The following is a 115,343-nucleotide window of genomic DNA, read 5'->3' on the forward strand; positions in this document are numbered from 1 at the left end:
AATTTGTAGACCGCAACGGTGACGGTGTTATTAATGCTGACGATAAAACCAATATTGGTGACCCTAACCCCGATTACTACTATGGTTTAAATGTACAGTTAAATTACAAAGCGTTTGATTTCTCTGTATACACTTATGGTGCAGGTGGTAACCAAAATGTTTATGGTGTAAGGGATTACTCAAGACCTTTCTATAACTATACTACTGATATTTTTGACAGATGGACTGGTGAAGGAACTTCAAACAGCACTCCTAGAGTGACCTATGGTACTACATCAAATGGTAATTATACCAAATTTTCAGACCTTTATGTAAAAGATGCAGGTTTCTTCAGGATTAAAACCGTAACTGTAGGCTGTGATTTAACTAAACTTACAGATGCGCTTAAATTTGCTACACAGTTCAGGATTTATGCTTCTGTAAACAATCTGTTTACATTTACTAAGTATAAAGGACTTGACCCAGAAGTTGGTTTCGGTAACGTAAACCAGTCGTGGGCAAGAGGTATTGATGTGGGGTACTACCCGCAACCAAGAACTTATATGATAGGACTTAGTGCTAACTTCTAAAAATGGCTGAAAAAATGAAAAATTACATTAAAATATTCGCACTTACATCCTTATTTGCTTTAGGTTCATGTTCTGATGACTTTATCGAAAATGAACCCTATACAGATAAGGTAGAAGAAAACTTCTATAAAACACCACAGGATGCTTTTGAAGGTCTTGTTGCCGTGTATGACGTACTACAAAGAGAAGGTTACGGTGGTTGGTTACTTACAACCGAAATAGCTTCAGATGATTGTTATGGTGGTTTTGGTACTGCCGATAACAATGTGTCTTTAGACTGGGACCGTTTTGAATTCTCTTCAGATAAAGAAATGAATAAGCCCGTATGGGAAACCTGCTATATAGGTATTTACAGAGCTAACATCCTTCTTGAAAACCTTGATAATGTAGAATGGGGAGCAGATGAAGATCTTAAATTAACATATGAGGCCGAAGCACGTTTCCTAAGAGCACACTTCCACTTTGAGTTAGCAAGAGTATTTGGTGACATCGTTGCTTTAGACCATACTCTTAGCAGTGAAGAGTTTGAAACACCAAGATCATCGGCAGAAGTAACTTATGCGCTTATCGCCGAAGACTTTAAATTTGCCGCTGATAATCTGAGTGATGATAATTACTCTCAGCCTTCAAACAGCAACTACGGCCGTATAACAAAATGGGCTGCCGAGGCTTACCTTGCTAAAGCATTCCTTTTCTATACTGATTATTATAACGCTTCAGATCTTGCTGGTGTAGTATCTAAAACAGAAGCTACTGCTTACATCAATGATGTGGTAAATAACAGTGGGCATGACCTTGTAAGTGACTTTGCAAGCCTTTGGGTTGCTGCTTCATACTCTCAGGATATTCCTTATGCAGGCGAAGGAAATAACGAAATGGTATTTGCTATTCGCTACAACAGCTCTGGTTTAGGAGACTGGGATCTTCATGAAGGTAACCGTTTCCAGGTTAACATCGCTATAAGAGGTGGTAATTTAGGCCCTTACGCTCAGGGATGGGGTGGTGCAACTGTAACTCCGTCTTTATACAATGCTTATGAGACAGGTGATACAAGAAGAGATGCTACCATTATTGACTTCGCAGGGGAAAACCTTGACTTTGATGCCGAAGCAAGAGGACAAAGACAATTTACAGGATATGCATGGAAAAAATTCTGTCCTATAACAAACGAAGCCGGTGAAGCTCTTGTTGCTGCAAACGGTGGTGATTTCCAAATTGATAACTATGAGGATTATCCGGTAATACGTTTCTCTGATGTACTGCTTATGGCTGCCGAACTTAACCTTGATTCTAATGCAGGTTTTGCACAAACTTGTTTAGACAGGGTAAGAGAGCGTGCCTTTGGCGATGATACACACAATGTTACAGCTTCTATGACAAACATTATGAATGAAAGACGCTTAGAACTTGCTCTTGAAGGTCATCGTTATTTTGACCTTATAAGACAAGGAGTTACTACTGCTAAAACAGCAATTGATGCTTCTGGCATGGGAGGTGAATTTGAAATAAACTTCAGGACAGAAACAGAAGGATGGTTTGCCATTCCTCAGTCTCAGGTATTACTTTCAAATGGTTCTATACAACAAAATCCGGGTTGGAATTAATTATTAATTAAAAACGTATGATTATGAAAAAATACTTTAAAATAATCACGGTACTTGCTTTTGCAGGAACTTTGTTTTCCTGTGATCCGCAGGAGGATCGCGAAGACTTCCCTGCTTTGACACTAAGCCCAACAGACCTGAACATTAGCGTTACTCAGGACCCTGAAAATGCGAACCGCATTATAATGACAAACAATACACAGGGCATTATTCCATATTGGAATTATGTTGACGCAGAAGGTAATGACCTTGGTCACTCCAATAAGCACCAAAACGCAGTTATGTTCCCGTTTGCGGGTACTTACACTGTTTACTTTACTGCTTATACCGAAGGGGGTCCTGTAGCTGCCAGCCCTATTGTAGTTACTATAGACTCTAATAATGAAGAATACTTTAGTGATCCCGAATGGGGCATGCTAACCAATGGCGTAGACGGTAAAACATGGGAGCTTGATTTTTATGACCCTATCGGGTGGGCCGGTCTTGACTATCCTTATAATCCTGATGGTAGTGACTACTGGAACTGGTTCCCTGATTATGCAGGTAACAGCTGGGTTATGGAGCAAAAAGACTGGGGAGAAATGAGCTTTAACCTTGACGGTGGTTATAACTCAAGTGTTACTCAAACGGCTTTAAACTCAAACGATCAAACTACTAAAGACGGTGGTTTCTCTTTTGATGTTGAAGGACACAACCTTACGTTTACAGGTGGTGTAGAGATGCTTTATGGTGGTGACTACTACCCTGATGCAAGCAACTGGACTGCTACAAAAGTTGTTGAACTTTCAGATAACTCGCTAAGACTTGCGGTTATTCGTGACCAAAGCCGTACAGGCGAAGGGGTATGTTTAATTGTGTTCCACTACAAACCAAAGGAATAATACTTAATAAATATCGATAAGTGGCAAAAACCACTTATCGATATTTTTCTATAAGCATCATGACAGTAAAACATTTAAAAGCCATACAGTTTTTTGCCTTAACAGGCTTTCTATTACTTGCTTCCTGCGGAGATAAAAACAATACTGACTTTAGTAATCGTGAAGTAAGCTTTAACGAAAACTGGCAGTTTTACCTTAGCAAAGACAGCAACGATACTATTATTGTTAATAGCAATACAAGAACGCTTAACGTTCCGCACGACTGGAGCATTGAGCTCCCTTTTGACGAAAACAGTCCTGCCGGAATTGGCGGAGGTGCCTTAAACGGTGGTTTGGGATGGTATGTAAAAACATTTAAAATAGCTGAGAAAGACAGCACAAAAATCACCTCTGTTGTTTTTGACGGAGTGTACATGAATAGTGATGTTTGGGTTAACGGACATCACCTGGGCAATCGTCCAAACGGATATTTGGGTTTTGAGTACAACCTTACCCCTTACCTTAATTATGGTGAAAAGGAAAATAAAATACTGGTTAAGGTTAACAACTCAAAACAGGCTAATTCAAGATGGTATTCGGGTTCGGGCATATACAGGAATGTATGGCTAAAAACAACCGATAAGGCACACGTAACACAATGGGGAACTTTTATAACTACCCCTACAGTTACCGAGGCTGAGGCTGTTGTTAATATTGAAACGACCATTAAAAACGAATATCCTGAAGCAAAAGAACTTGTAGTTACCACTACCCTTTTTAAAGAGAATTCAGAAATCGCATCTATCTCAAAAAAAACTAACATAGCCGCAAACAAGCAACAAAACCTGGTACAGGAAGTTAAAGTAAATAATCCTGTATTGTGGGAGGTTGAAAAACCTGAAATGTATACGGCTGTAACACAAATCTCTTTAAACAATGTAGTTGTAGACCAGTACAAAACACCTTTTGGTATAAGGACATTTACATTTGATTTGAAAAAAGGATTCCTGCTTAACGGTAAGCAGGTAAAAATAAAAGGTGTTTGCCTGCACCATGATTTGGGTCCGCTTGGATCGGCAATCAACACAAGGGCTATAGAACGTCAGTTGGAAATAATGAGGGAAATGGGCGTTAACGGTATCCGTACCTCACACAACCCTCCTGCCCCTGAGCTTTTAGACCTTTGTGATAAAATGGGCTTTATAGTAATGGACGAAGCCTTTGATATGTGGGCACAGGCCAAAACACCATACGATTACAGTAACTACTGGGACAAGTGGCACAAAAAGGATCTCGAAGACCAGATTTTAAGAGACCGCAACCACCCTAGTGTATTTATGTGGAGCATTGGTAACGAAATACCGGAACAATGGAGTGAAAAAGGGGCAGAAATAGGCCGTGAGCTTTCGGCAATCGTAAAGGCTATGGATAATACCCGCCCAGTTACGGCTGCCATGAATCCGCCTATAATAGTAAACAGTGATGAAGTAAGTATACAATTCCAAAATACTGCCGATACCCCTAATGCACTGGCAGCATCGGGAGCGCTGGACATCATTGGTTACAATTATGCACATCAAACCTATGAAAAGCATCCGGTAAACTTCCCTAAAGTTCCGTTCATTGCAACCGAAACCACTTCGGCACTGGCTACAAGAGGGTACTATGATACCAAGTCAGACACCGTTAAAATGTGGCCTAAGCGTTGGGACATTCCGTTTTACGACGGTAACCCGGGTAATACCGTATCGGCTTACGATCAGGTACAGGCACCATGGGGTTCAACCCACGAGGCTACATGGAAAATCATTAAAAAACACGACTACCTTTCGGGAATGTATATCTGGACAGGCTTTGATTACATAGGTGAACCTACGCCTTACCAATGGCCGTCTATAAGTTCATACTTCGGTATAGTAGACCTAGCCGGATTCCCTAAAGACGTATACTATATGTACCAAAGCGAATGGACCGATAAAACGGTACTGCACGTTTTCCCGCACTGGAACTGGAAAGAAGGACAAACCGTAGATGTTTGGGCCTACTATAACAATGCCGACGAAGTGGAACTGTACCTTAACGGAAAATCGCTTGGAAAACGCAGCAAACAAAATGACGACCTGCATGTAATGTGGCGCGTTCCGTTTGAGGCGGGTACCTTAAAAGCTATTTCCAGAAAAGATGGAAAAACCGTACTGGAAAAAGAAGTAAAAACCGCCGGAGAACCTGCACAGCTCCAACTTACAGCTGACAGGGAAACCATAAAAGCCGATGGTAATGACCTATCGTTCATTACTGTTGATATTACAGATGACAAAGGTGTATTTGCTGCTACGGCTAACAATGAAATTCATTTTAGTGTAAAGGGCAATGGTAAGATTGTAGGTGTTTGCAGCGGAGATCCCGTGAGCCATGAATCTTACAAAGGTAATAGCCATACTGCCCTTAACGGTAAGTGCCTGGTGGTAGTACAGGCTGCAAAAGAAGCCGGAACCACTACCCTAACCGCATCGGGAGATGGTTTAAAGGAAAATACTATCAGTATAAATACAATAAGTGACCAAGAAGAATAAAAACTAATGAAAAACAGATTAACACAAATTTCTTTAAGCCTCTTTATGGCCACGGCAGCCATACAGGGTGTTAGTGCGCAAATACAAAACGCACCTGTACTTAATGCCCCCGTGGATGTAAGTACCGACTTTGAGAATTATGCCAATACCTTTTACTTTGCCGACGAACTGGCATCGTTTGACCCTAAAACCGGAAAAGGTACAGTAAAATATACCCGTTACAATTACAAAACGCGTCAGGCATTCAATAACATGATGATGAAGCCTGATACTGTAGCGGCAAATGAATTCCCTACTACAGAGTATGAGGCTGCTCCGGTACTGCCTTTTAGTATTGAGTTTGTTTCAGAGCGTGCCATAAGGATAAAAACAACATCAGGCCCGCAGTTCAATCAGCCAAAAGAATCGCTGATGCTGGTAAACGGCACAGCGCCAAATCATCCTGAAAGCTGGAAATACAGCAAAACAGCAACAGGACATAAATATAGAAGCCAATACGGCAGTGTGGAAATACAAACCAATCCGTGGCACGTAAAAATATATGATGCAAAAGGTAAGCTGCTTACCTCAACGCTTCATAATTCAGACCTTCAAAACACTTACACCCCGGTACTTCCGTATTCTTATGTTCGCAGGAATAGTGATTACTCCCGTAGTGTAGCACCTGTTTTCAGCCTTGAGCCGGATGAAAAGATATTCGGTTGTGGTGAGTCGTTTACACAATTCAACAAACGCGGGCAAAAAGTGGTTTTATGGACAGATGATGCAAACGGTGTTCAAAACGAGACTATGTACAAACCTATTCCGTTTTACATGAGTAGCCGTGGGTATGGTGTTTTTATGCATACCTCTACCCCTATTACGGTTGACTTTGGTAAGTACTTTGCCGGTGCCAATAAAATGATGATTGGTGATGATGTTGCCGACCTTTTCATCTTTATTGGTGAGCCTAAAGACATACTTGACGAGTATACTGACCTTACAGGTAAGGCTTCAATGCCTCCATTATGGTCGTTTGGTTTCTGGATGAGCCGCATCACTTACTTCTCAGAAAAGGAAGGTCGCGAAATTGCCAAAAATCTCCGTAAGAATAAAATACCTAGTGATGTTATCCACTTTGATACCGGATGGTTTGACGTAGACTGGAGAAACAACTACGAGTTTGCTTCAAAACGTTTTGATGATCCTGCTAAAATGATGGCAGATATGAAAAAGGACGGATTTAATGTATGCCTGTGGCAGTTACCGTACTTTACACCTAGAAACACCCTGTTTAACGAAATAGTAGATAACGGTTTAGCCGTTAAGGACAGGAAAGGTAATCTTCCTTATGAGGATGCCGTACTGGATTTCTCTAACCCTGAAACCGTAAAATGGTATCAGGCAAAACTAAAACATCTAATGGATCAGGGGGTGGCAGTATTTAAGGTAGACTTTGGTGAAGCTGCACCAGCCGAGGGTATTTACCACTCAGGCCGTACCGGCTTCTATGAGCACAACCTGTACCCGCTTCGCTATAACAAGGCTGTAGCCGAACTTACACAGAGAGAAAAAGGCTATACGCTTATATGGGCAAGAAGTACATGGGCAGGAAGCCAGCGCTATCCGTTACATTGGGGTGGTGACGCTGCTACTACAAACGGAGCGATGTCGGCTACACTACGTGGCGGACTTTCATTAGGGCTTTGCGGATTCAGTTTCTGGAGTCATGATGTAGGAGGTTTCGTTACTAAGTCGCCTGAAGAACTTTACAAAAGATGGACTCCGTTTGGTATGCTTACCTCACATGTAAGAAGCCATGGTGAACCACCTACAGAGCCTTGGTTATACAGCGAGGATTTTCTTAAATCATTCAGGAATGCGGATAATATGCGCTACGAACTGATGCCATACATCTATGCTCAGGCGAAGGAAAGTTCGGAAAAAGGATTACCAATGATGCGTGCCCTTTTTGTGGAATATCCGCAGGATGCTGGTTCATGGTTAATTGATAACGAATACCTGTTTGGATCAGATATGCTTGTTGCCCCGTTATTTGAAGAAGTAACCGAAAGGGATGTATACCTTCCGCCGGGACAATGGGTAGATTACCAAACCAAAAAAGTATACAATGGCGGATGGCACAGAATTGCTGCCGGCGAATTACCAATTATCGTATTGGTTAAAAGCGGTACAGCCATCCCTCACATAAAACTGGCACAGTCTACAAAAGATATGGACTGGAGCAGGCTTACCCTTAAAGTATATGCTGCTGAAGGTACTACTACAGCTACCGCTACGGTATACCTGCCGGAAGGGAAAGCGTTGCAAAACATAAAGCTTACTAAAAAAGGTAACGGATTTGAAGTGGACAGCAATCCTCTAACCGGGGAAACCACTTTTAAAACCGAATGGATTAAATAAATTAAGTTGTTTTGGGTTAGTTATTACTCACTCCGGGGCCAGTGTCTAGACTTCCTGTCCCCGGTTTTATTACTTTTAAGCACATCTATTATTTATAAATAATTATCATGACCTCAAGAAAATTTATAGTACCAGCCTTACTTGCCCTGCTTGTTGCAGGCTGTTCGGAAACTAAACAAATCACACACGAACTGGCTTCGCCAAACGGTGAAAACAAAATTACCTTCTCCTTAAATGGTAATATGCCTACATATACCGTTAATCACGAGGAGAAAGAGATCATTACCCCTTCGGCACTTGGATTCGTACTTAAAAACGAAGACCTTACCAAGGATTTTGAACTGGTAGATGTTGAAACCTCAACACACGATGACACTTGGGAACAGGTTTGGGGCGAAAAGAAAAACATCAGGAACCATTATAACGAAATGGTAGTTAAGCTTCAAAGCAAAGAAAAACACAATCTGGAAATACAGTTCCGTGCTTTTGACGATGGTGTGGCCTTCCGTTATGTATTCCCGAAACAAAATATTAAAGACAGCATCTTCATTATGGACGAGGTTACGGCCTTCAACCTAAAAGAAGACGGTAAAGCATGGTGGATCCCTGCCTATCAGGAAAACCGCTATGAGTACCTGTATGAGGCCTCTCCGGTAAGTACGCTGGATGTGGTACATACACCATTAACTATAGAAAATAAAGACGGAGTTGTAGTTAGCTTCCATGAGGCTAATCTTGTAGATTTTGCCAGTATGGTACTTAGGCATACCGAAGGTTCTAACCTGAAATCAGAACTGGTTCCATGGGCAGACGGAGTTAAGGTACGTACTACAGAAACCTTTACTTCACCGTGGAGAACCATCCAAATAGGTGAAAAACCGGGGGACCTTATCACTTCTTACATGATTCTTAACCTTAATGAGTCAAATGTATTAACCGATACTTCTTACATTGAGCCGTTTAAATATACCGGTATATGGTGGGGAATGCACATAGGTAAATATACTTTCTGGGAAAGTGAAAAACAGGGTGCTACTACAAAAAATGCTAAAGAATATATCGATTTTAACAATAAGGAAGGGATTAACTACCTGCTTATTGAAGGATGGAATAAAGGTTGGACTCCGGCATGGTATGAAAACAGGATGCACATGTTCAGTTTTACCGAAAATGCTGATAATTTCGACCTTGAAAAGGTGGTGGAGTACGGTAAAAGCAAAGGTGTAAACATTATTGGTTATCATGAAACAGGTTCTAACCTTATCAATTACCTTAAAGAGATAGACGAAGGTTTTGCCCTTTATAAACGTTTAGGCATACACAACGTAAAAATAGGACAGGTAGGTTCTAAATTGAATATGAAAGAATGGCACCACGGTCAGTTTGGTGTAAACTACTATCGCTATGTGCTTAAAAAAGCGGCAGAATACGGTTTAGCGGTTAACTTCCACGAGCCTATTAAAGATACAGGAGAAAGACGTACCTACCCTAACATGATGGCACGCGAAGGATCTCGCGGTATGGAATACAATGCCTGGAGCGAGGGTAATCCGCCTAGCCATGAAACCATCCTTCCGTTTACAAGATTACTATCGGGCCCAATGGACTTTACTCCGGGGATACTGGATGTAGAAGTTACTCAGGGATATCCTGGTAAAAGGGTACATACTACAGCAGCAAAACAGTTAGCTCTTTATGTTACCATCTACTCTCCTATCCAAATGCTTGCCGACCTTCCTGAAAATTACGAAGGAAATCCTGCATTCCAGTTCCTTAAAGATGTACCAACAGACTGGGAAGATACTAAAGTACTTAATGGGGAAATTGGCGAATACATCACCACTGTCCGCAAGGATGTACACAGTGCCGATTGGTATTTAGGAAGCATTACTAACGAAAAAGCGCGTGACCTTGAGGTAAGCCTTGACTTCCTTGATACTGATGCACAGTATGAAGCTCAGATTTATGCTGATGCCGAAGGTACCGATGAGACACATAACCCTGCGAAGGTGAGCATTACAAAACAAAACGTAACAGCAAAAGACAAATTAACCCTTAAGCTTGGCGCATCGGGCGGTACGGCTATCAGGTTTAAAAAACTGTAAGTAATGAATAGGTATTGTTTCTACTTCTTATTATTAATAACAACATCGTTAGCCGCACAGCAAAAAGGCTACCAGTACCCTTTTCAAAATCCTGACCTGGATACCGAAAGGCGTATTAACAACCTGCTGTCGTTAATGACACTGGACGAAAAGATAAATGCGTTAAGTACTGATCCTTCGGTTCCCCGTTTGGGCGTTAAAGGCACAGGGCATGTGGAAGGACTTCATGGTCTTGCTCTTGGCGGACCCGGAAAATGGGGAGGAAAAAACCGCGAACCTTTACCTACCACCACTTTCCCGCAAGCGTATGGCTTAGGCGAAACATGGGATCCCGAACTGCTCCAAAAAATTGCTGCGGTAGAGGGTATGGAAACCCGCTTTGCTTATCAGCATTATAATCGTGGCGGACTGGTAGTACGTGCCCCTAATGCAGATTTGGCAAGGGACCCGCGATGGGGACGTACCGAGGAAAGCTATGGTGAAGACGCTTTTTTTAACGGAACCATGACTGTAGCCTTTGTAAAAGGATTACAGGGAGATAACGACAAATACTGGCAAACTGCTTCGCTTATGAAGCACTTTCTTGCCAATAGTAACGAAGACGGGCGTACCTATACCTCATCTGATTTTGACGAAAGATTATGGAGGGAGTATTATTCCGTTCCTTTCAGGATGGGCGTTATTGAGGGCGGTTCACGTGCCTATATGGCTGCTTACAATAAAGTAAATGGCATTCCCGCAATGGTACACCCTATGCTTAAAGATATTACGGTTAACGAATGGGGACAAAACGGAATCATTTGTACAGATGGTGGTGCTTTCGGCTTATTGTTATCGGATCATAAATATTATGAAGATAAATTTCTTGGGGCAGCTGCCACGATAAAAGCAGGCATCAACCAGTTTCTTGATGAGTTTACCGAAGCTGTATATGGAGCTATTTCTAACGGTTATCTTACCGAAAAAGAAATAGATGAAGTATTGAAAGGTGACTACAGGGTAATGATAAAACTGGGAATGCTGGATGCTACAGGTAATAACCCATATGCTACAATAGGCATTGACAAAGATGCTAAAGACCCGTGGCTTAGCGAGAGCCATAAACAACTGGCACTTGAAGCTACCCGAAAATCAATCGTACTTTTAAAAAATGACCCTGCCAAACAATTGCTTCCTCTAAACAAAAACAACATTAAGCGTATTGCTGTTATCGGGCAGTATGCCGAAGATGTGTACCTTGACTGGTATAGTGGTACTCCGCCTTATAAAGTGAGTCCGTTACAGGGAATAAAAAATAAAATCGGTAACAACATAGAAGTTACTTATGCTAAAAACAATGCCGATGGTAAAGCAGCCAAAATAGCCGCCGAAGCCGATGTGGTGATTGTTATAGCCGGAAACCATCCTTATTGTGATGCTGGTTGGGCAGACTGCCCAGTGCCAAGTAACGGTAAAGAAGCGGTAGACAGGCAGGCAATAACCTTAGAGCAGGAAGATCTTATCAAGGTGGTTTACCAAAGTAACCCTAATACAGTGGCTGTGTTACAAAGTAGTTTTCCTTATGCTATAAACTGGTCTCAGGAAAATGTTCCGGCAATAGTACATATAACACATAACAGTCAGGAAACCGGAAACGGACTGGCAGACGTGCTTTTTGGCGACTACAACCCTGCCGGAAGGCTAACCCAAACCTGGGTGAAGGACATTACCGATCTCCCTCCCCTTTTGGATTACAACATCCGTAACGGGCGTACCTATATGTATTTTAAAGGAGAACCATTATATGCCTTTGGTTATGGATTAAGTTATACATCCTTTGCTTACAGAGGCATTGAAACCAGTAGCAATACCCTATCTAAAAACAAGGAAATTGAAGTCAAAGTTACTGTAAGCAATACCGGAAAAAGAGATGGTGAAGAGGTGATACAGCTTTATGTAAAACACCTAAACTCAAAAATAGAACGCCCTGTAAAGGAACTGAAAGCTTTTAAACGTATACCTTTAAAAGCAGGAGAAACCAAAACGGTAACCCTAACATTAAGGGCAAAAGACCTTGAATACTGGAACACGGCAAAACAACGATTTGAGTTGGAACCCGAAGACATAGAACTCCAGGCAGGAGGATCATCTGATGCAATCGCACTCACAAAACAGATTACCATTAAAAAATAATATACACCGCATATATGAAGAATAAGATTTTATGCCTTTCGACCGCACTGGTACTGGTTATAGCCTCGTGCAAAGAAGACAGAACATCAAACGACACGGCAGCTCAGTCGGAAACTGCTCAATATAAGGGTACACCTATGAGTGATGAGTTTGATGCTAAAATAGACTCTATTATAGGGCAAATGACCCTTGAGGAAAAAATAGGCCTTTTACATGGCTACAGCATGTTTACCAACGAAGGTGTGGAACGCCTTGGAGTACCTGAATTGCATATGGCTGACGGTCCGCTTGGTATTCGTGAGGAATTGCAGCGTATGAGCTGGGCTCCGCTTGGACTGGATAACGATTTTGCGACCTACTACCCTGCCGGTGCCGGACTTTCGGCTGCATGGAGCCCTGAATTAGCCCATACCTTTGGTAGAAGTATTGGTGAGGAAGCCCGTGCACGTGGTAAGGATGTATTGCTTGCCCCTGCGTTTAATATTATCCGTACACCGCTTGGAGGACGTACCTATGAGTACATGACAGAAGACCCATTTCTTAACAAAACACTTATTGTACCTTATGTAGTGGGTGTTCAGGAAAATAATGTGGCTGCCTGTATTAAGCACTATGCTGCAAATAATCAGGAAACCAACCGTGGTACAGTAAACGTACTTATGGACGAGCGTACGCTTCGCGAAATATACCTTCCTGCTTTCCATGATGCTGTTGTAAAAGCAAATGCTTACAGTGTTATGGGAGCTTATAATAAGTTTCGTGGGGATTACCTTTGTGAAAACCCATACATGCTACAGGACGTGCTTAGGGACGAATGGGGCTTTAAAGGTGTGGTAATTTCCGACTGGGATGCGGTTCACACTACCAAAAAAGCACTTGAAGCAGGTACTGATCTTGAAATGGGTACAAATGCTCCGTCGTTTGATGAATTCTGGTTTGCTAACCCACTTATCCAGGCTGTTAAAGACGGTAAAGTTACCGAAGCCGAAGTAGACATACATGCCAAAAGAATACTTAAGCTGTTATTCAACGTTAAGGCAATGGGAAATACAGAAAGTCGTGCCAAAGGAAGTCTTGCTACCGAAGCACACTACAAAGATGCCTACAATATTGCAGCCGAATCGGTTGTATTGCTTAAAAACAAAGAAAGCCTTTTACCATTAAATACCCAGGAAGTTAAGAGTATTGCTGTAATTGGCCCTAATGCCACAGCTAAACATGCTCAGGGAGGTTTTGGTGCCGGTGTAAAAACCAGGCGTGAGGTTACTCCGCTTGAGGCTTTAAAAGCGAAACTTCCGGAATCGGTTACTATTAACTATGCCGAAGGTTACAAAACGCTTTTCAAGCCTAAAAAGGAAATGAAGTTTGGTGAGGTAACTCAGGAAGCTAAAGAAACTGTTACCGATGTTGACCCTAAAATGATTGCCGAAGCGGTTGAAGCTGCTAAAAAATCAGACATTGCTATACTGTTTGTGGGTGCTAACCGTGACTATGAGACAGAAGCAAGCGACCGCATTGATCTTAGCCTTCCGTTCGGGCAGGAAAAACTTATAACAGCCGTAAAAGCTGCTAACCCTAAAACAATAGTGGTATTTGTTGCCGGAGCTCCTTATGATATAAATAATGTTGAAAAGGAAAATTCAACTATCGTGTGGAGTTGGTATAACGGATCGGAAGGCGGAAATGCTCTTGCCGATGTTTTATTGGGTACTGTTAACCCGTCAGGTAAACTACCATGGACAATGCCTAAACAATTATCTGACTCTCCTGCACATGCTACTAACAGCTTCCCGGGTGAAGATACTGTAACATATAAAGAAGGAATCCTTGTAGGATACCGTTGGTTTGATACTAAAAATGTAGAGCCGTTATATCCGTTTGGTTATGGTTTATCATATTCTGCTTTTGAGTTGGCTAACGCTACAGCCAATAAAAAATCATACAACGAAGGCGAAACAATTGCCGTTACTGTTGATGTGAAAAACACAGGAAAACACGATGGTAAAGAGGTGGTTCAGTTATATGTTTCCAAAGCCGACTCAACTGTAGAACGCGCTGCTAAAGAACTTAAAGGTTTCAACAAAGTACTGGTTAAAGCGGGTAACAGCGAAAAGGTGACTATAAATGTCCCTGTAAAAGAACTGGCTTACTATGACGAAAACAGCAAAGGCTGGGTAGTTGAAAAAGGAGACTATACTTTCAAACTGGGTAATTCAAGCAAAAACATAACTCAGGAAGTAACGGTAACCATTCAATAAGTTATAATTATGATTAAACGTAACTTATTATACGTATTAACATTTGCAGCCCTAACAGCCTGTTCTCACAAGAAAAAAGAAGAAGAACAGACCAATGGGCCATACCAACCCAACTGGGAGTCCATGAAAGACCACGATGCTACAGCCGAATGGTTTAAGGATGCCAAGTTTGGTATATATGCCCACTGGGGAGTGTTATCGGTACCAGCTTATGCTAACGACTGGTATGCACGCCTTATGCATGTTGAGGGTAGCGACGAAAATAAATACCATGTGGAGACTTACGGCCAGCCATCTGAATTTGGGTACCATGATTTCGTACCGATGTTCAAAGCCGAAAACTTTGATGCTCATGAGTGGGCCAACCTATATGTACAGGCAGGTGCAAAATTTGGCGGTATTGTTGCCGAACACCATGATGGCTGGGCGAACTGGGATAGTAAAATAAATCCGTGGAATGCCAAAAGTATGGGACCCCACAGGGATTTAGTAGGCGAACTTGAAAAAGCCATACATAGCAGAGGATTAAAATTTGTTACCTCGTTCCATATGGCACGTAACCTGCAAATCAATAAAGACAATCCTGATAAATGGCTTGACGATGAATCGTACTTTCCATACAATCCGGATATGCCTACCTCATCGGAAGACCCGAAACTGGCTAAACTATACGGTAATATCCCCAAAAAACAGTTTTACCGCGAATGGCTAGGCCAACTGGTAGAGGTCATTGATAACTACTCCCCTGACCTGATTTATTTTGACGGAAAACTTTCCAAACTACCTGATACCCTTAAAGCTCAGTTCTCAGCTTATTATCTTAACCATGCTGCTAAAGAAGGTAAGCAGGTTATTATAACCCATAAAGAAGGTGAACTGCCAAAAAGCGTAAGTATTGAGGATTTTGAAAAAGGACGTGCCAACCAAATCACTAAGGAGTTTTGGCTTACCGACGAAACCGTATCTGTAGGAAGCTGGAGTTATACAAACGATCTACAGTTAAAAACGGCTAATGATATTGTAGACATTCTAGCCGATATTGTTAGTAAAAACGGAGCACTTATGCTTAACATATCGCCTATGGCAAACGGTACTATTCCGCAAAACCAAAAGGATATACTTATCACTATAGGTAAATGGCTAAAAGTAAACGGAGAAGCTATTTATGGAACCCGTACCTGGGAAGTATTTGGCGAAGGTCCTACCAAACAGGAAAAATCAGGAATGTTCCTGGATAAGCTTGATTACACAGCACAGGATGTTCGTTATACCAAAAAGGATAATGTTATCTATGCTATTGTACTAGGCTGGCCGGGAGAAGGTACTCCGGTTACCTTACAATCATTTACTAAAGAAACCTTAGGTGAAAAAATACCACAGGTTGAAGCTGTTTCGGTATTAGGATCAGATGAAAAAATCAATTTTAATATTGATGATACCGGACTTCATTTTACAACTCCTAAACAAAAAGTAGACGATAAAGCCTTTGTGCTTAAAATTGTTACCAAATAATATAAAAAAGGCAGGGTTTAAGACCCTGCCTTTTTAATCAACTAATATTAAATTCCTTATTCTTTAATAAGTTTGGTTGTAAACATTTTACCCGATGCATCTGCCGCTTTAATAAAGTAAACGCCTTTAGACATACCTGTTATATTTACCGTGTTAGCACCGTTAACAAACTTACCGTTTGCTACTGCCTGTCCTAACATATTATATACAGTATAATTTACATCCGTAAGCTCCTGATTAACAGACACCGTATATATACCTGCCGAAGGATTAGGATACACTGTTATTGGGTTTGTTGTGAAATCTTCAAGGCCTGCCGAATTGTCCAGTCTGAAAGATATCGACTCAGTACTTCCGAAGTCACCTCCCTCAATAATTACATTATTACCTACGGCTACCGAATAATTTCCGCTACCTAATCCATCGCCTCCGGTATCTGTTATAGTAAATGTATAACACGCTTCAGAGTTCATTAGGTATTCGTTAGTATAGCTTTGGTTATTACCATAAGTTGGTGAATTATAAAGCACTAATGGGTTTGAGCCATTATTCATTGTAATTTGCCAGCTTACCTGGCTACCGTTACCATCTGTATTTATATTAACAACAACATTTTGTATTCCGTAAACAGGAGCTACATTAATAATATTAGTAAGTGTATTGTTTTGAGCAAACATATCTTCAGATTCGTTAGGATTTAATACTGTTACAGTAACAATATTTTGTCCGGTAGAAAGTGATAACTCAGGCAGTTCTATTAGCTCTCCTTCATTCTCACCTAAATTACCTGTCCAATCTATTATAATAGGTTCACCATCATTTATAGAATAAGATATTTGAGCTGAAGTAAGGTTTTCAATACCATTATTTATAAGTCTTACTGTTGGCTCTACATTATTACCGCACACTTCATACCCTTTATCAAAAAACAATACTTTAGCATCAATAGCAAAAAGGTTTTGAGGAGGATAGTATCCAATAGATGTTTGACCTGTACCTATAATACCCGCAGGATCCAGCCAGTCTTTTAACCTTGTAGCCGCAGTTCCACCCGTATTCCACGACTTGTCAAACCTACCATAACCAGTACTTTGATCGGTCGCTACCGTACCATTACAAAAATCAGGGTTAGAAACATACCATGCCTGTCCTCTTACAAGTCCGTTATTATCAAACATTGCAGAACCTGATGATCCCTGCTGTAAGCCTGTAAGATCCCATTCTTCAACTGTCCAAACTTCGGCACTTACAGGTCCGTCACCCACATCAACCTGAGTAATTTCTAAGGTAGGTTCATCAAAATCGGCACTAACTTTCATTATATCTCCTCTTGGATGGTGAATTCCGTATAAAAATGGAGGTATAGTAGTACTAATATCCCAGCCTGCCCATTTTAAATCCCATTCTTCCGGTAGTTCAGTAGTAATTTCAACTAAACAAAAATCACTTTGTGTTCTTCTTGCACGTAATACTGCTCCACTCGCCGTTAAATGGTAATCTGTATTTGAAGTACTCCCCGGACTTTCTGCACATACAGGGTTAGGGTTTACCCAATTGAAAAGGAAAGCCCATTGTGCCGGATCGTCACTACCTTCGTAACAGTGATTTGCAGTTAAAAAATATGGTGTGCCGTCTTCGGCTGTATTATTTACAAGAGTTCCGGTACAAAAACCGTTACCACCTGTAATTAGCATAGCAACCGCTTTTTTACTTATTTCTTTTAGGTTTTCTATACCCTCCACATAACAGTCTACATCATAGTGACAGTTACCCGATTGGTTTAAAGAATCGTCAAAAGCAATTTCAGTAAAGGTTTTAGTTCTGTAGCCATGTACAACTTTAAACACTTCCAGCCTTCCCTGTCCGGTTACTGCTGCAGGCTCATAATATTCTATCCAAATATCTTCACCTTTAACAAGCCAGGTACCCAGTATCCTTCTTTCGTTATTTTGTTTCTCGTCATAAGCACCAAGTAAATCAGTTCTGTCATTATTGTACAGATATACTTTTGCTCCTTTAGGGATAAAGTAATCAGAGAAAACAAAGTTCATGGTTTTTGCTCCGTTTGAAGTATAACGGATTCTCCATATTCTGTCACCGTTTTCAAGAGTTTGCCAGCTTCCGCTGTTTTCCAGGTTATTATCAACCAAAAACTCATACCCAAAACGCCATGGTTTATTTTGCTGGGCGTCCCTGATTTTGTCTTCTGCCTGAATGGAATCAAGATTGAATGATGGCATTTGAACGGGAGCTACATCAGGTAATTCTGTCAGTCTCCAGCTTGTAGGCTTTCCGTCATTAGATACTTGTCCGTAAGCTGATGTCATAAACACCAGGGACAACAATAGTAGTTTGATTTTCCTCATAGTTTTTTTTAGTGGTTTCTGTTAATAAAAATATTAACATTCCTTTAAGATAAAAAAAATGAGTTGTTAAAAAAACACAATATGACCAATTTGTAACATATTTCTTAAAAAAACACATTTTCATAACACTACTAATTAAACATAACAAAATAAAAATCAAGAGCTTGTAGTACTACATAATAAGGCGTACACCGCCAAGTTCAGATACCTTGTAAGGGAATTTATCACCCGGCGACCCAATAAACATAAAGTTTTTTGGTATACCCCATTTATTAGATAATTCCTCTATAAGTTCAGGACCAAAGTTACCCTGTATTTCAACAAATTCTATATGTATTTCCGGATAGGCTCTGTCTAATACCTCTAAATCTTTTTTAAGTGCCTCATTACAGGTATTGTCTTTTTTAATATTTACAATCTTCAGTTTTTTAGTGGTTTCATTATCTTCCACATACTGCATAACCTTATTTAGTATAGCAACATCATCTCCTTTAGTAAAGAAAACGAATTCCTGAGAATGCAGCTTACGGTTAATTCTTTCGAGATAACGGTTACTTATAATGGCAAATTTTCTTACCGGTTTATAAAAATAAGACAATACACTTACTGTAGTTCTTATAAGCACTGATCTGTTTAGCATAAGGAAAACAAAAATAAGTGCAGGTATTAAATACTGTATAAATGTATTAAAGGCTTCTTTACTTAAATACATATTACCTATAAACCCTGTAATAATAAAAGCAATAGCTATTACTACAACCAGTCCGTTTGCCTTTTCAGGCCTTGGTAGTTTTCTCCTTTTAATTTTAAGCATAAGGTTACCAATACCAAAAAGTGCCATTACAGCAAGAAAAGAAAAGGTATATACCCCTGCCAGCGATTCAAGGTGTCCTTTTGTAGCTATCATTACTGATATACATAAAATTAAAAACACGATAACTATCCTGTAGCTACTACCATTTTTATTTTCCTTTAAAAAGTAATTAGGTAATATCCTGTCCAGAGTCATACGCTTAAGTAACCCGGATACACCTACAAAAGAGGTAAGTACAGCACCACAAAGTACCAATACAGCATCTATTGATATTACCCACGCCAACCATGAACCACCGGTAGTTTGTCCTAAATAAGCCAAAAGAGACTCTTTATGCTCATCAAGCTCAATTACCGGAATTATAGCAATAAGTATAATAGCAATAACAGGATTGAAGAAACTTACTATAGCCCACATATTGCGAAGCGTTTTCCTGAAAACTCCCGGTTGTTGCTCTTCCACAAAGTTTGCCGAACTCTCAAACCCTGAGATACCCAGCATTGCTGCCGAGAAGCCCAAAAATAATGTATAAGCAATACCTTGTGGGTGTGAGGGTAGTTTCCAGTTTATAGAAAAGGTTGCGGTACCGTGATTAAGTATAAAAAATAGCGCAGTACCGACCAATAATGTTAATGATATTAAGTGTATTATAAAAATAAATACGGCTACTGCTGCTGATTCCCCTATACCTACAATAGCTATACATGTAAATATAAGCAATACTATTGCCGTAGCAATTTGTACATTGAGACCAGTAAAGATATTATGAAGATAATGCATAGCTTCACTGGCAGATATGACCGCTGTTGCCATGTATGATAGTACCGTTAATATAGCCGCTATAGATGCAATACGTTTACTGGAAGTGTTAAGCAAAACATTGTATGCACCTCCATTTAAGGGTAAAGCCCCTACTACTTCTCCATATATTTTTCTAAACATAAACAATACTACTGCAACAACAAGTAACGAAATCCAGGCATACTGACCTGCATAACCAATAGTAAGTGCCGATACATATAAACAGGAAGAGCTAATATCGTTACCACAAATAGCTGTTGCCTGTAACTCATTTAGCTTATGCACTATTTTATCTTTCATAGTAAGGTTAAATTATATTCAAAAAGTAGGGTTAAATTACAGCTTCATAAATTTTAATCGAAGTAAATTAACAAAAAAATACGCATTGTTTAAAAACTGTTTTCCTTAAAACAGAAAAAGTCCCCGTTTTACGGGGACTTTTTATCTATAAAATGATTATGTTTTAATACTGATTATGGCAAGCTGTTTAGCATATTAATAACATCTGCCTGTGTAGCCGTTACCAGAGATCCTGCATTAACAACATAAACGCCATTAGGTGTTATAGTAATTGTTTGTACTGCATAAATCCACTGACCGCCCTGCCCTGATACAAAAATAATATGGCATTGTTCTCCTACTGGTAACAGATTATATGTTTCTCCAAAAAGTTGTGTTCCCTGATCGTAATGATCTAATGAAACTAACATATTTTGCTGACCTTCAAAAGCAAGATAAACTTTTGAGTTAGTATCATCAAAACCATTTGGCACATCAACAAAAATAGTAGTTTTTTCGTTTGGATACTCAGCAAGTTTATCAATATTACACCATCCGAATTCTCTTAATTTAAGTATATACTCTCCGTTTTCAACAGGGACATCCTTATCTCCTTCACCGTTATCATCATCACCATCACCGGCTTCATCCTCATCCCAGGTAACATCGCCTTCATCATCGCTTTCACCGTCACCATCAGTATCTTCCTGATCTCCTGTCCATGAAGTCATATCCTCATCAGGCTCACCTCCGGTAAGCTCTGCCGGTACTTCAAGTTGGTATTCTGCTCCTTCGTCAATATTCTCACCTTCTTCAGTTGTCATATTAACATAAAACTCTCCACCTGAGATAAGTGGCTGTGGCCTTGTATCATCTTCAGACTGTGGCTGATTTGTTAAACCAGATGTGGTTTTGTTTGCTGTTAGCATAGCGCCTCTGCCAAAAACTTCAGCATACTCAACTACAACCGGCCCAAAATAAGGTTGTCCGCCTACTTTTAATGTGGCAGTTTTTACCCTAATCTTCACGCCGCTTTTTACCTCTACTAAAGCTTCTTCACCATTAGCTTCAAAAACAAATTTTTGTTTTAGATCTTTCATAGCGTTTGCCTGTAAATTGGCAATAGAATACTCTTCTGATGCTTTAAGTGTAAAATCGTTTGTGTTTTGGTTTTCATCTTTGCTACATGCCGCAAACACCAGTGCTGCACAAGCGCCCAAAATAAATAATTTGGTTTTCATAAAAAGTAATAATTAATTGGTTAGACATTAAGCAGTTATGGTTTGTTTTTAACCGCTTATCTAAGATAGCTTTACAAGCAACCATTTAGTTATAAATCAATTAGTTATCGATATAATTAAACTTTTTATCTATTAAAATCACTTTTTGTTATATATTAAACCACCCTTAAATGTTAATAAAACATCAATTTTATTGATTTTAACCTTTTTTAAAACTCCAAAATAGAATATATTGATTCATTTTATTAAAAAAACAAAAATAAAACAACTATATGCAGTTCATCTATATTTATAAACAACACATAGATATATTTTGTTCCTTAATACTGAATATTCTATTTTTGAAGAAAGTAAATTAAAGCCTATTGCCTATAGTAAAAACAAAACATAAGATGTTTCTTACTATTTTTGCATACATATAAACTTGTATGTAAAGATGACCTCCTGCCACTACTACCTTAATGCTATATAAAATACCGGAGTATAGCTTTTAAACCTAAACCAATCCCACACCTAACTATGAAACAAATTATTACCGCAATAGTAGATGACGACAATTTAGTCTCCAAACTTCTTGAAAGTTATCTTAATAATCAGGAAAACATAGTTGTTAATTTCACAGCAGAAAACGGCAACGAGCTCTTATTAAAACTTAAAGAGTCTTCAAAACTGCCCGATGTAGTACTTTTAGACCTTAAGATGAAAGAAATGGACGGTACTGAAATTACCCGTATACTAAAATCAGAGTATCCGTCTATTAAAATTATGGTGATGTCTTCTCATTATCAAAAAACCTTTTTAGACTTTATGATAAAAAGCGGCGTGGCTGCATTTATTCCGAAAGGTATTTCACCCACTTTACTTATCAAGGCTATAGAAACTGTTCATAAAAACGGAGTATATTTTCTTGATGATCAAATAACTAACATCAAAGAAGAAATACATGATAAAGAAGAACTTTCTATACTAGAAGACGATAAACTATTAACAGAGAGGGAAAAAGAGATATTACGACTTATATCTATGCAAAAAACTGCAAAAGAAATAGGTGAAATACTTACCATAACTCCCAGAACAGTTGAAGGACATAAAAACAATATTTTTATTAAAACCGGAACCAAAAACATTGCCGGACTTGTTATTTATGCTATACAGCACCATATAGTAACGACCGAGGAGTTACCGCTTATATAAAATATTTAAAGCAAAAAAGCGGATTAAATAGTCCGCTTTTTTATTCAACTCAGATTATAAAACTACTCGATCATTAGTTTTTTAGTTTGTTTTTTACCGTCTGTCGTCAGTGTAACAAAGTACATTCCCGATGTTAAAGCAGACACATCAAAACTGTTTTCGCTATTGCTAATTTTTTTAGCAAGTACAATTTTGCCCGAAATATCACTTACCGATATAGTAACTGAATTAGTAACTGAATTAGTAACTGAATTAGTAACTGAATCACCAAAAGCAATATTTACAATATTTTTGGCTGGATTTGGGTATAATGCAAACTGATTAATGATGTTATCTCCCAGTCCCATTATTGACTGAATTTCGGTAGTGGCAGTATTGGTAACAATGGCCTCATTAAAGTCAAAGTAAATAGAAGCTGTTGCTTCAAAAATATCGCCTACCTCAGCACCAGTTTTAGGTTTAATCCTGTAAGCAATATAACCATGACTTTCCGGCTCATTTACCTCTTCACCAGGTAAGTTTATGTTGTCAAAAATAAACTGAACTGTATTATTCTCCATCTCCACCCTATAATCGTGGCTTGCTGATAATGGTTGTAAGGTTTCCCAGTCTAGCTTATCGTCAAGAACATCTTCAATCCTTACATTGATAGCATCAGCGTTACCTGTGTTTTGAAAACGTATATAGTAATTAAGATAACCGTCGGCCTGCTCTTCGGTAATATAGTCACCTTCACGGCACGCTATATCATTGGGATCATAAGAATTAACGGCTATAAGGGTTAACACATCCTCGTTATTAGACATGTCAATATCATCACCATCTGTAGTAACATTTGCTGTAAATATAACTTCGTCACCAAGATTAACTGTAGGTGGCTGTTCTACTAAAAACTCCATATAATAAACAAGGTATTGTGCTCCTTGCAGTCCGCTATAATTTGCAGATAATGTATTACCGGACTGTGACATACCAGGTACAGAATTTACAAAACTTACCAAAGAATCGTCAAATTCAAGTGAAACGGTACCATTTGCAGTAGTATTACCTAAATTATGTACTACCATATACCCATACATTGGGAATCCCGGTCTTGGTGCCTGCATAATTAAATAAACACTTACATCATCAAAAGGTTCCGGTGATTCAAGGCAAAAATAAATATCCTCAAATACACCTGGTGCAGTAAGCTGATAAGATATAGGTTCAGCAACATAAGTATAAACGCCCTGTCCCAGTACGCTTATTTCATTAACACCGTCGGGAACGTTATAAAATGTATAATGGCCATTTTCATCTGTATAGGTATAAAAAACATCATTATCATGAATCATCCTCACCATTACGTTTGCCGCCGGTGGCCCGTCAATACAGCCAGAGTCAGCCATGTCTCCAAATCGCAAATCACCCGACACAGTGCTGTCTGTACATTCTATTTCAGATAAATAAATAACAACCAATGTATAACATCCTGAGATGTTGTCTTCTATTCTTACCCAAATCATTTCAATTTCATCGGGATTCCATTCAAACGCATCAGGATTGGCCAAGGCATTTGTCCCCATTTCAGAATCGGTAGCTCCTAAATAATAACTAAAGCTATACCCCGCATTATCCAGAATTTCACCTTCCTTACTTGTTAAATCAACAGTATAAGTAGTAGCATTTTCATCCAGGCAAACTATCAGATCTGAAGGCTCACTGGCAGGAATACTTTGCCATGAGGAAATAATAAGGTTAAACGAGGTAACATCATAAGTATTTACATCTTCCATACTGGTTAAACGCGCATAAACAATAGAGGTCATCTCATTAGGAACATACGATTGGGGAATATCAATTGGGTTAGTGTTAGCTTCAGCTTCTGTTTCTGTTTCAAAATAAGCTACGGTATAATTGTTAGGAGAATAGTTTCCTAAAATAGTAACATCCTGCTGGGTTAGATCAAAAACTTCTAATCCGCATTGCACTATATCAGGCGGCTGGGTTGCTACTACTTGAGTAAAACCATTAACTCCGATAAAAAACAATAAGGTTAGAAAAAATAATTTTCGTTTCATAACATTGTTGGGTTTGGTTAAAATTTCATTTTTTTTTCAAAAAATCAGCTGATATATTAACAAAACAACTAAAAACTCAAATCCCCTACTTTAAAATCTAATTTAATTTTATACCCTACTTACAATAAGGCAGTAGTTAACTTTTATAACTATCTTTGCACAAAATAAAATGTAATGACCACATTTCACGATCTCGATTTACCTAAATCGCTTCAAAAAGCATTAGACGAACTTGGGTTTGAAAACCCTACTCCTATTCAGGTAAAATCGATGCCTGTTATACTATCGGGCCGCGATATGATGGGTATTGCACAAACCGGTACCGGTAAAACCTTTGCTTACCTGCTTCCTATTTTAAAACAATGGAAATTTGCCCCTACAGATACTCCCCGTGTAGTAGTAATAGTACCTACCCGTGAGCTTGTTGTACAGGTTGTTGAAGAAGTAGAGAAGCTTACAAAGTACATGTCTGTACGTGCATTGGGTGTATATGGTGGTACTAACATTAATACACAGAAAAACTTAGTGTATCAGGGTGTAGACATTTTAGTAGGTACACCTGGTAGGTTAATGGATCTTGCACTTGATAATGTGGTTCGTTTTGATAACCTGCAAAAGCTTATCATCGATGAGTTTGACGAGATACTTAACCTTGGATTCCGTTTTCAGGTTACCTCTATCCTTTCCATGATGAAACAAAAAAGGCAAAACATACTCTTCTCGGCTACAATGACCGATGATGTGGATGAAATGCTTGATGAATTTTTTGATTTCCCCGAAGAGGTTTCACTGGCAGCATCGGGTACGCCACTGGAAAAAATACAACAGCTTGGTTACCGTGTACCTAACTTCCTTACCAAAATAAACGTATTAAAGCGTTTATTGGAAGTGGATGAAAACATGAGCCGCATACTGGTATTTTTGAACAACAAAAAAACAGCCGACATTTTAATGGAACAGCTTGAAGAAGCTTTCCCTGAACAGTTTGGCGTTATCCATTCTAACAAGTCACAAAACTACAGGCTTAATACCATGGCTACTTTCCAGGAAGGTAACCTTAGAGGTATAGTTACTACCGATGTTATGGCGCGTGGTTTGGATATATCTGATGTTACCCATGTTATCAATATGGAATTCCCTGAGGTGGAAGAGCAATACATTCACCGTATAGGTCGTACGGGTCGTGCCGATAAAACAGGTATAGCCATAAGTTTTATAACCCCTAAAGAAGAGGAACTGCTTATTGAAACTGAACTCTTAATGGAAAAGGAGATTGAAATGCTCCCTATGCCGGAAGATATTGAGGTGGCAGAAAGACTCCTTGAATTTGAAAAAGACAAAAAGAAAATAAAATTCCTTTTAAAAAGACCTAAACTGGAAGGTGGAGCCGCTTATCATGATAAGAAGGATAAAAATAAAAAGGTTAACCTTGGTGGTCCGGGTAAAAGAAACCCAAGAAAAACAAAACCACGTAACAGGGCTGCCGAAAAGAAAAAGTCACAAAAAAAGAAAAGAGGGAAATAATCCCTCTTTCTTTTTTTTATATCTCTTATAACTTATTTTGCTGCTGTAAATACCAAACATACAGGTGAGCAAAGCTCAATGCATTTCTCTGTATCAGTAAGCATACCTGTCGTTCTATCCCTTTTAAAAATGATAACATCGTTGCTAATTTGGTTAGCAACCAGCAGGTAATCCTCTTTAGGGCCAAAGGCAAAATTTCTTGGTCCTATTCCTTCGGTAGTGGCTTGTTGCACAAGGTTTATCTTTCCGTTAGCATGTACCCTAAACACAGAAATAGTATTGGCATCTCCCCTGTTTGTCGCATATAAAAACTTACCGTCATGTGATATATGAATATCGGCAGCTCCTGTTTGACCTGTAAAATACGGAGTTATAATTGTACTTTCCTGTACCTTTTCAATTTTACCTTTTACATAGCTAAAAACGGTTAAAGTACCGTCCAGCTCCTGTAATACATAAAAGAAAACATTGTTAGGACTAAACACCAAATGTCTCGGTCCGCTTCCCTTTTTAACCTCTACTGTATCGGCTAATACTAGTATTTTACTACCATCGGTAGCGTTTTTATTGTATTTATAAACAGATATCTTATCAGTACCTAAGTCATTGGCAAAAACATAGTTTTTATCTGGTGAAAAGTAAACCATGTGCACATGAGGGCCTTCCTGACGGTCTTTATTAATACCGCTACCACTGTGCTTTATTACCTGTTTGGCCTTTGTAAGTCCGCCATGCTTATCCTTACCAAAAACCGCTATGGTACCTCCGGTATAATTGGCAACAATAACATGCTTATCATCATTAATTATATAGCATGGATCGGCTCCTTTAGAGTCCTTTTTATTAATAAATTCAATCTCTCCGCTTGAAGCACTATAATTAAATGCGCTTACAGTACTTTCCTCCCCGTTTTCGTTAACGCTGTATAAAAATTTATTATCGGCAGAAACCGTTATATAACTAGGATTAATAACTCCTTCAGAACTGTTTTTTAAAGTAGCTTCACCTGTTTTGGTATTAAAATCATAAACATAAATCCCTTCGCTCTCGCAGGCATTGGTATAGGTTCCTATAATCAGGTTGTAATTGTCCTGTGCATGTAAACTAATGCATCCTAACAAAATAAGTAATCGGGTAATTTTCATGAGTGCAAATTAATGATAACAAAAATAGGGTATTTAAATATTATGTGAAATTTATACTGTAGTTATGCACTTTCATTTAGAATAAAAATTTGTATTTTTGACAAACTTTCAACTAAATGCAGTTCAAACATCCGGAAATCCTTTACTTCTTATTCCTATTGGTAATCCCTGTTCTGGTACACTTGTTCCAGCTGCGACGCTTTCAGAAAGAGTACTTTACAAACGTACGTTTCCTTAAGGAACTCAACATGCAAACCCGCAAGAGTTCTAAAATCAAGAAATGGCTTTTACTTTTTACAAGGCTGTTATTACTTGCCTGCCTTATCCTTGCTTTTGCACAGCCGTTTTTCAAAGCCAGCGACGATAACAACAAGAGTAACGAAATGGTTATCCTGCTGGACAACTCCTTTTCCATGCAGGCCAAAGGCAGTAAAGGCGAACTGCTTAAAAGAGCCGTACAGGATATACTGGAAAACACACCCGAAGATCAGCAGTTTTCCCTTATAACACCAACAAATGCTTACTGGGACACCGATGTAAAATCCATACAAAAAGAGTTACAGAATATTAATTACGGTTCGGTACCTTTTAATCCTGATTTCCTGATTACAAAAGCCGAGACAAAAAAGCCTAACACAGGTAAGGATATAGTGGTTATTACCGATGCTGTTAACCTCGAAAGCCAAAGTATCAGTAAACTTGATCCAAAATCTCCCGTCTACTTTATAGTACCCGAAGCCCAAAACAAAAACAACGTGGCGGTAGATAGCGTATACATATACCAAACACTGGAAAACTTCTATGAGATTGCAGTTGACCTAAAAGCAAACGGAACGGTTAACGATGAAACTTCTGTAGCGCTATATAACGGTAAAGAGCTCACAGCAAAAATACTGGTTACTTTTGATCAGCCGTCAAAAACACTAAACTTTACCATCCCTAAAAAAGATTTTCATGGTTATGTATCGGTAACAGATAACAGCCTTGCTTACGATAATGAGTACTATTTCAGTATCTCAAAACCCGAAAAATCTAATGTTCTGGCTATTGGTGATGAAGAGAAAAACAAATTCCTTTCGCGCATTTATACCGATGACGATTTTGTATTTAACTCAGTACAGCCCGGCAGTGTAGACTATAACAGCCTTGAAAAACAGGATGCTATTATACTTAATGAGCTGAATGAGATTCCACAGGCACTTATCACAACATTAAAATCGATTTACGAAAAAGGAGGTAATATTATTATAATCCCTTCGGCAGAAGCATCTGTACAAAGCCTTAATAACCTTATGGCTTCTTTTGGTAATGCATCACTTCTTACCCTTAACAACAATGAAAGGCAGATAACCAAAATATCATTTAGCCATCCGTTATACCAAACCGTATTTGAAAGACAAATTAAAAACTTCCAGTACCCTAAGGTAAATAACTCATTTACAATTAAAGGAACAGCACTACCCGTACTATCGTATGCCGATCAGACTCCGTTCCTGGTATCGTTAACCAACAGGCTGGGTAATGTATACCTATTCTCCTCTCCTATCAATAAACAAAATACCAATTTCCAAAACTCTCCGCTTATTGTACCTACCTTTTACAACATGGCACAAAACAATAACAAAACCGGAGTTTTTGCATACAAGATAGGAGAAAATCAGAGCCTTATTATAGATGCACTGTTATCTAAAGATGAAGTGGTAACCGTAAAAAACGATGTGAGCGACTTTATCCCAATGCAGCAAATACTAAACAACAAGATAAAACTATCGTTTGGTGATTATCCTGAAATTGCAGGAAACTACAGTGTAGTGAAAAATGATAATGTATTAAAGAACATCAGTTTTAACTACCCAAGGACAGAAAGTGATCTCAACCTGCAAAACAGCAACATTGTAAAAGACTATACAAAAACAGATTCTGTTTCAACCGTATACAACGATATTAAATCACTAAGGACTGCCAGCGAATTATGGAAATGGTTTATTATTGGCGCGCTGGCACTCCTGTTACTTGAACTCTTTATCCAAAAATTTGTAAAATGAACCTGATCTTTAAAAACGCTACCATTATTGATAAAAACAGCAAATTCAACAATCAGGCTGTTGATATTAAAGTAGAAAATGGTGTAATAACTAAAATAGCTAAAGATATTGCCGAAGAAGCAAATTTTGAAGTTATACAGCTGGATAACCTTCACATTTCACGCGGATGGTTTGACAGTTCTGTAAGCCTTGGCGAACCTGGTTATGAGGATAGGGAAACTATTAAAAACGGACTTAACGTGGCTGCCCGAAGCGGTTTTACAAACATAGCCCTGCAGCCTAACGCAAACCCTATTGCCGATACTCAGGCAGATATAAGCTTTTTATTAAGTAAAGGACACAATGCCGCCACATCGCTACACCCTATAGGTGCACTTACTAAAAACAGCGAAGGACTTGATATAGCCGAACTTTTTGACATGCAAAATGCCGGAGCCGTTGCTTTTGGCGATTACAATAAAGACCTTCCGGACGCAAACCTTTTAAAGATTGCATTACAGTATGCTCAAGATTTTGACGGACTGGTAATCACTTTTTGTCAGGACAGTAAAATTAAAGGTAAAGGTGTGGTACACGAAGGTTTTGTTAGCACCCGTTTAGGTTTAAAAGGTATACCTGCCCTTGCCGAGGAGTTACAGGTAGCGCGGAACCTTTACCTGTTAGAATATACAGGTGGTAAAATGCATATCCCTACTGTATCTACAGGGAAATCGGTACAACTTATAAGAGAGGCTAAAGCAAAAGGACTTAACGTAACCTGCAGTGTTGCTGTACATCACCTTGTACTTACAGATGATACACTGGTTAACTTTGACACCCGTTACAAAGTAGCTCCGCCATTGCGACCTGAAAACGAGAGAAAAGCACTTCTAGAAGGTGTTCTTGACGGAACCATAGATATGATTACCAGCGACCATAATCCTCTTGATATCGAGCTAAAGAAAATGGAGTTCGATATGGCTAAAAATGGTACTATAGGACTGGAAACAGCCTTTGGAGCACTTGCCAATATACTGCCGGTTGATATTATAGTTGAAAAACTTACTGCCGGTAAAAGTATATTTAAAATTGAAGATCACGGTATGGAAGAAGGCGCAACTGCATCGTTCACCCTATTTACTACAGAAGGAAACCATACTTTTACAAAAGCCGACATCCTTTCAAAATCAAAAAACTCTGCTTTCTTAGGTCAGCAGTTAAAAGGTAAGGCATATGGTGTATACCATAACGGAAAACTAATTATAAACGAATAGAATTATGAAGTCACCTGTCCATTTTCTAATCACAGTTTTTTGCGCGTTAACAATATGTTCCTGCCAAAAGACAAAAGAAACTATTAATAAAGGCGGAGAAGCTGTTGGGGAAACTGCTACCGAATTTATTGAAGGGGTTAGCGAAGGTGTTGACAGGACTTTAGAGTGTAAAATAAACCTATCTGAAAAACTTATTAATGAAGGTATTAAAACCGGTAAGTTTTACATTGAAGATGAAGGCAATAGTAAAGACAATAAACTGGTAATTTATATTATTACCGAAAAGGCTGTTAATGATACACTTACTTTTACAGTAAAAGACAAAAAAGGTGTTGAGTTTGGTCGTGAAAAACTGGTTCTTAATACAAAGGCCGGAGATGCATCTTACTATGATGTAGTATTTGATACACGAACAGATATAGAAGTAAAAAGCACAATAGAAATATATTAAAATGAATACACAACCTGAAGAAAATAACGGAAAAAAACATGCTATAATAAGCTATATAACTATTTTTGGAACTATAATAGCAATGATACTAAACAGTGAAAAGAAAGATCCTTTTGCTTCATTCCACATCAGGCAGGCACTGGGGTTAATGCTTGGATTTTTAGCATTAGGATATCCTGTAGGTTTTTTTAACAGTTGGATGGTAAGCTCAGCTTTCTACCTTTTCTTCTTCATCTTATGGATCTTTGGTTTCATAGGTGCATTACAGGGACAAATGAACCTTGTACCTATACTTGGTCCTTTTTTCCAAAAACTATTTAAAAGCATTTAATCAATGAGTAACTCATTATACTATTTAATACGAGAGCCTAAAGTAAAACAGGAAAAGAATCCTTTAATACTGCTACTACACGGTTACGGTAGTAATGAAGAAGATTTGTTCTCGTTTGCAGGACAGCTTCCGGAAGAGTATTATATTATTTCGGCAAGAGCGCCATACAACATCCCTCCTTACGGAAATGCATGGTATGCTATTAATTTTGATTCGGATATGAATAAATTTTCCGATGACAATCAGGCAATAGAATCAAGGGAACTTATCGTTAAGTTTATTGACGAGCTTATAGACCAATACCCTATTGATGCTCAAAAAGTAACCCTTCTTGGGTTTAGCCAGGGAGCTATATTAAGCTATTCCATAGCACTAACCTATCCTGAAAAAATTGACCGTGTTGTAGCCCTTAGCGGATACCTTAACATGGACATTATAGACAAAGGTTTTAACACTAACGATATCTCTAAGCTACGCTTCTTTATTTCTCACGGAGTGGTAGATCAGGTTATCCCTGTAGACTGGGCACGTAAAGCACCGGAGGTTTTAAAAGACCTTAAGCTGGATGTGGAATATCATGAATACCCTGTAGGACATGGTGTAACACCACAAAACTTTTACGACCTGTTAAGTTGGATAAACAAGACTAATAGATAATAAAAAAGGCGGTTTTAAAACCGCCTTTTTTATTATCTTACTGTATTAGCTTTGGGCATTATCATCGCCCGTTACTCTTTTTTCTTCAATAAGGGCTCCGGCATACATCGGACTCCCTTCTTTAGACAGCGTATAATCTTTTTTTACTTCAAGCATCCAGTTGTCTGCTTTGTAAATACCTTCTTCCGTTTTTGAAAGCAGGAATGTTTTTGATGAATCGGGTAAAAAAACTTCCACAACACTCTGATCATCGTTAAAAACTACAAAAGCACTATAGGCTGTCCCTACATCCTTCAGTTCCTGTACAGGATTAAGCCTGTACCCTACATCATAAACCCTTATACATTCTTTTTTTAATAACGACCACCGGTATCCGGCAGAAGTAACACAACCTTTAGCATCTTTATCGTTACCAATAACCACCTTTTTTACAGGCTCAGCCTCAGGTTCCTCACCACGATCTTTCATCATCTGCTCACAGGAAATTAAACTCATCCCCGCCAGCAGCAGTGGCAATAACTTTTTCATTCGTTTTTATTTGATAACTCTAAAATACGAAAAAATTAATTATTCGCATGTAAAAGTGTTTCGGCAGGCTCAAATGTTATACTACCATCTTCCTCTACAAAATATTTGACTATAGATTCACCGTGTAAAGTCCCGTTACTAAAATCAATTATTACCCAACGGTTGTTAAGTATCCTGTAATTATTAACTAAAAAAGGACTTCCTATTTGCGGATAGTCAACCAGAGGGTTTCCTCCAGCCTTAGCATTACCCGCATAAATAGCATCTCTTACCGCTATTTGAATTTTGTCCAAGTCCTTATCTCCAAAATATAATTGTGCATCTTCATTTTGATCAAGGGTAAAGTAATTGGCCTTATACAGGTTATCCTCATTTGCCGTTACAGAATCTTTTAAGGCCTGTACTCTACCTTCAAGAGTTTCTATATTTGTAGTTTGAAACTTATCCTTATTAGTAAAATACATATAAGTAAACACATTAATAAGTAACGAAAAAATAAACAGGTATAAAAAAAGGTTCTTTTTCATAATATAGTTAAATGGTTATCTGTAAGTTATCGTAAGCTAAAAAAACATTTTCAGGCAATTTCGCCTGTATTTCCTCATGTAGTCCCATAAGGTGGCTTATATGGGTAAGGTAGGCCTTTTCAGGTTTAATCTCATCGATAAACTGTAAAGCCTCCTGTAGGTTAAAATGAGTAGGATGCTCGGTTTCCCTCAGTGCATTTACAACAAGTACTTTTAGTCCTTTAAGCTTTTCCTTTTCGGCAGGTTCTACAGTTTTTACATCAGTCAGATAAGCAAAATCATCTATGCGATAACCAAAAACCTGCAAGTTTCCATGCATTATATTTACAGGAGTAACGGTTTTGTTACCTATAGTAAATGGCTCATTATTTACAACAATATGCTCTTTAACAGATGGTGCTCCGGGGTATTTATTTTCCTTTTCAAAAATATAGTCAAACCGTTTCTCCAGTTCGCTAAGTACCCTGTTATGGGCATATATGGCTATATCTCCCTGCCTGAAGAAAAAAGGTCTTATATCGTCAAGACCAGCGGTATGATCGGCATGTTCATGTGTAAACAGTATACCATCCAGCCTGTTACAGCCACAGGTAAGCATTTGCTGCCTGAAATCAGGGCCGCAATCAATCACAAAAGAGGAATCGTCCCACTGTATCCAAACGGATACTCGCAGACGCTTATCTTTAGGATCATCACTTTGGCAAACAGCATCAGTACACCCTATAACCGGTATGCCCTGCGATGTTCCTGTCCCTAAAAACCATACTTTAATCACACATTAAATTTTTACAAAAATAGGATTTATCTTTTATTAAAAGTCCTGTTTTTCCTAACTTTGCAAATATCATTGCACTTCCATGAAATTAAAAGATTCTGATATCACTCTGAAAGGAGACAAAATTATAGAGCACGTACCTTCCATAAAGGACAAGGCTCTAAGGATTAACCTAAACGAGAACATATACGGTACTTTTGCCGAAATTGGTGCCGGTCAGGAAACTGTCCGCCATTTTTTCAGGGCAGGTGGTTCATCAGGAACTATCGCAAAGGCCATGTCTGCTTACGATAAAGACTTTAGTGATGCCATTTATGGCGCTGAAGACGACGGCAGGTATGTAACCGAAAGCCGCCTGAAAAAAATGCTGGCACACGAGGTAAGACTTACTGAAAACCGACTTAAAAGGGATAAGCATCCTAATAAAGTTTTCTTTAGTTATGCCAATACGGTAGCAACCATTGATTTTGCTAAACAGTTTAAAGGTCACGGCTGGGTAGGTATTAAATATCAGGTTGAACCGGAAGAGGACTATAACGAAATTACCCTGCACATCCGTTTTAAGGAAACCGATGCCCGCCTGCAACAGGAAACACTGGGTATACTGGGGGTTAACCTTATTTATGGAGCTTACTACAAATACAACGATCCTAAAAAGCTATTACGCTACCTTTATGATCACCTTGATAAAGACCAGTTAGAGATTGACACCATCAATTTCTCGGGTCCGCGATTTGCTAATGTAGATAACCGCTTAATGAGCTTACAGCTTGTTAAAAACGGCATGACCGATGCGGTAATGTTTGGACCTGATGGTCATAACATACTTCCGGCTGCCATATTATACAAGAAAAACATTCTTGCATTAAGAGGTAGTTTCCGCCCGGTAACTAAAGTGAACATGGATATGTATGAGCAATCATACAAAATGTTCATTGAAGAAAATAAAGTGGAAAAAGATAAAGCCCTTGTGGTTTTTGAAATTACACTTTCTAACCTTAGATCTGAAGGAGAAATTGACGAGCGCGACTTTATGGACAGAGCCGAACTGCTTTGTTCATTAGGACAAACCGTAATGATATCAAACTTCCAGGAATACTACAAAGTTGTTGAATACTTCTCAAGCTATACAAAAGCCCGTATGGGGCTTGCTATGGGGGTTAACAACCTTGTAGACATATTTGACGAAAAATATTACCGTCACCTAAGTGGTGGTATACTGGAGGCTTTCGGTAAACTGTTTTACCGTGACCTTAAGGTATTCCTATATCCTATGAAAGATGAAGAAGGTGAAATAATCACTTCAGAAAACCTTATGGTTCACCCTCGTATGAAAGAGCTGTACAAGTTCTTTAAATTTAACGGTAAGGTGATTGATATTGCCGATATAGATGCAAGTTACCTTGACATTTTCTCAAGAGAAGTGCTTAAAATGATTAGCAAAGGTCAATCAGGATGGGAAGATATGCTTCCTCCGGGGGTTGCCGAAATTATCAAGAAAAACCAACTGTTTGGCTACGATCCTAAAACACTGGTAGCAGAACAGAACTAAATAAAATGCTACAATAAATAAAAAAGCAGCTATTATAATAGCTGCTTTTTTATTTATATTTACTTCCCAACCACAAAAACACCTTACATGAAAATCAGGACACTTTGGAATGTTATTTTAAAAACCATAGGAATTTGGTTTATTATAAGTTTACTTTATATAGTACCTTCAATATTTACAGGCCTGGCTATTTTTTTAAGTGAACGCTACTATGATACTACTTATATAATAATATGTATCCTCATAGCCGGCTTTTTTATAGCCACTATACGACTACTAATTTTCCGTACAGATATTATTATTGATAAACTCAAACTGGAAAAGGGCTTTACCGAAGAGAGTATCAATTTGAATATAAACACTTCTCAAATTATTTCATTGGCATCAATAATAATTGGCGCTATTACTATAATTGAAAATCTCCCGTCATTTTGTAGTGAAATTATAACCTTCCTACAGTATAACGAACTTTTACCCGGACACACAAGTACAAAACAGATTGTATACAGTGCTATAAAAACATTTATAGGATATTTACTTATTACAAATCATAATAAAATAGCTTTATTAATAAATAGGCAAAAAGCTAACTGATTCATGAAAAAAATACTTTTTTTCTTTTTCCTCACACTATTTACCATTTTAAGTAAAGCTCAGGAAAAGACGGTTTATAAATTCAATAATCCGTATTATACAATTGACAGTATGGCTATCCATACTGAATACAAAAATGACATACCCTTATTAGTTAGTGATTTAACCAAACACTGTACTACAGACCTCGAAAAAGTACGGGCCATATTTATGTGGATTACCGAAAATATTGAATATGACTACAAAGCCTTTAATAAAGGAGATACCAAAGTTGAATACCCTAAACATAAACAAGGAAAAGATTATGGAGCCTTATATGCCAAATGGGAAGATAAGTTTCTAAAAAACATAATAAATAAACAGAAAGCAGTTTGTTTTGGCTATTCCTTTTTGTTTAAAAAAATGTGCTCGTTGGCAGGCATACAAAGTTCTATAGTAGAAGGATATACAAAACAATTTCAAAGAGAGATAGGAATACTAGGGAAAATAGACCATGCCTGGAATGTTGTTGTAATAGACAATGAGTACTATTATTTTGATGTAACCTGGGGAGCAGGTCACTGTCCAAGAGATAAAAACATGAAACCGACAGGATTTATAAAAGAGCGCAACTACTCTTATTGGTGCACACCTTATGAAAGGATGCTGTTAAACCATTTCCCTTCTAACCCCGAATGGATAAGGCATACAACATATATTAATGCTAAAGAGGAATATAAAAACCTACCTCTATATACATCTTCAGCAATACCTTACTTTACGGTTATTAGTCCTGCATTAGGAATAATTGACGCCGAAGTAGGCGATACAATTCACTTCAAAATACAGGTGAGTGATGACTATCCCCTGCAGAACCAAATAATTATAGATACAAATTTTAAACCCGAAGAAAATCGTATCAAATATAGTAGTGATCAGGTAAAATATTCTGATGGTATTTTAAATTTTGACTATATTATTAAAGACAAAAGAATAAGAGAATTAACAATATACTCAGGCATATATGGAATGCTTAGCTTTAAAGTAAAAGTCAAATAGACATGCAGACTTTTGGCTGTTTGTTTTTTTAAGCACAGTTTATAATTATAAACTAACGTTTACGTTTAAGTATAAAACCAACCCAACCAGCATGAAAAAGAATATTATTTTCCTTTTACTTTTAATGTGTTCCTTTAAAGTTTTAGCTCAAAAAGCACAACTACTGGACAATTACATTAATGAACTTTATCAAAAAAATGCCTTTAACGGAAATATACTGGTAGCAGAAAAGGGACAAATAGTTTTTGAAAAAAGTTATGGTCTGGCTAACGAAAAACCACAGCAAAAACTAAATACGCAAACCTGTTTTGAGCTTGCCTCTGTATCAAAACAATTTACCGCCATGGGAATTGTGCAATTACAAAAAAAGGGTAAACTCTCCTATGACGATAAAATAAGTAAATACATACCTGAACTTTCATTTTATAATGATGTAACAATAAAAAATCTTTTAACTCACACCGGAGGAATACCAGACTATATGGATCTCTTGGAAAAAGAATGGGACAAAAATAAAATAGCAACCAATAGTGATGTTATAAAAGCATTTGAAAAGCAGAAACCGGCACCCCTTTTCTCCCCTAACGAAAGGTGGGAATACAGTAATACGGGATACTTACTTTTAGCTACAATAATTGAAAGGGTAAGCAAACAATCATATGGAGGATATCTTGATAAAACCATATTCAAACCATTAAAAATGAATAATACTTTTGTTTACAGAAGATGGTTTAAGCCTGAAACTAAGAATAATTATGCATCGGGTTATCTTTTCTCGCGCGAATTAAATAAGAAAATAACCCCAGATGAGATGGGTTCTGATTTTTATGTAGTTTATTTAGACGGGATAGTAGGTGACGGAATGGTCAACTCCAACATTGAAGACTTATTAAAATGGGACAGAGCCTTATATGGTAATGAGATTATTAATGATAATGACAGGAAAGTGATATTTTCCTCATATGAAATTTCAGGTCAGAGAAGTACTGATTACGGCTTCGGGTGGATGCTTACAAATTCCCATGATTATGGTAAAATAGCCCTACACAGCGGGAGCTGGGGTGGTTATGTTACCTATATTGAGAGGCATTTGGATAATGATAAAACTATTATACTACTTCAAAACAATGCCTTACCTACAACAGAAATACCTGTAAAAAACATTAGGCGTATAGTTTACAACCAGCAACCCGAACAACAAATCAAAATAGAAAATAATATACTACAGCAATGCGAAGGTAAATACATAACCGAAAACGGTAAAACAAAAGAAATAATTTATGAGGATGGTAAAATATATGTTCCTGCAGGTCCTGAAGAAAAATATGAACTTATACCGGTATCACAAACAAAATTTATTATTGACGGTTTCCAGCCTGAAGTGAGTTATGAATTTACTTTTGACAGCCAAGGAAAAGTTGTAAAATACAGGGTACAACAACCCGAACAGGGAGTTGATTATGAAGCAAAGAAAATAGAATAATAAAAAAAGCAGCCAATGGCTGCTTTTTTTATTTTAATATCTGTTTGGCATGAGCCTTAGTTTTTACTTTTTCGATAACCTCATCAATAATACCGTTTTCATCTATTACAAATGTAGTGCGGTGTATACCGTCATACTCACGACCCATAAACTTTTTAGGTCCCCATACCCCAAAGGCATTGATTACCGCTTTATCTTCATCGGCAATTAACGGGAAAGGAAACTCATATTTATCCTTAAACTTACCCTGAGCCTTTTGCGAATCGGCACTTACCCCTAAAAGTTCGTAGTTATTGGCTTTAAAACGTTCAAAATTATCCCTTAAGTCACAGGCTTCGGCAGTACATCCCGGCGTATTGGCCTTCGGGTAGAAGAAAACAACCAGCTTTTTGCCTTTATAATCGGCTAGTGAATGTTTGTTTCCGTCCTGGTCAACTCCCGAGAAGTCAGGTGCCTTATCTCCTTTTTTTAATGTAATCATAAGTGTATATTTGTTTTTCATAAAAATACATAAAAATGACCAAAGCAGAAAAGGTTCAGTTCACTATAGATACCTTAAAGGAAATATACCCAACCATACCTGTACCGTTAGACCATAAAGATCCTTATACCCTGCTTATTGCCGTATTGATGTCGGCACAAAGTACCGATGTCAGGGTAAACCAAATCACCCCCCTGCTTTTTGAGCGTGCAGATAACCCTTATGACATGGTTAAACTAACCGTTGAGGAAATCAGGGAAATAATAAAACCGGTAGGACTTTCGCCTATGAAAGCAAAAGGCATACACGGACTATCAGAAATACTGATAGCCAAACATAACGGAGAGGTTCCGGCAAACTTTGAAGATCTGGAAGAATTGCCAGCCGTAGGCCATAAAACAGCAAGTGTGGTAATGTCTCAGGCATTCGGAATACCGGCATTCCCTGTAGATACGCATATACACAGGCTTATGTACCGCTGGGGTTTTAGTAATGGTAAAAGCGTAGTACAAACAGAAAAAGATGCAAAAAGATTGTTTCCGGAAGAATTATGGAACGACCTGCACCTCCAAATAATCTGGTACGGAAGGGAATACTCCCCTGCCCGCGGTTGGAATTTAGAAAAAGATATTATTACCCGCACCATAGGGCGGAAAACAGTAATAGATGAATATAATAAAAAGAAGTCCCGCTAAAAAACGGGACTTCTTTTTATTAATTAGCGATGCTCTCAAAAGTAAGATTACCTGAGGTCTTAACTATTTTTAATGCTTTAGAATAGTTAAGTAAAAACGCTATTGTTTCTTTTTTTGGTAACATTTCCGGAGCTTCTGTTTTCTTTTTAGAGTAAAGTTTTGCCATGTATTTTGTACTTAATTTTCTATACAACGCAAAACGAAGCCCCTATATTGTTTAATTCGTTAAAATTATTTTATTTTTTTCAATCAGTTTTCTCAAATTCATAAGTGCATACCTCATTCTACCTAACGCAGTATTAATACTAACATCAGTCAAATCAGCTATTTCCTTAAAGCTAAGATCCTGGTATATCCTCATTTGAAGTACTTCTTTCTGATCGTCAGGAAGCTCTTCAATCATTCTCTTTAAATCACTTTCAACCTGATTAGTGATTAGCATACTTTCAACATTAGGACTATCATCGGTCATGATAGAGAAAATAGAGAACTCTTCGGTTTCACGGTGCATAGGCATCTTTTTGTTTCTCCTGAAGTGATCCACAATAAGGTTGTGCGAAATACGCATTACCCACGGAAGAAACTTACCCTCCTCATTATAAGCGTTAGACTTAAGGGTTTTGATTACCTTGATAAAAGTATCCTGAAAGATATCGTCTGCAATATCCCTGTCGGTTACTTTAGAGTAGATAAAACCGTAAATTTTTGATTGGTGTCTGTTAATTAAACAGGCAAGAGCATTTTCGTCGCCGCACATATAGTTCTTAACCAATACGGCATCTGGGATTACAACATTAGCCATAGCAATACTTTTTAGTTTTTTGAATTTGGGTTCTCAATAAATAATCAGAAACTGGGTTTCTTTTCTAAAAAGTAATTTTTTCTATAGGCAATGTTAATTTTGAATTAATTATATCCCAAATATAAAGGAATTTAAGTTTAAGATGCAAAAAAAAACTTAAATTTTAACATTTGGAACGCAATATTTCAGGCAATATTCTTGAAAAAACTCACAATGATAAAGGAAATTTCAAACTTTTATGAAATTTATAACATTTCACCTTTATCCAGCATTTGCAGCATTTTTGCGATACGATTAGCTTTTGTTTCTTCTTTTTGAGCAGCATAAATCCAGTCGATAATTTTTTTTTGCTCCCCTTTTTTATGTTTCATGAATTTTTCTTCTGCTTCGGGCTCAAGTTTAAGGCATTGTAAAATTTCTTCGGGAATTTCAAACTCGCTATCATCCCTGTACAATATAATATGTACATAATCACTTGCCTGCTTTTTTATTTTTTTACGGATCTCAGCCTTAACAGGCAAAAACAGTTTTCCGTTACCCATAGGCATAAGGTGGTAGCTTTTTATATCATACCCGTCAATACTGCCCTTTACCTTAACCTGACCAAAAGGCATATCCCCGTTAGGTTTTATTTCCGGCAACGCTGCATAGGTCCACCCTCCTTTCCCGGGAAACTTTTCAAGCAGGTATTCTTTATCGGTTAAGAGCATAAATCATAATGATTTTAATATCTCAAACTTAATATTTTCTAATCTATAAGAAACATCAATACCAAGTATTTTTTCCCTTATCATTTCTATTATCTCATTTTCAGTCAACACTATAACTAATATTTTCTTTTCATTTAATAGCTTTTTCTGCAATTTCTTAGCTGAATTATCGAGGCCATATCTTGAAAAGATTAGAATAAAGTTTCCAATTGGAGAAATTAAATATTTAGAAGTGTCGAATAAAGTAGATGAATTTAAAGCTTCTGAATAATTCTTAAATTCAACTATACATATATTAGCTCCAAAATCTTTTTTTATGTCACTCCAAAAAGATTCTCCCTTTAAAGGTAAATTATTAACTACATAATCTCTTCTAAAAATTTTATCATCAGTTATACTTTGCTTTTCAGCAATATATAATCTAAAATTGTCTTTAAATAAATATTGAAAAATATCAACTCCAATATTTTCAAATTTATTCCAACCTTCTTTTCCTAAAGGACAATTTTGTAATTTATCAATTATTGTTTGGCCAACAAAACTAAAGTCATTACCTTTTTTAATATTCGGAAGAGCAGATAGTTTATCCTTCAAAAAATAGAAGATAGGGTCAAAGAAATTCCAAGATAAAAAATCAGATAAATAATTTATACTTTCTTTATTGAAATTATTAATAATCCTACTATCTGGCTTAGTCAAAAAAACATATTCCATCTTTTCAGTGTTTGATAAGTTTAATTGATTAAAATTTGTAATATTTTTAGATAGAAAGAATACATATTTTATGATATTTTCATCTTTTTTTACCTTAATAAATTGAAATTCTTTATTTATTTCTTGAATTTCTATATTCTTCAATCTTAGTAAATATACTGAAAAGTCAAATAGTATTGATTCATCCGCATACCTAATAAATATTTCAATTAGTTCATAAAAAATCTTACTTTCAGAAAAAATTTTTTCAAAAAAATTCTTTTGATTTTTATTTACCCTAATAAGAATATCATCTGATTTTTCAGCTTCTATTTCTTCTAAATTACCTAATCTAATTGAAAAAGATGATATTCTATTATATATATTAACTGAAGGGGTCAAAGAATTATAAGAAACAATTTTAAATAAGTAATTAGCTTCTTTATCTTTATCTAAAACTGGGCGTAATAAATATATTCTAATATTTTTTTTATAATTACTAAATTTTTCTCTTACTGAAAAAAAGTTTTTCTCTACATAATTATCATAAATACTCAATGATTCTTCTATATCATTTTTAATCTTTCTTAATATTTTCTCTTCAATAACCTCATCTTCAACACTTTCAAATTTATTTAAATTTAAAAATTTAGATTTAAATACTTTATAATTTTCTTTATCAAGTTTAAGATAAGAGTATTTAAAATTAACCAATAAACTAACATTATTATAAGGAAAAGATGACAAGGCCATTTCTCTCAAATACTCATATTCATCGTAATCTAATTGAGTTAAGGCTTTCCATAAATAACTTTCATAATCAGTTCCTTTTATGTTTACTATTCCATAAAGATTTTCTACTACAACCCAATATAACTTCAATATTAATTGGATTTTTCTATCTTTTTTAATGTTAATTTTAACTTGTTTCTCTATCGGCTTATCAATATTATCAAGCTCCAATAAATCAAATTCTCTACATTTATCAATCAAACTATTTGTTTTTTTTAACAATGTATTCAAAGTATTGAGATCGCTTGACTGAGTTTGAGCAACTTCATCAAGTAATTGTAAAAAATTTTCAAAATGTAATTTTGTTACTACTTTCATTTATTATTATTTGTATAGCCACCTCAAATATAACGCTTTATCCCTTCATCTCTTTAACAAAAATTTCGGTGTAAAATAGTATCTTTGCACATTACCATTTTTGCTATGATAAAAACCGATATATCAACACTCGAACCTAAAAAAAACATCCTTATAAAAGGGGCGCAGCTGCACAATCTTAAAAACATTGATGTAGCCATTCCGCGTAACAAACTGGTTGTAGTAACCGGGCTTTCTGGCTCAGGTAAATCAAGCCTTGCTTTTGATACGCTTTATGCCGAAGGACAACGCCGTTATGTGGAAAGTCTTTCGTCGTATGCGCGTCAGTTTTTAGGCAGGCTGGACAAACCAAAGGTAGAATACATAAAGGGAATAGCTCCGGCTATCGCCATTGAACAAAAGGTAAACACTACCAATGCCAGATCTACAGTAGGTACCAGCACCGAGATTTACGATTACCTTAAACTGCTTTTCGCCCGTGTAGGGCGTACCTACTCCCCTGTTTCAGGTCGTGAGGTTAAAAAGCATACGGTAACCGATGTGGTGGAAGAGGTTAAAAAACAGGAAGACGGCAGCCGATGGCTGTTACTGGCTCCTGTACACATAGAGAAAGGCCGTACCATTGAAGAAAAACTAAGCGTTTTACTACAGCAGGGTTTTGCCCGTATACTGGTGGATAACGAAATGCTGCGACTGGACGAACTGGGCGATACCGACTTTGCCAACAAAGAGGTAATGCTTATTGTAGACCGTATTGTGGTGAAAGATGAAGAGGAGTTTTATAACCGACTGGCAGATGCAGTACAAACCGCTTTTTATGAAGGCAAGGGGGAAACATTCCTACAGGATGTAAAAACAGGAAACCGACTGGCTTTTAGCAGTAATTTTGAGTTGGACGGACTTACCTTCCTGGAACCAAACGTACACCTTTTCAGCTTTAATAATCCCTATGGTGCCTGTCCGTCATGCGAAGGTTATGGCAGCATAGTAGGTATAGATGAGGAACTTGTTGTTCCAAACACAGCCCTTTCGGTGTTTGAAAATGCCATTTACCCGTGGCGTGGTGAGAGCATGGGCTGGTACCGTGACCAGTTGATTAACAACAGTCACAAATTCAACTTCCCAGTACACAAACCTTACTTCCAGTTGTCAGAAAGTGATAAGGCGCTTATATGGAAAGGCAACCAGTACTTTACAGGACTGGATGACTTTTTTGCCGAACTGGAAGAGAAAAACTATAAAATACAAAACCGCGTTATGCTTTCGCGTTACCGTGGTAAAACCAAGTGTCCGGCATGTAAGGGGAAACGCCTTAAACCGGAAGCTAATCACGTAAAGATTGACAACCATACCATATCAGACCTTGTGGATATGCCTATCAAAAACCTTATTGAGTTTTTTAAAGGCATACAGCTTAGCGAATACGACCAAAAGGTAGCTAAACGCCTGTTGGTAGAAATCAATAATCGCCTTAGCTTCCTGCAGGAAGTGGGGCTTGATTACCTTACACTAAACCGTAGGTCATCTACTCTTTCGGGTGGTGAATCACAACGTATTAACCTGGCAACATCACTGGGCAGTAGCCTTGTGGGCTCCATGTATATTCTGGATGAGCCAAGTATCGGACTTCACCCTAAGGATACCGAAAGGCTTATCAAGGTGCTTATAGGGCTTCGTGATTTGGGTAACACCGTTATTGTGGTTGAGCATGATGAAGACATCATGAAAGCTGCCGATATGATTATCGATATAGGTCCGGAAGCGGGTACACATGGTGGTCAACTGGTAGCTCAGGGTACTTATGACGAGATTCTGAAATCAGAATCGCTTACCGCAAAATATCTTAACGGCGATATGGAAATCAAGGTTCCTGCAAAACGCCGCAAGTTTAAAAACCATGTAGATGTAGTAGGTGCACGCGAAAACAACCTTAAAAACATAGATGTAACCTTCCCGCTGGACTGCCTTACGGTTATTACCGGAGTTTCGGGTAGTGGTAAGAGTACACTGGTAAAAAAGATATTATTCCCTGCCATACAAAAGAAACTGGAAGGCGTGGGCGAAAAAGCCGGACAGTTTAGCGAACTGCAGGGCAGCTACTCACACATTAAGCATATTGAATATGTAGACCAAAACCCTATTGGGCGTAGTTCGCGTTCCAACCCGGTTACCTACATTAAGGCTTATGATGATATAAGGGATCTGTACTCTAAACAAAAGCTTTCCAAACTGCGCGGTTATCAGGCAAAACACTTTTCGTTCAATGTAGATGGCGGACGCTGTGAAACCTGTAAAGGAGAAGGCGAAGTTACGATAGAGATGCAGTTCATGGCCGATGTACACCTGGAGTGTGAAACCTGTAACGGTAAGCGCTTTAAGAAAGAAGTACTGGAAGTGGCTTTTGAAGGTAAGAATATCGACGATATACTTACCATGACCATAGATGATGCCCTTGAGTTTTTTGATAAGCACAAGCAAACCAAAATTACCCAAAAACTACAACCTTTACAGGATGTTGGTTTAGGCTATGTACAGTTGGGTCAGTCGTCCTCTACCCTTTCGGGTGGTGAGGCACAGCGGATAAAACTGGCATCGTTCCTCGTTAAGGGGAATACGAAAGACAAAGCCTTATTCGTGTTTGACGAACCTACAACAGGGCTTCATTTCCACGATATCCAGAAACTGATGGCTTCGTTTGATGCCCTTATCGATAAAGGACATTCAATCATTGTTATTGAGCATAACCTTGACCTTATTAAGTGTGCCGACTATATTATAGACATTGGCCCTGAAGGTGGTGAAAATGGAGGACATTTAGTAGCCTTTGGTACCCCTGAGGAAATTGCTAAAAACCCTAAATCGGTTACTGGGGAATATTTGGGAGAGAAGTTGTAAAGGGTTTCAGGTTTGAAGTTTCAGGTTGCTTGTTAGGTTCTGTCATTTTGAGCGCAACCAAGTGGAGTCGAAAAATCTTTAATATCCTGAGATTTCTCCACAAGGTCGAAATGAAAAACCGTCATAATATTAAAAACGTAAGCTGTCATTTCGAACGTAGAGTATCGAAGTGAGAAATCTCTTTAATTAAGATTTACTTATGCTAAAAGATTGCTCAGTAGTATCTCCTCGTAATGACAGCAATTAATACAAATTAAAACTACAATCCAAAATTCCCTATTTTTATAATCTGAACGATTACTAAATGAAAAACCATTATGAAATACTGGGTGTTTCCCAAACCTGTACTCAGGCCGAGATAAAAAAGGCTTACAGGGTACTGGCGGTAAAATACCACCCCGATAAGAATAATGGTGATAAACAGAGTGAGGAAAACTTTAAAGCCATACTGGAATCCTATATCATATTAAGTGACGAGGAAACCCGTATGGAGTACGATTACTTTAAGGGCTTTAAAAAAGGAAACAAACCACAATATAGCGAACCGGGCAAACCAAGTCCTATAAAATACCTAGTACAAATAAAACGTATTAAGGATGCCGTATTGAGTGCCGGCGGACACGTTAATAAAAATGTACTATACAATGCTATTGACAGGCTACTGAGTGAGGAGAATATCAGTTTACTGATACGCAAGCAGGATTTAAGCATTAACCACCTTATTATAGACGAAGCCCTTACCTGCGCCATATTTATAGACGAAAACCTTAAACATGAGTTTCACGACAGGCTCCTAAAACTTGCCGACGGTAACGTAAGAATGGTTAACCGCATTAACCTGCTGAATAAAATTAACGACAGCATTACAGCAACCAATAATCCTTCAGTCCAACAGCAACCACAGGAAGTAAAAGAAACACCGCCCACACTTATTGCCATAGTGATATTCGTACTGTTTATTATATTGTTTTTGGTATTCCTGTACATGGAGAGCAGCTAATGTAAAACAGCTTTCCTTATTTTATATCTTTAAACCATACAAAACCTTAAACCATGAACCATAACGCTAAATCTATACGCCCTTTTATAGGAGCAAAAGACTTTGAGGTTTCACGAATGTTTTACCGCGATCTTGGTTTTCAAGAAACCGTACTCTCTCCCAATCTTTCTGTTTTTAAAACCAATAACACGCTCGCATTCTATTTACAAAAAGCCTATGTAAAGGACTGGATAGATAATACCATGCTTTTTATGGAAGTGGAAAACGTTGATATTTTCTGGAAAAGCTTAAATGAATTGAATCTTACAGCAAAATATAAAGGCGTTAGGTTGGTACCTGTACGCACTATGGAATGGGGAAAAGAATGTTTTGTACACGATCCGTCAGGGATATTATGGCATTTTGGAGAATTTTTTTCGTAACCTAATGATTTTAAGAACATTTTAAGAATAAAGAAAAACCCCAGTTATAGCTGGGGTTTTCGATATTTTTTAACTTCATCTCTTAAAAAAAAATCCATAAACACAAAATAATTAAAACACAAATTATAATTTATTAATTAATTATTCGTTAACTTTGTATTGCAATTCGGGTCAATTAAATTAACTCATGGTTAATTTCTGGCACGATAATTGTAATTATTTAATTAAATCTCAGGATTTTATAATTTTGAGGTTTGTTAATAATTGGTTGGTTGGTTTGTTAAGTCCCGTTATTCTCTCAGAATAGCGGGATTTTCTTTTTAACTGGCTAAAGGTTAGAATTTTAAACCACTTAAAAAAACAACTATAACATTTTTTAACTTTGTTTTAACAAATCTGCTAACTGTTTTGTTAAATTCCTGCGGGAATATTGCTGCAGCCCTATAGCATGTGCTTTTAATCCTTCACCCATAAACTGTTCAAAATAAGATTTAAAGGTATCCTTAAGCTTTTCCTTTTCAGTATAGTCAACAAAAATGCCTGAATTGGTCGTTCTAATTATATCAGCAAAATCAGCTCGCTCTGGTCCTATACCTACAATAGGTCTTTCAGATGCCATATATTCAAACAGTTTACCCGGTATTATACAACGTGTATCAGGCGAATCAATCTCAACCAATAGTAACACCTGCGATTTACGTTGTTGTTTTACTGCTTCACTATGCGATACATACCCCATATTATTAACATAATCAGTAAGTCCGTACTGTTCTATAGAAGTTAGTACCTCCTGGCTAACAGCACCTATAAGTTTCAGTTCAAAATAATCTTTAAACTCAGCATCCTCATTAACAAGTTCCGATAGCGACTCCCAAAGTATCTTAGGGTTACGCTCTGAAAGGAATGACCCTATATGTGCTAAGGTAAACTTCTCCTCAAGCGGTTCTTTAGCTATTAGCTCCACATCATAACCATTAGTGATTACCGTAACAGGCTTATCGGTTAGCTGTTCAAACTCTGCTTTAGTAGTAGGGCTTGTTACAATAATACTATCGGCAGTATTAAGTACATCACGCTCCATTTTTTTATGTCTTTGCTGAGATGATTCACTAAGCCTTAACTCCTTGTGGTAACCAATGGTAGTCCACGGATCACGAAAATCAGCAATCCATTTAACCCCAAACCTTTTTTGAAGCTCCATCCCTATTAAATGCAAGCTATGCGGAGGTCCTGTAGTAATAATAGTGTCAATACCGCTCCCCTGCAAATAGTTACTTAGATAACTTACCGAAGGCCTAACCCATAATACCCTCGCATCAGGAATAAACAGGTTACCCCTAACCCATAGCATCAGTTTTTGGAGTGCCGACTGCTTTTTCTTATCGGGTATAATCCCCGAACTTATCTTTTTGGTATTCTTTTTTGAAAATACCGAAGCCCAGCCGTAAGGCTCTATAATATTATTTTTAAGGATAGTGATGTTGTAACTCACTTCCTTTTGTAGCTCTTCATCTATTAATGGATACGTAGGGTTTTTAGGAACATAAACTATAGGTTCAATACCATATTCCGGTAGATACTTCACAAATTTTAACCAACGTTGCACACCGGGACCACCCGCAGGAGGCCAGTAATAGGTTATTATAAGTACCTTCTTCATAATCTCAAAACCTTATTATATTATTCTGTATCCTCGTTCTTCTTTTTAGTACCAAAGTATATACCTGCTGCCAGTAATACCAGCATGAGTATAAAACTGATAAGTGTAATAGTACTACCCTTTTTCACTACCTGTGGCTCAAACTTAAACTCAACGGTATGTTTACCTGCAGGTATTTGCATAGCCCTTAAAACATAGTCGGCCTGGAAATGTGGCTGTTCTTTACCATCAATAGTTGCCACCCATCCTTGAGGATAGTATATTTCAGAGAACACTGCCAGTCCGTCGTTAGCGTTTTCGGTTTTATATTTAATGTAATTAGGCTCTCTTTTAATCAATTTTATAATAGCAGTGCTATCAGTAGCAAAAGTGGTTTTAGAAACTGCCTCAGGGAATTTACCCACATTAACTACAGCTACATTTTTGGTATCAAGGCTATCCAGAGCCTTTATTTCCTCATCTGCCGAATTCACTTTCTTAACCGATTTTACAAACCATCCGCTTCCGTTAGCAAACGGGTTCTCAACAGGTATGTCCTGATTATCGTTAGACTGCAGTAAAACATACTTTACATTAAGCATGTTTAATACCGGTAACGACTGTGTAAACGTCATTGTTTCCGGGTTTACCGACTTGAACAGTACACCCATATTATTCTCAACATTGTAAGTAAATAACTGGTCAGTACGTTGTGGTCTAACAGCACTGTACCCTCCTACCGACTCATGGAAATAAGACGTTCTTGCCTGTAACCTTCCGTATGGTTCATAAACCCTGTAACTGGAAGTATCTTTCATGATAAACTCATCGGCAGGGCTTGGCTGGAAAGGTCTGTCAACCTGACTTGCGCTTTTAAAGTTATCCTTATTTACATAGTTCTTATCTATAAAGAAAAGATCAAACACCATAAGTCCGCACACTACAAGCACCGTCACAAAGTCCGACAGTTTTTTATTTACAAACATCCAAAGCGCACCACCTGAAAGCAGTATCAGTATACCCGAACGTAATAAATCAGAGGTATACATCTCCTTACGTTGCTCAATAAGGGCTTTTACAAAGTCAGGTCCCATTTGCCCATACATCTGTCTAATCTGGTCGTCACTTCCACCCGTAAAATCAAAAGAACCTTTAAACAGGAATAAAAGTACTATTACCCCCAGTGCAGTTCCACCAGAAACATAAAGCGCTTTAAGCTGTTCTTGTTTTTCTGATTTAAAGAAAGACTGTAGCCCCATTATAGCCAGTACCGGGAAACACAGTTCCAGTATTATCTGTATAGATGATACCGCCCTAAACTTATCGTATAACGGAACATTATCTATAAAGAAGTTTGTTAGTGCGGGGAAGTTTTTACCCCACGACAGCAATAATGACAGAATCACACCTGCCAAAAAGGCATATTTTATTTTTCGTTTGTCTATAAACAGTCCTAATATGGCCAGGAAGAAGATAACAGCACCTATATATGCCGGAGCTTCCACTATAGGCTGGTCTCCCCAATAAGTAGGTGAATTTGCCGCAAATTCCCTAGCTTCAGCGTTAGATGCGCCAAGCCCAAGTATAAAGTTATACAAATGAGAATCCTCACCTACATCTTCTCTGGCACCGCCACCAAAAAGCCTTGGCGCTATAAGATCAAAACTCTCGGCAACACCATAGCTGTATTCGGTTATATAGCCATAATCCATTGACGATGTTGTTGTGTTTTCACTACCGTCAGGATTAAAAGTAAGTTCACTTTTACCCCTTATACTAAAATTGGTAAATTCGGAAGTAGCCATAAGGTTGGTAGCATTTGCACCCAGTGCCAGTATACCCGCTACAGCAAACACCCCTATTGCTTTACCAAGATGTTTAAAGTCTTTACTTTTTACAATTTCTATAATAAAGAAAATAGCCAGTACCAGTAACAATAGTAACAGATAATAGGTCATTTGGAAGTGGTTGGCATTAATCTCTAATGCTGCTGCCATCATGGTTAGTAACCCTCCTACAATATATCGCTTTTGGAACACCAGTATCACTCCTGCTACAACCATAGGCATATAGGCAATAGCATGGGCTTTGGCATTATGCCCTACCCCGAGTATGATAATAAGATAGGTGGAGAGACCAAAGGCAAGTGCCCCGAAAAAAGCTTTTAACGGACTCACCCTCAAGGCCATCATGAGTATATAAAAACCTATAAAATACAGGAACAGATAATCGGCAGGACGGGGTAAAAAGCGTAAAACGCTGTCTATCTTTTTAATGTAATTATGCGGATAGTTTGCCCCCATTTGGTAAGTAGGCATCCCGCCAAAAGCACTGTTTGTCCAGTAAGGTTCGTCGCCCGTTTCCTTCCTGAAATCGTTTTGCTCTTTTGCCATTCCGGTATATTGGGCAATATCAGACTGGTATATTTTTTTACCCTGTAGTACCGGATAAAAATAAACTAATGAAACAAGAACAAAACCCAGAACAGCAAGCAGGTGCGGATAATACTTACTTATATTTTTCATATGCCTTTTTATTGATTTTTATTTCCCGTTAAGGAATTATTAAACGGCGTGAAGATACTTATTTTCGCTAAAAATACAGTTATAAGTATTCAATTAATAAAAAGGCCGGAAATAAAAAATCCTTCCGCAGGGAAGGATTACCGTATCATTTAATCAAGTTCTTCAAAATCAATATACTCGCCTACTTTTTTCTTTTCTTCAGGCATCTGTTTAGTGCTTTGCTGCTGGCTTTGCGACTGATATTGCTGTTGTTGCGCCTGTTGATTGTATTGCTGATTCATATTATTGAAATTCTGTTCAGCTTTCTTTACCATTTGCTGTATTAGCATTGGAGCAAACAGCCTCATTAAAAACCTAAAAAGGTAATAAACAGCAATTATAATTAATATTGTTCTTATAAAACCGGTGAAACTTGCAGTAACCATTGTCATTTTAATTTTCTCAAATTTACGGAATCTCTTCCTTAAAAATAAATAGGCACACTAAAATATAATAAAATATACTACATTTGAAAAAGTGTAATACATTACGTTCAATAAACGAGCCAAACCATGAATTTCATTAAAAAAATTTTTCCGCTTGCCTTACTGTTAACCTCTGCATGTCTTCATGCACAATATACCGACCAAATCAATTCAAACCGACCTGGAGAGTCAATGTCGGGCTTTGCTGTGGGTAAAACTATCTTTCAGGTAGAAACAGGAATATACGGCATTTGGGAAGATCATGATATTTTAGACTACGATGCAAAAGGTACCGGCCTTGACCTGCAAATACGGTATGGTGCCTTTTTAGAGGAACTGGAATTTGTGCTTGATGCACAGTATCAGTTTGACTGGTATGACAATGCCCTGCAAACCTACACACGTAATGACTTCAGGCAGTTTACAATAGGTGCAAAATACCTTATTTATGACCCGGACAAAAACTACAACCCCGAACCAAACTTATACAGCTGGAAAGCCAATCATAAATTCAAATGGAGAAACCTTATCCCTGCCGTGGCGGTTTACGGAGGTGTTAACCTTGTAGGCGGTAAAAGCGTTTATACTTTCCCTCAGGACGAGGTTAGTCCTAAACTTATGGCTATTACCCACCATCACTTTGGAAAATGGGTTTGGGTTAACAACATTATTGCCGATAAAATCACGACAGAATACCCAAGCTATGGCTGGATATCTACCCTTACACACGGATTTAATGACAAATGGTCAGCTTTTGGAGAGTTTCAGGGATACGACAGCGACTATTATGCCGATGCTATTTTTAGGCTGGGTGCTGCCCACCTGCTAAACGATACTATGCAAATAGATGCTTCCATAAGCAAGAACTTTAAAGACACTCCATTCCTACTTTACGGAGGCGTAGGATTCTCTTGGCGATTTGATGCCGATTATAACGACATACTGCTTCCGGGCAAAGCTCAATATGAAGAAGAGAAAAGCAAAGAGGAAGAGAAAAAAGAAAAGAAAAAGAACAAAAAGGATAAAAAGAAAGACCGTCTTGACGATTTTGAAACCGGAGAAGACTAATATCACAATTAATGATTACGATTAAAGAAGCTAAAACAAAAAGCGAATTAAAAGATTTTATTAAGTTCTCTTTTGAGTTATATAAAGACAACCCTTACTGGGTACCGCCTATAATATCAGAAGAACTTGAAAGTTTTGATAAAACCAAAAACCCTGCTTTCGAAAATGCCGAGGCTAAATTTTACCTAGCCTATAAAAACGGTAAGATTGTAGGTAAAACTGCCGCCATAATAAACTGGCAGGAAGTAAACCAGCAAGAAAAACGAAAAGTACGCTTTGGCTGGTTTGATGTTATAGACGATATAGAGGTTTCTAAAGCACTTTTGGAAAAAGTATATGAATACGGCCGCGAACATAATTTAGAGTATGTAGAAGGGCCTATGGGATTCTCAAATCTTGACAAAGTAGGTGTACTTACCGAAGGCTTTGACCAGATAGGCACCATGATTACATGGTACAACCATCCGTACTATATGGAACATTTTGAGAAGCTTGGCTTTACTATTGAAAAAGAGTATCGTGAGAGCACCTTTACAATGAATAATGTAGACCCTGCACATTTCCAAAAGGCCAGCCAACTGATTAAACGCAGGTACGGATTAAAAGCAGTAAACTTTAGCTCTACCAAAGAGGTTATGCCTTACGTAGATAAAATGTTTGAGCTGTTTAATGCTACTTATTCAAAACTAGCTTCATTTGTTGCAATAAGCGATGTACAAATTGAGTATTTTAAAAAGAAATACATCAGTTTTATCAATCCGGAGTATATTAAGTTTATTATGGATAAGGACGATAACATGATAGCCTTTACCATAGTAATGCCTTCGTTCTCTGAAGCGCTTATTAAAGCAAAAGGAAAACTATTCCCGTTTGGATTTATCCACCTGCTGAGAGCCCGAAAGAAAAGTAAGGATGTTGTTTTTTATCTTATAGGTATTGACCCTGAATATCAAAATAAGGGAGTCACCGCTATTATTTTTGAGGAATTCCATAAGGTATTTACCAAAAACAACATTGTAAACTGTATTAGAACTCCAGAGCTTGAGGAAAACCACGCCATGAACAATTTATGGAAAAACTTTGACCCTAAAATTCACAAGCGTAGAAAAACATATAAAAAAGACCTATAAAAAAAGCCTCCTTAAAGGAGGCTTTTCTATTTATGCTTTAAGACAATTACTCGGCAGAAACATCAACTGTAGTCTGCTCTGCAATTTTCTTATAAGTACCGTTTAAAAGTTTTTCACGAATCGCTTCATAAGCGCTAAGTGTAATATTAATATCCTCCATTGTGTGGGTAGCGGTAGGAATCATCCTTAAAAGGATAATACCTTTAGGAATTACAGGATACACAACAATAGAAAGGAAAATACCATAGTTTTCACGCAGGTCATTTACCATAACCATTGCCTCTGGAATACTACCTTCAAGGTAAACCGGAGTTACACAGGTGTTAGTATCACCAATATTAAATCCACGCTCTTTAAGTCCGTTTTGAAGTGCATTTACATTCTCCCAAAGTTTATCTTTAAGCTGAGGGGTAGTTCTTAGTAAATCAAGACGTTTTAACGCACCTTTCACTAAAATCATTGGTAATGATTTAGCAAACATTTGCGAACGCAGGTTATATTTAAGGAAATCAATTACATCTTTATCAGCAGCAACAAAAGCACCAATACTTGCCATAGACTTAGCGAAAGTAGAGAAGTAAACATCAATACCATCCTGGCATTCCTGCTCCTCACCTGCTCCGGCACCTGTTTTACCAAGTGTACCAAAACCATGTGCATCATCTACTAATAACCTAAAGTTATATTTATCTTTTAAGGCAACTATTTCTTTTAGTTTACCCTGCTGACCTCTCATACCAAAAACACCTTCGGTAATTACAAGAATACCTCCACCGGTGGTTTCAGCCATATTTGTAGCACGCTCAAGGTTTTTCTCTAAGCTTTCCACATCATTGTGCTTATAAGTAAAGCGTTTACCCATATGAAGGCGAACACCATCTATAATACATGCGTGAGAATCTACATCATATACAATAACATCATTTTTAGAAACAAGGGCATCAATAATAGATACCATACCCTGATAACCGAAGTTTAAAAGGTAAGCCGACTCTTTTTGTACAAAAGCAGCAAGTTCCTGCTCTAATTGCTCGTGTACAGATGTGTGTCCGGACATCATTCTTGCTCCCATAGGGTAAGCAGCACCATACTCAGCCGCAGCTTCTGCATCCGTTTTTCTTACTTCTGGGTGGTTTCCAAGTCCAAGGTAATCGTTTATGCTCCAGTTAATAACTTCCTTACCATGAAACATCATCCTGTTTGCCAAAGGACCTTCCAGTTTAGGGAATACATAATAACCTTCGGCCTGAGAAGCCCATTTACCTAAAGGGCCCTTATTTTTTTGTATTCTGTCAAATAAATCTTTTACCATGTCTTGAGAATTTGTGTTTTAAAAAACGCGTCAAAAGTAATTATTATATTGTTTCCGTCATAATTATTTTCAACAATACATGTAACAAATATAAGGCTAATAGTACTTATATGTTAAATAACATTCTATATTTGAATTTTAGAAATCAATTATAACCAAAACAAATCAATTATTATGGACACTCAAAAAGTAGACCTGTTTATGATGATAAACGGGAAATATTTTAAAGCAGAACATTTAAACTATATCAGAGAAAAACTGCTTGGTATAGACGAAACAAAATGGAACAGAATCATGGCTCTTGACTTTAAAGACCCTAACTCTATCATGCTTGTTTCATTAATAGGGCCCGGCGCTCTGGGCGTAGATCGATTTTTAATTGGAGAGACAGGCACTGGGGTTGCTAAACTACTTACCTGTGGAGGCCTTGGAATTTGGACTATTATTGACTGGTTTATTATTATGGATTTAACCAGAGATAAAAACATGGAAAAACTACAGGCATACCTGTAAAGTTATGAGCAGGAATAAGCTATACCTGGTTTTAATTCTCTTAATCACCGCAGGATATTGCTGGTTAGGATGGTCACTAACACAAACCACCCATAATATCAACTTTACCCCCTGTCCAATTAAAAATATAACAGGTATAGCTTGCCCATCCTGCGGAAGCACCCGTAGCGTATCTCAAATAATACAGGGTAACTTCGCAGATGCATTTATGCTCAACCCTTTCGGCTACATTATAGCTCTGGCTATGCTAATAGGCCCAATATGGTTATTATTTGATCTTATTTCAAAAAAAGACACCTTGCACAGAGGATATCATAAGTTTGAGCAAACACTAAAAATAAAATGGATAGCTATTGTTTTAATACTACTAACTTTAGCCAACTGGGCTTGGAATATTTATAAAGAACTATGAATAAACGCGAAACATACAAGGTTATACACCAAAACGAATATGAACAGGCAGCAAATAGCTACCTAATGACTGTGGTTGGCGTTATTGCAGGGTTACCCCTTCCTATTATAAACCTTATAGCTTCTTTTTGTTATTATCTGGCCAAGCATAAATCTTCCTATTTTATCCGCTGGCACTCTATACAGGCAATACTGGCACAGCTAGTACTTGTCCCTTTTAATAGTATAGCATGGGCATGGACCTTGGGTATCTTTTTAAAGTCGAGTCGATTAATTGCAGAGTACGGTCATGACGATCGAAATCACATATGGCCTTTATTTGAAGGTATAACTACACCATACCTCATTTACATGTTATTTATAGTTCTTTTTAATATCTTTGAATTCTTTGCCATAATCTACACTTCGATTAAAGTAAAAAAAGGAGAAAACGTACGCTGGTTTTTAATTGCCGGCATTACCGACCGCCTTTGTTCAAAAGAAAAAAGAGACATTTATAATATATAATACATGAAACTTGTTTTTGCTTCAAACAATAAGAATAAAATAGAAGAAATAAAACACCAGCTACCGGCAGATATAGAACTGTTAAGCCTTGAAGACATAGGCTGTACTGAAGATATCCCCGAAACAGCCGACACCATTGAAGGCAACGCCATACTGAAAGCCGACTATGTAACCCAAAAATACGGGTACAACTGTTTTGCGGATGATACAGGACTTGAAGTAGAAGCACTTAACGGCGAACCCGGAGTATATTCGGCCCGATATGCCGGAGAACAAAAGGATGCTAACGATAACATGGATAAACTACTTTTAAACCTTGAAGGAAAAAGCAACCGTAATGCCATGTTCAAAACCGTAATCACCTTAAACCTTAACGGAGAGCAACACTTGTTTACCGGAATCGTAAACGGTGTAATAACTACAAACAAGGCAGGAGACAAAGGTTTTGGCTACGATCCTATATTCAAACCTGAAGGTTTAGACCTTACTTTTGCCCAAATTTCTATGGACGAAAAAGCCAAACTTAGCCATCGTGGCAGGGCTGTACAGCAGCTAATTGCTTTTTTAAAAAAGTAACTTACTGATTTTCAATTTATTTAATTAAAACAAATCTGTTAAAGCTATTAGTTTATCTCGCTAATAAACAGTACCTTTGCAGCTATTTTAAAATTATATATGAATAAATTTGAACAATTAGGATTGAATGAATCGCTGCTGAGGGCGATAAACGATCTAGGATTTGAAAATCCGTCAGAGGTGCAGGAAAAGGCGATTCCCCTATTATTGGAAAAAGACACAGACATCGTTGCGTTAGCACAAACAGGTACAGGTAAAACTGCTGCCTTTGGTTTCCCGCTAATACAGAAGATTGATGCTGAAAACAAAAATACTCAGGCTTTAATATTATCTCCTACACGTGAACTTTGTTTGCAAATCACTAACGAGATAAAGTTATATTCTAAATACGTTAAAGGACTAAACACTGTTGCTGTATATGGCGGTGCCAGTATTACAGAACAGGCTAAGGAAATTAGGAGAGGTGCTCAAATTATTGTAGCTACCCCGGGTAGAATGCAGGACATGATTAACCGTGGCCTGGTAAACATATCTAAAATTGATTACTGTGTACTTGATGAAGCAGATGAAATGCTTAACATGGGATTCTATGACGATATCGTTTCTATTCTTTCTACATCTCCTACAGACAAAAGCACTTGGCTTTTCTCGGCTACCATGCCACAGGAAGTAGCACGTATTGCACGTGAGTTTATGAGAAAACCGCTTGAAATTACAGTAGGTCACAAAAACTCGGGTTCATCTACAGTATCACACGAATTTTACCTTGTAAATGCCCGTGATCGTTATGAAGCCCTAAAACGACTTGCAGATGCTAACCCTGATATTTTCTCGGTTGTATTCTGTCGTACAAAAAGGGATACTCAGGCTGTAGCCGAAAAACTTATCGAAAACGGATATAACGCTGCTGCACTTCACGGAGACCTTTCTCAGGCTCAACGTGATGCAGTAATGAAATCATTTAGAAACAGGCAAATACAAATGCTTGTTGCTACTGATGTAGCTGCAAGGGGTATTGACGTAGACAACGTAACTCACGTTATCAACTACCAGTTACCGGATGATATAGAAACTTACAACCACCGTAGTGGTCGTACAGGACGTGCAGGTAAACTGGGTACATCTATCGTTATTATCACTAAAAGCGAACTTCGTAAGATATCGGCTATTGAAAGAACTATCAAACAGAAGTTTGAAGAAAAATCTATCCCGTCGGGTATCGAGATTTGCGAAATACAGTTATTCCACTTAGCAAACAGAATTAAAGATGTTGAGATAGACCACGAAATAGACCCTTACCTTCCTGCTATTTATGAGGTAATGAAAGACCTTAGTAAAGAGGAACTTATCAAGAAAATGGTATCGGTAGAATTTAACAGGTTTATCAACTATTATAAAAAGAATAAAGATCTATCTACTCAAAAAGGTGGTGATAATCGTGACTTTACTCCAACAGGAGGTGCAGTTCGTTACTTTATCAACATAGGTTCACGCGACGATTTCGACTGGATGAGTCTTAAAGATTTCCTTCGTGACACACTTGGTTTAGGTCGTGATGATATCTTTAAAGTAGATGTTAAGGAAGGTTTCTCTTTCTTTAATACAGAAGCAGAACATGCCGAAACAGTTCTTGACACCTTTAACAGTATGCATCTTGAAGGCCGTAAGATAAATGTTGAGATCTCTAAAAATGATGGCGGAGGAAGACGCAGAGACCACAACGGAAGAAACAGCGGTGGCGGAAGCAACTTTAAGCGTAACTCACCTAGAGGCGGCGGAGACAGCAGAGATGGCAGAAACTCAAGAAGAGACGGATCAGCTCCCAGGAGAAAAGACGGCAAAAGCGCTCCAAGAGACAGAAAGCCGAGAAGAAGCAATTAATTTTTTTTAATATAATTGTATACTAACTACAAAATATCGCGTTTGTTTATTACTTTTACTTTACTAAAGCAAACAATGAGATATTTTGTAGTTATTTTATTTTTATTACTATCGTTCCCTTCTTTCGCACAAACCGAGAAGCAGGAAGATACCACCAGTGTAAGCGGTACTATAGTAAACGAGAGTAACCTGTTGCCTATTGAAAATGCAACGGTAATCAATATTAATACCGTTAAAGGTACAGTTACTGACAAACAAGGTCATTTTAATATAGCTGCAAAAACTAACGACACGCTGCATATTACCCTTATAGGCTACCAGCCTATTAAAGTACGTGTTACAAACGACTGGCTTAAAAACACTACCTCAACAAAAATACCACTAACGGAAAAGGCTTACGCACTAGAAGAAGTGGTTATTAACCAACATAACCTTACCGGTTATTTACAGGTAGACTCTAAACTTGTACCTGTTAAACAAAACTACCGTTACAGTATATCAGGACTAAATTATGGTTACGAGGGCGGACATACCTCCCCTAACGCCTTTAAAAAGATTATAAACTCTGTTTTCAACCCTGCAGATCTTCTTCATAACATATTTGGTAAAAAACCTAATGAGATGAAAAGGCTTAAGCAAATGAAAAAGGACGATACCGTTAGGAATTTGCTTGCCTCAAAATTTGACAGGGAAACACTGGCTGCCCTTTTAGGAGTAACAAAAGAAGATATTTCTGAAATACTTGAACAGTGCAACTATTCCGAAGAGTTTATACGAACAGCAAACGACCTCCAGATAATGGATGCTATTAGCGGCTGTTACGAAGAGTATAAAGCCATTAACAGGAAATAATATTATTCCTGCTCCAGGTATTTTTGGGTAATAAAATCAATATCCTTTATTGATTTCCTGCTCCAGTCAATCCTTTTATCTAATATTTCATCATCAGTAAGTTTCCAGTTGATATCAGATTTTCTTAACCTGTTGGTTATATTCTGAATTACAATTGCTGCCGAAGACGATATATTAAGGCTTTCGGTAAAACCTACCATAGGTATTTTTAAAAATCCGTCGGCTTTCTGCATTACTTCTTCAGATAATCCGTTTTTCTCAGTACCAAAAAATATAGCTGCAGGCTGTGTAATATCAAACTCATCCAGCATACAGGAGTTTTCATGAGGCGTGGTAGCTATAATCCGGTACCCCTTAGCTTTCAGGTTATCAATACACTCGGTCGCCGTAGCATAACGGTTAACATCTACCCATTTTTGTGCACCAAGAGCAATTTCCTTGTCTATACGTTTACCATACTTCTCCTCTATCACATTTAGCTCCTGCACACCAAAAACCTCACAGGTACGCATTACCGCACTGGTGTTGTGTAGCTGAAAAATATCTTCAATAGCAACCGTAAAATGTTTGGTACGCGTTTTCAGTATATTTAAAAACGTTTCTTTACGGTTTTCAGTAATAAACTCTTCTAAGTAATTAAGATAGTGGATATCTGAGGTATTTTTCATTATTTAGGTTAAATGTTAAAAATCTTTTAGTATTTTAGAAGTGCCAAATCCAAGAAATTATATATGACACAGGAAGAATTACTAGAGCAAATCTACAAAAAAGACAGCAAAGCATTCACGCTACTGTATGACATGTATTCCAAAAGCCTTTTTGGAGTTATATACAACCTTTTAAAAGACAAAGAAGAATCAGAGGATGTTTTACAGGACGTTTTTGTAAAAATCTGGAAAAATATCGATTCTTACAACGAAAGTAAAGGCCGTTTTTTTACCTGGATTCTTAATATAGCACGTAACGCAGCTATAGATAAATTAAGATCTAAGGGACATAATAACAGTTTAAAAAACCTCTCTGTCGACAATTTCGTAAATATTTTAGACCACAATACCTCGGTGACCAATAAAATTGACGCTATAGGTATCCGTGAGTTTGTAAAGAAACTAAAACCGGTGTGTGTACGCATTATCGACCTGCTTTTCTTTAGGGGATACACCCAACAGGAAGCTTCGGAAGAACTTGCCATTCCACTAGGCACGGTTAAAACACAAAACAGAAATTGTATTAGAGATTTAAGAACTATATTAGAGGTATAATGAACACAGAGTATATTGAATCAGGAATTTTAGAACTGTATGTCTTCGGGTTACTTTCGGAAGAAGAAAACCTGAAGGTGAAAGAGATGGCAGACAGCAATGAAGATGTAAGAGCAGAGATACTGTCTATAGAAAAAGCCGTTATTGATCTTTCATACAGTGTATCGCCCTATCTATCGGCAGAGGTGTATAATAAAATACGCCAGCAGCTTATTGAGAAACACGAAGGTGTTGTACAAATGCCACGAAAAAGCACTGGGTCTTACCTTGGGTGGGCTGCTGCTATTATACTGTTATTCGGACTTGGCTTCCAGTATTACCAGTACAATCAGGCTACAGAGGAAGTTCAGGCTACAAGAACAGAGCGTGATAAGTTTGAACAGATGCTTGCTAATGTAAGTGAAGAGAATACACAAAACGAAAAGGCACTTGCCATTATTCGTGACAAAAACAATAATGTAGTTTCTCTTGCAGGGCAAACCGCTGCCCCGGAAGCTTATGCTAAAGTATATTTAAACAACGAAGACAATAAAATTTATGTGGATATAGCCGGTTTACCGGAGCCTCCTAAAGACAAAGTATACCAGGTTTGGGCACTTAAATTGAAACCTCAACTTGACCCAACAAGTATTGGTGTTCTTGACGACAGCCAGAGAACTCAAAATAAAGGTATATTTGCTGTAGATAACTTTGAAGGTGCCGAGGCATTCGGTATTACACTTGAGCCTGCCGGTGGTAGCCCTTCGCCTACACTTGAACAATTATATACTTTAGGGGAAGTAAAATCATAAATGAAAAAAAAACTTGTTGTACTATCGGGTGCCGGTGTTAGTGCCGAAAGCGGAATAAAAACGTTTCGTGATGCAGGCGGCCTTTGGGAGGGTCATAATGTAATGGAAGTGGCTTCTCCCGAAGGCTGGCGCAAAAACCCTGCGCTGGTACTCGATTTTTACAACAAACGCCGACAGCAGCTTTTTGAGGTTGTCCCAAATAAGGCACATACCATAATTGCCGAACTTGAAAATCACTTTGATGTTACCGTTATTACCCAAAACGTAGACGACCTGCACGAACGTGCCGGAAGCACTAACGTTTTGCACCTGCATGGCGAACTCCTTAAAGCCCGCAGTGTAAATAACGAATTTGATATTGTTGAGTGTAACGGCGATATTAACGAAGGTGACCTGCATACCGACGGGCATCAGTTACGCCCGCACATAGTTTGGTTTGGAGAGGCAGTTCCAGCCATACCCGAAGCTATTAACATAGTAGAAAAAGCCGATTACCTGATTATAATAGGTACCTCTTTACAGGTGTACCCTGCCGCAGGACTTATAGATTACGCGAAACAAACTACCCCTATTTATTACATAGATCCTAATCCCGGTAGTATTCCAAGTAAGCATTACTACATTGAAAACATACAACTCACAGGATCTGAAGGAATGGAACTGGTCTATGAAAAGTTAAAAGCTATATAACCTACTCTTCCAGATACTTATTTATCACTTTGATAAGCTTACGACTGTACCCCGGAGCATGGGCACTTACCAGTTTTCCTTTTTTATCAATCACCATATAGCGTGGTATAGACATTACTTTATGCCCTTCCAGTACTTTAGCATCTTTAGCCTGAGAGATTAACAGGTTAATATCGTTTGCTATCCTTTCAGTTTCCATAGCTTTTACCCACTTATCATTTTCAGCATCCATAGAAATAAAAACATAAACCACATCTTTACCTTTAAGTTTTTCCTTAAACGAAGGCAGTTTTCTCATTTCACTACGACAGGGTTTACACCAGCTGGCCCAAAAATCTATCAGGATAACTTTTCCTTTATTTTCCTGTACAATCTCATCTAGCGACTTGGTTTGGCAAAAAGCGGTAAGCGAAGTAAAAATCAGTAAAAGAACAAACAACTTTTTCATAGCAAGGTAGTTTTATGGTTAATTGATTCGGTTGGTATTTTCATTTATATTCTTATCCTTATATTTTGAGTCTTTAAGTTTTCCGAAAACATAGCGCACAGAAAGTGAGACTTCCCTTCCGTCAAGAGTATAAATTGCGTTTGAATTAATACCGTTTATATTAACGCCTTCAGTAAACTTCAGTCCCCTGAAAATATCATTAAAACTAAAAGTCACATCCAGCCTGTTAAAAAAAGTTTTGTTTGCGGCAGCGTTCATAGTAAACACTGCATTTCTTTTAAACACTCCCGAACTACGCTCTGTAAATCCAAGTGCCGACACCATTACATTGTACCTTGAACTGAATTTAAGCATCTGGTTGGTATAGTAATACAAATAAGGGCTGGCATTACCTGCAACTGCCTTAACGTCTTTTATATCGTTATACATCATACTAAGCGTATTAACAGAACTCCACATTTTATATGAAACAGGTATGGTTAACTCCAAATTAAACCCCAGTTCTTTTTCATAATTAACAGAACTGAAATTGATAATATCATCTGTTTCATCATATACATACCCAAAATAAACAGGATCTTTAATCGTAAAAAGATTAAGACTAATTGATTTATCTCCTCGTTGATAGCCTAATGAAATTTCATCGGTAATTGTAGGGTTAAGATTAAGGTTTCTGGAAAAAACAACATAAGGATTAGTATATATTGATGTTTGACTGGTAGACGAATAATTAGGTCTGGCTATACTCTTAGCATAATTAAGAGAAACACTGTTAAGGCTGTCTAAAGGAAAACTTATCTGTGCCTTCGGGAATAAGTTAGTGTAATTCCTGTCTACAGCCGGAGAATCTTCACCACTAAACTTTCCTGTTACATCTGTATTTTCTGCCCTTACACCTACCTGATAGGAAATATTTTTTACAGTACCTGAGGCCTGTGTATAGGCAGCCGAATTATTTTCCTTATACAAATACACACTGTAAGGATTATCATTAGTAACATAATCGGTTACATTAAAATCAGTCGATGCATCAGCAGAGAGGTATAAAAGTCCGGCTTCCAGATTAATTTCCGGTATAAGCTGTTTTTCAAAATCAACTCTTCCTGTAGCAACCTTAACATCAAACTGCTGATTTCTTTGTTGGGACAGGTCAAATTGAGTATCGTTAAAATTATTACGGATTACACTTTCTGATTTTTGCATATAACTAGAGTATTGGAATCCGGCAAACAAATTAGCATCAATGCTTTTCAGTTTATTATTATACCCTAAATAAGCGTTTACAAAATCTCTGGTTTCATCGTTATTATTAAGGGTTACTACACTATTTGGATCAGCCTGATCCAGCGTAAAAGTGTTTGCAGTATTGGTATCCTTATCCTTTTGTAATTTTCCGTTTACGTTAAGCGACAGGTAATCATCTTCATTAATTTCATAATAAAGTCCTGCGCCTATTATAAACTGCCTGCGTTTTGTAAATGAATTTGCATTAAAAGCCGACTCCCATTGGTTTTCTTCCAGCTCAAAAGTATTACCGAGCCCCTCCCACGGATTGAGTTGGTTGTAATTTATATTACCGCGCAATTCTAAATTTCCGCTCTTGTAACTTGGATTTACACCCAGGTAATTATTAAAACGTTTTTTTAATGAGGCTGTTTCTGTAACTACAGTTTCAAACCGGTCTCGTTTATTTTTTATTCTTGTTATCAATATTAAAGCCCTTCCTTCAGCTTCATATTTTGATGACGGATTTTTTATAATTTCAACACTTTCAATCTCGGCTACCGAAAGAGCATTCAAATCGTTTATTGTTGCCTTTTGTTTATCAATATAAATCAAAGCGTTACCCCTGCCTACTACACTTACAGCCTCTTTGTCATTAGAAATTAGTACACCCGGAAGTTTCTGTAATAAATCTAAAGGGTTAGGTATTGTTTCAAAAACAGATCCCTTAATAGCAACTTTAGTATTACCGTTTTTGGTTATAAATGTTTTTTTACTTCCGGTAACCACCACTTCATCAAGATTGTACTGAGATGATCTATTCAAAACCAAATCAAGGGTTTCGTCTTTATTCAGTGTAATTTCTCTAAACAAATCATCATACCCTAAACTTACAACCTGCAAGGTATAATCGCCTTTGGCAATAGATTTCAAAATAAAATTCCCTTCAGTTATAAGCTCTGATTTTATAACGGTATTATTGGTTTTGGAAATCAATAAAATTTCCCCTTCAGGAATTTTCACCTTGTTACTATCCTGCACAGTCCCTTTAATAATATACCCCTGTTGGGCAAATAGGTTTGTCGTAATAAAAATAAAAAGCAGTATTAAAAATTCAGGCGTAAGGCGTTTCATTAAAAGAGAATAATTTTAAAGTTCCAAATATAACCAGTATGTAGTTGTTTTAGTATAAAAACAACCCATTTAATTGTTTTTGTGCCTTCTTTAATTGCCTGTAAAAGTTTATCTTTGCGGCTATACGTATTTTTAAACAACAAACAATGCAAAGTTTATCTGAACTGAATGCCATTTCCCCAATAGACGGGAGATATAGGAGTAAAACCGTATCGTTATCAGGATATTTTTCTGAAGAAGCACTTATAAAATACAGGGTGCTTGTAGAAATTGAGTATTTCATAGCATTATGCGAATTGCCACTACCTCAGCTACAGGGTGTAGACAAAGCTGTGTTTGAGCCGCTTCGTGATCTTTACAGAAACTTCTCGGCACAGGATGCACTACAGGTAAAAGAAATAGAAAAAACAACCAACCACGATGTAAAAGCGGTTGAGTACTTTATAAAATCGGCTTTTGATAAGCTTGGACTTGAGCAGTACAAAGAGTTTATTCACTTTGGTTTAACTTCTCAGGATATTAACAACACTGCAATCCCTCTTTCAACTAAAGAGGCTTTTGAAGATGTGTATATGCCAACGCTTATTAAAGTAATCTCTAAACTTAAGGAGCTTACTAAAGAGTGGGCAGATGTGCCTATGCTTGCCCGTACTCACGGACAACCGGCATCTCCTACCCGTTTAGGGAAAGAGATACACGTTTTTGTAGAAAGGCTTGAAGAGCAGTTACGCTTACTTTTCAACGTGCCTTTTGCTGCCAAGTTTGGTGGGGCTACAGGTAACTTTAATGCTCACTTTGTTGCTTATCCGCAAAACGACTGGAGAAAATTCGGACTTGATTTTGTTGAGGGAACACTAGGGTTAAAGCACTCTTTCCCAACTACACAAATTGAACACTACGATCACTTTGCTGCATTTTTTGATGCTTTAAAACGTATCAATAACATCATTATAGACCTTGACAGAGACATCTGGACTTATGTGTCTATGGATTACTTTAAGCAAAAAATCAAAGCCGGAGAGGTTGGCTCTTCTGCAATGCCACACAAAGTAAACCCTATTGATTTTGAAAACTCTGAAGGTAACTTAGGTATCGCTAATGCTATATTTGAGCACCTTTCGGCAAAACTACCTATATCAAGACTGCAAAGAGACTTAACAGACAGTACTGTATTAAGAAACATAGGCGTACCTGTAGGACACACCCTTATTGCATTTGAGGCTACTCTTAAAGGACTTAACAAACTGCTTTTAAATGCGGATAAGTTTGAGCAGGACCTTGAGAAAAACTGGGCTGTTGTGGCAGAGGCTATCCAAACGATATTACGCCGTGAAGGCTACCCTAATCCTTATGAAGCACTTAAAGAGCTTACAAGAACAAACCATGTTATCAATAAAGATTCTATACATGCCTTTATAGGAACACTTAACGTTTCAGACAGCGTTAAAGCGGAGTTAATGAATATTACTCCTTCCAATTATTTAGGTATATTACCATAAATAAGAATATAATGTATGCCCAACAAGATACTCATTCTATTTGCACACCCGCTGTTCGAGAAATCGAATGTGAATGACGTACTTGTAAAACACATTCCGGATAGTCCTAATATCACGTTTCACGACCTGTACCAGGAATATCCGGAATTTGATGTTGATATGCAGCGTGAACAGGAACTGCTTTTACTACACGACATCATTATATGGCATCACCCTATGTACTGGTATAGCTGCCCTCCCCTTTTAAAACAATGGATAGACATTGTACTGGAACACGGCTGGGCTTATGGTAAGGAAGGTAAAGCCCTAAAAGGCAAACTGCTGTTACAAACCATTACAACCGGCGGACGTAAAGAAAACTACAGCTCTACAGGGCGCGACCGCTTCACAATACAACAACTTTTAGAACCCTTTAATCAAACTGCAAAAGTTTGTAATATGACCTACCTACCTCCGTTTGTAGTTCATGGCACACACTCCATGACTTCGGAAGGATATATAGAGAACGGAAAACTCTACAGGCAAATTCTGGAATATCTGGAAAACAAAACTATTACACCTGAAGATCTATCCGGCTACCAGTATTTTAACGATTGGGTTAAAACTAAATTAGGCTAAAAAAGTATGGAAACCGGATTATTTTTTGAGTCAATTATCTATTTGGCTGCTGCTGTTATATGTGTACCCATAGCTAAAAAGCTTGGGCTTAGTTCTATATTAGGCTATCTGTTTGCAGGTATTTTAATAGGTCCGTTTGTACTGGGGCTTATCGGGCAGCAGGGAGAAGACATTATGCACTTTGCCGAATTTGGTGTAGTTATGATGCTGTTTCTTATCGGGCTTGAGCTTGACCCCTATAAATTTTGGCGGATGCGGCGTTTTATTGTCGGTATGGGATCACTGCAGGTTTTAGGAACCTGTATCATACTGTTTCTGTCGTGTATACTGGTTTTAAAATGGGAATGGGAAGCCTCACTAACTATAGCTTTAGCCCTAACCCTGTCGTCTACTGCTATTGTATTACAAACCCTTAAAGAAAAAGGACTGTCACAAACCTCAATGGGGCGTTCGGCATTTGCAGTACTTTTATTTCAGGATATAGCCGTAATCCCTATACTTGCCATATTACCACTGTTAGCCGACGGTGAAATACAAAATAAAGGTATAAACGAATCCCTTATTTCCGACTTACAGGGATGGCTGCAAACCCTTATCGTAATAGGCACTATTGCCCTTATATACTTTGCAGGCCGATTTATAATTGTACCCCTACTACATGTAGTAGCAGCAACAAGATTACAGGAACTCTTTACCGGAGCTGCATTATTACTGGTGCTTTCGGTTTCCTACATAATGCAAATGGTAGGGCTTAGCCCCGCTCTAGGTGCATTTATGGCAGGTGTCGTATTGGCCAACAGTGAGTTTAGGCATGAGCTCGAAGGCGATATTGCCCCCTTTAAAGGACTCCTCTTAGGGCTTTTCTTTATTGGCGTAGGTGCTTCCATCAACTTTAGCCTTATCATGGTAGACCCTGTGTTTATCATTGTTTTCTGTACGCTGTTTAATGTTATTAAATTCTTAGTACTACTGGGAATAGGTAAGCTATACAAAAAAAGCTCTGACCAAAACCTGCTCTTCGGTTTTGCACTGAGCCAGGGAGGGGAATTCGGTTTTGTAATATTGGGATTTGCCACTCAGCTTAACCTTATGCCTACCTATCTTGCCAGCCAGATGATGGCTATTATAGCACTTAGTATGATAGGTACACCAATACTGCTTTTCATAAACGAAAAATGGATAGATCCTTACTTTGGCGTTAAAGAAAAAGGTTCGGGCAATAAGTATGATGATATAGAAGACGAAAACAACGATGTTATTATAGCCGGATTCGGAAATTTTGGTAGTACCATAGGGCGTTTACTAAAAACAAACGGCATAGGCACAACGGTATTGGACATGGATTCTGACAGGGTTGACTCTCTACGTAAAATGGGTTTCAAGGTATATTATGGAGATGCCTCAAGACTGGAGTTACTTAAAGCTGCCGGATGCGAAAATGCCAAACTGTTTATTGCTGCTATAGATAACCCCACTGTAAACCTTACCGTAGTAGAAATGATACGCAAGCATTTCCCTCACCTAAAAGTACTGGCAAGGGCCCGCAACCGAAGTAATGCGTTTGAACTGGTAGATATGGGTATCAATCAGTTTTACCGTGAAAACCTGTATAGTGCCGTACACCTAGGTGTAGACGCTTTGGTAGAACTTGGACATCGCCGTTATACCGCTACCAGGCAGGGACAACGATTTATTAAATATGATGAGCAGGCAGTATTACGTCTTTCGCAGAAACGACATGATAAAAAGGCTTTCCTTATGACTGCCAAAGAAGAGATTGAAATGCAGGAACAACTGCTTAAAAATGATTTATACGCCCAACTGGGAGCTAACGACCATGCCTGGGAAAGTGAGGACCTGAGAAAAGAAAACCTGGAAAACAGTAACAGAGATAAAAAATAACCCATACAAAGGGATAAAAACAAAAAGGCAGAAGTAGTAACTTCTGCCTTTTTTATGTTTTAGTCTTTCGACCTAAAATTATCTTGAATAGTTAGGAGCCTCTTTAGTAATGGTTACATTGTGAGGATGGCTCTCAGATATACCGCTTGAAGTTAAACGTACAAAACGGCTGTTTTCCTGTAGTGTTGGGATATCCTTAGCACCACAGTATCCCATACCTGCACGCAGACCTCCGATAAACTGAAGCATACTTTCGAAAAGCTCTCCTTTGTATGGTACACGGCCTACAATTCCTTCCGGTACAAGTTTCTTAACATCATCTTCTACATCCTGGAAGTAACGGTCTTTAGAACCTTCTTTCATAGCCTCTACAGATCCCATACCACGGTAAGATTTAAACTTCCTGCCTTCAAATATGATAGTTTCTCCCGGAGACTCTTTAGTACCTGCAAGTAAAGAACCAAGCATTACACAGTCGGCACCAGCTGCAAGCGCTTTAGGAATATCACCAGTGTAACGTATACCACCATCGGCAATTACAGGAACACCTGTACCTCTCAATGCTGCAGAAACTTCAAGAACTGCAGAGAACTGAGGGAAACCAACACCAGCAACTACACGCGTAGTACAAATAGAACCCGGACCGATACCTACTTTTACAGCATCTGCACCGTTTTCTGCAAGATATAAAGCCGCTTCAGGAGTCGCTATGTTACCTACAACAACGTCTAGTTCCGGGAATTTTGCTTTTACTTCTTTAAGTACACCTACCACACCTCTTGTATGTCCGTGAGCTGTATCGATAATTACCGCATCAACTCCGGCAGCTACAAGTGCTTCTGCTCTCTGTACTGCATCGGCAGTAACACCAAGGGCAGCAGCAACACGAAGTCTTCCGAATTTATCTTTGTTAGCGATAGGCTTTTGGGTAAGCTTAGTGATGTCTCTAAAAGTAATAAGACCAATAAGTTTATTTTCGCTGTTTACTACAGGTAGTTTTTCGATTTTATGCTCCTGAAGAATTCCTTCTGCCACATCAAGAGTAGTACCCTCACCTGCAGTAACAAGGTTTTCAGAAGTCATTACTTCTACAATAGAACGTGTACCTTCTTTTTCAAAACGAAGATCACGGTTAGTTACAATTCCTTTTAGTATTTGGTTTTCGTCTACTACCGGAATACCTCCGATACCAAACTCACGCATGGCGTTTTTAGCATCTGCAACTGTAGCATTAAGAGGAAGCGTAACAGGATCTATAATCATACCTGATTCTGCTCTTTTTACTTTTCTCACCTCTGTAGCCTGACGCTCAATAGTCATGTTTTTGTGTAATACACCTATACCACCTTCACGAGCCATAGCAATAGCCATAGCGCTTTCCGTCACCGTATCCATAGCCGCCGAAACGATAGGCACGTTTAATGTTATGTTTTTTGAGAATTTTGATTTGATACTTACTTCGCGTGGAAGAACCTCAGAATAATTTGGAACCAGCAGTACATCATCGTAAGTAAGACCTTCACCGATGATTTTAGTTGTGTGTGCTTTCATGTTGCAATTTGTCGTTAAATTGCATGCAAATATAGTACTTTTTAACCTAATCTAAAAGCGTTTGTTTTATAAAAAATCGTTATGCCTTTATAAAGAAAATTTATTCTTAATGATATTGAGTGAAAATTTTGGTTGCCTCGTTGTATGAGCTCTCAAAACTAAGTGAATTTAAGTTAGTTACCACCTTCTCTGCAGTAAAATAGGAAAGCATTTTTTCGGTAGGCATATTTCCGGTTAGGTCATCTTTAGCCATAGGGCAACCGCCAAATCCCTGTATTGCTCCGTCAAAACGTATGCATCCTGCCTTATAGGCAGCATCTACTTTCTCAAACCACCTGTCGGGTGTAGTGTGCAGGTGTGCCCCAAATTCAATTTCAGGGTATTTAGGTATAAGATTAGAGAAAAGATAATCGATAACCTCGGGAGTTGAGCTTCCAATGGTATCTGACAGTGAAAGTATTTTAACTCCCATTGCTGCCAGTTTCTCGGTCCACTCCCCTACAATTTCCACGCTCCACGGGTCACCATAAGGATTACCAAAGCCCATAGAAAGGTAAGCTACAACCTCTTTATTACTTTTATCGGCAATATTTAGTATTTCCTGTAAAGTAACAATAGATTCGGCTATGGTTTTGTGCGTATTACGCATCTGGAAGTTCTCTGAAATGGAAAACGGATATCCCAAATATTGTATTTCAGGATGTACAGAAGCTAACTCTGCCCCTTTAGTATTGGCAATAATAGCCAGTAGTTTACTTTTTGTGGCACTCAGGTCAAGTTTTGCAAGCACTTCGGCAGTATCCTGCATTTGCGGTATAGCCTTAGGTGAAACAAAACTACCGAAATCAATAGTATCAAAACCTACCCTTAACAGCGACTGAATGTAAGCTACTTTCTTTTCTGTGGGTATAAAGTCTTTGATGCCCTGCATGGCATCTCTGGGACACTCGATAATCTTAACCTGTTTCATAGAGGTTCAAAGATAATTAAAGAATCGGGTTTACGAAATCGTTTTCTTTGAAAAATTACCACAAAAACAGCCTGTAAACTATTTTTTTGATAATAACTTCTTGTTTATCGCCTTAATAAGTCCCGGTCCTTCATATATAAATCCGGTGTAAAGCTGTATAAGGCTGGCTCCTGCCTCCAGTTTTTCAATAGCATCTTCGGCAGTATGTATACCTCCCACCCCTATTATAGGGAATGCTTTATTACTTTTTTCAGAAAGGAACCTGATTACCTCGGTAGATCTTTTCGTTAATGGCTTACCGCTAAGTCCGCCGGTTTCCTTTTTATTTTCAGACTGTAACCCTTCTCTTGAAATAGTAGTATTGGTTGCTATAACACCTGCTATTTTGGTAGTCTGTATAATATCAATAATATCAAGTAACTGACTATCGGTCAAATCAGGAGCAATTTTAAGTAGTATCGGTTTTTGTATCGGCTTTGCCTGGTTTTTATCCTGAAGCGTTTGCAGTAACTGGGTTAAAGGCTCCTTATCCTGAAGTTCACGCAGGTTTGGCGTGTTAGGCGAACTCACATTTACCACAAAGTAATCTACATAATCATACAGTGCATCAAAGCATATTTCGTAGTCACTTACGGCATCTTCATTTGGCGTTACCTTATTCTTACCTATGTTACCACCTATAAGGACGTGCCCCTTACCTTTAGGGTTCTTTTTAAGGCGCTCTACAGCTTCGGCTACACCACCATTATTAAAGCCCATACGGTTAATAAGTCCGCCATCTTCCCTAAGCCTGAACAGTCTCTTTTTAGGATTCCCGTCCTGTGGTTTTGGGGTAAGTGTACCTATCTCTATAAAACCAAAGCCCAGGTTACCCAACTCTTTATATAACTTAGCATCTTTATCAAGTCCGGCAGCAAGCCCTACAGGGTTTTTAAACTTTAACCCAAACACCTCACGCTCCAGTCTTGGGTCGTTTACCTCAAACATTGATTTCAGTACAGACTGCATACCCGGTATACTGTTTAAGAATCTGATAGTTGAGAATGTGAAGTAGTGAATTTTTTCCGGATCAAAACGGAATAATACAGGCCTGATTAGAGATTTGTACATAGCTAAATTATTGTGGCTGCAAAAGTAATAAATTATCCTAAGTTTATTGTTTATAAAAATTTTAACATTCCTTTTAGAATCTCCCCTTTCTTTGATTATATTTGAAAATAGTATGCAACTTACCTTTAAAATGAATAAAGAGCTAGAAAAATTAATTGATTACGCAATTACTGATGGTTTTATAACCGAAAAAGAAAAAAAAGTACTTATTAAAAAAGCTGAAAAACAAGGGTTTGATATAGACGAACTTGAAATGATCCTGGAAGGAAAGCTTTTTGATGCACAACAAACACGAAAAAAAGAAAATCCTATACAAAAATGCCCAAGCTGTGGTGAAATTATGGTTGGTGTAAGCAGGGTTTGCCCTTCCTGTAACTATGTTGTTAATGCAAGATCAAAAAATACCGCTACTCTGGATGAGTATATGCATGATGTGGAGAAAAAGCTTCTAAAGCTAAAAAACACTCCTAAACAGGGCTCAGGGAAAATAATGCAGTCTGTAATACTTACTTACCTAACCTTAGGTACCTATATTATTTTTAAAAAGGTCATAAAAAGAGAAGATCTTTTTGAAGACAGTAACAACTATAGCAAATTAAACAATGAAATCAACGCTACCCTTAGCCTAATGAGAAGTAATTATGGCGAAGACGGCACAGTTGCTGAATTTATCAGTAAAATTGAAGCAGAAAAAGCACAATACATCAAACAAAGGGAGTCTGGAAGTTTTGTATCTATAGCTGCTGCATTTTTACTTGTAGGCGGAGTATTATTTGCTATTACCCGTATACCTTCTCCAGAACCAAGTATTGATAAAAAAATAGACCGCCTTATTGCAGAAGGAAAAAGGGATTCGGCCAAAATACTTATACCACAACTGGAAAAAGAATCTACAAGAGAATTTTATCTTTCTAAAATCGAAGTCATAAATATTGACAGTCTTTATAAAGCAGGAGCTTATGAAAAGGCTCTTGAAAAGGCTAACTTTCTTACCTTTAAAACAGAAAGAGAAGAGCTTATAACCAAAATACTTATAACACAAATAGGTGAACTTCTAACTAAAAAGGAGTTTAAAACAGCTAAAGATAAGGCAGAACTTATACCTGATTACTCAACAAGATTTGAGGAACTGGACAGAATTAAAATAGCAGAACAACTAAAAAAATAAGCCATGGGGATTAGAAACTTTTTTACAGGTAGAGAAGGCGGTTTTATGGATGTTATCCGTTGTGATGAAACTGATTACCTTATTCACAAATGGAGACCGTCGGGTGAAGCCGGATCTACAAAAAAAGAAAATGCCATACGTTACGGCAGTAGCATAAGGGTGAAACAAGGCGAAGTTGCCCTATTTGTGTATCCGCAAAAAGACGGTTCTCCCTATGATGTCATTGAGGGACCTCATGACAAGTTTATTGAAACCTCTAACTTCCCGGTATTATCAGATATTGTAGGAGCTGCATTTGGCGGGCACTCCCCTTTTCAGGCTGAAGTCTATTTTATTAACCTTGCGGGAAATATAACCGTAAAATTCGGTATACCCTATTTTGATGTTTTTGATCCAAGGTTTATGGATCTTGGTGTACCATGTGCCGTGAGGGGTTCATTTATATTTAATCTTTCTGATTATCCTAATCTGATTAGATTAAACCGACTTAAAAATATCACTACAGACAACCTTAGAGACCAGATTAAAGACGCCTTTATAAGAAAGGCTAAAAATGTAATCATCAATATCCCTACAGAAACTACAATACCGGTTATGCAGCTGGAAAGTAGGATTGATATGATTAGTGATCATATAAAACTAAAGCTGGAAGAGGATTTTAGAAATGATTTTGGCATCAACCTTAAACGTCTTGATGTAAGTGCTATTGAGCTGGACAAAAGTCATCCGCATTACCTACAGCTTAAAAAGAATACAGCCGACCAGCAAACCAAATTCATCGATTCTAAAACCGACATCGAAATAACTCACCTTGGTGAGAATAAAAGGATTGAACGTAAAGAAACTGAGCTTGGTGTTGAAGGAAGAAACTTTGCTGCCCATCAGTTAAACCTGCAGGCTGATGTTTTAAAAACCGCTTCCGAAAGCTTGGGTGCTATGGGGAACATTGACGGCAATGGCGATAGCCACGGCTATAATCCAATAGGTATTATGACCGGACTTACACTGGGCAGAACAATGGGTAACCAAATGAGCGGTATGCTAAATAACATACCTAACACTCCGCCTCCACCTCCTACTGTAAGCTTTCATATTGCCATTAACGGACAACAGTCTGGACCTTTTACAATACAACAATTAAAAGGAATGGCACAAAACGGACAGTTTACAAAAGAACACTATATATGGAAACAGGGAATGACCGAATGGCAGCCTGCAAGCACAAGTTCTGAACTTGCTGTTGTATTTGCATCTATTCCGCCACCTCCACCTCCACCAACCAAATAATACAAGCTATGAGAGTTAATTTTGTAAAATCGGTTTTAGGGCTATTATTCAGCCTGTTATTTTCTTATGCATTATATAGTTTTTCCGGTATAAGCATAGAAGAGAAAAACCTTTTAAGTCTGGGAGGTTTTTTAACCTCATTCTTTATCATGTTGTTTTTAATTGCGCTTAGGTTTGATTCTCCCAGAACAACTATCAATGCAAGGTTTACTTCTGCATTTTTTTTAGGAGGTACAATGATAACACATATTATCCTTGCTTTTACCGGACTAACACAACAAATATATATAACCATTATAGGCTTTATAATGCTGTTTTATATCTTCATATTATATTCTGTTGCAAGAGTAAGATAAAACGACATGCTTGAAGAACTTTTTATAAATACAGTAAATGGTTACAGTAAAGAATTATCTGCTGCTTTATGGCAGGAAATAAAAGACTATTACAGTCACAAAAACCGAAAGTACCATAATCTTACCCATCTTGAAAATCTCTACAACGAACTTTACTTATGTAAAGAATTGATTGAGGACTGGGACACCGTGCTTTTTGCCTTGTTTTATCATGACATTATCTACAAATCTACCCGTAATGATAATGAGGAGCAAAGTGCCGAACTGGCTGTACAAAGACTAAAGGAAATTAATTATCCTGAAGACAAAGCCGAAAGATGCAGGCAGATGATACTGGCAACCAAATCACACCTACCGGTTAGCGATAACGACATTAATCTGTTTACCGATGCCGATTTATCTATACTGGGCTATAACTGGAGTAAGTATAAGCAATACTATCAACAGGTAAGGGAAGAATACTCCTTTTATCCCGACATACTTTATAACCCCGGACGAAAAAAAGTACTAAAGCATTTTCTTTCCATGAGTTTTATATACAAAACCGATTTCTTTCGTACCAAGTATGAGGTAAATGCTAAGGAAAATATAAGAAAAGAATTAACCAAACTTTAGCTAATGTTAGCTTAACCAATTATAGCAAATCATTATCTTTGGCTATCACCATACTGTAAAACCATGTCTGCAATTAACGACAATACAGATAATAATACCTTACTTCAAAACAACAATAGCACTGCTATTGAGCTTATGAAGCTGGCTTTTGATGCACCTAATAACAGGAGCATCTTTTTCACACCTGTATATAATGATGGTGAAATTATAGATTTTAGGTTTACACTTCTTAGCCGTGGCACAATAAACTTTTTTAAAGGTATTGATCATACTGGCAAAACCCTCCTTGAGGTATTGCCCGACCAGATAAACCAAATTGACAGCCTTAAAACTGCTTACGAAACCGGCACACAACAAAACTGGACCAGATATTATGAAAAGCTTGATGGTGCACAGCGATGGTTCAAAGTATCTGATACCAAAGCCGGAGAAGGCGTTTATAGGGTTTGGGAAGATATTACCGAAGAGAAACTGGCCGAAAGAAACTTCAACATCGTTATTACCGAACAAATTGAAGACAAATATGCATCACTTTTTAACTCTGTTGATCAGGGCTTTTGTATTATAGAGGTACTTTTTAATGAAAACAAAAAACCGATAGATTATATTTTCCTTAAAACCAATCCGGCATTTGAAAAACAAACAGGACTTGTTAATGCTGTAGGCAAAACCATGAAGGAACTCGAACCTAACCACGAAAGCCACTGGTTTGAAATTTATGGCGAGATTGCACTGAGCGGTAAGCCAAAATATTTTGAGCACGAAGCCAAACCTCTTATTAATGGCTGGTATGAGGTATCGGCCTTTCCATTAAGTGATGTTAAAGACAATAAGATTGCCGTTATATTTAATGACATTACTAACCGTAAAAATGTTGAACGCGAACTTAGTGAATTTAACACCCGACTGGAAGAAGAGGTTAAAGAACGTACCGCTTCCCTTAAGGAGGTTAATGCACAACTGGCCGACAAGAATGTTCAGTTGGAACAATCCAACAAGGAACTGGAATCATTTAATTATATAGCGAGCCATGACCTGCAGGAACCCCTGCGGAAAATACAAACGTTTATAACTTTTATAAAGGACAGGAATATGACCCGTGAAGAATCAGAACCTTACATCAAAAAGATACATGATTCTGCCGGACGCATGACCCAACTTATAAAAGATGTTTTGGTATACAGCAGGCTATCGGCAGAGAAAGAGTTTACAGATGTTAATCTTAACGATATACTGGATATAGTACTTGGAGACTATGAACTCCTTATTAAAGAGAAAAACGCCATAGTTAAAAGGAATACACTACCTACCATAAAAGCTATTCCGTTACAAATGGAGCAACTGTTTTCTAACCTTATAAGTAACTCTTTAAAATACTGCTCAGAAAAACCCGAGATAAGTGTTACCGCTCAAACAGAAGGTAATTTGGCTCATCTCACTTTTAAGGATAACGGTATTGGTTTTGACGCACAGTATAGCGAGCAAATATTTAAATTGTTTCAGCGTCTGCACGGTAAAGGTGATTATGCCGGGACAGGTATAGGACTAAGTATCTGTAAAAAAATTACCGAACAGCATAACGGTTCAATATCAGCCGAATCACAACCCGGAAAAGGAGCTACCTTTAACATAACTTTACCCCTAAAACATACTATTAAAACGGTTTAAGATTATTGTACTTCTGTACAAAATTGTAACTTTGATGCTCATTTAAAAAACACAGAAAATGCAGCATATAATTGACCGCTTTATTAGCTATGTCACAGTTGATACTGAATCAGATCCAAACTCTGACACAACTCCAAGTACAGCAAAACAATGGGATCTTGCCAATCAGCTTGTAGAAGAACTTAAAGCTATAGGCATGGAAGATGTTACCATAGATGAAAATGCATACATCATGGCTACGCTTCCGTCAAATGTAGATCACGATGTACCAACAATAGGTTTTGTTTCTCACTTTGATACTACCCCTGATTTTACAGGCGCTAACGTAAAACCTCAAATCATTGAAAATTATGATGGTGGTGATATAGTACTTAACAAAGAACAAAACATAGTGCTGTCTCCCGGTTACTTTAAAGACCTTTTACAATATAAAGGACAAACTATAATCACTACAGACGGTACTACCCTTTTAGGTGCTGATGATAAAGCAGGTATTACAGAAATTGTTACCGCTATGGAATACCTTATCAAAAACCCTGAAATCAAACACGGTAAAATACGTGTAGGTTTTACTCCTGATGAGGAAATTGGCCGTGGTGCACACAAGTTTGATGTAGAGAAGTTTGGTGCAGACTGGGCTTACACCATGGATGGTAGCCAGATTGGTGAACTTGAATACGAAAACTTTAATGCCGCCGGTGCTAAAATTACTTTTAAAGGAAAAAGCGTTCACCCTGGTTATGCAAAAGGAAAAATGATAAACTCTATGCTACTGGCTAATAAGTTTATCTCTCAGTTACCGGAAGGCGAAGTACCTGAACAAACTACAGGCTACGAAGGCTTCTTCCACGTAACAGGACTAAACGGAAGTATTGAAGAAACTACAGTTCAGCTTATTATCCGTGATCACGACAGAGATAAATTTGAAGCACGCAAAGAGCTTATCCATAAAATAGTAGCTGATATTAACGCTCAATATGCAGTACAGTTTGGCGAAGATATCGCTATTGCTGTAGTAAAAGACCAATACTTTAACATGAAGGAAAAAGTTGAGCCTGTTATCCACATTGTAGACATTGCCGAAAAAGCAATGAACGAACTGGGTATTACTCCTCTTATCAAACCTATACGTGGTGGTACTGATGGTTCTCAGCTTTCTTACATGGGATTACCTTGTCCTAACATTTTTGCAGGCGGACACAACTTCCACGGTAAATATGAGTATGTACCTGTAGAGAGTATGCAAAAAGCTGTTGAAGTTATCGTTAAAATTGCCGAACTTACAGCTAAGAAATAACAATCGCTATGTCTGAAAAGAAAACATGGGATAAAAATAACCAATGGGCAGAAGAGCTTGAACTCCTTAAAAGCATTATTGTAAAAACTCCACTAACCGAAACTACAAAATGGGGCGGTATAGTTTACACTTACAACAACAAAAATGTTTTGGGAATAGGAGGCTTTAAGAACTTTTTTACCATTTGGTTTTTTAAAGGTGTTTTCCTGAAAGACGAAAAAAATGTACTTGTTAATGCTAATGAAGAGAATACCAAGTCACTTAGGCAATGGCGTTTTACCGATAAAAGTGAAGTTAACGAGAAACTTGTGCTAAACTATATTAACGAGGCTATTGAAGTGGAAAAAGCCGGACTGGAAATTAAACCTGAAAAAAGGGAGACCATTATACCGGAAGCCCTTCAAAAGGAACTTGATACTAATAAGGCTTTAAAAACTGCTTTTGAGACACTAACACCTTTTAAGCAAAGAGAATATGCCGAGTTTATAGAAACAGCCAAAAGAGAGGTTACAAAGCTCTCACGACTGAAAAAAATAAAGCCCATGATCCTTGAGGGAATTGGGCTTAATGATAAATACAGATAAAAAAATCCTCAGCTAATGCTGAGGATTTTTTTATTATTGTTTCTGAACTTTCTTACTTAACTCAAGTGAGATTGCCGAACGTTCCATTTTAAGCTTTCCTGCCATAGTTTCAATAACTACGCTTGCCTCACCAAGCTCTGCTATTTTACCATGTATTCCGCTTTTTGTTATAATTTTATCACCAACCTTAAGCTGGCTCTCAAATTCTTTTTCCTGTTTTTGCCTTTTCTGTTGTGGGCGTATCATTAAAAAATATACAACCACAAACATTAGTAATAAGGGAGCAAACTTCGAAATTTCTTCCATTTTATATGTCTAATTAGTTTTTAGCGCCTATGCCTTCCGGCTTTTCAATCTCTGCTGTAAACTTAAGTACATCTGTACCAGACTCTGTATTAGAGTGTACGTTTACAGTTTTATTTTGTTTACCTGATTTACCATGAGAATCAAAAACAACTTTAATCTCACCAGATTCACCCGGTGCAACAGGAGTTTTAGTCCAATCAGGAGTAGTACAACCACAACTTGGCTTAACCTGGCTTAGTACAAGTGGTGCAGCACCTTCGTTAGTAAACTTATACACATACTCCACTTTATCACCCTGCTTAATAGTACCAAAGTCGTGCTCCATAGTTTCAAACTTAATAACAGGTACCTGTCCTGCTTCTGCATGAGCTATTTCAGCCTCTTTTGCTTTATTTTCATCAATTTTAAGAGCAGCATTTTCTTTACATGAAACTGTAAAAATAAGAGACGCTATGGCTAGCATAGCTACTGATTTTTTCAACATAACTTATAATTTTTTAATTTGGTTTTACATTAAACCTCTACCGGTTTTTACTAATTTATTACTGTTTTGGTAATCCTTAATTAAGTTATCTAAAATACCGTTGATAAATATACTACTTTTTGGCGTAGAATACTCTTTAGCAATCTCAAGATACTCGTTAATTGTTACTTTAACAGGAATGGATGGGAATTTTAAGAATTCGCAAATAGCCATTTTCAGTATAATAGCATCAAGCTCTGCAATACGCTCAGAATCCCAGTTAGGTGTTTTATCTGTAAACTCCTGAGATAGTTCTCTTTCATTTAAAACCGTTTTTCTAAACAGGTTTCTCACAAAGTCACGATCATCAATATCCTTATATAATTTAGGAATATGTATTGCATCATATCCTTCCTCTGTCGGTTTTTTAATTTGTTTAAGCTGTTTCACAACCATAGTATTAACCAGCGGAATATCATCTACCCAGGTTAATTTATAGTCTTCAAGATATTCATACAGCTTTTCGTTTGGAGCAATAACTTCGGTAAACAGGTTTACTACAAAATCTCTGTCTTGAGCAAAGCTGTTTTCCTCGTTGTCCATATACTCTTTATACAACTCGCTTTCCTTAACGGCATCAAGAAGGATTAGAATATAATCGTCGTTATTTTTCCAGTTGTAAACCTTACGATCTTCAATAGCTATACTAAGCGAGTTGCTTTCTGCTAAAAGATGTAAAACTTTGTTATTGACAAACTTCCTGTTTGGGTTTCTTTCTATGGCTGTAGCAAGATGTTTTTTGCTTGACCTGTCTAAAAACCCCTCTTCACTGTTTCTGATTTCAACCAGTGCCGAAAGCATAATAAGGTACAGATCCTGTATATTTTCTATACTATGAAAAAGGAATTTTTCTTCCTTATCCAAACTGTCTGAACCATTTTGATGCATCGCATATATTGATTGCATCACTTTAACACGAATATGTCTTCTGTTTAACATCCGTCGTAAGAACATTTAAAATTAGCGAAGCGAAAGAGGTCTTCTTTCGCTTCGCAAAAATAGTAATATTATTTTAAGGCTTAATAATTATTTAGCCATTTCTTTTTTTCTGTCGTCAATACGTTTTTGCGCCATAGACATTGCTGCCTGATGAGTAGTAAGACCGTTAGCTTCAGCAAAGTGGAAAATCTCTAATGTAGTATTATAGATATTTTCAGTTCTCTTCATAGCCTCAGCTTTATCATATCCGGCAATCTCTGCATACACATTAATTATACCTCCGGCGTTGATAAGGAAATCAGGAGCATAAAGAATGCCTTTATCCTGAAGCATTTTTCCGTGTACATTCTCTACAGCAAGCTGGTTGTTTGCAGCACCTGCAATTACCTTAGCTTTAAGCTTTGCAATAGTTTCATCGTTAACGGTAGCACCAAGTGCACAAGGAGCATAAATATCTACATCTGCACTGTAAATATCGTCACCCATAAAGATTTTAGCACCATATTTAGCACCAACTTCTTCCATTCTTGCCTGGTTGATATCAGATATCTGTACAAGAGCACCTTCTTTAGTAAGGTAATCAATAAGAGTTTCACCTACGTGACCTGTACCCTGTACCAATACTTTTTTACCTTCAAGGCTTTCAGAACCAAACTGATGCTTAGCAGCAGCTTTCATCCCCATATAAACTCCGTAAGCAGTTACAGGCGATGGGTTACCTGACCCTCCTCTTTCTTCAGAGATACCTGTTACATAAGGAGTCACGTCACGAATAAGGTCCATATCAGGAGTTGTAGTTCCTACATCTTCTGCAGTGATATACTTACCACTTAAAGAGTGAACAAACTGCCCGAACCTTGTAATCATTTCAGGTGTTTTATCAAGTCTTGAATCACCAATAATAACAGCTTTACCACCACCAAGGTTTAGTCCTGAAATAGCAGACTTATACGTCATACCACGAGACAACCTCAATACGTCATTTAAAGCCTCCCATTCGTTCGCATACTTCCACATTCTCGTTCCACCAAGTGCAGGCCCTAAAACTGTATTATGAATACCAATTATTGCTTTTAAACCAGTATCTTTGTCATGACAAAAAACGATTTGTTCATGGTCATTAAAAGAAGCTTGTCCAAAAACCGGATCAACTTTTACAAGTTCGTTAGCATTAACAACTTCTGTTATCATGATATTATTTTTTAAATTGAAATTTATTCAAAAACAGGTTACAAAAATACATTTAAATTTAAGATGTAGCAAAATAAAACCTTTTTTTTAATTTTTCGATAATTAAAATAGCTTATTTTTGACAAGACCTTTTCTCGGCATGAGCATGTGTTTTAACACTTTAACCTAAAAATATTCTGAGTTAAAAACAGAACAATGAAAGAACTTCAGCATTTAAACAAATACTTTGTAAAATATAAATTTCAATTTCTTTTAGGAATTTTAATCACCATTTTAAGTAACATATTCTCGCTGTTTACACCCCAGTACACAGGAGCCATAATAACTGCTGTTGAGAACTATACAGGCGGTAAAATAGGCATGGACGGGGTTAAACACGAAATATTGCAAAGTGTACTAATTATTATAGGAGCAACTCTTATAGCCGGTATACTTACCTTTTTTATGAGGCAAACCATTATTGTAATGTCGCGCCACATTGAGTTCGACCTTAAAAACGAAATCTTTGAACACTATGAGAAGCTATCTCAAAGCTTTTACAAAAAGAACCGTACAGGTGATTTAATGAACCGTATTAGTGAAGACGTAAACAAAGTACGATCTTACGTTGGGCCGGCAATTATGTACAGCCTTAACACTATTATACGTTTTATCATTATTATTACCCACATGTCAATCCTGTCTCCGGAACTGACACTGTACACTCTAATCCCGTTACCTATATTATCGTATAGTATATTTAAAATTAGCGTAGAAATAAACAAGCGAAGTACCCGCTATCAGGAAAACCTTTCTAAACTGGCAAGTTTCACACAGGAAATGTTCTCGGGCATCAGGGTTATAAAAGCTTACGCTCTTGAAAAACAAAAGCAGGACGATTTCACCCAACTATCACGCGATAGCAAAGCAAAAAATATGAGCTTGGCCAAAGTTAGCGCCATGTTTGGTCCGTTTATGATACTTTTAATAGGACTTAGTAACCTTATAGTTATATATGTAGGCGGTAAATTATACATAGAAGGCACCATTGAAAACATTGGTATGATAGTAGAGTTTATACTATATATAAATATGTTAACCTGGCCGGTAGCCTCTTTAGGATGGATATCAAGCATGGTACAGGAAGCCGAAGCCTCTCAAAAAAGGATTAATGAATTTCTTAAAACTGAACCTGAAATTCAAAACAACAATCCTGAAAAATCGGTTATTGAAGGAAACATAGCCTTTAACAATGTAACCTTTACTTATGAAGACACTAATATAACAGCACTTAAAAACGTGTCATTTAACATCAACAAAGGAGAAACACTAGCCATATTAGGTAAAACAGGATCGGGAAAATCAACTATACTATCACTCATAAGCAGGCTTTACGATGTTGAACAGGGAACAGTAACAATTGACAATACAAATATAAAAGAGTTAAATCTTTACGACCTGCGTAACAGCATAGGGTTTGTACCACAGGACGCGTTTCTGTTTTCAGACACCATAAAAAACAATATCAAATTTGGTGATGAAGACGCTACAGATGAAGAGGTTATTGCAGTAGCTAAAAAAGCTGTGGTACACGATAATATTGCTGCTTTTAACAAAGCTTACGAAACCATATTAGGCGAAAGAGGTATAACACTTTCAGGCGGACAAAAGCAACGTGTATCTATAGCAAGGGCAATGATTAAAGATGCCCCGGTATTACTACTTGACGACTCCCTTTCGGCTGTAGATACTGAAACTGAGGAAGCTATACTTAACAACCTTATGGATTTTTGCAGAGATAAAACCACTATCATTGTAAGCCACAGGGTATCATCTGCTAAAAATGCCGACAGGATAATTATACTGGAAGATGGTGAAATCATACAACAAGGCACTCACAATCAACTTGTAAATCAGGCTGGTTATTATAAGGAGCTTTACATTAAACAACTATCCGAAAAAGAAATAAATTAATTTGTTGGATTTTTAAGATTTTTTTTAGATTTTTGGTAGCTACATAAACCAATTAAAAAACTACGAAGGATTATGAGAGATAATGACATGCTTGAAAAGGAAGAGATTTTTTCTAAAGTTTTAAGAGCGGGAAGAAGGACTTATTTTTTTGACGTAAGAGCTACTAAAGCCGATGATTACTACATTACAATCACTGAGAGCAAAAAATTTACTGAGGAGGACGGCTCTTTCCACTTTAAGAAACACAAAATTTATCTTTACAAAGAAGATTTTGCAGCCTTCAGAAGCATTCTGGACGAAATGACAGAATATGTTCTTGATAACAAAGGAGAAGAAGTAATCTCTGAAAGACATCAAAAGGACTTCAAGAAAATGTTTGCAGAAAAAACTCCTGAACCTGTAGGAACAGAAAGTTTTACAGATGTAAACTTCGAAGACATTTAATAAAAAAACTGCCTAAAGGCAGTTTTTTTATTTTTATCCTATACGCAATCCGTTTTCTACTTTAAAATCGGGCGCCAGTAATACAATATCATTATCTGCCCCCACTGCCCCAAGCACCAGGCACTCACTCATAAATTTACCTATTTGCTTTTTAGGAAAGTTCACTACAGCAACAATCTGCCTTCCGGTTAACTGTTCTTTGGTATAACGTTTTGTGATTTGTGCTGATGATTTTCGTATCCCTATTGTTTCTCCAAAATCAATAACAAGCTGATAGGCCGGTTTTCTGGCTTCAGGAAAATCGTTCACCTCTGTAATGGTACCCACACGCATTTCTGTTTTTTCAAATTCTTCCCAGGTTAACATAGCTTTTGTATTTATTTTATTTTAAAATTTATTGTAATTTGCTAAAGTAATTTATTTCTTTCAAAAATGGCAAATACACCGTCAAACATGTTACCGCTGGGCTCCATAGCCCCTGATTTTTCATTAAAGGCAACCAACTTTGATGACAGCTATTCCTTTAGCGATATTAAAGGCGAAAAAGGCACACTGGTAATGTTTATATGCAACCACTGCCCTTTTGTGATTCATGTTATTGATGAAATTGTTATGATTGCCAATGATTACAGAGTACAGGGAATAGGCATGGTAGCCATAAGCAGTAACGACCCGGTAAAGTATCCGCAGGATGCTCCCGACCAAATGACGGAATTTGCTTTTAAAAATGATATTGACTTCCCTTACCTGTTTGACGAAACACAGGAAGTAGCAAAAGCTTATGATGCAGCCTGCACACCTGATTTTTACCTTTTTGATTCCCGAAACCGATTGGTATACCGTGGTCAGCTGGATGACTCACGCCCCGGCAATAATATACCTGTAAGCGGTAGCGACCTGCGCAATGCTATTGATGGTGTTTTATACAACCGTAATATTCCCGAACCTCAAAAACCAAGTATTGGCTGTAATATTAAGTGGAGGTAATTTAATGTAACAATTTGTAGTTTACTTATAAGTATCACATTAATAAATTGACACATTGAATAATTTTACAAATTAATTACTGTTTTTCCAGTACTATTTCCAGAGGCTTATTCATTTTACGACCAAATTTCATAGCCGCGTCCCTGCTTTCATTAGAGCAAAGCACATACATATTGTAAGCATACAGCTGAATAGTAACCGGCTTGTAAGTACCCGTAGTATCTTCAACCTTTACACTAAAATTATCTGCCTTAAAAGTATTAGCTACAGATAACAGATAATTATCTTTAGCAAATGGGAAAAACCAACGCTCTTTAGTAGCCGTAGCCCCCTCTGTTAACCTCTTATTATTATCATCTATTTTGTAGTTAAGCGAGAACTCAAGCGGCTTATTGGCATTACTCCAGCTATACATGTTATTCACATTAATAAGATCCCTACCCAGACTATCTACTACAGTAACCTTTAAGTTTTTGATATTATCTTCATTTCCCTGCTCGTGTATATGCAACACTAAGTAAGATGTAAAGTCATAACCACAGTGCATACTTGATCCCGGAATTTGTGCTTTTGCAGAAATTCCAAACAATATAACAAACAGTAATAGTAGCTTTTTCATAATCATATTAATGTGTTTTACAAAAGTAATCCATATATAGTTCACTTTCAAAAAGTATTCCAAATAAAAAGGCTGCCTACCGGCAGCCTTTTTATTTTATGCTAGGACATTATTATTTTACATCCATTAGCTCAACATCAAAAACAAGTGTTGCATCTGCCGGGATAACACCACCTGCACCACGTGAACCGTAACCTAAGTGAGAAGGAATAACAAAACGAGCCTTATCACCTACCTGTAGTAAAGCAATACCTTCGTCCCATCCTGAGATTACATGACCCATACCAAGAGGGAAAGATATTGGCTCTTTTCTTTTATAAGATGAGTCAAACACCTGACCATTGTCAAGAGCACCTGTATAGTGCACAGAAACAGTTTTACCTTTCTCAGCCTGCTTACCGTTACCTTTTTGGATTATTTTATAACGTAGTCCGCTTTCGGTTTTATCAAATCCGGCGGCAAGTTTTTCCATTTCTGCCTCAGCTTTTTGTTTAGCCTCTTCAATACGTTTTTCGCGCGCACCTTCAAAAGTTCTGAAAGCTTCAATAGCATTCCAGTTTTTAGCCTCATCACCTTCACGAATAATTTCAATGCTTTCAATCTCATCACCCTGAGCAACAGCATCAACCACATCCTGACCTTCAACCACGTGACCGAAAACAGTATGTTTACCGTCTAACCACGGAGTCTCTACGTGAGTGATAAAGAACTGAGAACCGTTTGTACCGGGACCTGCATTTGCCATAGAAAGTACACCGGGACCACTGTGTGTAAGTTCGGGATGAAACTCATCGTCAAACTGATAACCAGGACCACCAACGCCGGTACCTACCGGGCATCCGCCCTGAATCATGAAATCAGGAATAACCCTGTGAAATTTAAGTCCGTTATAATATGGTTTACCTTGTGGTTTAGCATCGTTTTCAAGATTACCTTCAGCAAGACCTACAAAGTTACCTACCGTTCCCGGGGTCTTGTCATGCGTAAGTTTCACTAAAATAGAACCTTTTGGTGTATTGAATTTAGCGTAAATTCCGTTTTCCATCTGTCTTTTTGTTTTTATATGAGGTGCAAATTTACAAATTAATTACTACTAAACCTGATGGCGAATTATAAGAAAAAGGTAAATTTGAACAATCAATCATTTTATTATGGAAACAAAAGACAACTATATCAATATAAACAAGGAAGCATGGAATAAAAAAACCTCATTCCATATAGAATCATCTTTTTATGACATGCCCTCATTTTTAAGTGGAAATTCAACCCTAAACAGCATAGAACTTGAACTATTAGGGAATGTTACAGATAAAAAAATACTACACCTGCAATGCCATTTCGGTCAGGACTCTATTTCCCTTAGCAGGATGGGAGCTACAGTAACAGGAGTAGATTTTTCAGACGCCGCTATAACCAAAGCCCTTGAACTGGCAGAAACCACAGGTACTAATACTCAATTTATATGCTGCGATATATACAGCCTGCCTGACAACCTTAACGAAAAGTTTGACATTGTATTTACCATTTATGGCACCATAGGCTGGTTGCCCGATCTTGACAAATGGGGCAAAGTGATAAACCACTTCCTTAAACCCGGAGGCAGTTTTATCATTGCTGAATTCCATCCTTTTGTATGGATGTTTGATAATGGGTTCAGTAAAATAGATTATAGTTACTTTAACGAGGAAGCCATTATTGAAACCGAAACAGGTACTTATGCCGACAAAGCTGCCGACATGGAAACAAAAACCATATCATGGAACCATGATCTTAGCGAAGTATTTAGTAGCCTGATAAACAACAACCTCGAAATTAAGACTTTTAAAGAATATAATTACTCCCCATACGACTGTTTTAACGACATGGAAGAGTTTGAACCCAAACGTTACAGAATACCGCACCTGCAAAACAAAATTCCTTTTGTTTATGCCTTAAAAGCTGTTAAAAAGTAAAGCGATTTATTCTTAATTTTGAGGCTCATTAATCAAAAAAATAACATGAAAAGCATTTTTAATCCAACCGATAATCGCGAAGTTATCGACAGAATAAATCAGCTTTCCCCTATTACACTTTCGCAGTGGGGCAAAATGACTGTTAGCCAGATGCTGTTGCACTGTCAGCAAATTATTAAAGTAGCACACGGCACACTGGAACTGAAACCTAACAAATTGCTTGTTTTCTTTTTTGGAAAATCGGCCAAGAAAAAACTAATGGAGCCACAACCTTTCGGGAAAGGGATGCCAACGGCAAAAGAATTTAAGATTTCACATGAACCCGATTTTGAAACCTCTAAAGCAGAATTAATCGCACTGGTAGAGACTTTTTCAAAAGAAGGACACAAATGCATAAAAAACATGAAACACCCTTTCTTTGGTGAAATGACCATTGAAGAATGGGACACTTTACAATACAAACATCTTGACCACCACCTTAAACAGTTTGGTGTATAAATGTAAAAATAAGTCAGTGGCTTAATGTTGCAATTATTGTAGCTTCGGTAATTTCGTTTTACTTTTGCACCCTCATTGGTACATTAAACCACTGGTTCATTTAAAAATTAGCAAAATGCGCATCGACATTATCACTGTATTACCCGAAATTTTAAGGAGTCCGTTTGAAGCTTCAATACTAAAAAGAGCTATAGACAAAGGACTTGTAGAGGTGCACCTGCACAACCTTAGGGATTACAGCACCAACAAACACAAAAATGTAGACGACTACCAGTTTGGCGGTGGTGCCGGTATGGTTATGATGATCGAACCTATTGATGCCTGCATTAGTAAACTGAAAAGTGAAAGGGAATATGACGAGGTTATTTACATGACCCCCGACGGCGAAACTCTTAATCAGGGAATGGCCAACCAAATGTCCATGCTTAAAAACATTATTATTCTTTGCGGACATTATAAAGGTGTAGACCAGCGTGTACGTGACCACTTCATTACCAAAGAGATTTCCATAGGCGATTTTGTACTTTCGGGTGGAGAACTTGCTGCCGCCGTTGTTACCGATTCTATAATCAGGCTTATACCGGGAGTTTTGAGTAATGAAACATCGGCACTTACCGATAGTTTTCAGGACAACCTGCTTTCCCCTCCTATTTATACACGCCCTGCCGAATACAAAGGCTGGAAAGTACCCGATGTACTTTTAAGCGGGAATTTTTCTAAAATTGACCAATGGAGAGAAGATAAAGCACTGGAACATACCAGGAACAGAAGACCCGATTTACTTGAATAGCAAACACTTACAGCCTTAAAATTTATATTTAATTTAAGGTCAAAATATTTCTGCGTATTAAAAAAATATTTATATTTGCAGCCAATTTCGGACCAACCTCTGGCGATACCCGTGCATGTTGCTCTGATTCAAACGTTTAAATTAAAAAATCATGTCTGATTTAGTAAAATTCGTTCAGGACGAGTTCGTAACAAAAAAAGATTTCCCTGAGTTCAGTTCAGGAGACACAATCACTGTGTACTACGAAATTAAAGAGGGTGAAAAAACAAGAACACAGTTCTTTAAAGGTGTTGTTATCCAAAAAAGAGGTGCTGGTATCACTCAAACTTTCACCATCCGTAAAATGTCTGGTTCAGTAGGTGTAGAGCGTATCTTCCCTGTTAACATGCCGGCATTACAAAAAATTGAAGTTAACCAAAGAGGTAAAGTTAGAAGAGCACGTATATTCTACTTTAGAGACCTTACCGGTAAAAAAGCGAAAATCAAAGAGAGAAGAAGATAATTTCTTTGAAGAGCTACATAATAGAATCCCTGTGTTTTACACGGGGATTTTTTTTGCTTAAATTTTAAATAATTATGCATGCATCACATCTGATTATTTAATATCTTTGAGGGAGCCGCAAGGTATTTCTGCAGGAGGCTAAAAACATGCGTTGCGGCACAGTTTTTCACCCTTTTAAACCCTTTCTTCTTATGGATGTCGAAATACTTTCCCGCATTCAGTTTGCCTTTACGGTAGCCTTTCACTACATCTATCCCCCTTTAAGTATTGGTCTTGGCCTTATAATGGTAATCATAGAAAGCCTGTACATTAAAACAGGTAATAAAGAATATGAGAGCCTTGCCCGATTTTGGACAAAAATATTTGCACTCACCTTTGGTATTGGTGTTGCCACCGGTATTGTTATGGAGTTTGAGTTTGGCACTAACTGGGCTACCTATTCCCGCTATGTAGGCGACGTATTTGGAAGCGCACTGGCGGCCGAAGGTATATTTGCCTTTGCACTAGAAAGCGGCTTTTTAGGGATACTCCTTTTCGGCTGGAACCGTGTAAAGCCCTGGGTACACCTCACGGCAACGATAGGCGTGTTTTTAGGATCTATGTTCTCGGCAGTATGGATAGTAGTTGCCAACAGCTGGCAGCAAACCCCGGCGGGTTATCATATAGTAGGTGAAGGACTCAACGCCCGTGCCGAAATTACCGACTTCTGGGCTATGGTATTTAATCCCTCCAGCGTAGACAGGCTTATTCACACTTGGCAGGGAGCTTTTTTGGCAGGAGCCTTTTTAGTACTTAGCGTACATGCCTACTATTTAAGGAAAGGGAAGTTTGTAGCCATTTCCAAAAAAGCTTTTAAAATAGCACTTACCGTAGCCACTATATTTTCTTTATCCCAATTAATGTCAGGACACAGCTCAGCCGAAGGCGTAGCACACAACCAGCCGGCAAAACTCGCTGCACTGGAAGGGCACTTTGATGCTTCTGCCCCTGCCGATATGTATGTTATGGGCTGGGTAAACAAAGAAGAACAAACCGTAAGCGGAATAAAAATACCCGGAGGACTATCGTTTCTGCTTAGTTATGACTTTGATACACCCGTTACAGGCCTTAATGCCTTCCCCGAAGAAGACAGGCCTTCACAACTCAATGCCATTTTCCAGTTCTACCATATTATGGTTGCTATAGGTAGTTTTTTAATATTGCTTACACTTTATGCCTGCTACCTGTGGTGGCGTGGCAGGTTGTTTGACAAACGATGGCTCTTGTGGATATTCTCCTTCTCGGTACTGCTGCCACAAATAGGGAATCAGGTAGGCTGGTTTGCTGCCGAAATGGGCAGGCAGCCCTGGGTGGTATATGGTCACTTGCGTACCAGTGATGCCTTATCACAAAGTGTAAGGGAAAATCAGGTACTGTTCTCACTTATACTGTTTTTTTTGGTGTACTTTATACTGTTCCTGCTCTTTATCTATTTGCTCAATAAAAAGATAAAGCACGGGCCGTATGACAGCAGCAGGGATAATGACAGGCCGTTGCAGGAAGAAATTACAGAATTTATAACAGGAGGATAACATGGAAACATTTTTAGGAATAGATTATCCCACTTTGTGGTTTTTGGTTGTGGGCGGACTTTTTTCCGGCTACGCCATTTTAGACGGATTTGATTTTGGTGCTGGTGCATGGCATCTGTTCTTTAAAAAAGAGGAAAGCAGGCGCATAGCCCTTAATGCCGTAGGACCTGTTTGGGATGGTAACGAAGTATGGCTTGTTATTGGAGGCGGTGCTTTGTTTGCAGGCTTCCCTGTTATGTATGCTTCCATGTTCTCTGCCATGTATATTCCTTTTATACTGTTCCTGCTCTTCATTATTTTAAGGGCTGTTTCCATAGAATTCAGGAGTAAGGAAGAAATGCTTTGGTGGCGCAAAATGTGGGACATCAGCTATAGTGTTTCCAGTATTATGCTTGCCTTTTTACTGGGAGTAGTATTAGGCAATGTATTACAGGGAATCCCTCTTGGTGAGAACTTTGAATATCAGGGTGGCCCTTTACTTGAATTCCTAAATCCTTATGCCATTATGGTAGGACTTACCACCCTGGCCCTTTTTATGACACACGGAGCCATATACCTACTTATGAAAACCGAAGGACGGCTGTTTGCTAAGCTTACCATATTGGTAAAAAGAGGAATCATCTTTTTTGTGGTTATTTTTGGTATAACTACTATATATACACTGATTTACATCCCTCACCTTTCAGACACCTTTAGGGAAGACCCTGTTATGTTTGCCGTACCGCTTGCCACATTCCTGTGTATTGCAAACGTACCACGACTTGCAATGAAGCACAGGTATAAACTTGCCTTTTTATTCTCGGCACTCAGCATGAGCTTTATGCTTATGCTTATAGCTATAGAGCTTTACCCTGTATTACTTATCTCTACGATAGACCCTCAATATAGCATAACGGTATATAATGCTGCCTCTTCAGAAAAATCATTAGGCATCATGCTGAACATTGTAGCTATTGGGGCACCATTAGTATTAGCCTATACCGTTTTCGTATACAGCACATTTAAAGGCAAAGTAAAGATGGACGAAACCAGCTATTAAACAATAAATGTTTGGGATTCAATCATTTTTTTAAAGTTTACAAAAGGGGAATTAAGTTAGTTTTTGCTATATTTGCGAGCCTTGATATTAAAAGGAATACGACTTTCGTATACAAATACACTCCTTTTGATAAACCGGCTTCACATAATATAGATTAACTCATTAATAATTATCCTTTCGGCTTCACGAGGTAAAGCCGTAGGGCGCTTTTAAAAAACGTAAAAAAATGTCAAAAACATCTAGGATTATTTACACAATAACCGATGAGGCTCCAATGCTGGCCACCCACTCTTTCCTTCCTATCGTTCAGTCATTCGCTGCTCCGGCAGGAATTGAAGTTGAAACAAGAGACATTTCACTTGCGGGAAGAATTCTTGCTAATTTCCCTGAAAACCTTACTGCCGAACAAAAAATAGGTGATGCATTAAGCGAACTTGGAGAACTTGCTAAAACTCCTGAAGCTAACATTATAAAATTACCAAACATTTCTGCTTCTGTTCCTCAGCTTAAAGCTGCAATCAAAGAACTTAAAGCTCAGGGATACGACCTACCGGAATATCCTGAAGAGCCTAAAACAGATGCTGAAAAAGAAATAAAAACACGTTATGCTAAAGTACTGGGGTCTGCAGTTAACCCTGTACTACGTGAAGGTAACTCAGACCGTAGGGCTCCAAAAGCAGTTAAGAACTACGCTAAGGCTCACCCACACTCAATGGGAGCATGGAGCGGAGATTCTAAAACCCACGTTGCAAGCATGACAGAAGGTGATTTTTACGGAAGTGAGAAATCAGTTACCGTAAAAGACGCTACCGATGTAAGAATCGAATTTGTGGCTAACGACGGTACTGCTACAGTACTTAAGCCAAGTACTCCGCTTAAGGCAGGAGAAATAATTGACTCTTCTGCACTAAACCTTAACAAGCTTAAAGCTTTCGTTTCTGAGCAGGTAGAAATCGCTAAACAACAGGGAGTATTATTCTCTGTTCACCTTAAAGCTACGATGATGAAGGTTTCAGACCCTATTATTTTCGGCGCTATTGTAGAGGTGTTCTTTAAAGATGTATTCGCTAAGTATGCTGCTTTATTTGAAGAGCTTGGTGTAGACACAAGAAACGGTTTAGGCGATGTTTATGCTAAAATTGCAGGTACTCCACAGGAAGCTGAAGTTAAGGCTGCTATTGAGGCAGTATACCAAAACGGCCCTGCTATTGCAATGGTAAACTCTGATCAGGGTATTACTAACCTTCACGTTCCTTCAGACGTAATTGTAGATGCTTCTATGCCGGCTATGATTCGTACTTCAGGACAAATGTGGAATGCAGCAGGTAAACAACAGGATACGCTTGCTATAATTCCGGACAGAAGTTACTCTGGTGTATATACTGCAACTATTGAAGACTGTAAGGCTAACGGTGCATTTAACCCTTCAACTATGGGTAGCGTACCAAACGTTGGTCTTATGGCTCAAAAAGCAGAAGAGTACGGTTCTCACGATAAAACATTCCAACTTTCTGCAAACGGTGTTGTTAAGGTTATAGATAACAATAACGGTACTGTTTATATGGAACAGAATGTTGAGGCTGGTGACATTTTCAGAATGTGCCAAACTAAAGATGCTCCTATTCAGGATTGGGTTAAACTTGCTGTAAACCGTGCAAGATTATCTGAAACTCCTGCCGTATTCTGGTTAGACGAAAACAGAGCACACGATGTTCAGATTATCGAAAAAGTAAAAACTTACCTTAAAGACCACGATACAAATGGTCTTGAAATTCATATAATGAACCCTATTGAGGCTACTAAATTCTCTTTAGAGAGAATTAGAAAAGGTCTTGATACGATCTCTGTAACCGGTAACGTATTACGTGATTACCTTACTGACCTGTTCCCTATCCTTGAGCTTGGAACATCAGCTAAGATGCTTTCCATCGTTCCGTTAATGAATGGTGGTGGTTTATTTGAAACAGGTGCGGGAGGTTCCGCCCCTAAACACGTTCAGCAGTTTGTTGAAGAAGGATACCTGCGTTGGGATTCACTTGGTGAGTTCTTAGCACTTGGTGTTTCTTTTGAACACTTAGGTCAAACTCAAAACAACGCAAAAGCTATCGTACTTTCTGAAGCTCTTGATATTGCTAATGAGAAATTCCTTGAAAACGACAAGTCTCCTGCACGTAAAGTAGGGCAGATTGACAACCGTGGTTCTCACTTCTACCTTGCTCTTTACTGGGCTCAGGCTCTTGCAGGTCAGGATAAGGACGCTGAACTTAAAGCTAAATTTACCCCAATTGCAGAAGAACTTACTGCTAACGAGGCTAAAATTAACGACGAGTTAATTGGTGCTCAGGGTAAAGCTCAGGAAATAGGAGGTTACTACCACCCTGATTTTGCTAAAACAGACAATGCAATGCGTCCAAGCCAAACGCTAAACACTATATTAGCGAAACTGGCTTAATACAAGCATTCAGTATAATTAAAAAGCTGCCCGTTAGGGCAGCTTTTTTTATACACTTAAACCTGCTCATTCAACACTTCAGCTACTTTTTAAGTAGGTTCAGGAAAAATAAGTTTGTTATTTACCACAGCCACTCTATTTTTGACATAATAATGAAAAAATGAGCCCTAGTATACATAAATACCTAACTTATAAAATCATAGCCCGGATTATAGTCCTTACACTTTTCGGGCTCATTTTCAAATCATTTGATTTGTCATTCATAAAGGATAACCCTGATTATAATACACGTTCACTGGTATTTGTAACAATGTATGTTGTAGTAGGGTTTATAATATGGGAAGGAGCAGTTAGGATATCAAAATTTACAGAACGTAAATTAAGCCAGTCCGCTAACCGTAAAAAACTAATTGTACTTTGCTCTGTTTTTTTACTATATGGTGTTATAGCCGCATTTGTTTTTGGTTTTATATATGCCGTAACAGATATTTTATTTTTTAACCGTTATGAAGCCTGGGACAGTTTTACTTTACCAAGTTACGACCTTATATTTGGAAGTTTTCTTTTCTATTTTCTTATACTCGCTTTTAACGGAATCATTTTTTATTACAGGCAATGGAGGGAAAATCTGCTACATACTGAAAGACTGATGCGTGAAAATACCGAAGCAAAATATGAAGCCCTAAGAAACCAGATTGATCCACACTTCTTTTTTAATTCACTTAGTGTATTAACAAACCTTGTTTATAAGGATCCTGATATTGCAGCCGACTATATAACACAGCTTGCCAAAACTTACCGCTACATACTCGATAAGAAATTTGAAAACATGGTTACTTTAGAAACCGAATTAAATTTTCTTGAGTCCTATCTGTTCCTTATAAATATAAGACATCAAAATAGTATTAATATTGAGATAGATCTTGATGACAATATTATTAAAAAATGCCTTATTGCTCCCGCTACCCTACAAATGTTATTTGAAAATGCTATAAAGCATACCCGTTTTTCTTTGACATCTCCGCTTTCTATCTCCTTAAAAAAAGAGGATAACTGGCTAATTGTAAAAAATAATCTTTGCAAAAAACAAAGCTCAGAGGCCTCTTCGGGACTGGGGCTGGAAAATATTAAAAAACGTTATGAGTTAATAGGAAACAACAGCATTATTATTTGTGAAAGTAATGATTCGTTTATTGTAAAAATACCTGTAATACTGCCCTTATGAATGTCGTAATTTTTGAAGATGAAAAACATAATGCCGAAAGGCTGGAACAACTGCTGTTAAAAACCGGAAAAAACATTAGCATAGTAGCTGTTATCCCATCTGTTTCTGAGGGATTAAAATGGTTGGATAATGGTGGTACTGCCGATTTGGTTTTAATGGACATACAATTATCTGACGGAAACTGCTTTGAATTAATTGAAAAAACAAACCTGAATCTTCCTGTAATATTCACCACAGCTTACGATAACTTTACGCTCAAAGCCTTTAAGATTAATAGTATCGACTATTTAATGAAACCTATAGATCACAATGAGCTAAGGGCAGCTATCAATAAATTTGAACAGCTCAGATCTCCTATGGCTATGGATATTAATAAAATTGCTAATGCCTTTTTTAAAAGAGACACTGCCAGGTTACTGGTAAAAATCAACAACCAGTTTATTTATATTAAATCGCAGGAAATAGCCTATATACAGGTTTCAGATAGCATACCTTATGTATATACCTTTAACAAACAGAAATTCCCGTTGGATTACACGTTAGACTATTTGGTAAACATACTGGACCAACATAATTTTTTCAGGATTAACAGGCAGTTTATGGTAAATATAGATGCCATTCAAAAAATAAGCGGTTATTTTAATAGCAGACTAATACTAAAGCTCGAACCTCAAACAAATGAAAACGTAATTGTAAGCAGAGAAAAAGTAGCCTCTTTTAAAAATTGGTTAGAAGGCAATGTAATATAACGAGTTTAAAAAAATGTAAAGCATGTAACAAAATACAATTTCAAACGTCTGTTAGACGTTATCAATCCAAATATTAAAGAATAATAAGGGTTTTACGCATTTTCATCAGAATAATTTACCTTTATCTTTATTTAATATTCGAATTTTGCTAAAAAGAAAACAACAACTCAATCAATCAAAACAATGAACATTATTACCCAAAGATGCCTCACGGTCATCTTATTATTGTTCGCTACTGTAGGATTTTCTCAAGAAAAATACACGCTTAGCGGAACAATCTCAGACATGAGTAGCAGTGAAACCCTTATTGGAGCTACAGTTTACATTGTAGAAACCCAAACTGCAATCTCTACAAACGAATATGGTTTCTTTTCCATATCCCTTCCGGAAGGCACTTACACAATCGAAATTAGTTATGTAAGCTTTTCAACCATTACCGAAACCGTAAACCTGAACCAAAACATCAGGAAAAACTACGAACTCTCATCATCAAGTCAGGAACTTAGCGAAATTGTAATTTCAGACAATCAGCCAAAGGCTAACATCAAAAAACCCGAAATGAGTGTTAACAAACTCTCTGTACAGGAAATTAAGAAAATGCCTGTGGTTATGGGAGAGGTAGACGTTTTAAAATCTATACTTACCCTACCGGGGGTTACTAATGCCGGAGAGGGTTCATCGGGCTTTAACGTACGCGGTGGAGCTGCCGACCAAAACCTTATATTACTGGATGAGGCAACTATATTCAACTCCTCCCACCTTTTCGGTTTCTTTTCGGTATTCAATTCCGATGCCATAAAAGATCTTAAACTATATAAAGGCGGAATCCCTGCACGTTACGGTGGCAGGTTATCATCGGTACTGGATATATACCAAAAAGAAGGTAACAAGAATGAATTCCACATGAATGGTGGTATAGGTGCTATTTCAAGCCGTTTGCTGGCCGAAGGTCCGCTTGTAAAAGGTAAAGGTTCTTTCCTTATAGGTGGTAGAGCCTCATATGCACACCTTTTCCTGAAACTTTCAGATAATGACAACTCAGCTTATTTTTACGACCTTAATACTAAGTTAAGCTATCAGTTAAATGAAAACAACAACCTGTACCTTTCAGGTTATTTTGGGCGTGATTTATTTGACATCAGCAACAGCTTTAATAATGTATATGGTAACACAGTACTTAACCTTAGATGGAATCACCTGTTTAACGAAAAACTGTTCTCTAATGCTTCTTTAATCTATAGCGATTACTACTATGGGCTTGAGCTCGGTTTTGTAGGATTTACATGGGAATCGGGGATTAAGAACTATAATTTTAAATACGATTTCAAGAACTATATTTCAGATAAGTTTAAGCTAAACTATGGTGTTAATGCCGTTTACTACGACTTTAATCCTGGTACTATTAAACCTATTGACGAAACCTCAACGGTTAACCCCGATCAGTTAGACCGAAAATACGCCTTTGAGCCTGCTGCTTACATTGAGGCAGAGCACGAGCTTACCGATAATATTACCGTTAGCTATGGATTGCGTTACAGTATGTTCTATAGGATGGGACAACAGGAAGTGGCACTTTATGCTAACGACCAGCCCGTGGTGTTTAACGACGAACTTAAAATATACGAGAAAGGCGAAATTACAGGTACCGAATACTACAGTAGCGGTAAAACCATTGCCGACTTTAGTAACCTGGAACCTAGAGCAGGTGTTTCCTTTAAACTGGATGACAATCAGTCTATAAAAGCCAGCTATAACAGGATGGCACAATACCTTCACCTTATTTCTAACACCGCGTCTCCTACTCCGCTGGATATATGGACGCCAAGTGGTAAGTACATCAAACCCCAGTTACTGGATCAGGTAGCCTTAGGGTATTTCAGAAACTTTAAGAATAACGAATACTCCCTTGAAGCCGAAACATTCTATAAAAAAGTAAAAAACAGAATTGATTATATTGACGGAGCCGACCTTATTGCTAACAACAATATTGAGCAGGTTATACTTAACGGAAAAGCCCGTTCATACGGACTTGAATTACTTTTCAGGAAGAACACTGGTAAGCTAACAGGATGGGTTTCTTATACCCTTTCAAGATCAGAACAGCAAACACCGGGCAGAACTCCAGATGAAACAGGTATTAACAATGGCGGATGGTACCTTTCGGGCTATGATAAGCTGCATAATCTTTCGGTTACAGGATCTTACGAATACAATAACAAATGGTCGTTTGGGGCAATTTTCGCTTTACAGTCGGGTAAACCTGTTACCTATCCAAACGGACAGTACGTATATGGTGATTTAGTAATTCCTAGCTACGGATTAAGAAATGAAAACAGGGTTCCGGCATACCACCACCTGGACGTATCGGCTACCTATACTCCAAAACCCGATAAGAAAAAAGGATGGCAGGGCGAATGGGTATTCAGTATCTACAACCTGTACAACAGGATGAATGCCGCTTCCATTAACTTTAGGCAAAATGAAGATACCGGAGCTAATGAGGCAGTAAGGCTTTCTATTTTCGGTATAATACCAAGTGTTACCTACAACTTTAAATTCTAAGACAATCATCATGAAAAATATAAAATTCCTACTATTATTATTTACTGCTTCGCTGACTTTTACAGCTTGTGAAGATGTAATTGAAGTAGACCTTGATACGGCAGAACCGAGACTGGTTATTGACGCCTCAATAGAATGGATAAAAGGTACAGACGGAAGTAACCAAACCGTAAGGCTAACTACAACAACAGGATATTATGAACCGGAAATCCCTGTAGTATCGGGTGCTACGGTATTTGTTACCAACAATACATCGGGTGTAGTATTTACTTTTAACGAAGTGCCAAATACAGGTAATTATGTATGTAATGATTTTATTCCTGTAATCAATAATGAATATACCCTTACCGTGATTAACGACGGGGAAACTTATACCGCTACCGAAAAACTATTTGCCGTTCCCGAAATTTCTAATGTTATACAGGATGACGAAGGGGGTGTTTTAGGCGATGAGATTGAAGTGCGTTTCTTTTGGCAGGACAACGGTGCCGAAGTAAACTACTATATGGCCCGTTTTGATATAGATTTACTGCCTTACCCTGATTATGATGCACTGGATGATGAATTTTTCCAAGGGAATGAAATGTTTGCTTTTATTAGCCATGAAGATCTTAAAGCAGGAGATGTTGTACACTTTAAGCTTGGCGGTACTTCTGAAAGATTCTTTAATTATCTTATGCAGCTTACAAATGTTGCCGAGCCGGGTGGCGGTCCGTTCCAAACTCCGCCTACTACTGTACGCGGTAATCTGGTAAACGAAACCAATATAGATAACTATGCTTATGGTTATTTTCGCGTTACTGAAGTAGACATTATGGAGTATACCGTACAATAATTACTTTATTTTTGTGTTAGGCTGTAAGCGAACCTCCACAAAATGAGAAAAATATACTATTTATCACTCGTCTTCATGAGCCTTTTTATAACGGCTTGCGAAGACGTTGTTGATTTAGATATCCCCACTTCTCCGCCCCGCCTTGTGGTCGATGCTTCAATAATCTGGATAAAAGGATATACTGGGCAACATCAAACTATTCGGCTAACCACTACTACAGGCTTTTACGATACCATTATACCTACCGTAAAGGGCGCTAAGGTTTATGTCAAAAACAGCCATAATACTGTATATAACTTCACAGAGTCTGATAACGTACAAAGAACAGGGCAGTATGTATGTGATAACTTCCAGCCTGCTATAAACGAAACGTATACACTATACATTGAACTGAACGGAGAAACCTATACCGCAACCGAAACACTTATTAGTGTACCTCAACTGGAGGAGGTAGTACAAAGCGAGGAAGGATTTAACGACGGAGACACTACTTTAAGGGCTTACTTTCAGGATCCTCCCGATGAGGAAAATTACTACATGCACAGCTTTATAAGGGCTAATAAAGGATCTAACGATGCTATTTTTGACGATGAATTCGTTAATGGGAATTATACTTACACAATTCGTTTGTATGATGATTTACAGCCAAATGAAGAAATGATAATTTACCTGTATGGCATTTCTCCGCGCTATTACAGCTATATGAGTAAGTTACTGAGTCTTATTCCGCCCGATACTCCAAACCCTTTTCAAACACCTCCTATTAGTGTGAGGGGCAATATTATAAACCAAACTAACCCCGATAATTATCCTTTGGGTTATTTCAGGCTTAGTGAAGCTTCCTTTATTGAGTATACAGTACAATAAAGTTTGTATTTTTGCTCTCTAAATCAAAATTATGTCATCCCACCACATTGTTAGAGACGATCAGGAGCCTGCATTAATTATTGCAAACGGCGCAGCATGCAGCAAAGAGCTTATGGGTCAGTTACTGGAATGGTCTCCGCTTGTAATAGTACTGGATAACGCAATAGAGCGTGTAATGGAACTGGGCATTAAAGTAGATGTATTACTTGGGGATTTTGACAATGGTTTTGATGCCGAGAAATACAAGGAGTTACAATACCCGCTGGAAATAGTGCATACCCCGAGTCAGGATAAAACCGACCTCGAAAAAGCACTGGACTATCTTATAGACAGAAAAATACCTGCTGCCAATATAATTTGGGCTACAGGTAAGCGTGCCGACCATACCATTACAAATATTACCAATATTGTGCGCTACCGCAATCTTATCAAGGTGGTTATACTGGACGACCATTCTAAAGTATTCCTGCTACCTAAAAAGTTTGAGAAATGGTATCCCGAAAATACTCCGTTGTCACTAATCCCCATAGGAAAAGTAATTGGCATAAAAACACACAACCTTAAATACGAACTCAATAACGAAGAGTTAACTCTGGGGTACCGTACCGGCAGCAGTAATGTAACCCTTAAAGATGGCATTGTACTTATAGAACACAAGGATGGCGACCTGCTTATGATGGAGTGCTTTGATTAAGTATTAATCGTATCCACCTCAATAGCCTTTTTCATATCTTCTTGAGTAGCTTGTTTTAATTCTAACAATACCGAAGTCTCTTTAGTTATAGTTACATCCTTACTCGCAAATTTTAATGTCCCGTCTTCCTGGGCACTTACTCCAAGTATAGTTACTTTTATACCTAAAGGCATTTTGATATATGCATTACCGGCAGATCCAAACATAAAATCACCGTTTTCATCAGGAAAACCTGCTAAACAAACTTTATCTTCTTTAATTACCATATAAGCGTAAACATCATTTTTACCTGTATTATTAATAGTTGTCCTTACCAAAACATCTGTTAGATTACCTTTACGATAAAAATAATCACAGTTAATCCAACCTAAACGGGTCACTTCAAAAATATAATCATTAGCAAAATCCATTGCTTTTGATTCATCAGTCAAATTTCTTTCTATCCTTTTATTTATTTCCTCCTGCTCTTTTCTTTTCTCCTCCAGTAGCTTCATTTCCTTTTCATAAGCAGCAATTTTTTTATTATAGTCGGCCAAAGCTACTTCATACTCTTCGCCTTCAAGTACAGGATAAACTTCATATTCTTTTATTTCATCCCTGTTTTTTTCTGTTCCCTTAAAGGTCAATACATATATATCTTGTTTAGCAGACCGCTTTACTGATACATGTTTCCAGTCTTTTCCATTATCTTCTTTTGAGAAAGCCGACTCATCTACCAGTTTCCACGATACATTACTAAAAGGCATAAACTCAGGTAAAAGTTCAGGGTTATCTATATTTACTGCTATAACTATACCTCCGTCATTTTTATAAGGTTTTAAGGGCTTTGTATAAGGAGCCGGATATGTATCATCCTTGTCCCCATCTTCAACATAATCTATTACAGCATCAAACATATTACCCTGAGTAGGTTTTGCTGCTTTGTTTGAAGTTGGTTTTGCAACAGGCTTTTTAATAATATCTTTTGGTTCAACCCAGTTAATATTTCCGTCAGCATCTTCATCACCTGTAAAAATCTGCATTTCGGGAACAAAATTATCGGTAGGTACACTTACCCCTATTGATTTTGATTCACCTATAAAAACATCAGCATTACCCTGTTTAGCATTAATATACAGCATCCCGCCCGAACTTAATATTTCTCCGTTTGATGTAGTTGTAAGCCCTCCCATCACTATATCAGAGATACTTAAAGCCTCTTTCAGTTTTACAGTAATATTTCCGGTCACTACATTACCCTGAGCGTCAGTAAAAGTATTTTTAGGGATTGTAAGCTCGGTCCCCTTCTCTCCTTTAATAGTATTGTCTTTCCCTGCATCGAGTGTAAAGATCTGCATATTTAGGTTATCGGTCGTAAAAGCTTTTCTGTTTCCCGAATCTGCTATTAAATCAGGTGTCTCTGTGGTAACTTCCTGTTCAACTTGCTGCTGTTTTTCATCTTTACACGAAACTAAAAGCAATAATAACAAAGTAAGGATTAAAGGTGTGTTTTTCATGGTTGATATGTTTGTATATTAAACAGAAAAAACTGTCATTTTAGTATATCAAAAATAATGTTATACATTTAAAAATCAATATTGTTTAGTGTTTTAAAATACATAAAGGCAAACAATCATTTCACTATCTTTGTAAAAAGGAAGGAAAAAGAGAAAAATGAAATTCAAAGTAGTATCTGATTACAAACCTATGGGCGACCAGCCCGCAGCCATAAAACAGCTTAGTGAAGGCATAAATTCAGGAGAACGTTTCCAGACACTTTTAGGGGTTACCGGTTCGGGTAAAACATTTACCGTGGCAAACGTGGTAGAAAATGTACAACGCCCCACACTTGTACTGGCACACAACAAAACACTGGCAGCACAGCTGTACACAGAGTTCAAACAGTTTTTCCCCGATAATGCCGTAGAGTATTTTGTTTCCTACTACGACTACTATCAGCCCGAAGCTTATATTCCAGTAACGGGAACCTATATAGAAAAAGACCTCTCGATTAACGAAGAGCTCGAAAAAATGCGTTTAAGTACCACCTCATCTCTGCTTTCGGGCAGGCGCGATGTACTGGTGGTGGCCTCGGTTTCGTGCCTTTACGGTATTGGTAACCCGGTGGAGTTCCAAAAAAACGTAATTTCCATAGAGCGTGATCAGGTTATATCGAGAACCAAATTATTACACAGGCTGGTACAGAGCCTTTACTCCCGTACCGAAGCCGAGTTCCTCCCGGGAACCTTCCGTATTAAGGGAGATACCGTAGAGATTTTCCCCAGTTATGCCGATGATCCTTTCAGGGTACACTTTTTTGGTGATGAGATTGAGGAAATTGAAGCCTTTGATGCCAAAACAGCCCTTGTGATTGAAAAGTATGACCGACTGAATATTTACCCTGCCAATATGTTTGTTACATCGCCAGATGTATTGCAGGGAGCCATATGGGAAATTCAGCAGGATCTTGTAAAACAGGTAGATTACTTTAAAGAGATAGGTAAACACCTGGAGGCAAAACGACTGGAGGAACGTACTAACTTTGATCTTGAAATGATTCGGGAACTGGGTTACTGTTCGGGTATTGAGAACTACTCGCGCTATCTGGATCGCAGGCTGCCGGGCACAAGGCCTTTCTGCCTGTTGGATTACTTCCCAGATGATTTTTTAATGATTATAGATGAGAGCCACGTAACCGTATCGCAGGTACACGCCATGTATGGCGGCGACCGCTCCCGTAAAGAAAACCTTGTGGAATATGGTTTCAGGCTTCCGGCTGCGATGGATAACCGTCCGCTTAAATTTGAGGAGTTTGAGGCACTGCAAAATCAGGTTGTGTATGTAAGTGCTACCCCTGCCGACTACGAGCTTCAAAAAAGTGACGGTATTTATGTAGAACAGGTAATACGCCCTACAGGATTACTGGACCCGATTATTGAAGTACGCCCAAGCCTTAACCAGATAGACGACCTCATTGAGGAAATACAACAGCGTGTAGAGGCAGACGAACGTGTTTTGGTCACTACCCTAACCAAGCGTATGGCAGAAGAACTGGCTAAATACCTTACTAAGGTAGCAATACGATGCCGTTATATCCACTCGGAAGTAGATACACTGGAGCGTGTGGAAATCATGCAGGACTTGCGTAAAGGTCTGTTTGACGTACTTATTGGGGTTAACCTTTTAAGGGAGGGGCTTGACTTACCCGAAGTATCACTTGTTGCCATACTGGATGCCGATAAGGAAGGCTTTTTGAGAAGTACACGTTCGCTGGTGCAAACCGTAGGGCGTGCTGCCCGTAACGTAAACGGTAAGGCGATTATGTATGCCGATAAGATAACCGACAGTATGCAGCGTACTATTGATGAGACCAACTACCGCCGTGAAAAACAAATGAACTTTAATAAGGCAAACGGTATTGAGCCTAAAGCCCTTAATAAGAAAATTGAGAACTCACTGTCTAAGAGTCCGGTGTCGTCATACCATTATGATAATTCGCCTAAAATGGCTGCCGAACCCGATACTACCTATATGGCTAAAGGCGAAATTGAAAAGATTATACGTGAAAAACGTAAGGCTATGGAAAAAGCCGCCAAAGATCTTGACTTTATGCAGGCTGCCAAATTAAGAGACGAGATTAAAGTGTTGCAGGAGAAGATATAAATTGAAAAATTAAGTAGTATATTAATGATTCATCTCACAACCTTTATGTAGTTTATATTATCTATATAATAAAACAACTTTTTTGTGATGAAAAAAATATACCTTATTTCTATTCTTTTTCCTTTGATTACAATATCAAAGTCATTCTGTCAGTCCAAAATAGATATGACTGAACAATTAATAAACAATACAATAAAAATAGAATGTGCAGAAAAAAACATGATAAAAACAGGCACAGGATTTTTTTTTAATTTTCAAAAAGACACACTCCAATGCCCTGTCATTATTACTAATAAACATGTTGTTGAAGGATCTAATGACATAAAACTATTTTTTAAAAAAAGTAAGGATAATAAGCCTCAATATGAAGCTCCATATATTATTCCGATTGATAGCTCTCTGATTATCTCCCATCCAAATAAAAACATAGATTTAGTAGCTATTAATATTAGCCCGATATTAAATTATTTTTATAGTAAAAACATAGATCTTTATATAAAAGCATCAGATGAAAGCATAATACTAAATGATTCATTACAGAAACAAAAATTAAATTCTATCGAAAATGTAATTATGATAGGATACCCTAATGGTCTATGGGATCAAAAAAACAATTTACCAATTGTTAGAAATGGAATAACTGCAACATCCCCATTTATTGACTATAATGGAAAAAGAGAATTTCTAATAGATATAGCTGCTTTTGGAGGTTCTAGCGGTTCTCCTGTTTACATTTATAATTCAGATCCATATATTGATAAAGAATCAAATCGATTAGTTATTACTAAAAATCGTTTTTTCCTCTTAGGAATAATGTATTCTGGACCTATTTATTCAATAGATGGAAAAGTGGTAAAAACTTCTCCAAATGAACCTGATATAAATGTAAAATCCGGAATACCAATGAATCTTGGATTTGTGATAAAAGCAACTGAAATACTTGAATTTAAAAAAGTAATATTTAAGTAGACATACAACTCAGAGAACTTTCCAAAAATTCCCTATATTTATGTGTTGTAACACAGAATATGAGGATGAAGAAACTTTACCGTTTATTTATAACAATAATTGCTTTTACTATAACGCAATGTGCTTTTGCCCAAAAAGACAGTATTGCCCAGGTAAACGACTCGGTTAACGCTGCTAACCTTGAGGCTTTTAATACTAAAATTGCGATTATTGAGCAACAGCGGTTAAAGGACTCGGTTAAAAAAGCCGAACTGGAACAACAGATACAGTCGTTAAAAACTACCGATAACCTTAAAAAGGAAGAACTGCAAAAAGAGCTCGAAGAGCTTGAAAGCCGTGAAACCAAAAGGCTTGCCGCAAAAAAGGAACAGATAGACAAACTGCGTTCAACCATAAAAGGGAATCCGGTTACGGGTTTCTTTAACGACACTCTTTTCCACATTTATAGCAAGCAGGGCAGTTTCTCGGCTTCCGAGCGTGCCCAGGCCGTAACCCGCCGCATTGAAGAACTGGGTGGCAGGATTCTTTTTCAATCCGATTCACTAAAGGTGGTTTCTGCCGAAGCGACTTCAGATGTGGTGTATCACGACAGGATAATCATCAGTCTTTCAGAGAATGATGCTATTTGGAATAACACCACAAAAGAGGATCTTGCCGATAGTTACAAAACTATAATTGCCGATGAGATAACCACCTATAAAAACGAAACCAGTTTTAAAACACTGATAAAGGAAATAGCACTGGCACTGCTGGTTATTGGGGTACTGGTACTGCTTATTTACCTTTCGGGAAAACTGTTTGGCTGGCTTGCCGACAAGATAAAAGAGCAAAAGGACAAAAGGATACGCGGTATAAAAATCAAAACCTACGAATTGTTTGATGCCGACAGGCAGGTAAACCTTTTATTACTTATAAACAGGCTTATAAAATGGTTGTTTATTTTACTGCTCATTTATATAGCACTACCGGTATTGTTTGGTATTTTCCCGTGGACACAAAACTTTGCCGAAACGCTTTTCAGCTATATTCTTACTCCGGTTAAAAAGGTGGCATTTGGTGTTTGGGATTATATGCCAAACCTTATTACCATTATTGTACTGATTATTATTTTTAGGTATATACTGCGTTTTGCACGTTTCCTTAAAAACGAAATTGCACGCGGCAACCTGCATATAGACGGTTTTTACCCCGACTGGGCTAACCCTACTTATCAAATTGTACGCGTACTCATACTGGCATTCCTGTTAATAGTTATATTCCCTTACCTTCCGGGTAGTGATTCAGAGATATTTAAAGGAGTATCGGTTTTCTTAGGATTCCTGTTCACCTTTGGTTCTATGGGGTCGTTATCCAATATTATTGCAGGGATAGTACTTACCTATATGCGTCTCTTCAAGATTAACGACCGTGTAAAAATTGGCGAAGTTGTGGGCGATGTGATTGAAAAGTCACTACTGGTAACCCGTATACGTACCATTAAAAATGAAATCATATCCATACCTAACTCCACCGTAATGAGTAGCCATACTATTAATTACAGTAGTGATACCATAAGTAAAGGGCTTATACTCCACACCACGGTAACCATTGGGTATGACGTACCGTGGAAAGACATACAACAGGCATTACTTGATGCTGCCGACAGAACCGAACATTTACTAAAAGAGCCTGTACCCTTTGTACTGCAAACCAGCCTGGAAGATTTTTATGTAGCCTACCAGGTTAACGCCTATACAAAAGAGGCCAACAAACAGGCTGCCATATACAGCGAACTGCATAAAAACATACAGGACTGCTGCAACGAAAAAGGTATTGAGATACTTTCGCCACACTATAGGGCTGCGCGCGACGGAAACATGACCACCATACCGCAAAACTATCTTGACAAGGATTATGAAGCCCCGTCCTTTAATGTAAAAATGAACAAAGACAACCAAAACAAACCGGAATAAAACATGTGGGAACATATTAAAGAACTGCTAAACGAAACACTGATTACCATAGGCAAAACTCAGCTTAAGGTAAGCTCTATCATTACACTTATTGTTTTTTGGGTATGTGCGGCTTTCATAATGAAAATTATAAAAAAGAGTATTTACCGTATACATAGTTTTGATGAAGCTAAAAAATATTCCATTTTTACCCTTATTAAGTATATACTCCTTGTAGTTGGTTTAGTACTGTCGCTTGAGATAGTCGGTTTTAACCTTTCGGTACTGTTAGCCGGTTCTGCTGCCCTGTTGGTAGGTTTGGGACTTGGTATACAAAACCTGTTTAGTGATTATGTTTCGGGAATTGTAATACTGGTAGACTCTACCGTAAAAATGGGCGATGTAATAGAGGTAAACAATATAGTGGGAACAGTGCAGGAAATACGCCTGCGAACTACCACCGTACTTACCCGTGATGATAAGTATATTATTATCCCTAACTCTGACCTTACTAAAAACGAACTGATTAACTGGACACACAACGACCTGGCTTCCCGTTTTGATGTTACTGTAGGAGTTGATTATTCTTCGGATGTTGATTTGGTTACCCGATTATTACATGAAGCTGCTGCCGAAGAACAGGGCATACTTACAAAGCCTGAGCCATTTGTACGCTTTAATAACTTTGGCGACTCATCGCTTGATTTTTCCATTTACTTTTGGGTGGAGGATGTATTTAGGGCTGAGAATGTAAAAAGCCGTTTACGCTACAGAATATTGGATAAATTCAGGCAAAACGGGGTATCTATACCATTCCCGCAAAGGGTTCTTCACAAAGCCGCCGATTAATTGTGCTGGGCACGGAAAAGTGCCAGCATAATATCCGGATCTATAAGCCCTGTTGGTGATTTTTCCATTTCCTGCAGTACGCTTCTCATGGCAAACGGACTAAGCCCCATATTGATTCCCATTTCGCGTATGGCAATCTGTTCGTTTTCATGCAGTACACCATCGGCATGCATTAAAAGTGCCAGCCTGTAAAACTGTAGTATTCGCTGGTGCTCTGATTTAATAGCTACTTTTTCGGCTTCATGCTCAAAAAGGCTTTCAAAAACATCCTTATCAATACTGAGCTGAGAAGCAACTATAGCCAGAAACTGATACTCCCTTTCGTGTATCTCACCATCTATTCTTGCAAAAGCAATCATTTCAGACAATAAGCTTAATTTTTCTTCGTAAGTGCTCATAGATTGTGGTATTTTTAGCTAATATATCGTTTTTACTGTAAAAGTTTTTAATTATGGTCCGCATTTTTTTCATTTTCACCCTATCTTTATGGTGTATGACTGCCAAACCTCAAACCCCGTCTTTATCACAAAATGTATCGACTTTTACCATCAATGCCCCGCAACTGGGTGGCGAACGTAAAATATGGATATACCTACCTAATATATACGGTAATAGCGATAAAAAGTTTCCGGTACTGTATATGCATGACGGTCAGAATCTTTTTGACAGCTTTACCGCTTTTGCCGGAGAATGGCGCATTGACGAAACATTGGACAGCCTGAATGCCGAAACCATTGTTATAGGGGTAGAAAACGGAGGCGACAACCGTATAAACGAACTTACTCCCTACCCTAACGAAAAGTATGGCGGAGGCAATGGCGACAAATACCTTGATTTTTTGATTACTACACTTAAACCCTATATAGACGAACACTACCGCACCCTTAGCGATAAGGAAAACACCATGATAATGGGCAGCTCCCTTGGCGGACTCATATCATTTTATGCCGTGTTGAAGTACCCAAAGGTATTTGGTAAAGCAGGTATTTTCTCTCCTTCATTTTGGTTTAACGATAAGATATATGATGATGTTCATGCCGTTGAAAGCATTGATGCTAAAATGTACTTTATGGCAGGCGACCATGAAAGCAGTGAAATGATTACTGATTTGGAACGTATGGAAGAACTGATTTACTTTAAGCTAACCGATAGGAAGTTCTTCTATAAAAAGATAGTACACAACGGAAGGCATAACGAAAAGCTCTGGGCTAGTCAGTTTAAAGATGCCTATTTATGGCTTACAGGCAAAATTTAATTAAAATCGGGATTATTTAATCCAATCAGCAATATATTGATTCATTAAAAAATTGATATATTGATTCATTGCCATACCTTTGCAAAAAATAACGAAATGAATAATAACGACATATTTAAAAAGCTAAGGGTAGCACTTCAGCTTCGTGACGACCAGATTGTTGAGATTTTACAACTGGTAGATTTCAGGATTTCAAAACCTGAACTGGGAGCATTTTTCCGTAATGAGAACCACCCTAATTATATGGAGTGTGGCGATCAGGTACTACGCAACTTTTTAAACGGACTTATTATTCACTTACGTGGTACTAAAGAGGAGCCGAAAGATCCCAAAAAAGTACTGGCTACCATAAAAGCCGAAGCAGGTAAAAATAAAGATACCTCTGCCCCGAAAAAACCGGGTACTTATAAAGGTAAACCTAAGCCAAAACCTAAAACACAGGGCGAAGCAACAGGTACTGGTACTACAGCAAAAAAAACTGTAAAAAAATTCAACAAGCCTAAAAAGAAAGAACCTATAATGGATAAAACCCGTTTTAAAAACGGCAAAAAACCAAATAAGGACTAACCTTGAACCAGTTTGACACCATAACCTACCTTAAAACAGGCAATGCCTCACAACAGGAGGTTTATGCTGTATTAACAAAGGCAAAGGTTATGGAGAAACTTTCGGGCTTTACTCCAATTTTAACAGGCACCTACCCTATAGCTATAAATATAGAAAACAGTGATCTGGATATTATTTGTGAATATCAGGACAGGGAATCTTTTATAACTATAGTAACCGATAGTTTTAAACAGGAAAAAGATTTCAGCATCAATGAAAAACAAATTAACGGAACTCACAGTGTTATAATCCGCTTCCGTCTTAACGGTTTTGAGGTGGAAGTTTTCGGGCAGGCCAGACCTGTAAAAGAGCAAAATGCCTATCTCCACATGATAAAGGAGTACGAAATCCTGCAGGCAAAAGGAGAGCACTTCAAACAGCAGATAATTGATCTTAAACGTAAAGGTATCAAAACCGAACCTGCCTTTGCCATGCTGCTAAATATAAAAGGCAACCCCTACACCGCGTTATTGCAATATTCTGTTTGATAAATTCGTAATTTTTTTCTTTCATTTTATCAATCCCTCAAAAGTTTAATAAATATATGTTAACTAACATTCTATTAAACTTCCAAACGCTATTCGTTTTGTAAATTTGAGTGAATCGCCTGTATGGCAGGCTTCTACTACCATCAGGCAAAAAGCCGAAAAATGAAAATTATTACCGTATCTTACCGATTACCTGTGTCTATTAAAAGACAAAAAGACAATGTAAAAATCACACAAAGTGCCGGAGGACTTGCAACAGCAGTACTCTCCTACTCTGAAAAAAGCAAAAAGAACCTTACCTGGGTAGGCGTAGCCGACTTTGACCAACAGCTTTGGGAAGAAAATAAAAACAACTACGACAGCAATTTTGATATTGAGCCCGTGTATTTGGAACGCAGGCTTAACCGTAATTTTTATAATGTTTTCAGTAATTCCGTTTTATGGTCATTGTTTCATTATTTCCCTTCCTTTATAGAATATACCCACGATGGGTTTGAAGCCTATAAAGCCGCAAACGAAATTGTAGCCGATAAGGTAAACAGCATCTACGAACCCGGTGACATTGTTTGGATACACGATTACCACTTTATGGGTCTTGCCAAAATAATACGTGAAAAGCACCCGCAGGCAAAAATTGGATTTTTCCTGCATATCCCCTTCCCTAATTTTGAAATTTTCAGGGTACTGCCTAACAAGGTAAGGCGATACCTAATGGAAGGTGTAATGGGTAGTAATCTTATTGGTTTCCATACTTGGGAAAATGCTATCCACTTTACCGAATGTATTGAAAAAATGCTTGGCTTCCCGCACAAAAACTTCCTGTTCAGTCAGGATACCCATCGTACCAAGGTAGGCTCTTTCCCTATTAGTATCGATTTTGATAAGTTCCATAATGCATATGATAATCCTAATGTGGTGAAGCTTCGTGACGAGATTAAAGACCTGTATAAGGATAAAAAGGTAATCTTCTCGGTAGACAGGCTTGATTATACAAAAGGAATTACGAACAGGTTAAATGCCTATGAAACCTTCCTGAACACTTACCCAGAGTGGAGAGAAAAGGTCGTGTTCCTACTTGTTATTGTACCGTCGCGCGAAGAGATAACAAAATATGGTGAGCGTAAAAAAATGATTGAACTTACCATTGCACGTATAAACGGTAAACTGGGTAATTATAAATGGACTCCGGTGGTGTATCAGTACCAGTCTGTCGACTTTGACAAGCTAATCGCATTATACACCAGTGCCGATGCCGCGCTTATATCGCCTGTAAGGGACGGAATGAACCTTGTGGCAAAAGAGTATGTCGCTTCCCGAAAAGATCTTAGAGGAGCTCTTGTATTAAGTGTCATGGCTGGCGCAGCAAAAGAACTACAGGAATCGCTAACCATAAACCCTCATGATTTTGAACAGATTGCCCTTAAACTGAATTACGGACTTACCATGAGTGAGGAAGAACAGGCACGCAGGCTGGAACACATGCAGCGGTATTTAAAAAAGCATGATGTATTTAGATGGGCTTCCGACTTTTTAAATGAAACTGAAGAAATTCATAATAAAGATACCAAAGCAGTAACCCTTGCTGGAGACGAAAGGATTGAGCTTTATGAGAAATATGAAAGCGCAGAAAAAAGGTTGTTACTGCTTGATTTTGACGGTACACTGGTAAACCTGCAACCGAAACCGGAAATGGCTGTTCCCGATGATAAGCTTTTAACCCTACTGGATACTCTTGCAACCGACCCCAAAAATGATGTATGGATTATTAGCGGACGAAACAAAGAATTCCTCGAAGAATGGCTTGGAGAACTACCAATAGGCCTTGTGGCCGAACACGGCGGATATGTAAAAAGGGACAAATGGGAATCGGTTATAAAAGGTACGCCCGAATGGAAAGGTCGCGTGATAGAAATAATGCAGGATTATGTAGATACCAACTCTGAAAGTTTTGTGGAGATAAAAGAATTTGGGGTGGCATGGCACTACAGAAATGTAGAACAAAGACAGGGTTTCCTTGCATCACGTGAATTGCTTTCGCTACTAAAAAATCAGCTGTACAATATGCCTACACAAATTATAGACGGTAACAAAGTAATTGAGGTTAAACATTTCCTTGCCCATAAAGGGACTACTTATAAAAACAGTATTTTTAATGAGGATTACGACTTTATACTTGCCTTTGGCGATGATAAGACGGACGAAGATTTATTTGAAAAACTTACGGGTAGTTATCAGCACTCGGTTAAGGTTGGCTCCGGTAATACATCAGCAAAATACAGGGTACACTCGGTTGAAGAGGTGCTTGGCTTTCTTAAAGAGTTAACACAGTGT

At 37.9% G+C, this 115,343-nt stretch carries 100 protein-coding genes and 1 pseudogene (2 of these 101 cut by a window edge); 69 read left to right on the forward strand and 32 right to left on the reverse strand.

Annotated features, from left to right (window positions below; genetic code table 11):
- The 9 genes from ABS768_RS07535 to ABS768_RS07575 all read left to right on the forward strand — a co-directional run.
- Positions 1 to 569: the final stretch of a SusC/RagA family TonB-linked outer membrane protein gene (locus tag ABS768_RS07535; RefSeq protein ID WP_408074355.1), read on the forward strand. The gene continues 2,542 nt to the left of window position 1, outside the view; the window shows 569 of its 3,111 coding nt (coding positions 2,543-3,111); the start codon falls outside the window, past its left edge; the stop codon is at positions 567 to 569.
- 14 nt (positions 570 to 583) lie between these two features.
- Entirely contained in the window at positions 584 to 2,173 is a 1,590-nt protein-coding gene (locus ABS768_RS07540; protein WP_408074356.1) for a RagB/SusD family nutrient uptake outer membrane protein, read from the forward strand.
- A gap of 23 nt (positions 2,174 to 2,196) precedes the next feature.
- Positions 2,197 to 3,054 (forward strand): hypothetical protein, encoded by an 858-nt coding sequence (locus tag ABS768_RS07545; protein ID WP_408074357.1) that lies wholly within the window; start codon positions 2,197 to 2,199, stop codon positions 3,052 to 3,054.
- Positions 3,055 to 3,113: 59 nt separating this feature from the next.
- The gene (locus ABS768_RS07550) at positions 3,114 to 5,606 is read left to right on the forward strand and encodes a glycoside hydrolase family 2 TIM barrel-domain containing protein (RefSeq protein WP_408074358.1); all 2,493 of its coding nucleotides are present in this window, start codon (positions 3,114 to 3,116) and stop codon (positions 5,604 to 5,606) included.
- Between the two features lie 6 nt (positions 5,607 to 5,612).
- Complete coding sequence (locus ABS768_RS07555; RefSeq protein ID WP_408074359.1) at positions 5,613 to 8,009, forward strand: glycoside hydrolase family 31 protein; 2,397 nt, start codon at positions 5,613 to 5,615, stop codon at positions 8,007 to 8,009.
- 107 nt (positions 8,010 to 8,116) lie between these two features.
- Positions 8,117 to 10,114, forward strand: coding sequence for a glycoside hydrolase family 97 protein (locus ABS768_RS07560; RefSeq protein ID WP_408074360.1), 1,998 nt, complete (start codon positions 8,117 to 8,119; stop codon positions 10,112 to 10,114).
- A 3-nt stretch (positions 10,115 to 10,117) separates the two neighbouring features.
- Positions 10,118 to 12,286: a glycoside hydrolase family 3 C-terminal domain-containing protein gene (locus ABS768_RS07565; protein ID WP_408074361.1), complete on the forward strand. Its 2,169-nt coding sequence runs from the start codon at positions 10,118 to 10,120 to the stop codon at positions 12,284 to 12,286.
- Positions 12,287 to 12,300: 14 nt separating this feature from the next.
- Entirely contained in the window at positions 12,301 to 14,544 is a 2,244-nt protein-coding gene (locus tag ABS768_RS07570) for a glycoside hydrolase family 3 C-terminal domain-containing protein (RefSeq protein ID WP_408074362.1), read from the forward strand.
- Positions 14,545 to 14,553: 9 nt separating this feature from the next.
- Positions 14,554 to 16,056, forward strand: a complete 1,503-nt coding sequence (locus tag ABS768_RS07575) for an alpha-L-fucosidase (RefSeq protein WP_408074363.1) — start codon at positions 14,554 to 14,556, stop codon at positions 16,054 to 16,056.
- A 56-nt stretch (positions 16,057 to 16,112) separates the two neighbouring features.
- On the opposite strand, the gene ABS768_RS07580 is transcribed toward ABS768_RS07575, so the two are convergent.
- The 3 genes from ABS768_RS07580 to ABS768_RS07590 form a co-directional block, all read right to left on the reverse strand.
- Positions 16,113 to 18,422, reverse strand: coding sequence for a T9SS type A sorting domain-containing protein (locus ABS768_RS07580; protein ID WP_408074364.1), 2,310 nt, complete (start codon positions 18,420 to 18,422; stop codon positions 16,113 to 16,115).
- Between the two features lie 172 nt (positions 18,423 to 18,594).
- Positions 18,595 to 20,337, reverse strand: a complete 1,743-nt coding sequence (locus ABS768_RS07585) for an APC family permease (protein ID WP_408074365.1) — start codon at positions 20,335 to 20,337, stop codon at positions 18,595 to 18,597.
- A 173-nt stretch (positions 20,338 to 20,510) separates the two neighbouring features.
- Positions 20,511 to 21,557, reverse strand: coding sequence for a hypothetical protein (locus ABS768_RS07590; protein ID WP_408074366.1), 1,047 nt, complete (start codon positions 21,555 to 21,557; stop codon positions 20,511 to 20,513).
- 519 nt (positions 21,558 to 22,076) lie between these two features.
- On the opposite strand from ABS768_RS07590, the gene ABS768_RS07595 reads away from it, so the two are divergent.
- Complete coding sequence (locus ABS768_RS07595) at positions 22,077 to 22,751, forward strand: response regulator (RefSeq protein WP_408074367.1); 675 nt, start codon at positions 22,077 to 22,079, stop codon at positions 22,749 to 22,751.
- 62 nt (positions 22,752 to 22,813) lie between these two features.
- Here ABS768_RS07595 and ABS768_RS07600 read toward each other — a convergent pair whose 3' ends face one another.
- Complete coding sequence (locus ABS768_RS07600; RefSeq protein WP_408074368.1) at positions 22,814 to 24,811, reverse strand: DUF7619 domain-containing protein; 1,998 nt, start codon at positions 24,809 to 24,811, stop codon at positions 22,814 to 22,816.
- A gap of 174 nt (positions 24,812 to 24,985) precedes the next feature.
- Here ABS768_RS07600 and ABS768_RS07605 point away from each other — a divergent pair, with 174 nt between their 5' ends.
- Positions 24,986 to 26,335, forward strand: coding sequence for a DEAD/DEAH box helicase (locus ABS768_RS07605; RefSeq protein ID WP_408074369.1), 1,350 nt, complete (start codon positions 24,986 to 24,988; stop codon positions 26,333 to 26,335).
- A 32-nt stretch (positions 26,336 to 26,367) separates the two neighbouring features.
- Here the strand turns inward: ABS768_RS07605 and ABS768_RS07610 are convergent, their stop codons facing one another.
- Entirely contained in the window at positions 26,368 to 27,480 is a 1,113-nt protein-coding gene (locus ABS768_RS07610; protein WP_408074370.1) for a lactonase family protein, read from the reverse strand.
- A gap of 116 nt (positions 27,481 to 27,596) precedes the next feature.
- On the opposite strand from ABS768_RS07610, the gene ABS768_RS07615 reads away from it, so the two are divergent.
- The 5 genes from ABS768_RS07615 to ABS768_RS07635 are packed head-to-tail and all read left to right on the forward strand — an operon-like array spanning position 27,597 to position 32,217.
- Positions 27,597 to 29,525 (forward strand): vWA domain-containing protein, encoded by a 1,929-nt coding sequence (locus ABS768_RS07615; protein ID WP_408074371.1) that lies wholly within the window; start codon positions 27,597 to 27,599, stop codon positions 29,523 to 29,525.
- The gene (locus ABS768_RS07620; protein ID WP_408074372.1) at positions 29,522 to 30,778 is read left to right on the forward strand and encodes a dihydroorotase; all 1,257 of its coding nucleotides are present in this window, start codon (positions 29,522 to 29,524) and stop codon (positions 30,776 to 30,778) included. Before ABS768_RS07615 ends, ABS768_RS07620 begins: the two co-directional genes overlap by 4 nt.
- Positions 30,779 to 30,782: 4 nt before the next feature.
- The gene (locus tag ABS768_RS07625) at positions 30,783 to 31,229 is read left to right on the forward strand and encodes a hypothetical protein (RefSeq protein ID WP_408074373.1); all 447 of its coding nucleotides are present in this window, start codon (positions 30,783 to 30,785) and stop codon (positions 31,227 to 31,229) included.
- A gap of 1 nt (position 31,230) precedes the next feature.
- A complete protein-coding gene (locus tag ABS768_RS07630; protein ID WP_408074374.1) occupies positions 31,231 to 31,560 on the forward strand; it encodes a DUF4870 domain-containing protein in 330 nt (109 codons plus the stop codon).
- A 3-nt stretch (positions 31,561 to 31,563) separates the two neighbouring features.
- Positions 31,564 to 32,217: an alpha/beta hydrolase gene (locus tag ABS768_RS07635; protein WP_408074375.1), complete on the forward strand. Its 654-nt coding sequence runs from the start codon at positions 31,564 to 31,566 to the stop codon at positions 32,215 to 32,217.
- A gap of 45 nt (positions 32,218 to 32,262) precedes the next feature.
- Here the strand turns inward: ABS768_RS07635 and ABS768_RS07640 are convergent, their stop codons facing one another.
- From ABS768_RS07640 to ABS768_RS07650, 3 genes are read right to left on the reverse strand one after another with little or no spacing between them, the layout of a single operon-like run.
- Complete coding sequence (locus tag ABS768_RS07640) at positions 32,263 to 32,745, reverse strand: hypothetical protein (RefSeq protein WP_408074376.1); 483 nt, start codon at positions 32,743 to 32,745, stop codon at positions 32,263 to 32,265.
- A gap of 35 nt (positions 32,746 to 32,780) precedes the next feature.
- On the reverse strand, positions 32,781 to 33,272 hold the full coding sequence (locus tag ABS768_RS07645) for a hypothetical protein (protein ID WP_408074377.1): 492 nt from the start codon (positions 33,270 to 33,272) through the stop codon (positions 32,781 to 32,783).
- Between the two features lie 7 nt (positions 33,273 to 33,279).
- Positions 33,280 to 34,044, reverse strand: a complete 765-nt coding sequence (locus tag ABS768_RS07650; protein WP_408074586.1) for an MBL fold metallo-hydrolase — start codon at positions 34,042 to 34,044, stop codon at positions 33,280 to 33,282.
- Between the two features lie 85 nt (positions 34,045 to 34,129).
- Between ABS768_RS07650 and ABS768_RS07655 the strand changes: the two genes are divergently transcribed.
- The 4 genes from ABS768_RS07655 to ABS768_RS07670 all read left to right on the forward strand — a co-directional run bounded on the left by ABS768_RS07655 (position 34,130) and on the right by ABS768_RS07670 (position 38,714).
- Positions 34,130 to 35,599 carry a TonB-dependent receptor gene (locus tag ABS768_RS07655; RefSeq protein WP_408074378.1) on the forward strand — a complete coding sequence of 490 codons (1,470 nt, stop codon included), beginning with the start codon at positions 34,130 to 34,132 and terminating at the stop codon, positions 35,597 to 35,599.
- An 87-nt stretch (positions 35,600 to 35,686) separates the two neighbouring features.
- Positions 35,687 to 36,193, forward strand: a complete 507-nt coding sequence (locus tag ABS768_RS07660) for a hypothetical protein (RefSeq protein WP_408074379.1) — start codon at positions 35,687 to 35,689, stop codon at positions 36,191 to 36,193.
- A 3-nt stretch (positions 36,194 to 36,196) separates the two neighbouring features.
- The gene (locus ABS768_RS07665; protein WP_408074380.1) at positions 36,197 to 37,231 is read left to right on the forward strand and encodes a transglutaminase domain-containing protein; all 1,035 of its coding nucleotides are present in this window, start codon (positions 36,197 to 36,199) and stop codon (positions 37,229 to 37,231) included.
- 91 nt (positions 37,232 to 37,322) lie between these two features.
- Positions 37,323 to 38,714, forward strand: coding sequence for a serine hydrolase domain-containing protein (locus ABS768_RS07670; RefSeq protein WP_408074381.1), 1,392 nt, complete (start codon positions 37,323 to 37,325; stop codon positions 38,712 to 38,714).
- Positions 38,715 to 38,742: 28 nt separating this feature from the next.
- Here ABS768_RS07670 and bcp read toward each other — a convergent pair whose 3' ends face one another.
- On the reverse strand, positions 38,743 to 39,195 hold the full coding sequence (bcp, locus tag ABS768_RS07675) for a thioredoxin-dependent thiol peroxidase (RefSeq protein ID WP_408074382.1): 453 nt from the start codon (positions 39,193 to 39,195) through the stop codon (positions 38,743 to 38,745).
- 35 nt (positions 39,196 to 39,230) lie between these two features.
- On the opposite strand from bcp, the gene ABS768_RS07680 reads away from it, so the two are divergent.
- Positions 39,231 to 39,890 (forward strand): endonuclease III domain-containing protein, encoded by a 660-nt coding sequence (locus ABS768_RS07680; RefSeq protein WP_408074383.1) that lies wholly within the window; start codon positions 39,231 to 39,233, stop codon positions 39,888 to 39,890.
- Positions 39,891 to 39,909: 19 nt separating this feature from the next.
- Here the strand turns inward: ABS768_RS07680 and ABS768_RS07685 are convergent, their stop codons facing one another.
- The 4 genes from ABS768_RS07685 to ABS768_RS07700 form a co-directional block, all read right to left on the reverse strand.
- Positions 39,910 to 40,056 (reverse strand): hypothetical protein, encoded by a 147-nt coding sequence (locus ABS768_RS07685; RefSeq protein ID WP_408074384.1) that lies wholly within the window; start codon positions 40,054 to 40,056, stop codon positions 39,910 to 39,912.
- Between the two features lie 51 nt (positions 40,057 to 40,107).
- Positions 40,108 to 40,692, reverse strand: a complete 585-nt coding sequence (locus tag ABS768_RS07690) for an RNA polymerase sigma factor (protein ID WP_408074385.1) — start codon at positions 40,690 to 40,692, stop codon at positions 40,108 to 40,110.
- A 245-nt stretch (positions 40,693 to 40,937) separates the two neighbouring features.
- Positions 40,938 to 41,402 carry a YdeI/OmpD-associated family protein gene (locus ABS768_RS07695; protein ID WP_408074386.1) on the reverse strand — a complete coding sequence of 155 codons (465 nt, stop codon included), beginning with the start codon at positions 41,400 to 41,402 and terminating at the stop codon, positions 40,938 to 40,940.
- 3 nt (positions 41,403 to 41,405) lie between these two features.
- Complete coding sequence (locus tag ABS768_RS07700) at positions 41,406 to 43,205, reverse strand: hypothetical protein (RefSeq protein ID WP_408074387.1); 1,800 nt, start codon at positions 43,203 to 43,205, stop codon at positions 41,406 to 41,408.
- Between the two features lie 105 nt (positions 43,206 to 43,310).
- On the opposite strand from ABS768_RS07700, the gene uvrA reads away from it, so the two are divergent.
- The 3 genes and pseudogenes from uvrA (at position 43,311) to ABS768_RS07715 (ending at position 47,522) form a co-directional block, all read left to right on the forward strand.
- Positions 43,311 to 46,100, forward strand: coding sequence for an excinuclease ABC subunit UvrA (gene uvrA, locus ABS768_RS07705; protein WP_408074388.1), 2,790 nt, complete (start codon positions 43,311 to 43,313; stop codon positions 46,098 to 46,100).
- A 304-nt stretch (positions 46,101 to 46,404) separates the two neighbouring features.
- A pseudogene (locus ABS768_RS07710) lies at positions 46,405 to 46,605 on the forward strand (DnaJ domain-containing protein); the annotation flags it as partial.
- Between the two features lie 548 nt (positions 46,606 to 47,153).
- Entirely contained in the window at positions 47,154 to 47,522 is a 369-nt protein-coding gene (locus ABS768_RS07715; protein ID WP_408074389.1) for a VOC family protein, read from the forward strand.
- Between the two features lie 376 nt (positions 47,523 to 47,898).
- Here ABS768_RS07715 and ABS768_RS07720 read toward each other — a convergent pair whose 3' ends face one another.
- The 3 genes from ABS768_RS07720 to ABS768_RS07730 form a co-directional block, all read right to left on the reverse strand.
- Positions 47,899 to 49,182: a glycosyltransferase family 4 protein gene (locus ABS768_RS07720; RefSeq protein WP_408074390.1), complete on the reverse strand. Its 1,284-nt coding sequence runs from the start codon at positions 49,180 to 49,182 to the stop codon at positions 47,899 to 47,901.
- Between the two features lie 20 nt (positions 49,183 to 49,202).
- Positions 49,203 to 51,686: a YfhO family protein gene (locus ABS768_RS07725; protein ID WP_408074391.1), complete on the reverse strand. Its 2,484-nt coding sequence runs from the start codon at positions 51,684 to 51,686 to the stop codon at positions 49,203 to 49,205.
- Between the two features lie 149 nt (positions 51,687 to 51,835).
- Positions 51,836 to 52,117: a DUF4834 family protein gene (locus tag ABS768_RS07730; protein ID WP_408074392.1), complete on the reverse strand. Its 282-nt coding sequence runs from the start codon at positions 52,115 to 52,117 to the stop codon at positions 51,836 to 51,838.
- Between the two features lie 120 nt (positions 52,118 to 52,237).
- Between ABS768_RS07730 and ABS768_RS07735 the strand changes: the two genes are divergently transcribed.
- Together ABS768_RS07735 and ABS768_RS07740 are read left to right on the forward strand one after the other, a co-directional pair.
- Positions 52,238 to 53,218: a transporter gene (locus tag ABS768_RS07735; protein ID WP_408074393.1), complete on the forward strand. Its 981-nt coding sequence runs from the start codon at positions 52,238 to 52,240 to the stop codon at positions 53,216 to 53,218.
- Between the two features lie 11 nt (positions 53,219 to 53,229).
- Positions 53,230 to 54,348 carry a GTP cyclohydrolase gene (locus tag ABS768_RS07740; protein ID WP_408074394.1) on the forward strand — a complete coding sequence of 373 codons (1,119 nt, stop codon included), beginning with the start codon at positions 53,230 to 53,232 and terminating at the stop codon, positions 54,346 to 54,348.
- Between the two features lie 46 nt (positions 54,349 to 54,394).
- Here the strand turns inward: ABS768_RS07740 and ABS768_RS07745 are convergent, their stop codons facing one another.
- The gene (locus ABS768_RS07745) at positions 54,395 to 55,660 is read right to left on the reverse strand and encodes an aminotransferase class I/II-fold pyridoxal phosphate-dependent enzyme (protein WP_408074395.1); all 1,266 of its coding nucleotides are present in this window, start codon (positions 55,658 to 55,660) and stop codon (positions 54,395 to 54,397) included.
- A gap of 174 nt (positions 55,661 to 55,834) precedes the next feature.
- On the opposite strand from ABS768_RS07745, the gene ABS768_RS07750 reads away from it, so the two are divergent.
- The 6 genes from ABS768_RS07750 to ABS768_RS07775 all read left to right on the forward strand — a co-directional run bounded on the left by ABS768_RS07750 (position 55,835) and on the right by ABS768_RS07775 (position 60,400).
- Positions 55,835 to 56,173, forward strand: a complete 339-nt coding sequence (locus ABS768_RS07750) for a TM2 domain-containing protein (protein ID WP_408074396.1) — start codon at positions 55,835 to 55,837, stop codon at positions 56,171 to 56,173.
- Between the two features lie 4 nt (positions 56,174 to 56,177).
- Positions 56,178 to 56,585: a DUF2752 domain-containing protein gene (locus tag ABS768_RS07755; protein WP_408074397.1), complete on the forward strand. Its 408-nt coding sequence runs from the start codon at positions 56,178 to 56,180 to the stop codon at positions 56,583 to 56,585.
- The gene (locus tag ABS768_RS07760) at positions 56,582 to 57,091 is read left to right on the forward strand and encodes a DUF4870 domain-containing protein (RefSeq protein WP_408074398.1); all 510 of its coding nucleotides are present in this window, start codon (positions 56,582 to 56,584) and stop codon (positions 57,089 to 57,091) included. Before ABS768_RS07755 ends, ABS768_RS07760 begins: the two co-directional genes overlap by 4 nt.
- Positions 57,092 to 57,094: 3 nt before the next feature.
- The gene (locus ABS768_RS07765) at positions 57,095 to 57,667 is read left to right on the forward strand and encodes a non-canonical purine NTP diphosphatase (RefSeq protein WP_408074399.1); all 573 of its coding nucleotides are present in this window, start codon (positions 57,095 to 57,097) and stop codon (positions 57,665 to 57,667) included.
- A gap of 99 nt (positions 57,668 to 57,766) precedes the next feature.
- Complete coding sequence (locus ABS768_RS07770) at positions 57,767 to 59,548, forward strand: DEAD/DEAH box helicase (RefSeq protein WP_408074400.1); 1,782 nt, start codon at positions 57,767 to 57,769, stop codon at positions 59,546 to 59,548.
- Between the two features lie 75 nt (positions 59,549 to 59,623).
- Positions 59,624 to 60,400, forward strand: a complete 777-nt coding sequence (locus tag ABS768_RS07775; protein WP_408074401.1) for a carboxypeptidase-like regulatory domain-containing protein — start codon at positions 59,624 to 59,626, stop codon at positions 60,398 to 60,400.
- 2 nt (positions 60,401 to 60,402) lie between these two features.
- Here ABS768_RS07775 and ABS768_RS07780 read toward each other — a convergent pair whose 3' ends face one another.
- On the reverse strand, positions 60,403 to 61,068 hold the full coding sequence (locus tag ABS768_RS07780) for a TrmH family RNA methyltransferase (protein WP_408074402.1): 666 nt from the start codon (positions 61,066 to 61,068) through the stop codon (positions 60,403 to 60,405).
- 63 nt (positions 61,069 to 61,131) lie between these two features.
- On the opposite strand from ABS768_RS07780, the gene ABS768_RS07785 reads away from it, so the two are divergent.
- Genes ABS768_RS07785 through ABS768_RS07795 form a run of 3 tightly spaced genes read left to right on the forward strand, consistent with a single transcriptional unit; the run spans position 61,132 to position 63,143 of the window.
- On the forward strand, positions 61,132 to 61,662 hold the full coding sequence (locus tag ABS768_RS07785; RefSeq protein ID WP_408074403.1) for an RNA polymerase sigma factor: 531 nt from the start codon (positions 61,132 to 61,134) through the stop codon (positions 61,660 to 61,662).
- The gene (locus ABS768_RS07790) at positions 61,662 to 62,453 is read left to right on the forward strand and encodes an anti-sigma factor (protein ID WP_408074404.1); all 792 of its coding nucleotides are present in this window, start codon (positions 61,662 to 61,664) and stop codon (positions 62,451 to 62,453) included. The genes ABS768_RS07785 and ABS768_RS07790 overlap by 1 nt, the downstream gene beginning before the upstream one ends.
- Entirely contained in the window at positions 62,454 to 63,143 is a 690-nt protein-coding gene (locus ABS768_RS07795) for an SIR2 family NAD-dependent protein deacylase (RefSeq protein ID WP_408074405.1), read from the forward strand.
- Position 63,144: 1 nt separating this feature from the next.
- Here the strand turns inward: ABS768_RS07795 and ABS768_RS07800 are convergent, their stop codons facing one another.
- Positions 63,145 to 63,591, reverse strand: a complete 447-nt coding sequence (locus ABS768_RS07800; RefSeq protein WP_408074406.1) for a TlpA family protein disulfide reductase — start codon at positions 63,589 to 63,591, stop codon at positions 63,145 to 63,147.
- A gap of 18 nt (positions 63,592 to 63,609) precedes the next feature.
- Positions 63,610 to 65,949, reverse strand: coding sequence for a TonB-dependent receptor domain-containing protein (locus tag ABS768_RS07805; protein ID WP_408074407.1), 2,340 nt, complete (start codon positions 65,947 to 65,949; stop codon positions 63,610 to 63,612).
- A gap of 146 nt (positions 65,950 to 66,095) precedes the next feature.
- Between ABS768_RS07805 and purB the strand changes: the two genes are divergently transcribed.
- From purB to ABS768_RS07820, 3 genes are read left to right on the forward strand one after another with little or no spacing between them, the layout of a single operon-like run.
- On the forward strand, positions 66,096 to 67,448 hold the full coding sequence (gene purB / locus ABS768_RS07810) for an adenylosuccinate lyase (RefSeq protein ID WP_408074408.1): 1,353 nt from the start codon (positions 66,096 to 66,098) through the stop codon (positions 67,446 to 67,448).
- A 15-nt stretch (positions 67,449 to 67,463) separates the two neighbouring features.
- Complete coding sequence (locus ABS768_RS07815; protein WP_408074409.1) at positions 67,464 to 68,066, forward strand: NAD(P)H-dependent oxidoreductase; 603 nt, start codon at positions 67,464 to 67,466, stop codon at positions 68,064 to 68,066.
- A 6-nt stretch (positions 68,067 to 68,072) separates the two neighbouring features.
- The gene (locus ABS768_RS07820) at positions 68,073 to 69,968 is read left to right on the forward strand and encodes a monovalent cation:proton antiporter-2 (CPA2) family protein (RefSeq protein WP_408074410.1); all 1,896 of its coding nucleotides are present in this window, start codon (positions 68,073 to 68,075) and stop codon (positions 69,966 to 69,968) included.
- Positions 69,969 to 70,046: 78 nt separating this feature from the next.
- Here ABS768_RS07820 and guaB read toward each other — a convergent pair whose 3' ends face one another.
- From guaB to ABS768_RS07835, 3 genes are all read right to left on the reverse strand, one after another.
- Complete coding sequence (gene guaB / locus ABS768_RS07825) at positions 70,047 to 71,519, reverse strand: IMP dehydrogenase (RefSeq protein ID WP_157481871.1); 1,473 nt, start codon at positions 71,517 to 71,519, stop codon at positions 70,047 to 70,049.
- Between the two features lie 106 nt (positions 71,520 to 71,625).
- Positions 71,626 to 72,489, reverse strand: coding sequence for a hydroxymethylglutaryl-CoA lyase (locus ABS768_RS07830; RefSeq protein WP_408074411.1), 864 nt, complete (start codon positions 72,487 to 72,489; stop codon positions 71,626 to 71,628).
- Positions 72,490 to 72,567: 78 nt separating this feature from the next.
- Complete coding sequence (locus ABS768_RS07835; protein WP_408074412.1) at positions 72,568 to 73,599, reverse strand: quinone-dependent dihydroorotate dehydrogenase; 1,032 nt, start codon at positions 73,597 to 73,599, stop codon at positions 72,568 to 72,570.
- A gap of 130 nt (positions 73,600 to 73,729) precedes the next feature.
- Between ABS768_RS07835 and ABS768_RS07840 the strand changes: the two genes are divergently transcribed.
- The 7 genes from ABS768_RS07840 to ABS768_RS07870 all read left to right on the forward strand — a co-directional run bounded on the left by ABS768_RS07840 (position 73,730) and on the right by ABS768_RS07870 (position 80,574).
- The gene (locus tag ABS768_RS07840) at positions 73,730 to 74,767 is read left to right on the forward strand and encodes a hypothetical protein (RefSeq protein WP_330443129.1); all 1,038 of its coding nucleotides are present in this window, start codon (positions 73,730 to 73,732) and stop codon (positions 74,765 to 74,767) included.
- Positions 74,768 to 74,770: 3 nt separating this feature from the next.
- Positions 74,771 to 76,054, forward strand: a complete 1,284-nt coding sequence (locus ABS768_RS07845; RefSeq protein WP_408074413.1) for an SPFH domain-containing protein — start codon at positions 74,771 to 74,773, stop codon at positions 76,052 to 76,054.
- Between the two features lie 8 nt (positions 76,055 to 76,062).
- Positions 76,063 to 76,410, forward strand: coding sequence for a hypothetical protein (locus tag ABS768_RS07850; RefSeq protein WP_330443127.1), 348 nt, complete (start codon positions 76,063 to 76,065; stop codon positions 76,408 to 76,410).
- 6 nt (positions 76,411 to 76,416) lie between these two features.
- A complete protein-coding gene (locus tag ABS768_RS07855; protein WP_408074414.1) occupies positions 76,417 to 77,025 on the forward strand; it encodes an HD domain-containing protein in 609 nt (202 codons plus the stop codon).
- Positions 77,026 to 77,088: 63 nt separating this feature from the next.
- Positions 77,089 to 78,693, forward strand: coding sequence for a PAS domain-containing sensor histidine kinase (locus ABS768_RS07860; RefSeq protein ID WP_408074415.1), 1,605 nt, complete (start codon positions 77,089 to 77,091; stop codon positions 78,691 to 78,693).
- A gap of 58 nt (positions 78,694 to 78,751) precedes the next feature.
- On the forward strand, positions 78,752 to 79,990 hold the full coding sequence (gene pepT, locus ABS768_RS07865) for a peptidase T (RefSeq protein WP_408074416.1): 1,239 nt from the start codon (positions 78,752 to 78,754) through the stop codon (positions 79,988 to 79,990).
- Positions 79,991 to 79,998: 8 nt separating this feature from the next.
- The gene (locus tag ABS768_RS07870; protein ID WP_408074417.1) at positions 79,999 to 80,574 is read left to right on the forward strand and encodes a YdeI/OmpD-associated family protein; all 576 of its coding nucleotides are present in this window, start codon (positions 79,999 to 80,001) and stop codon (positions 80,572 to 80,574) included.
- 33 nt (positions 80,575 to 80,607) lie between these two features.
- Here the strand turns inward: ABS768_RS07870 and yajC are convergent, their stop codons facing one another.
- The 4 genes from yajC to ABS768_RS07890 all read right to left on the reverse strand — a co-directional run bounded on the left by yajC (position 80,608) and on the right by ABS768_RS07890 (position 83,533).
- Positions 80,608 to 80,880 (reverse strand): preprotein translocase subunit YajC, encoded by a 273-nt coding sequence (gene yajC, locus ABS768_RS07875; protein ID WP_408074418.1) that lies wholly within the window; start codon positions 80,878 to 80,880, stop codon positions 80,608 to 80,610.
- Between the two features lie 13 nt (positions 80,881 to 80,893).
- Entirely contained in the window at positions 80,894 to 81,364 is a 471-nt protein-coding gene (locus ABS768_RS07880) for a DUF1573 domain-containing protein (protein WP_408074419.1), read from the reverse strand.
- Positions 81,365 to 81,388: 24 nt separating this feature from the next.
- Positions 81,389 to 82,342 (reverse strand): transcription antitermination factor NusB, encoded by a 954-nt coding sequence (nusB, locus tag ABS768_RS07885; RefSeq protein ID WP_408074420.1) that lies wholly within the window; start codon positions 82,340 to 82,342, stop codon positions 81,389 to 81,391.
- Between the two features lie 87 nt (positions 82,343 to 82,429).
- On the reverse strand, positions 82,430 to 83,533 hold the full coding sequence (locus tag ABS768_RS07890) for a Glu/Leu/Phe/Val dehydrogenase dimerization domain-containing protein (RefSeq protein WP_408074421.1): 1,104 nt from the start codon (positions 83,531 to 83,533) through the stop codon (positions 82,430 to 82,432).
- A gap of 195 nt (positions 83,534 to 83,728) precedes the next feature.
- Between ABS768_RS07890 and ABS768_RS07895 the strand changes: the two genes are divergently transcribed.
- On the forward strand, positions 83,729 to 85,486 hold the full coding sequence (locus tag ABS768_RS07895) for an ABC transporter ATP-binding protein (RefSeq protein ID WP_408074422.1): 1,758 nt from the start codon (positions 83,729 to 83,731) through the stop codon (positions 85,484 to 85,486).
- Between the two features lie 72 nt (positions 85,487 to 85,558).
- Positions 85,559 to 85,930, forward strand: coding sequence for a PUR family DNA/RNA-binding protein (locus ABS768_RS07900; protein ID WP_408074423.1), 372 nt, complete (start codon positions 85,559 to 85,561; stop codon positions 85,928 to 85,930).
- Between the two features lie 33 nt (positions 85,931 to 85,963).
- Here ABS768_RS07900 and ABS768_RS07905 read toward each other — a convergent pair whose 3' ends face one another.
- Complete coding sequence (locus ABS768_RS07905) at positions 85,964 to 86,296, reverse strand: tRNA-binding protein (RefSeq protein WP_408074424.1); 333 nt, start codon at positions 86,294 to 86,296, stop codon at positions 85,964 to 85,966.
- A 66-nt stretch (positions 86,297 to 86,362) separates the two neighbouring features.
- Here ABS768_RS07905 and ABS768_RS07910 point away from each other — a divergent pair, with 66 nt between their 5' ends.
- Positions 86,363 to 86,917, forward strand: coding sequence for a thioredoxin family protein (locus ABS768_RS07910; RefSeq protein ID WP_408074425.1), 555 nt, complete (start codon positions 86,363 to 86,365; stop codon positions 86,915 to 86,917).
- Positions 86,918 to 86,993: 76 nt separating this feature from the next.
- On the opposite strand, the gene ABS768_RS07915 is transcribed toward ABS768_RS07910, so the two are convergent.
- On the reverse strand, positions 86,994 to 87,536 hold the full coding sequence (locus ABS768_RS07915) for a hypothetical protein (protein ID WP_408074426.1): 543 nt from the start codon (positions 87,534 to 87,536) through the stop codon (positions 86,994 to 86,996).
- A 112-nt stretch (positions 87,537 to 87,648) separates the two neighbouring features.
- Positions 87,649 to 88,581 carry a peptidylprolyl isomerase gene (locus ABS768_RS07920; RefSeq protein WP_408074427.1) on the reverse strand — a complete coding sequence of 311 codons (933 nt, stop codon included), beginning with the start codon at positions 88,579 to 88,581 and terminating at the stop codon, positions 87,649 to 87,651.
- A 106-nt stretch (positions 88,582 to 88,687) separates the two neighbouring features.
- On the opposite strand from ABS768_RS07920, the gene ABS768_RS07925 reads away from it, so the two are divergent.
- The 13 genes from ABS768_RS07925 (at position 88,688) to ABS768_RS07985 (ending at position 103,272) form a co-directional block, all read left to right on the forward strand.
- Entirely contained in the window at positions 88,688 to 89,488 is an 801-nt protein-coding gene (locus ABS768_RS07925) for a class I SAM-dependent methyltransferase (RefSeq protein WP_408074428.1), read from the forward strand.
- A 45-nt stretch (positions 89,489 to 89,533) separates the two neighbouring features.
- Positions 89,534 to 89,986 carry a DUF1569 domain-containing protein gene (locus ABS768_RS07930; protein WP_408074429.1) on the forward strand — a complete coding sequence of 151 codons (453 nt, stop codon included), beginning with the start codon at positions 89,534 to 89,536 and terminating at the stop codon, positions 89,984 to 89,986.
- A gap of 115 nt (positions 89,987 to 90,101) precedes the next feature.
- On the forward strand, positions 90,102 to 90,776 hold the full coding sequence (trmD, locus tag ABS768_RS07935) for a tRNA (guanosine(37)-N1)-methyltransferase TrmD (RefSeq protein WP_408074430.1): 675 nt from the start codon (positions 90,102 to 90,104) through the stop codon (positions 90,774 to 90,776).
- A gap of 151 nt (positions 90,777 to 90,927) precedes the next feature.
- Entirely contained in the window at positions 90,928 to 91,278 is a 351-nt protein-coding gene (rplS, locus tag ABS768_RS07940) for a 50S ribosomal protein L19 (protein WP_408074431.1), read from the forward strand.
- A gap of 191 nt (positions 91,279 to 91,469) precedes the next feature.
- Complete coding sequence (locus ABS768_RS07945) at positions 91,470 to 92,849, forward strand: cytochrome ubiquinol oxidase subunit I (RefSeq protein WP_408074432.1); 1,380 nt, start codon at positions 91,470 to 91,472, stop codon at positions 92,847 to 92,849.
- Between the two features lies 1 nt (position 92,850).
- Positions 92,851 to 93,888 (forward strand): cytochrome d ubiquinol oxidase subunit II, encoded by a 1,038-nt coding sequence (cydB, locus tag ABS768_RS07950; RefSeq protein WP_408074433.1) that lies wholly within the window; start codon positions 92,851 to 92,853, stop codon positions 93,886 to 93,888.
- A 226-nt stretch (positions 93,889 to 94,114) separates the two neighbouring features.
- Complete coding sequence (locus ABS768_RS07955; protein WP_408074434.1) at positions 94,115 to 96,340, forward strand: NADP-dependent isocitrate dehydrogenase; 2,226 nt, start codon at positions 94,115 to 94,117, stop codon at positions 96,338 to 96,340.
- 160 nt (positions 96,341 to 96,500) lie between these two features.
- Positions 96,501 to 97,565 carry a sensor histidine kinase gene (locus ABS768_RS07960; protein ID WP_408074435.1) on the forward strand — a complete coding sequence of 355 codons (1,065 nt, stop codon included), beginning with the start codon at positions 96,501 to 96,503 and terminating at the stop codon, positions 97,563 to 97,565.
- On the forward strand, positions 97,562 to 98,314 hold the full coding sequence (locus tag ABS768_RS07965) for a LytR/AlgR family response regulator transcription factor (protein ID WP_408074436.1): 753 nt from the start codon (positions 97,562 to 97,564) through the stop codon (positions 98,312 to 98,314). Before ABS768_RS07960 ends, ABS768_RS07965 begins: the two co-directional genes overlap by 4 nt.
- Before the next feature lie 183 nt (positions 98,315 to 98,497).
- Positions 98,498 to 100,876 (forward strand): TonB-dependent receptor, encoded by a 2,379-nt coding sequence (locus tag ABS768_RS07970; RefSeq protein WP_408074437.1) that lies wholly within the window; start codon positions 98,498 to 98,500, stop codon positions 100,874 to 100,876.
- Between the two features lie 10 nt (positions 100,877 to 100,886).
- Positions 100,887 to 101,711, forward strand: a complete 825-nt coding sequence (locus ABS768_RS07975; protein ID WP_408074438.1) for a DUF4249 family protein — start codon at positions 100,887 to 100,889, stop codon at positions 101,709 to 101,711.
- Between the two features lie 42 nt (positions 101,712 to 101,753).
- A complete protein-coding gene (locus tag ABS768_RS07980; RefSeq protein ID WP_408074439.1) occupies positions 101,754 to 102,578 on the forward strand; it encodes a DUF4249 domain-containing protein in 825 nt (274 codons plus the stop codon).
- A 31-nt stretch (positions 102,579 to 102,609) separates the two neighbouring features.
- Positions 102,610 to 103,272, forward strand: coding sequence for a thiamine diphosphokinase (locus ABS768_RS07985; RefSeq protein ID WP_408074440.1), 663 nt, complete (start codon positions 102,610 to 102,612; stop codon positions 103,270 to 103,272).
- Here ABS768_RS07985 and ABS768_RS07990 read toward each other — a convergent pair.
- Positions 103,269 to 104,768 carry a hypothetical protein gene (locus tag ABS768_RS07990; protein ID WP_408074441.1) on the reverse strand — a complete coding sequence of 500 codons (1,500 nt, stop codon included), beginning with the start codon at positions 104,766 to 104,768 and terminating at the stop codon, positions 103,269 to 103,271. The genes ABS768_RS07985 and ABS768_RS07990 overlap by 4 nt on opposite strands.
- A gap of 157 nt (positions 104,769 to 104,925) precedes the next feature.
- On the opposite strand from ABS768_RS07990, the gene uvrB reads away from it, so the two are divergent.
- From uvrB to ABS768_RS08010, 4 genes are all read left to right on the forward strand, one after another.
- Positions 104,926 to 106,914 (forward strand): excinuclease ABC subunit UvrB, encoded by a 1,989-nt coding sequence (gene uvrB / locus ABS768_RS07995; RefSeq protein ID WP_408074442.1) that lies wholly within the window; start codon positions 104,926 to 104,928, stop codon positions 106,912 to 106,914.
- An 87-nt stretch (positions 106,915 to 107,001) separates the two neighbouring features.
- The gene (locus ABS768_RS08000) at positions 107,002 to 107,883 is read left to right on the forward strand and encodes a S1 family peptidase (protein WP_408074443.1); all 882 of its coding nucleotides are present in this window, start codon (positions 107,002 to 107,004) and stop codon (positions 107,881 to 107,883) included.
- A 65-nt stretch (positions 107,884 to 107,948) separates the two neighbouring features.
- Positions 107,949 to 109,835 (forward strand): mechanosensitive ion channel family protein, encoded by a 1,887-nt coding sequence (locus ABS768_RS08005; RefSeq protein WP_408074444.1) that lies wholly within the window; start codon positions 107,949 to 107,951, stop codon positions 109,833 to 109,835.
- 3 nt (positions 109,836 to 109,838) lie between these two features.
- The gene (locus tag ABS768_RS08010; protein WP_408074445.1) at positions 109,839 to 110,663 is read left to right on the forward strand and encodes a mechanosensitive ion channel family protein; all 825 of its coding nucleotides are present in this window, start codon (positions 109,839 to 109,841) and stop codon (positions 110,661 to 110,663) included.
- On the opposite strand, the gene ABS768_RS08015 is transcribed toward ABS768_RS08010, so the two are convergent.
- Positions 110,660 to 111,061, reverse strand: coding sequence for an excinuclease ABC subunit B (locus tag ABS768_RS08015; protein ID WP_035131984.1), 402 nt, complete (start codon positions 111,059 to 111,061; stop codon positions 110,660 to 110,662). The genes ABS768_RS08010 and ABS768_RS08015 overlap by 4 nt on opposite strands.
- Positions 111,062 to 111,156: 95 nt before the next feature.
- On the opposite strand from ABS768_RS08015, the gene ABS768_RS08020 reads away from it, so the two are divergent.
- The 4 genes from ABS768_RS08020 to ABS768_RS08035 form a co-directional block, all read left to right on the forward strand.
- Positions 111,157 to 111,918, forward strand: a complete 762-nt coding sequence (locus tag ABS768_RS08020; RefSeq protein ID WP_408074446.1) for an alpha/beta hydrolase — start codon at positions 111,157 to 111,159, stop codon at positions 111,916 to 111,918.
- A 96-nt stretch (positions 111,919 to 112,014) separates the two neighbouring features.
- The gene (locus ABS768_RS08025) at positions 112,015 to 112,485 is read left to right on the forward strand and encodes a DUF1456 family protein (RefSeq protein ID WP_408074447.1); all 471 of its coding nucleotides are present in this window, start codon (positions 112,015 to 112,017) and stop codon (positions 112,483 to 112,485) included.
- A gap of 2 nt (positions 112,486 to 112,487) precedes the next feature.
- Positions 112,488 to 113,012, forward strand: a complete 525-nt coding sequence (locus ABS768_RS08030; RefSeq protein WP_408074448.1) for a DUF4269 domain-containing protein — start codon at positions 112,488 to 112,490, stop codon at positions 113,010 to 113,012.
- Between the two features lie 162 nt (positions 113,013 to 113,174).
- A protein-coding gene (locus ABS768_RS08035; protein WP_408074449.1) for a bifunctional alpha,alpha-trehalose-phosphate synthase (UDP-forming)/trehalose-phosphatase crosses the window boundary here: on the forward strand, positions 113,175 to 115,343 show its 5' portion. It continues 21 nt past the right edge of the window; only the first 2,169 of its 2,190 coding nucleotides appear in the window; the start codon lies at positions 113,175 to 113,177; the stop codon falls past the right edge of the window.

Origin of the sequence: Flavobacterium rhizophilum (assembly GCF_046000485.1) — a bacterium.
GTDB lineage: Bacteria > Bacteroidota > Bacteroidia > Flavobacteriales > Flavobacteriaceae > Flavobacterium > Flavobacterium rhizophilum.

Bases quoted from the DNA above. Each gene is read 5' to 3' on its own strand.
- ABS768_RS07975 (WP_408074438.1), top strand. From the start codon at position 100,887: ATGAAAAATATAAAATTCCTACTATTATTATTTACTGCTTCGCTGACT.
- ABS768_RS07965 (WP_408074436.1), top strand. From the start codon at position 97,562: ATGAATGTCGTAATTTTTGAAGATGAAAAACATAATGCCGAAAGGCTG.
- ABS768_RS07860 (WP_408074415.1), top strand. From the start codon at position 77,089: ATGTCTGCAATTAACGACAATACAGATAATAATACCTTACTTCAAAAC.
- ABS768_RS07910 (WP_408074425.1), top strand. From the start codon at position 86,363: ATGGCAAATACACCGTCAAACATGTTACCGCTGGGCTCCATAGCCCCT.
- ABS768_RS07555 (WP_408074359.1), top strand. From the start codon at position 5,613: ATGAAAAACAGATTAACACAAATTTCTTTAAGCCTCTTTATGGCCACG.
- ABS768_RS07690 (WP_408074385.1), bottom strand. From the start codon at position 40,692: ATGGCTAATGTTGTAATCCCAGATGCCGTATTGGTTAAGAACTATATG.
- ABS768_RS07610 (WP_408074370.1), bottom strand. From the start codon at position 27,480: ATGAAAATTACCCGATTACTTATTTTGTTAGGATGCATTAGTTTACAT.
- pepT (WP_408074416.1), top strand. From the start codon at position 78,752: ATGCAGCATATAATTGACCGCTTTATTAGCTATGTCACAGTTGATACT.
- uvrA (WP_408074388.1), top strand. From the start codon at position 43,311: ATGATAAAAACCGATATATCAACACTCGAACCTAAAAAAAACATCCTT.
- ABS768_RS07765 (WP_408074399.1), top strand. From the start codon at position 57,095: ATGAAACTTGTTTTTGCTTCAAACAATAAGAATAAAATAGAAGAAATA.
- ABS768_RS07795 (WP_408074405.1), top strand. From the start codon at position 62,454: ATGAAAAAAAAACTTGTTGTACTATCGGGTGCCGGTGTTAGTGCCGAA.
- ABS768_RS08025 (WP_408074447.1), top strand. From the start codon at position 112,015: ATGAATAATAACGACATATTTAAAAAGCTAAGGGTAGCACTTCAGCTT.
- ABS768_RS07985 (WP_408074440.1), top strand. From the start codon at position 102,610: ATGTCATCCCACCACATTGTTAGAGACGATCAGGAGCCTGCATTAATT.
- ABS768_RS08005 (WP_408074444.1), top strand. From the start codon at position 107,949: ATGAAGAAACTTTACCGTTTATTTATAACAATAATTGCTTTTACTATA.
- ABS768_RS07655 (WP_408074378.1), top strand. From the start codon at position 34,130: ATGAAATTAAAAGATTCTGATATCACTCTGAAAGGAGACAAAATTATA.
- ABS768_RS07820 (WP_408074410.1), top strand. From the start codon at position 68,073: ATGGAAACCGGATTATTTTTTGAGTCAATTATCTATTTGGCTGCTGCT.
- guaB (WP_157481871.1), bottom strand. From the start codon at position 71,519: ATGAAAGCACACACAACTAAAATCATCGGTGAAGGTCTTACTTACGAT.
- ABS768_RS07815 (WP_408074409.1), top strand. From the start codon at position 67,464: ATGCCCAACAAGATACTCATTCTATTTGCACACCCGCTGTTCGAGAAA.
- ABS768_RS07580 (WP_408074364.1), bottom strand. From the start codon at position 18,422: ATGAGGAAAATCAAACTACTATTGTTGTCCCTGGTGTTTATGACATCA.
- ABS768_RS08015 (WP_035131984.1), bottom strand. From the start codon at position 111,061: ATGAGCACTTACGAAGAAAAATTAAGCTTATTGTCTGAAATGATTGCT.
- cydB (WP_408074433.1), top strand. From the start codon at position 92,851: ATGGAAACATTTTTAGGAATAGATTATCCCACTTTGTGGTTTTTGGTT.
- ABS768_RS07830 (WP_408074411.1), bottom strand. From the start codon at position 72,489: ATGAAACAGGTTAAGATTATCGAGTGTCCCAGAGATGCCATGCAGGGC.
- ABS768_RS07550 (WP_408074358.1), top strand. From the start codon at position 3,114: ATGACAGTAAAACATTTAAAAGCCATACAGTTTTTTGCCTTAACAGGC.
- ABS768_RS07955 (WP_408074434.1), top strand. From the start codon at position 94,115: ATGTCAAAAACATCTAGGATTATTTACACAATAACCGATGAGGCTCCA.
- ABS768_RS07585 (WP_408074365.1), bottom strand. From the start codon at position 20,337: ATGAAAGATAAAATAGTGCATAAGCTAAATGAGTTACAGGCAACAGCT.
- ABS768_RS07750 (WP_408074396.1), top strand. From the start codon at position 55,835: ATGGACACTCAAAAAGTAGACCTGTTTATGATGATAAACGGGAAATAT.
- ABS768_RS07760 (WP_408074398.1), top strand. From the start codon at position 56,582: ATGAATAAACGCGAAACATACAAGGTTATACACCAAAACGAATATGAA.
- ABS768_RS07970 (WP_408074437.1), top strand. From the start codon at position 98,498: ATGAACATTATTACCCAAAGATGCCTCACGGTCATCTTATTATTGTTC.
- ABS768_RS07545 (WP_408074357.1), top strand. From the start codon at position 2,197: ATGAAAAAATACTTTAAAATAATCACGGTACTTGCTTTTGCAGGAACT.
- ABS768_RS08020 (WP_408074446.1), top strand. From the start codon at position 111,157: ATGACTGCCAAACCTCAAACCCCGTCTTTATCACAAAATGTATCGACT.
- ABS768_RS07620 (WP_408074372.1), top strand. From the start codon at position 29,522: ATGAACCTGATCTTTAAAAACGCTACCATTATTGATAAAAACAGCAAA.
- ABS768_RS07730 (WP_408074392.1), bottom strand. From the start codon at position 52,117: ATGACAATGGTTACTGCAAGTTTCACCGGTTTTATAAGAACAATATTA.
- ABS768_RS07745 (WP_408074395.1), bottom strand. From the start codon at position 55,660: ATGGTAAAAGATTTATTTGACAGAATACAAAAAAATAAGGGCCCTTTA.
- ABS768_RS07780 (WP_408074402.1), bottom strand. From the start codon at position 61,068: ATGAAAAATACCTCAGATATCCACTATCTTAATTACTTAGAAGAGTTT.
- ABS768_RS07560 (WP_408074360.1), top strand. From the start codon at position 8,117: ATGACCTCAAGAAAATTTATAGTACCAGCCTTACTTGCCCTGCTTGTT.
- ABS768_RS07615 (WP_408074371.1), top strand. From the start codon at position 27,597: ATGCAGTTCAAACATCCGGAAATCCTTTACTTCTTATTCCTATTGGTA.
- ABS768_RS07785 (WP_408074403.1), top strand. From the start codon at position 61,132: ATGACACAGGAAGAATTACTAGAGCAAATCTACAAAAAAGACAGCAAA.
- ABS768_RS07835 (WP_408074412.1), bottom strand. From the start codon at position 73,599: ATGTACAAATCTCTAATCAGGCCTGTATTATTCCGTTTTGATCCGGAA.
- trmD (WP_408074430.1), top strand. From the start codon at position 90,102: ATGCGCATCGACATTATCACTGTATTACCCGAAATTTTAAGGAGTCCG.
- ABS768_RS07775 (WP_408074401.1), top strand. From the start codon at position 59,624: ATGAGATATTTTGTAGTTATTTTATTTTTATTACTATCGTTCCCTTCT.
- ABS768_RS07855 (WP_408074414.1), top strand. From the start codon at position 76,417: ATGCTTGAAGAACTTTTTATAAATACAGTAAATGGTTACAGTAAAGAA.
- ABS768_RS07895 (WP_408074422.1), top strand. From the start codon at position 83,729: ATGAAAGAACTTCAGCATTTAAACAAATACTTTGTAAAATATAAATTT.
- ABS768_RS08010 (WP_408074445.1), top strand. From the start codon at position 109,839: ATGTGGGAACATATTAAAGAACTGCTAAACGAAACACTGATTACCATA.
- ABS768_RS07695 (WP_408074386.1), bottom strand. From the start codon at position 41,402: ATGCTCTTAACCGATAAAGAATACCTGCTTGAAAAGTTTCCCGGGAAA.
- ABS768_RS07735 (WP_408074393.1), top strand. From the start codon at position 52,238: ATGAATTTCATTAAAAAAATTTTTCCGCTTGCCTTACTGTTAACCTCT.
- ABS768_RS07540 (WP_408074356.1), top strand. From the start codon at position 584: ATGAAAAATTACATTAAAATATTCGCACTTACATCCTTATTTGCTTTA.
- ABS768_RS07660 (WP_408074379.1), top strand. From the start codon at position 35,687: ATGAAAATCAGGACACTTTGGAATGTTATTTTAAAAACCATAGGAATT.
- purB (WP_408074408.1), top strand. From the start codon at position 66,096: ATGCAAAGTTTATCTGAACTGAATGCCATTTCCCCAATAGACGGGAGA.
- ABS768_RS07800 (WP_408074406.1), bottom strand. From the start codon at position 63,591: ATGAAAAAGTTGTTTGTTCTTTTACTGATTTTTACTTCGCTTACCGCT.
- ABS768_RS07840 (WP_330443129.1), top strand. From the start codon at position 73,730: ATGAATAAAGAGCTAGAAAAATTAATTGATTACGCAATTACTGATGGT.
- ABS768_RS08000 (WP_408074443.1), top strand. From the start codon at position 107,002: ATGAAAAAAATATACCTTATTTCTATTCTTTTTCCTTTGATTACAATA.
- yajC (WP_408074418.1), bottom strand. From the start codon at position 80,880: ATGGAAGAAATTTCGAAGTTTGCTCCCTTATTACTAATGTTTGTGGTT.
- ABS768_RS07945 (WP_408074432.1), top strand. From the start codon at position 91,470: ATGGATGTCGAAATACTTTCCCGCATTCAGTTTGCCTTTACGGTAGCC.
- ABS768_RS07570 (WP_408074362.1), top strand. From the start codon at position 12,301: ATGAAGAATAAGATTTTATGCCTTTCGACCGCACTGGTACTGGTTATA.
- ABS768_RS07960 (WP_408074435.1), top strand. From the start codon at position 96,501: ATGAGCCCTAGTATACATAAATACCTAACTTATAAAATCATAGCCCGG.
- ABS768_RS07575 (WP_408074363.1), top strand. From the start codon at position 14,554: ATGATTAAACGTAACTTATTATACGTATTAACATTTGCAGCCCTAACA.
- ABS768_RS07665 (WP_408074380.1), top strand. From the start codon at position 36,197: ATGAAAAAAATACTTTTTTTCTTTTTCCTCACACTATTTACCATTTTA.
- ABS768_RS07870 (WP_408074417.1), top strand. From the start codon at position 79,999: ATGTCTGAAAAGAAAACATGGGATAAAAATAACCAATGGGCAGAAGAG.
- ABS768_RS07900 (WP_408074423.1), top strand. From the start codon at position 85,559: ATGAGAGATAATGACATGCTTGAAAAGGAAGAGATTTTTTCTAAAGTT.
- uvrB (WP_408074442.1), top strand. From the start codon at position 104,926: ATGAAATTCAAAGTAGTATCTGATTACAAACCTATGGGCGACCAGCCC.
- ABS768_RS07925 (WP_408074428.1), top strand. From the start codon at position 88,688: ATGGAAACAAAAGACAACTATATCAATATAAACAAGGAAGCATGGAAT.
- ABS768_RS07915 (WP_408074426.1), bottom strand. From the start codon at position 87,536: ATGAAAAAGCTACTATTACTGTTTGTTATATTGTTTGGAATTTCTGCA.
- rplS (WP_408074431.1), top strand. From the start codon at position 90,928: ATGTCTGATTTAGTAAAATTCGTTCAGGACGAGTTCGTAACAAAAAAA.
- bcp (WP_408074382.1), bottom strand. From the start codon at position 39,195: ATGATTACATTAAAAAAAGGAGATAAGGCACCTGACTTCTCGGGAGTT.
- ABS768_RS07625 (WP_408074373.1), top strand. From the start codon at position 30,783: ATGAAGTCACCTGTCCATTTTCTAATCACAGTTTTTTGCGCGTTAACA.
- ABS768_RS07720 (WP_408074390.1), bottom strand. From the start codon at position 49,182: ATGAAGAAGGTACTTATAATAACCTATTACTGGCCTCCTGCGGGTGGT.
- ABS768_RS07600 (WP_408074368.1), bottom strand. From the start codon at position 24,811: ATGAAACGAAAATTATTTTTTCTAACCTTATTGTTTTTTATCGGAGTT.
- ABS768_RS07890 (WP_408074421.1), bottom strand. From the start codon at position 83,533: ATGATAACAGAAGTTGTTAATGCTAACGAACTTGTAAAAGTTGATCCG.
- ABS768_RS07565 (WP_408074361.1), top strand. From the start codon at position 10,118: ATGAATAGGTATTGTTTCTACTTCTTATTATTAATAACAACATCGTTA.
- ABS768_RS07715 (WP_408074389.1), top strand. From the start codon at position 47,154: ATGAACCATAACGCTAAATCTATACGCCCTTTTATAGGAGCAAAAGAC.
- ABS768_RS07790 (WP_408074404.1), top strand. From the start codon at position 61,662: ATGAACACAGAGTATATTGAATCAGGAATTTTAGAACTGTATGTCTTC.
- ABS768_RS07770 (WP_408074400.1), top strand. From the start codon at position 57,767: ATGAATAAATTTGAACAATTAGGATTGAATGAATCGCTGCTGAGGGCG.
- ABS768_RS07700 (WP_408074387.1), bottom strand. From the start codon at position 43,205: ATGAAAGTAGTAACAAAATTACATTTTGAAAATTTTTTACAATTACTT.
- ABS768_RS07590 (WP_408074366.1), bottom strand. From the start codon at position 21,557: ATGAAAACCAAATTATTTATTTTGGGCGCTTGTGCAGCACTGGTGTTT.
- ABS768_RS07755 (WP_408074397.1), top strand. From the start codon at position 56,178: ATGAGCAGGAATAAGCTATACCTGGTTTTAATTCTCTTAATCACCGCA.
- ABS768_RS07630 (WP_408074374.1), top strand. From the start codon at position 31,231: ATGAATACACAACCTGAAGAAAATAACGGAAAAAAACATGCTATAATA.
- ABS768_RS07640 (WP_408074376.1), bottom strand. From the start codon at position 32,745: ATGAAAAAGTTATTGCCACTGCTGCTGGCGGGGATGAGTTTAATTTCC.
- ABS768_RS07850 (WP_330443127.1), top strand. From the start codon at position 76,063: ATGAGAGTTAATTTTGTAAAATCGGTTTTAGGGCTATTATTCAGCCTG.
- ABS768_RS07635 (WP_408074375.1), top strand. From the start codon at position 31,564: ATGAGTAACTCATTATACTATTTAATACGAGAGCCTAAAGTAAAACAG.
- ABS768_RS07680 (WP_408074383.1), top strand. From the start codon at position 39,231: ATGACCAAAGCAGAAAAGGTTCAGTTCACTATAGATACCTTAAAGGAA.
- ABS768_RS07980 (WP_408074439.1), top strand. From the start codon at position 101,754: ATGAGAAAAATATACTATTTATCACTCGTCTTCATGAGCCTTTTTATA.
- ABS768_RS07930 (WP_408074429.1), top strand. From the start codon at position 89,534: ATGAAAAGCATTTTTAATCCAACCGATAATCGCGAAGTTATCGACAGA.
- ABS768_RS07740 (WP_408074394.1), top strand. From the start codon at position 53,230: ATGATTACGATTAAAGAAGCTAAAACAAAAAGCGAATTAAAAGATTTT.
- ABS768_RS07645 (WP_408074377.1), bottom strand. From the start codon at position 33,272: ATGAAAAAGAACCTTTTTTTATACCTGTTTATTTTTTCGTTACTTATT.
- ABS768_RS07725 (WP_408074391.1), bottom strand. From the start codon at position 51,686: ATGAAAAATATAAGTAAGTATTATCCGCACCTGCTTGCTGTTCTGGGT.
- ABS768_RS07990 (WP_408074441.1), bottom strand. From the start codon at position 104,768: ATGAAAAACACACCTTTAATCCTTACTTTGTTATTATTGCTTTTAGTT.
- ABS768_RS07670 (WP_408074381.1), top strand. From the start codon at position 37,323: ATGAAAAAGAATATTATTTTCCTTTTACTTTTAATGTGTTCCTTTAAA.
- ABS768_RS07805 (WP_408074407.1), bottom strand. From the start codon at position 65,949: ATGAAACGCCTTACGCCTGAATTTTTAATACTGCTTTTTATTTTTATT.
- ABS768_RS07845 (WP_408074413.1), top strand. From the start codon at position 74,771: ATGGGGATTAGAAACTTTTTTACAGGTAGAGAAGGCGGTTTTATGGAT.
- ABS768_RS07685 (WP_408074384.1), bottom strand. From the start codon at position 40,056: ATGGCAAAACTTTACTCTAAAAAGAAAACAGAAGCTCCGGAAATGTTA.
- nusB (WP_408074420.1), bottom strand. From the start codon at position 82,342: ATGTTAAACAGAAGACATATTCGTGTTAAAGTGATGCAATCAATATAT.
- ABS768_RS07920 (WP_408074427.1), bottom strand. From the start codon at position 88,581: ATGGAAAACGGAATTTACGCTAAATTCAATACACCAAAAGGTTCTATT.
- ABS768_RS07880 (WP_408074419.1), bottom strand. From the start codon at position 81,364: ATGTTGAAAAAATCAGTAGCTATGCTAGCCATAGCGTCTCTTATTTTT.
- ABS768_RS07605 (WP_408074369.1), top strand. From the start codon at position 24,986: ATGACCACATTTCACGATCTCGATTTACCTAAATCGCTTCAAAAAGCA.
- ABS768_RS07595 (WP_408074367.1), top strand. From the start codon at position 22,077: ATGAAACAAATTATTACCGCAATAGTAGATGACGACAATTTAGTCTCC.
- ABS768_RS07905 (WP_408074424.1), bottom strand. From the start codon at position 86,296: ATGTTAACCTGGGAAGAATTTGAAAAAACAGAAATGCGTGTGGGTACC.